This is a genomic window from Nocardioides zeae, assembly GCF_010686755.1.
Lineage (GTDB): Bacteria > Actinomycetota > Actinomycetes > Propionibacteriales > Nocardioidaceae > Nocardioides > Nocardioides zeae.
Genome location: NZ_JAAGXA010000009.1, coordinates 1 through 114,208, shown reverse-complemented (window position 1 = coordinate 114,208; position 114,208 = coordinate 1). Strand labels below are relative to the sequence as shown.

113 protein-coding genes and 1 riboswitch (1 of these 114 cut by a window edge) are annotated in these 114,208 nt (G+C 74.0%); of the genes, 89 read left to right on the top strand and 24 right to left on the bottom strand.

Annotation, left to right across the window (positions count from 1 at the left end):
* Positions 1-361: the 3' end of an SGNH/GDSL hydrolase family protein gene (locus tag G3T38_RS13850; RefSeq protein ID WP_163772900.1), read on the top strand. It extends 953 nt beyond the left edge of the window; only the last 361 of its 1,314 coding nucleotides appear in the window; its start codon lies off the left edge, out of view; its stop codon occupies positions 359-361.
* A 70-nt stretch (positions 362-431) separates the two neighbouring features.
* Here the strand turns inward: G3T38_RS13850 and G3T38_RS13845 are convergent, their stop codons facing one another.
* Positions 432-905, bottom strand: coding sequence for a DUF456 family protein (locus tag G3T38_RS13845; protein WP_163772899.1), 474 nt, complete (start codon positions 903-905; stop codon positions 432-434).
* A gap of 102 nt (positions 906-1,007) precedes the next feature.
* Complete coding sequence (locus tag G3T38_RS13840; protein ID WP_163772898.1) at positions 1,008-1,241, bottom strand: DUF7455 domain-containing protein; 234 nt, start codon at positions 1,239-1,241, stop codon at positions 1,008-1,010.
* Positions 1,242-1,504: 263 nt separating this feature from the next.
* Here G3T38_RS13840 and G3T38_RS13835 point away from each other — a divergent pair, with 263 nt between their 5' ends.
* The 3 genes from G3T38_RS13835 to G3T38_RS13825 all read left to right on the top strand — a co-directional run bounded on the left by G3T38_RS13835 (position 1,505) and on the right by G3T38_RS13825 (position 5,308).
* Entirely contained in the window at positions 1,505-3,637 is a 2,133-nt protein-coding gene (locus G3T38_RS13835) for a DNA gyrase/topoisomerase IV subunit B (protein ID WP_338037652.1), read from the top strand.
* 70 nt (positions 3,638-3,707) lie between these two features.
* The gene (locus tag G3T38_RS13830) at positions 3,708-4,751 is read left to right on the top strand and encodes an aromatic alcohol reductase (RefSeq protein WP_338037651.1); all 1,044 of its coding nucleotides are present in this window, start codon (positions 3,708-3,710) and stop codon (positions 4,749-4,751) included.
* Between the two features lie 83 nt (positions 4,752-4,834).
* Positions 4,835-5,308, top strand: a complete 474-nt coding sequence (locus tag G3T38_RS13825; RefSeq protein WP_163772896.1) for a hypothetical protein — start codon at positions 4,835-4,837, stop codon at positions 5,306-5,308.
* Positions 5,309-5,692: 384 nt separating this feature from the next.
* On the opposite strand, the gene G3T38_RS13820 is transcribed toward G3T38_RS13825, so the two are convergent.
* The 4 genes from G3T38_RS13820 to G3T38_RS13805 are packed head-to-tail and all read right to left on the bottom strand — an operon-like array spanning position 5,693 to position 11,294.
* Positions 5,693-6,187 (bottom strand): carbonic anhydrase, encoded by a 495-nt coding sequence (locus G3T38_RS13820; protein WP_163772895.1) that lies wholly within the window; start codon positions 6,185-6,187, stop codon positions 5,693-5,695.
* 11 nt (positions 6,188-6,198) lie between these two features.
* A complete protein-coding gene (locus G3T38_RS13815) occupies positions 6,199-7,962 on the bottom strand; it encodes an MFS transporter (RefSeq protein WP_163772894.1) in 1,764 nt (587 codons plus the stop codon).
* Positions 7,959-8,759 carry an LppX_LprAFG lipoprotein gene (locus G3T38_RS13810; protein WP_163772893.1) on the bottom strand — a complete coding sequence of 267 codons (801 nt, stop codon included), beginning with the start codon at positions 8,757-8,759 and terminating at the stop codon, positions 7,959-7,961. Before G3T38_RS13810 ends, G3T38_RS13815 begins: the two co-directional genes overlap by 4 nt.
* Before the next feature lie 6 nt (positions 8,760-8,765).
* Positions 8,766-11,294, bottom strand: a complete 2,529-nt coding sequence (locus G3T38_RS13805; RefSeq protein ID WP_163772892.1) for a DNA gyrase/topoisomerase IV subunit A — start codon at positions 11,292-11,294, stop codon at positions 8,766-8,768.
* Positions 11,295-11,373: 79 nt separating this feature from the next.
* Between G3T38_RS13805 and G3T38_RS13800 the strand changes: the two genes are divergently transcribed.
* The 5 genes from G3T38_RS13800 to G3T38_RS13780 all read left to right on the top strand — a co-directional run bounded on the left by G3T38_RS13800 (position 11,374) and on the right by G3T38_RS13780 (position 17,666).
* Positions 11,374-14,103 carry a bifunctional acetate--CoA ligase family protein/GNAT family N-acetyltransferase gene (locus G3T38_RS13800; protein ID WP_338037650.1) on the top strand — a complete coding sequence of 910 codons (2,730 nt, stop codon included), beginning with the start codon at positions 11,374-11,376 and terminating at the stop codon, positions 14,101-14,103.
* 129 nt (positions 14,104-14,232) lie between these two features.
* Positions 14,233-15,225 (top strand): hypothetical protein, encoded by a 993-nt coding sequence (locus tag G3T38_RS13795; protein WP_163772891.1) that lies wholly within the window; start codon positions 14,233-14,235, stop codon positions 15,223-15,225.
* Between the two features lie 7 nt (positions 15,226-15,232).
* Positions 15,233-15,853 carry a sortase gene (locus G3T38_RS21745; protein WP_163772890.1) on the top strand — a complete coding sequence of 207 codons (621 nt, stop codon included), beginning with the start codon at positions 15,233-15,235 and terminating at the stop codon, positions 15,851-15,853.
* Between the two features lie 83 nt (positions 15,854-15,936).
* Positions 15,937-16,524, top strand: a complete 588-nt coding sequence (locus G3T38_RS13785; RefSeq protein ID WP_163772889.1) for a DUF5998 family protein — start codon at positions 15,937-15,939, stop codon at positions 16,522-16,524.
* On the top strand, positions 16,524-17,666 hold the full coding sequence (locus G3T38_RS13780; RefSeq protein WP_163772888.1) for an alkaline phosphatase family protein: 1,143 nt from the start codon (positions 16,524-16,526) through the stop codon (positions 17,664-17,666). The genes G3T38_RS13785 and G3T38_RS13780 overlap by 1 nt, the downstream gene beginning before the upstream one ends.
* Positions 17,667-17,785: 119 nt before the next feature.
* On the opposite strand, the gene G3T38_RS13775 is transcribed toward G3T38_RS13780, so the two are convergent.
* From G3T38_RS13775 to G3T38_RS13765, 3 genes are all read right to left on the bottom strand, one after another.
* A complete protein-coding gene (locus G3T38_RS13775) occupies positions 17,786-18,439 on the bottom strand; it encodes a PepSY domain-containing protein (RefSeq protein ID WP_163772887.1) in 654 nt (217 codons plus the stop codon).
* A 101-nt stretch (positions 18,440-18,540) separates the two neighbouring features.
* On the bottom strand, positions 18,541-19,935 hold the full coding sequence (locus G3T38_RS22715; RefSeq protein ID WP_163772886.1) for an ATP-binding protein: 1,395 nt from the start codon (positions 19,933-19,935) through the stop codon (positions 18,541-18,543).
* A 1-nt stretch (position 19,936) separates the two neighbouring features.
* Complete coding sequence (locus tag G3T38_RS13765) at positions 19,937-20,614, bottom strand: response regulator transcription factor (protein ID WP_163772885.1); 678 nt, start codon at positions 20,612-20,614, stop codon at positions 19,937-19,939.
* A gap of 88 nt (positions 20,615-20,702) precedes the next feature.
* Here G3T38_RS13765 and G3T38_RS13760 point away from each other — a divergent pair, with 88 nt between their 5' ends.
* The 4 genes from G3T38_RS13760 (at position 20,703) to G3T38_RS13745 (ending at position 23,925) form a co-directional block, all read left to right on the top strand.
* Complete coding sequence (locus G3T38_RS13760; protein ID WP_163772884.1) at positions 20,703-21,359, top strand: thymidine kinase; 657 nt, start codon at positions 20,703-20,705, stop codon at positions 21,357-21,359.
* Between the two features lie 118 nt (positions 21,360-21,477).
* The gene (locus tag G3T38_RS13755; protein WP_163772883.1) at positions 21,478-21,978 is read left to right on the top strand and encodes a SigE family RNA polymerase sigma factor; all 501 of its coding nucleotides are present in this window, start codon (positions 21,478-21,480) and stop codon (positions 21,976-21,978) included.
* Complete coding sequence (locus G3T38_RS13750; RefSeq protein ID WP_163772882.1) at positions 21,975-22,820, top strand: META domain-containing protein; 846 nt, start codon at positions 21,975-21,977, stop codon at positions 22,818-22,820. The genes G3T38_RS13755 and G3T38_RS13750 overlap by 4 nt, the downstream gene beginning before the upstream one ends.
* Positions 22,821-22,872: 52 nt before the next feature.
* On the top strand, positions 22,873-23,925 hold the full coding sequence (locus tag G3T38_RS13745; RefSeq protein WP_163772881.1) for an NAD(P)-binding domain-containing protein: 1,053 nt from the start codon (positions 22,873-22,875) through the stop codon (positions 23,923-23,925).
* Between the two features lie 10 nt (positions 23,926-23,935).
* Here G3T38_RS13745 and G3T38_RS13740 read toward each other — a convergent pair whose 3' ends face one another.
* From G3T38_RS13740 to G3T38_RS13730, 3 genes are all read right to left on the bottom strand, one after another.
* The gene (locus G3T38_RS13740; protein WP_163772880.1) at positions 23,936-25,969 is read right to left on the bottom strand and encodes an SDR family oxidoreductase; all 2,034 of its coding nucleotides are present in this window, start codon (positions 25,967-25,969) and stop codon (positions 23,936-23,938) included.
* A 72-nt stretch (positions 25,970-26,041) separates the two neighbouring features.
* Positions 26,042-27,169 (bottom strand): septation protein SepH, encoded by a 1,128-nt coding sequence (gene sepH / locus G3T38_RS13735; RefSeq protein ID WP_163772879.1) that lies wholly within the window; start codon positions 27,167-27,169, stop codon positions 26,042-26,044.
* A 60-nt stretch (positions 27,170-27,229) separates the two neighbouring features.
* Positions 27,230-28,627 carry a DHA2 family efflux MFS transporter permease subunit gene (locus G3T38_RS13730; protein WP_206675883.1) on the bottom strand — a complete coding sequence of 466 codons (1,398 nt, stop codon included), beginning with the start codon at positions 28,625-28,627 and terminating at the stop codon, positions 27,230-27,232.
* 104 nt (positions 28,628-28,731) lie between these two features.
* Between G3T38_RS13730 and G3T38_RS13725 the strand changes: the two genes are divergently transcribed.
* Entirely contained in the window at positions 28,732-29,304 is a 573-nt protein-coding gene (locus G3T38_RS13725) for a helix-turn-helix domain-containing protein (protein ID WP_163772878.1), read from the top strand.
* A gap of 26 nt (positions 29,305-29,330) precedes the next feature.
* Positions 29,331-29,972, top strand: a complete 642-nt coding sequence (locus G3T38_RS13720; RefSeq protein WP_338037649.1) for a trimeric intracellular cation channel family protein — start codon at positions 29,331-29,333, stop codon at positions 29,970-29,972.
* 713 nt (positions 29,973-30,685) lie between these two features.
* Here G3T38_RS13720 and G3T38_RS13715 read toward each other — a convergent pair.
* Both G3T38_RS13715 and G3T38_RS13710 read right to left on the bottom strand, forming a co-directional pair.
* On the bottom strand, positions 30,686-32,008 hold the full coding sequence (locus G3T38_RS13715; RefSeq protein ID WP_163772877.1) for a D-arabinono-1,4-lactone oxidase: 1,323 nt from the start codon (positions 32,006-32,008) through the stop codon (positions 30,686-30,688).
* A gap of 11 nt (positions 32,009-32,019) precedes the next feature.
* Positions 32,020-33,249 carry an MFS transporter gene (locus G3T38_RS13710; protein ID WP_163772876.1) on the bottom strand — a complete coding sequence of 410 codons (1,230 nt, stop codon included), beginning with the start codon at positions 33,247-33,249 and terminating at the stop codon, positions 32,020-32,022.
* Positions 33,250-33,321: 72 nt separating this feature from the next.
* On the opposite strand from G3T38_RS13710, the gene G3T38_RS13705 reads away from it, so the two are divergent.
* The 3 genes from G3T38_RS13705 to G3T38_RS13695 all read left to right on the top strand — a co-directional run bounded on the left by G3T38_RS13705 (position 33,322) and on the right by G3T38_RS13695 (position 35,774).
* On the top strand, positions 33,322-34,476 hold the full coding sequence (locus tag G3T38_RS13705) for a ferrochelatase (protein ID WP_163772875.1): 1,155 nt from the start codon (positions 33,322-33,324) through the stop codon (positions 34,474-34,476).
* Entirely contained in the window at positions 34,473-35,339 is an 867-nt protein-coding gene (locus G3T38_RS13700; protein WP_338037648.1) for an inositol monophosphatase family protein, read from the top strand. Before G3T38_RS13705 ends, G3T38_RS13700 begins: the two co-directional genes overlap by 4 nt.
* Positions 35,340-35,483: 144 nt before the next feature.
* On the top strand, positions 35,484-35,774 hold the full coding sequence (locus tag G3T38_RS13695) for a DUF4193 domain-containing protein (RefSeq protein ID WP_163772874.1): 291 nt from the start codon (positions 35,484-35,486) through the stop codon (positions 35,772-35,774).
* A gap of 112 nt (positions 35,775-35,886) precedes the next feature.
* Here G3T38_RS13695 and G3T38_RS13690 read toward each other — a convergent pair whose 3' ends face one another.
* Entirely contained in the window at positions 35,887-36,219 is a 333-nt protein-coding gene (locus G3T38_RS13690) for a DUF4235 domain-containing protein (RefSeq protein ID WP_163772873.1), read from the bottom strand.
* Positions 36,220-36,336: 117 nt separating this feature from the next.
* A complete protein-coding gene (locus G3T38_RS13685; RefSeq protein WP_163772872.1) occupies positions 36,337-36,792 on the bottom strand; it encodes a DUF3093 family protein in 456 nt (151 codons plus the stop codon).
* Between the two features lie 74 nt (positions 36,793-36,866).
* On the opposite strand from G3T38_RS13685, the gene dut reads away from it, so the two are divergent.
* From dut to G3T38_RS13510, 35 genes are all read left to right on the top strand, one after another.
* Positions 36,867-37,382, top strand: coding sequence for a dUTP diphosphatase (dut, locus tag G3T38_RS13680; protein ID WP_163772871.1), 516 nt, complete (start codon positions 36,867-36,869; stop codon positions 37,380-37,382).
* Positions 37,379-38,041, top strand: a complete 663-nt coding sequence (locus G3T38_RS13675) for a DUF3710 domain-containing protein (protein ID WP_163772870.1) — start codon at positions 37,379-37,381, stop codon at positions 38,039-38,041. The genes dut and G3T38_RS13675 overlap by 4 nt, the downstream gene beginning before the upstream one ends.
* 30 nt (positions 38,042-38,071) lie before the next feature.
* Positions 38,072-38,449, top strand: a complete 378-nt coding sequence (locus G3T38_RS13670; RefSeq protein ID WP_241728866.1) for an OB-fold nucleic acid binding domain-containing protein — start codon at positions 38,072-38,074, stop codon at positions 38,447-38,449.
* On the top strand, positions 38,449-39,210 hold the full coding sequence (locus tag G3T38_RS13665; protein WP_163772869.1) for a DUF3159 domain-containing protein: 762 nt from the start codon (positions 38,449-38,451) through the stop codon (positions 39,208-39,210). Before G3T38_RS13670 ends, G3T38_RS13665 begins: the two co-directional genes overlap by 1 nt.
* A 7-nt stretch (positions 39,211-39,217) precedes the next feature.
* Positions 39,218-40,588: a replication-associated recombination protein A gene (locus G3T38_RS13660; RefSeq protein WP_338037647.1), complete on the top strand. Its 1,371-nt coding sequence runs from the start codon at positions 39,218-39,220 to the stop codon at positions 40,586-40,588.
* 11 nt (positions 40,589-40,599) lie between these two features.
* Positions 40,600-41,250 (top strand): hypothetical protein, encoded by a 651-nt coding sequence (locus G3T38_RS13655; RefSeq protein WP_163772868.1) that lies wholly within the window; start codon positions 40,600-40,602, stop codon positions 41,248-41,250.
* Positions 41,247-41,606, top strand: coding sequence for a DUF6167 family protein (locus G3T38_RS13650; RefSeq protein WP_163772867.1), 360 nt, complete (start codon positions 41,247-41,249; stop codon positions 41,604-41,606). The genes G3T38_RS13655 and G3T38_RS13650 overlap by 4 nt, the downstream gene beginning before the upstream one ends.
* Complete coding sequence (gene alaS / locus G3T38_RS13645; RefSeq protein ID WP_163772866.1) at positions 41,606-44,302, top strand: alanine--tRNA ligase; 2,697 nt, start codon at positions 41,606-41,608, stop codon at positions 44,300-44,302. Before G3T38_RS13650 ends, alaS begins: the two co-directional genes overlap by 1 nt.
* Before the next feature lie 7 nt (positions 44,303-44,309).
* A complete protein-coding gene (ruvX, locus tag G3T38_RS13640) occupies positions 44,310-44,768 on the top strand; it encodes a Holliday junction resolvase RuvX (RefSeq protein ID WP_163772865.1) in 459 nt (152 codons plus the stop codon).
* Entirely contained in the window at positions 44,761-45,990 is a 1,230-nt protein-coding gene (gene mltG / locus G3T38_RS13635) for an endolytic transglycosylase MltG (RefSeq protein WP_163772864.1), read from the top strand. Before ruvX ends, mltG begins: the two co-directional genes overlap by 8 nt.
* 4 nt (positions 45,991-45,994) lie before the next feature.
* Positions 45,995-46,840, top strand: coding sequence for a shikimate dehydrogenase (locus G3T38_RS13630; protein WP_338037646.1), 846 nt, complete (start codon positions 45,995-45,997; stop codon positions 46,838-46,840).
* Position 46,841: 1 nt separating this feature from the next.
* Entirely contained in the window at positions 46,842-47,573 is a 732-nt protein-coding gene (locus G3T38_RS13625; RefSeq protein WP_163772862.1) for a prepilin peptidase, read from the top strand.
* 46 nt (positions 47,574-47,619) lie between these two features.
* A complete protein-coding gene (aroC, locus tag G3T38_RS13620) occupies positions 47,620-48,819 on the top strand; it encodes a chorismate synthase (RefSeq protein ID WP_163772861.1) in 1,200 nt (399 codons plus the stop codon).
* A 7-nt stretch (positions 48,820-48,826) separates the two neighbouring features.
* Entirely contained in the window at positions 48,827-49,351 is a 525-nt protein-coding gene (locus G3T38_RS13615) for a shikimate kinase (RefSeq protein ID WP_420846809.1), read from the top strand.
* A complete protein-coding gene (gene aroB / locus G3T38_RS13610) occupies positions 49,344-50,462 on the top strand; it encodes a 3-dehydroquinate synthase (protein ID WP_338037645.1) in 1,119 nt (372 codons plus the stop codon). The genes G3T38_RS13615 and aroB overlap by 8 nt, the downstream gene beginning before the upstream one ends.
* A gap of 24 nt (positions 50,463-50,486) precedes the next feature.
* Positions 50,487-50,933 (top strand): type II 3-dehydroquinate dehydratase, encoded by a 447-nt coding sequence (locus G3T38_RS13605; RefSeq protein WP_163772860.1) that lies wholly within the window; start codon positions 50,487-50,489, stop codon positions 50,931-50,933.
* 85 nt (positions 50,934-51,018) lie between these two features.
* Complete coding sequence (gene efp, locus G3T38_RS13600; RefSeq protein WP_163772859.1) at positions 51,019-51,582, top strand: elongation factor P; 564 nt, start codon at positions 51,019-51,021, stop codon at positions 51,580-51,582.
* A complete protein-coding gene (nusB, locus tag G3T38_RS13595; RefSeq protein ID WP_163772858.1) occupies positions 51,582-51,983 on the top strand; it encodes a transcription antitermination factor NusB in 402 nt (133 codons plus the stop codon). Before efp ends, nusB begins: the two co-directional genes overlap by 1 nt.
* Positions 51,984-52,112: 129 nt before the next feature.
* Entirely contained in the window at positions 52,113-53,399 is a 1,287-nt protein-coding gene (locus G3T38_RS13590; RefSeq protein WP_163772857.1) for a hypothetical protein, read from the top strand.
* Positions 53,400-53,810: 411 nt separating this feature from the next.
* Positions 53,811-54,821, top strand: coding sequence for an NADPH:quinone reductase (locus G3T38_RS13585; RefSeq protein WP_163772856.1), 1,011 nt, complete (start codon positions 53,811-53,813; stop codon positions 54,819-54,821).
* Positions 54,822-54,981: 160 nt separating this feature from the next.
* Positions 54,982-55,581 carry a bifunctional pyr operon transcriptional regulator/uracil phosphoribosyltransferase PyrR gene (gene pyrR / locus G3T38_RS13580; RefSeq protein WP_163772855.1) on the top strand — a complete coding sequence of 200 codons (600 nt, stop codon included), beginning with the start codon at positions 54,982-54,984 and terminating at the stop codon, positions 55,579-55,581.
* Positions 55,578-56,528 (top strand): aspartate carbamoyltransferase catalytic subunit, encoded by a 951-nt coding sequence (locus G3T38_RS13575; protein ID WP_163772854.1) that lies wholly within the window; start codon positions 55,578-55,580, stop codon positions 56,526-56,528. The genes pyrR and G3T38_RS13575 overlap by 4 nt, the downstream gene beginning before the upstream one ends.
* Entirely contained in the window at positions 56,525-57,874 is a 1,350-nt protein-coding gene (locus G3T38_RS13570; RefSeq protein ID WP_163772853.1) for a dihydroorotase, read from the top strand. The genes G3T38_RS13575 and G3T38_RS13570 overlap by 4 nt, the downstream gene beginning before the upstream one ends.
* Positions 57,871-59,007, top strand: a complete 1,137-nt coding sequence (gene carA, locus G3T38_RS13565) for a glutamine-hydrolyzing carbamoyl-phosphate synthase small subunit (protein ID WP_163772852.1) — start codon at positions 57,871-57,873, stop codon at positions 59,005-59,007. The genes G3T38_RS13570 and carA overlap by 4 nt, the downstream gene beginning before the upstream one ends.
* A 3-nt stretch (positions 59,008-59,010) precedes the next feature.
* Positions 59,011-62,469, top strand: coding sequence for a carbamoyl-phosphate synthase large subunit (carB, locus tag G3T38_RS13560; RefSeq protein WP_163772851.1), 3,459 nt, complete (start codon positions 59,011-59,013; stop codon positions 62,467-62,469).
* A gap of 8 nt (positions 62,470-62,477) precedes the next feature.
* A complete protein-coding gene (locus G3T38_RS13555) occupies positions 62,478-63,551 on the top strand; it encodes a quinone-dependent dihydroorotate dehydrogenase (RefSeq protein ID WP_163772850.1) in 1,074 nt (357 codons plus the stop codon).
* 52 nt (positions 63,552-63,603) lie between these two features.
* Positions 63,604-64,452, top strand: a complete 849-nt coding sequence (gene pyrF, locus G3T38_RS13550; protein ID WP_163772849.1) for an orotidine-5'-phosphate decarboxylase — start codon at positions 63,604-63,606, stop codon at positions 64,450-64,452.
* 102 nt (positions 64,453-64,554) lie between these two features.
* Entirely contained in the window at positions 64,555-64,875 is a 321-nt protein-coding gene (gene mihF, locus G3T38_RS13545; RefSeq protein ID WP_163772848.1) for an integration host factor, actinobacterial type, read from the top strand.
* 4 nt (positions 64,876-64,879) lie between these two features.
* Positions 64,880-65,485 carry a guanylate kinase gene (gene gmk / locus G3T38_RS13540; protein ID WP_163772847.1) on the top strand — a complete coding sequence of 202 codons (606 nt, stop codon included), beginning with the start codon at positions 64,880-64,882 and terminating at the stop codon, positions 65,483-65,485.
* Positions 65,486-65,516: 31 nt separating this feature from the next.
* Positions 65,517-65,846: a DNA-directed RNA polymerase subunit omega gene (gene rpoZ / locus G3T38_RS13535; RefSeq protein WP_163772846.1), complete on the top strand. Its 330-nt coding sequence runs from the start codon at positions 65,517-65,519 to the stop codon at positions 65,844-65,846.
* A gap of 28 nt (positions 65,847-65,874) precedes the next feature.
* The gene (gene coaBC, locus G3T38_RS13530; RefSeq protein ID WP_174267993.1) at positions 65,875-67,122 is read left to right on the top strand and encodes a bifunctional phosphopantothenoylcysteine decarboxylase/phosphopantothenate--cysteine ligase CoaBC; all 1,248 of its coding nucleotides are present in this window, start codon (positions 65,875-65,877) and stop codon (positions 67,120-67,122) included.
* 141 nt (positions 67,123-67,263) lie between these two features.
* Positions 67,264-68,466: a methionine adenosyltransferase gene (gene metK, locus G3T38_RS13525; protein WP_163772844.1), complete on the top strand. Its 1,203-nt coding sequence runs from the start codon at positions 67,264-67,266 to the stop codon at positions 68,464-68,466.
* Positions 68,467-68,635: 169 nt separating this feature from the next.
* On the top strand, positions 68,636-69,334 hold the full coding sequence (locus G3T38_RS13520) for a hypothetical protein (protein ID WP_163772843.1): 699 nt from the start codon (positions 68,636-68,638) through the stop codon (positions 69,332-69,334).
* A gap of 113 nt (positions 69,335-69,447) precedes the next feature.
* Entirely contained in the window at positions 69,448-71,541 is a 2,094-nt protein-coding gene (locus tag G3T38_RS13515) for a primosomal protein N' (protein ID WP_338037644.1), read from the top strand.
* 152 nt (positions 71,542-71,693) lie between these two features.
* Positions 71,694-72,095, top strand: a complete 402-nt coding sequence (locus G3T38_RS13510; RefSeq protein WP_163772841.1) for an HNH endonuclease signature motif containing protein — start codon at positions 71,694-71,696, stop codon at positions 72,093-72,095.
* A gap of 93 nt (positions 72,096-72,188) precedes the next feature.
* Here G3T38_RS13510 and G3T38_RS22260 read toward each other — a convergent pair whose 3' ends face one another.
* Positions 72,189-72,728: a GNAT family N-acetyltransferase gene (locus G3T38_RS22260; protein WP_206675882.1), complete on the bottom strand. Its 540-nt coding sequence runs from the start codon at positions 72,726-72,728 to the stop codon at positions 72,189-72,191.
* A 71-nt stretch (positions 72,729-72,799) separates the two neighbouring features.
* Between G3T38_RS22260 and def the strand changes: the two genes are divergently transcribed.
* The 4 genes from def to G3T38_RS13485 are packed head-to-tail and all read left to right on the top strand — an operon-like array spanning position 72,800 to position 76,298.
* Entirely contained in the window at positions 72,800-73,345 is a 546-nt protein-coding gene (def, locus tag G3T38_RS13500; protein WP_163772840.1) for a peptide deformylase, read from the top strand.
* 56 nt (positions 73,346-73,401) lie between these two features.
* Positions 73,402-74,343, top strand: a complete 942-nt coding sequence (gene fmt, locus G3T38_RS13495) for a methionyl-tRNA formyltransferase (protein WP_163772839.1) — start codon at positions 73,402-73,404, stop codon at positions 74,341-74,343.
* A 16-nt stretch (positions 74,344-74,359) separates the two neighbouring features.
* Positions 74,360-74,845 (top strand): hypothetical protein, encoded by a 486-nt coding sequence (locus G3T38_RS13490; RefSeq protein WP_163772838.1) that lies wholly within the window; start codon positions 74,360-74,362, stop codon positions 74,843-74,845.
* Positions 74,838-76,298 carry an RsmB/NOP family class I SAM-dependent RNA methyltransferase gene (locus G3T38_RS13485; protein WP_163772837.1) on the top strand — a complete coding sequence of 487 codons (1,461 nt, stop codon included), beginning with the start codon at positions 74,838-74,840 and terminating at the stop codon, positions 76,296-76,298. The genes G3T38_RS13490 and G3T38_RS13485 overlap by 8 nt, the downstream gene beginning before the upstream one ends.
* Positions 76,299-76,317: 19 nt before the next feature.
* On the opposite strand, the gene G3T38_RS13480 is transcribed toward G3T38_RS13485, so the two are convergent.
* Positions 76,318-77,043: an AAA family ATPase gene (locus G3T38_RS13480; protein WP_338037642.1), complete on the bottom strand. Its 726-nt coding sequence runs from the start codon at positions 77,041-77,043 to the stop codon at positions 76,318-76,320.
* A gap of 79 nt (positions 77,044-77,122) precedes the next feature.
* On the opposite strand from G3T38_RS13480, the gene G3T38_RS13475 reads away from it, so the two are divergent.
* From G3T38_RS13475 to G3T38_RS13465, 3 genes are read left to right on the top strand one after another with little or no spacing between them, the layout of a single operon-like run.
* On the top strand, positions 77,123-77,341 hold the full coding sequence (locus G3T38_RS13475; RefSeq protein WP_163772836.1) for a hypothetical protein: 219 nt from the start codon (positions 77,123-77,125) through the stop codon (positions 77,339-77,341).
* 58 nt (positions 77,342-77,399) lie between these two features.
* Positions 77,400-78,839: a 3' terminal RNA ribose 2'-O-methyltransferase Hen1 gene (locus G3T38_RS13470; protein WP_163772835.1), complete on the top strand. Its 1,440-nt coding sequence runs from the start codon at positions 77,400-77,402 to the stop codon at positions 78,837-78,839.
* Positions 78,832-81,387, top strand: coding sequence for a polynucleotide kinase-phosphatase (locus tag G3T38_RS13465; protein WP_163772834.1), 2,556 nt, complete (start codon positions 78,832-78,834; stop codon positions 81,385-81,387). The genes G3T38_RS13470 and G3T38_RS13465 overlap by 8 nt, the downstream gene beginning before the upstream one ends.
* A 241-nt stretch (positions 81,388-81,628) precedes the next feature.
* On the opposite strand, the gene G3T38_RS13460 is transcribed toward G3T38_RS13465, so the two are convergent.
* The gene (locus tag G3T38_RS13460; RefSeq protein ID WP_163772833.1) at positions 81,629-83,026 is read right to left on the bottom strand and encodes an MFS transporter; all 1,398 of its coding nucleotides are present in this window, start codon (positions 83,024-83,026) and stop codon (positions 81,629-81,631) included.
* Positions 83,023-83,646, bottom strand: coding sequence for an ArsR family transcriptional regulator (locus tag G3T38_RS13455; protein ID WP_206675881.1), 624 nt, complete (start codon positions 83,644-83,646; stop codon positions 83,023-83,025). The genes G3T38_RS13460 and G3T38_RS13455 overlap by 4 nt, the downstream gene beginning before the upstream one ends.
* An 82-nt stretch (positions 83,647-83,728) precedes the next feature.
* Between G3T38_RS13455 and ligD the strand changes: the two genes are divergently transcribed.
* The 10 genes from ligD to G3T38_RS13405 all read left to right on the top strand — a co-directional run bounded on the left by ligD (position 83,729) and on the right by G3T38_RS13405 (position 91,682).
* Positions 83,729-84,712 carry a non-homologous end-joining DNA ligase gene (gene ligD / locus G3T38_RS13450; protein ID WP_163772832.1) on the top strand — a complete coding sequence of 328 codons (984 nt, stop codon included), beginning with the start codon at positions 83,729-83,731 and terminating at the stop codon, positions 84,710-84,712.
* A gap of 11 nt (positions 84,713-84,723) precedes the next feature.
* Positions 84,724-85,386: a ribulose-phosphate 3-epimerase gene (gene rpe, locus G3T38_RS13445; protein WP_163772831.1), complete on the top strand. Its 663-nt coding sequence runs from the start codon at positions 84,724-84,726 to the stop codon at positions 85,384-85,386.
* A gap of 85 nt (positions 85,387-85,471) precedes the next feature.
* Positions 85,472-85,601, top strand: a riboswitch (FMN riboswitch).
* A gap of 103 nt (positions 85,602-85,704) precedes the next feature.
* Positions 85,705-86,778 carry a bifunctional diaminohydroxyphosphoribosylaminopyrimidine deaminase/5-amino-6-(5-phosphoribosylamino)uracil reductase RibD gene (gene ribD, locus G3T38_RS13440; protein WP_241728865.1) on the top strand — a complete coding sequence of 358 codons (1,074 nt, stop codon included), beginning with the start codon at positions 85,705-85,707 and terminating at the stop codon, positions 86,776-86,778.
* 1 nt (position 86,779) lies between these two features.
* Positions 86,780-87,427, top strand: coding sequence for a riboflavin synthase (locus tag G3T38_RS13435; protein ID WP_163772830.1), 648 nt, complete (start codon positions 86,780-86,782; stop codon positions 87,425-87,427).
* Positions 87,424-88,149, top strand: coding sequence for a nicotinamide riboside transporter PnuC (gene pnuC, locus G3T38_RS13430; RefSeq protein ID WP_163772829.1), 726 nt, complete (start codon positions 87,424-87,426; stop codon positions 88,147-88,149). Before G3T38_RS13435 ends, pnuC begins: the two co-directional genes overlap by 4 nt.
* 11 nt (positions 88,150-88,160) lie before the next feature.
* Positions 88,161-89,549: a bifunctional 3,4-dihydroxy-2-butanone-4-phosphate synthase/GTP cyclohydrolase II gene (locus tag G3T38_RS13425; RefSeq protein WP_163772828.1), complete on the top strand. Its 1,389-nt coding sequence runs from the start codon at positions 88,161-88,163 to the stop codon at positions 89,547-89,549.
* Positions 89,546-90,040: a 6,7-dimethyl-8-ribityllumazine synthase gene (gene ribH / locus G3T38_RS13420; protein ID WP_163772827.1), complete on the top strand. Its 495-nt coding sequence runs from the start codon at positions 89,546-89,548 to the stop codon at positions 90,038-90,040. Before G3T38_RS13425 ends, ribH begins: the two co-directional genes overlap by 4 nt.
* Before the next feature lie 11 nt (positions 90,041-90,051).
* Positions 90,052-90,315, top strand: coding sequence for a phosphoribosyl-ATP diphosphatase (locus G3T38_RS13415; RefSeq protein ID WP_163772826.1), 264 nt, complete (start codon positions 90,052-90,054; stop codon positions 90,313-90,315).
* Positions 90,316-90,358: 43 nt separating this feature from the next.
* Entirely contained in the window at positions 90,359-91,240 is an 882-nt protein-coding gene (gene hisG / locus G3T38_RS13410) for an ATP phosphoribosyltransferase (protein ID WP_174267991.1), read from the top strand.
* Entirely contained in the window at positions 91,224-91,682 is a 459-nt protein-coding gene (locus tag G3T38_RS13405) for a PH domain-containing protein (RefSeq protein ID WP_163772825.1), read from the top strand. Before hisG ends, G3T38_RS13405 begins: the two co-directional genes overlap by 17 nt.
* Before the next feature lie 79 nt (positions 91,683-91,761).
* On the opposite strand, the gene G3T38_RS13400 is transcribed toward G3T38_RS13405, so the two are convergent.
* From G3T38_RS13400 to G3T38_RS13390, 3 genes are all read right to left on the bottom strand, one after another.
* A complete protein-coding gene (locus tag G3T38_RS13400; protein WP_338037641.1) occupies positions 91,762-92,265 on the bottom strand; it encodes a uridine kinase family protein in 504 nt (167 codons plus the stop codon).
* 88 nt (positions 92,266-92,353) lie between these two features.
* A complete protein-coding gene (locus G3T38_RS13395) occupies positions 92,354-93,592 on the bottom strand; it encodes an alanine racemase (RefSeq protein WP_163772824.1) in 1,239 nt (412 codons plus the stop codon).
* Position 93,593: 1 nt separating this feature from the next.
* Positions 93,594-94,076, bottom strand: coding sequence for a cellulose synthase (locus G3T38_RS13390; protein ID WP_163772823.1), 483 nt, complete (start codon positions 94,074-94,076; stop codon positions 93,594-93,596).
* Between the two features lie 81 nt (positions 94,077-94,157).
* On the opposite strand from G3T38_RS13390, the gene G3T38_RS13385 reads away from it, so the two are divergent.
* The 6 genes from G3T38_RS13385 (at position 94,158) to G3T38_RS13360 (ending at position 98,374) form a co-directional block, all read left to right on the top strand.
* Positions 94,158-94,691, top strand: a complete 534-nt coding sequence (locus G3T38_RS13385; RefSeq protein WP_338037640.1) for an SseB family protein — start codon at positions 94,158-94,160, stop codon at positions 94,689-94,691.
* 195 nt (positions 94,692-94,886) lie between these two features.
* Positions 94,887-95,711 (top strand): translation initiation factor IF-3, encoded by an 825-nt coding sequence (gene infC / locus G3T38_RS13380; protein WP_338037639.1) that lies wholly within the window; start codon positions 94,887-94,889, stop codon positions 95,709-95,711.
* A gap of 108 nt (positions 95,712-95,819) precedes the next feature.
* The gene (gene rpmI, locus G3T38_RS13375; protein ID WP_163772821.1) at positions 95,820-96,014 is read left to right on the top strand and encodes a 50S ribosomal protein L35; all 195 of its coding nucleotides are present in this window, start codon (positions 95,820-95,822) and stop codon (positions 96,012-96,014) included.
* A 63-nt stretch (positions 96,015-96,077) separates the two neighbouring features.
* Positions 96,078-96,464 carry a 50S ribosomal protein L20 gene (rplT, locus tag G3T38_RS13370; protein ID WP_163772820.1) on the top strand — a complete coding sequence of 129 codons (387 nt, stop codon included), beginning with the start codon at positions 96,078-96,080 and terminating at the stop codon, positions 96,462-96,464.
* Positions 96,461-97,309 (top strand): TrmH family RNA methyltransferase, encoded by an 849-nt coding sequence (locus G3T38_RS13365; RefSeq protein WP_163772985.1) that lies wholly within the window; start codon positions 96,461-96,463, stop codon positions 97,307-97,309. The genes rplT and G3T38_RS13365 overlap by 4 nt, the downstream gene beginning before the upstream one ends.
* Positions 97,310-97,318: 9 nt before the next feature.
* Positions 97,319-98,374, top strand: coding sequence for a sensor histidine kinase (locus G3T38_RS13360; protein WP_163772819.1), 1,056 nt, complete (start codon positions 97,319-97,321; stop codon positions 98,372-98,374).
* An 8-nt stretch (positions 98,375-98,382) separates the two neighbouring features.
* On the opposite strand, the gene G3T38_RS13355 is transcribed toward G3T38_RS13360, so the two are convergent.
* The gene (locus tag G3T38_RS13355) at positions 98,383-98,880 is read right to left on the bottom strand and encodes a MarR family winged helix-turn-helix transcriptional regulator (RefSeq protein ID WP_338037637.1); all 498 of its coding nucleotides are present in this window, start codon (positions 98,878-98,880) and stop codon (positions 98,383-98,385) included.
* 40 nt (positions 98,881-98,920) lie between these two features.
* Between G3T38_RS13355 and G3T38_RS13350 the strand changes: the two genes are divergently transcribed.
* From G3T38_RS13350 to G3T38_RS13290, 13 genes are all read left to right on the top strand, one after another.
* Positions 98,921-99,940, top strand: coding sequence for an EamA family transporter (locus tag G3T38_RS13350; RefSeq protein WP_163772817.1), 1,020 nt, complete (start codon positions 98,921-98,923; stop codon positions 99,938-99,940).
* Positions 99,941-100,017: 77 nt separating this feature from the next.
* A complete protein-coding gene (pheS, locus tag G3T38_RS13345) occupies positions 100,018-101,127 on the top strand; it encodes a phenylalanine--tRNA ligase subunit alpha (RefSeq protein ID WP_163772816.1) in 1,110 nt (369 codons plus the stop codon).
* Between the two features lies 1 nt (position 101,128).
* On the top strand, positions 101,129-103,636 hold the full coding sequence (pheT, locus tag G3T38_RS13340) for a phenylalanine--tRNA ligase subunit beta (RefSeq protein WP_163772815.1): 2,508 nt from the start codon (positions 101,129-101,131) through the stop codon (positions 103,634-103,636).
* 176 nt (positions 103,637-103,812) lie between these two features.
* Complete coding sequence (gene argC / locus G3T38_RS13335; protein WP_163772814.1) at positions 103,813-104,853, top strand: N-acetyl-gamma-glutamyl-phosphate reductase; 1,041 nt, start codon at positions 103,813-103,815, stop codon at positions 104,851-104,853.
* Positions 104,850-105,290, top strand: coding sequence for a hypothetical protein (locus G3T38_RS13330; protein ID WP_163772813.1), 441 nt, complete (start codon positions 104,850-104,852; stop codon positions 105,288-105,290). Before argC ends, G3T38_RS13330 begins: the two co-directional genes overlap by 4 nt.
* A gap of 82 nt (positions 105,291-105,372) precedes the next feature.
* Positions 105,373-106,524 (top strand): bifunctional glutamate N-acetyltransferase/amino-acid acetyltransferase ArgJ, encoded by a 1,152-nt coding sequence (gene argJ, locus G3T38_RS13325; protein WP_163772812.1) that lies wholly within the window; start codon positions 105,373-105,375, stop codon positions 106,522-106,524.
* A 26-nt stretch (positions 106,525-106,550) separates the two neighbouring features.
* A complete protein-coding gene (gene argB, locus G3T38_RS13320; RefSeq protein ID WP_163772811.1) occupies positions 106,551-107,501 on the top strand; it encodes an acetylglutamate kinase in 951 nt (316 codons plus the stop codon).
* A complete protein-coding gene (locus G3T38_RS13315) occupies positions 107,501-108,700 on the top strand; it encodes an acetylornithine transaminase (RefSeq protein WP_163772810.1) in 1,200 nt (399 codons plus the stop codon). Before argB ends, G3T38_RS13315 begins: the two co-directional genes overlap by 1 nt.
* On the top strand, positions 108,697-109,662 hold the full coding sequence (gene argF, locus G3T38_RS13310) for an ornithine carbamoyltransferase (protein ID WP_163772809.1): 966 nt from the start codon (positions 108,697-108,699) through the stop codon (positions 109,660-109,662). The genes G3T38_RS13315 and argF overlap by 4 nt, the downstream gene beginning before the upstream one ends.
* Positions 109,663-109,724: 62 nt before the next feature.
* Positions 109,725-110,246 (top strand): arginine repressor, encoded by a 522-nt coding sequence (locus tag G3T38_RS13305; protein ID WP_163772808.1) that lies wholly within the window; start codon positions 109,725-109,727, stop codon positions 110,244-110,246.
* Positions 110,247-110,320: 74 nt separating this feature from the next.
* Complete coding sequence (argG, locus tag G3T38_RS13300) at positions 110,321-111,751, top strand: argininosuccinate synthase (protein WP_163772807.1); 1,431 nt, start codon at positions 110,321-110,323, stop codon at positions 111,749-111,751.
* Positions 111,752-111,753: 2 nt separating this feature from the next.
* On the top strand, positions 111,754-113,217 hold the full coding sequence (gene argH, locus G3T38_RS13295) for an argininosuccinate lyase (protein WP_163772806.1): 1,464 nt from the start codon (positions 111,754-111,756) through the stop codon (positions 113,215-113,217).
* 34 nt (positions 113,218-113,251) lie between these two features.
* Entirely contained in the window at positions 113,252-113,854 is a 603-nt protein-coding gene (locus G3T38_RS13290) for a DNA-3-methyladenine glycosylase (protein ID WP_163772805.1), read from the top strand.
* Positions 113,855-114,208: the final 354 nt, after the last annotated feature.

The window sequence follows — 114,208 nt, the reverse complement described above, 5'->3', positions numbered from 1 at the left end:
GGTGGCGGCGACGGTCGCAGCGGAGCGTCCCGGGGTGGACGTCACCTACCTGGGGGTGCAGTCGGCGTTCGACGGGGCGCGGCTGTGCGAGGCCCCCGGTGGTGCCGCGCTCGCGACGCCGCTGCGGGTCATGGACGGCCCGAGCGGCGTGCCGGTCGAGAGCTTCGGCCCCTTCGACAAGCTCGACATCAAGCGGGTCACCGACACCTGCCAGGACTACTACCAGACGTGCCAGGAGTCGTGGCACCCGAACGTGGCCGGCCACGAGGTGCTGGGGCGCTGCCTGACGGGGGCGTGGACGACGGGTGCCGCCGTGGTCACCTGCGCGCGGCAGCCGGACGGGTCGCTGACGATCGGCTGAGGGACCGCTCCAGGGGCCCTCAGGGGCCGCGTCAGGAGCCGCTTCAGGAGCGGTGGCGCGCGGCGGCAGGTCAGAGCCGGAACGCGGCGACGACCCAGATGCTGCTGGCGACGACGGCGGCGGTGGCCTCGATCGCCATGCTCAGCCCGACTGCCTTGAGCGCGTGGACCGTCGAGGGCCACGCCTCCTCGCGCCCGACCCGGGAGGTCTCCGCGAGGTAGACCCCGAGCACGAAGCCGATCACGAGGCCCACGACGGGCACCACGAAGAACCCGACCACGCCCAGGACGCCGCCGACGAGGAGGGTGCGGGTGGGGATCCCGGCGGCCTTGAGGCGTTTGCCGGGCACGGCGTACTGCACCACCGTGCCGATCAGCAGCACGACCACGACCGCCGCGAACCACCACCAGGCCGCGCCGCCGGTCAGGATCGCCCACACGAGGAGCGTGCTGCCGATCAGGACGGTGCCGGGGAGGATCGGCACGACGATGCCGAGGATCCCGACGAGGAGCAGGAGGGCCACGACGGCGTCGGTCCAGGTCACGGATGGATCCTCTCGGACGAGCGACGGCCCCGGACCTGTGGGTCCGGGGCCGTCGTGGTGGTCGGGGTCAGCTGCTGCTCGGGCTGCTGCGGGGGATGCTGGTCAGCGCTCGTCCGCCGGCGCGTTGCCAGGGCTCGACGACAGCTTGTGCGTCTCGTCCTGGACGTTCGCGGCCACCGAACGCAGTGCGTCGCCGTGCTGGCGCGCGTGGTGGGCGCAGAACAGGAGCTCGCCGCCGCTGGCGAGCTCGACACGCAGGTAGGCCTGGGCGCCGCAGCGGTCGCAGCGGTCCGACGCCGTCAGTGCCGGGGTGTTGGGGGCAACTGCAGTGGTCACATCGGCCTCTTTTCTCTCGGTGCCTGGCCCAACCTAGCCGTCGGGGAAAACATTCCCGTGGTGCTGTGGCGGGGATGACATGTCGAATCCCATCATGTGCTGCTGTACCCGTTCGCGACCGGCCCCACTCCCGGATTGGTCGGGTGTCCGGCCGTGTCGCCATCCTCGCCGTCCCACCCGCGCCAACGGTGCATTTCCGGAGAAGTTCCGCCCGTGGGTCGAGATCGGCCGTCCTCACGCGCGCCCGCTCCACGGAACTGTCCGTGCCCGCCGGTAGATTGCGGGCCACGGCGCGATCGACCGATGCGCCGCGTCGCACGAGGAGCGCCACCATCGACACGACCTACAACGCAGCGAACCTCCTGGTCCTCGAGGGCCTCGAGGCCGTGCGCAAGCGGCCGGGGATGTACATCGGGTCGACCGACACGCGCGGGCTGATGCACTGCCTGTGGGAGATCATCGACAACGGGGTGGACGAGGCGCTCGGCGGGCACGCGAGCGCGATCGAGGTCGTGCTGCACCCCGACGGCTCCGTCGAGGTGCACGACGACGGCCGCGGCATCCCGGTGGACGTCGAGCCGCGCACCGGTCTCCCGGGCGTCGAGGTGGTCTACACCAAGCTCCACGCGGGCGGGAAGTTCGGCGGCGGGTCGTACGCCGCGTCCGGCGGCCTCCACGGCGTCGGCGCCTCCGTCGTCAACGCGCTGTCCACCCGTCTCGACGTCGACATCGACCGGCCTCCGGCGCGCCAGGGCATGTCGTTCCGCCGCGGTGTCCCCGGCGTCTTCGACGGCGACGGTCCGGGCGTCGACTTCGAGCCGCGCTCGGGCCTGACCCGCAAGGGCCAGCGCGTCACGGCGAAGTCGCCCACCGGCACCCGGGTGCGCTTCTGGCCCGACCGGCAGATCTTCACCAGCGACGCCACGTTCGTGTACGACGACCTGGTCACCCGCGCCCGCCAGACGGCGTACATCGTGCCGGGGCTGGAGATCACGATCCGCGACCTGCGGAGCGACGAGCCGCGCGAGGAGGTCTTCCGCTACGACGGGGGCATCGCGGAGTACGTCGCGTTCCTCGCCCACGACGAGCCGGTGACCGACGTGCTGCGCCTGCAGGGCTCGGGCCGGTTCACCGAGACGGTGCCCGTGCTGGACGAGCGCGGCCACATGACGCCGCAGGAGGTCGAGCGCGAGCTCGTCGTCGACGTCGCCGCCCGCTGGGGCCACGGCTACGAGACGGAGCTGCGCTCCTACGTCAACGTGATCGCGACGCCCAAGGGCGGCACGCACGTGCAGGGATTCGAGCGCGCCGCGGTCGACGTCTTCAAGGACGTCATGCGCTCCAGCAAGGTGCTGAAGAACAACGACGACGACCCGATCAAGGACGACGTGCTGGAGGGGCTGACCGCGGTCGTCACGGTCGGCCTCGCCGAGCCGCAGTTCGAGGGGCAGACGAAGGAGATCCTCGGCACGCCGGCGGCGCGCTCGGTCGTCAACAAGGTGGTCGCCGGCGAGCTCCGGGCGTTCCTGACGAGCACCAAGCGCGAGGAGAAGGCCCAGGCCCGCCTCGTCATGGAGAAGGTCGCGGGCGCGACCAAGACGCGGCTGGCGGCTCGGCAGCACAAGGAGACGCAGCGCCGCAAGAACGCCCTGGAGTCGTCCGCGTTGCCCGCCAAGCTGGCCGACTGCCGGTCGGGCGACACCGACCGCAGCGAGCTGTTCATCGTCGAGGGTGACTCCGCCCTCGGCACGGCCAAGCTCGCGCGCAACTCGGAGTTCCAGGCGCTGCTGCCCATCCGCGGCAAGATCCTCAACGTGCAGAAGGCCTCCGTGGCCGACATGCTCAAGAACGCCGAGTGCGCCTCGATCATCCAGGTCGTCGGCGCCGGCAGCGGGCGCACCTTCGACCTCGACGCCGTGCGCTACGGCCGCATCATCTTCATGGCCGACGCCGACTCCGACGGCGCCCACATCCGCTGCCTCCTCGCGACGCTCTTCTTCCGCTACATGCCGGGGCTGATCGAGTCGGGCCGCGTGTTCTCGGCGGTGCCGCCGTTGCACCGCATCGAGCTCTCCAACCCCCGCAAGGGCCAGGAGAAGTACGTCTACACCTACTCCGACGCCGAGCTGCAGCGGAAGCTCGCCGAGCTCAAGAAGCGCAACCAGAAGTGGCGCGACCCCGTGCAGCGCTACAAGGGCCTCGGCGAGATGGATGCCGACCAGCTGGCGGAGACGACGATGGATCCCCGGCGCCGTACGCTCCGGCGGCTCACCGTCGACGACGCCGCGATGGCGGGCGAGGTGTTCGAGCTGCTCATGGGCTCCGACGTCGCGCCCCGCAAGGAGTTCATCGTGGCGGGCAGCTACAGCATCGACCGCGAGGCGATCGACGCCTGAGACGTCGTTGGCGGGCGCTCCTGGTCGTCGCCGCTTGGGTGACGCATCTCTCGCCGGCCCTGGTCTCGGAATGGAGGTCGGCGGCTCCCCGTTGGTCCCGTGCACAGCGCAGCCGGCGCTCGACCCTCGAGCCCGCCGCGACGACGTCACGAGAATGAAGAGGCACATGAGCAACGCGGAAAACCCCTTCGCATCCCGAACCATCCTGGTGATCGGTGCTGGGGAGCTCGGCATGCCGGTCCTGCGCAATGTCGCGGGCCGAGCACCCCGGGAGGGCGCTACGGTCAGCGTGATGCTGAGGAGTAGCGCGATCACGTCGGACGATCCTGCCAAGCGGCGCGACCTCGCAGAGATCCGCGACCTCGGCATCGAGGTCGTCGCCGGTGACCTCGTCGAGAACTCCGTCGAGGAGCTGGCGGCGATCTTCTCCGGCTACGACACCGTCATCGGTTGCGCAGGCATCGCCGCCGGTGTCGAGACGCCCATGAAGGTCGCGCGAGCTGCGCTCGAGTCCGGCATCCCGCGGTACTTCCCGTGGCAGTTCGGCGTCGACTTCGAGGTCATCGGCCGCGGAAGCCCCCAGGACATCTTCGACTCGCAGCTCGACGTCCGTGAGCTGTTGCGAGGGCAAGACGACACCGAGTGGGTGGTGATCTCGACCGGGATGTTCATGAACTACCTGTTCGAGCCCGGTTCGGGCATGGTCGACCTGTCCACCGACACGGTGAACGCCCTCGGAAGCCTCGACACGGCGGTGACCTTGACGACCCCCGAGGACATCGGTGTCCTCACGGCCGAGATCCTCTTCGCCGCGCCACGGATCCGCAACGAGATCGTGTACGTCGCCGGCGACACGGTCACGTACGGCGAGGTGGCGGAGACGCTGGAGGCGGTCCTGGAGCGCCCCTTCGAACGGACGGTGTGGTCCGTGTCGACCCTGCTCGACGAGCTGGCCGCCGACCCGGACAACATGACGCGCAAGTACCGCGCCGTGTTCGCCCAGGGACGGGGCGTGGCCTGGGACAAGGCGGACACCTTCAACGCCATCCGCGGCATCCCCACCACCGACCTGCGGACCTGGGTCGCGTCGAACCTCGCCGGCAACCGGGCCTGACGGCGAGGGGAGCGCAGGCGGTGTGGCATCCATCGCCGTGTCGTCAGCGCGGTCGGACCGCAGCGTTGTGTGATGCTGGAGCAATGGTGGAGCGAGACGACACGTCGCTGTTCGAGGACATCCTCGACGACGACCGCGACCCCAGGGACCTCGATCACGCCGATCACGGTGGGGGCGACGGCCACGACGACGGCCACCGCTTCGGTGCGTCGCGGCGCCAGTGGCTGGTGCTGCTCGGCGGCTTCGTGGTCTTCCTGGTCTGCGTGATCGTCGCCGTGCTGCTCGTGCGCAATGCCTTCGCCGGTGACGACGAGGGCGTGGCGGTGCCGTGGCGCGACCCGGTCGTCGACGGCAGCACCGTCACGGTCTCGTTCGACCGCAGCCCGTGCGCGCGCACCGGCGAGACCACCGTCGAGGAGAGCGGCGACGAGGTGGTCGTCACCGTGCGCGAGGTGCCGCGTCCGACCCTGTGCTCGTCGCCGGGCGACGTGGCCCAGGAGACGATCGAGCTCGACGCTCCGCTGGGCGACCGGGCGCTGGTGGACGGGTCCTACTGACCGAGGCGGGCGAGGGCTGGCGGGGCTGGCGGGGCTGGCGGGGGCTGGCGAAGGCGGGTCGGGCCGGGCCGGCGTGGCCGGGCCTCGAAGTGTGCGGTCGGGACAGGTCAGACCGACGGGAGTAGGCACCATCTGCACAGTTCGCGGCGCCGGCTGAGCGCGAGGGCGGCCCGGCCCAGCGTTCATCGCGGGCCGACCCAGGGTCGCGCCGACCCGACACCGGGGCCCGAGCGGACGGGCCCGGAGCGCCTCCGGCTTGGCTCCGGAAGTGTGCGGTCGGGACAGGTCAGACCGACGGGAGTAGGCACCATCTGCACAGTTCGCGGCGCCGGCCAGGCGACCGCCGCCGGCCGGGGGTTCAGCGCCCCCGACCGGCGTGCAGGATCAGACGATCTGCTGGAGCAGGCCCGTGTCGACGTCGTAGATGAAGCCGCCGACCTTGACCGACACGGGAATGAGCGGGTGCGACGTCACTCGGTGGACGTCCTCCGTCAGCGTCGCGCGCTGGTCGGTGACCACGGGGAACCCCTGCCATGCGGCGTCCACCCCGGCGGAGGCGCTCACCCTCGCACGCAGCTCGGCCTCCGTGCTGGAGGCGACGGCGCAGCGGGTGTGCGGCACCACCAGGATGCGCTCGACGTTGAGCAGGTGGGCACCCAGCACCAGGGCCTCGAGGGCCTGGGGCGTGACCCGCCCGCCCGGGTTGCGGAAGATCTTCGCGTCGCCCGCCTTGAGGCCGAGCATGGCCAAGGGGTCGATGCGGCTGTCCATGCAGGTCACGATGGCGACGCCCGCGCGGGCGATGCCGTCGAACCCGCTCAGGTCGAAGTCGTCGGCGAAGGCACGGTTGGCGTCGAGGAGGTCGTCGAAGTCGCTCACAGCTGCGCAACTTAGCCGATGAGCAGGCCGGTGCCGCCACGCTCTCGCGTTTCGGTGCCGCGGAGCAGCACGAGGGCCAGCACGGCCGCCACCAGGGCGCAGACCGCAGCACCCGCGAAGATGAACTGTTCCTGGGTGAGGGCGGCGTCGAGCTGCAGGCGGATGTACGCCGAGCACCGCGACCCCTGGTCCCCGCAGACCTCCGCGGGGGCGGGGATGTCGCGCTGCGCGGCGTAGAAGGCCCGGAGGCCGAGGGCGGTGAGCGCCGAGATGCCGACGAGCATCCCGACCATGCGGGCGACGACGGTCATCGCGGAGGCGAGACCGTGCACGTCGTCGTCGGTCGCCGCGAGCACGGCGGCGTTGACGGGCGCGAGCGCGAGGCCGAAGCCGAGGCCGGTGACGAGCAGCGGCACGGTGGAGACGAGGTGCTCCAGGCTCTCGGCGTCCCAGCTCGCCATCCAGACGAAGCCGCCGGCGGCGAGCAGCATGCCGCCGCCCGCGATGACGCCCGCGGGCAGGCGCCGGAGCAGCCACCCGCCGAGCACCGCGCCCACCGGGAGCGCGACCAGGAGCCGCACCAGCACGAGCGATGCCGCGACCTGGGAGTCCTTGTGCACGGTGAGGGCGGCGAAGATCGGGATCGACACCACGGCCGCGATGAGCGCAGAGCCGACGAAGAAGCTCACGAGCAGGCCGCCCCAGGCGTTGCGGTGGGCCAGCGACCCGCGCGGCACCACGGGGTTCGCCGCTCGCCGCAGGTGCACCACGAAGAGCACGGCGGCGACGGCGGAGCCGAGGAGGTACCAGGGGCCGGCGGGGGAGAAGACCTGGATGGCGGGATCACCGGTGCCGAACGCGAGGACGATGCCGCCGAGCGCCGCCGCCAGCAGCAGGGCGCCCGGCAGGTCGGCGGCCGCGAAGGCGCGCCACCAGCGACGGAGGTCGAGCAGCGGGTGCGGGGTGACGAGCGACCAGACGAGCAGCGCGACGAGCGCCAGCACGGCGACGAGGCCGACGGGGGTCAGCCAGCGGTGGGTGCCGACGTAGGACACGAAGAACTGGCCCCAGAAGAGATCGCGCACGATGCCCGGCGGACGGAGCGCGTTGAGCGCACCTGCCACGACGAGGACGACCAGGAGCAGCCACGAGACGACGTCCCGCCCGGCTGCCCGCCGGGCCGAGGCCGTCGCGTCCACCACCTCGGAGCGCCGTGCCGCACGCCCCACGGCGACGAGGAGGACCGCCGCGGCCGCCAGGTTGAGGGCGAAGATGCCGCGCCACGTCGCGACGGCCAGCACGAGCGCGCCGGCGACCGGTCCGAGCACGCTGCCGAACTCCTGCACCGCCGAGACCAGGCCGAGCGGCAGCCCCCGCCGTTCCTTCGGGTAGAGGTCGGCGACGAGCGCCATGGTCGCGGGCACGAGCCCCCCACCACCCACGCCCTGCAGGAAGCGTCCCGCGACCATCCCGGGGAGGTCGTAGGCGAGCATCGTGACGGCGGACCCGGCCGCGAACACGGCCAGTGCGAGGAGCAGCACCGGCACCCGGCCCTCGAGGTCGGCGACCCGGCCGATGAGGGGCAGCATCGCGACGTACCCCAGCAGGAAGCCCGAGATGATGGGGGCCGAGCGCTGCAGCTCCAGGGCGTCCAGGCCGGCCGCCGCGCTCATGTCGGGGAGGGCGAGCACGACGACGTACGTGTCGGCGGCCGCGATGGCGATCGCGACCGCCGCGAGCGCGAGCAGGGTGCGGTCGGCCGGGCGGAGCGTCACGGCGCGGTGATCTCGATCGTCTCGCCGTAGTCGGAGAACGTGATGACGTAGGTCATCGCGTCGGTGCCCGGGTAGAAGACCCCGCGCAGGCGCGCCTCGCGCAGGTTCTCGTCGTCGTCCACCTGGTACGTCGCGTCGAAGTCGCCGTCGTCGGCGCCGGGGATGATGCGCCGCACGACGGAGGCGTCGAGGGTGCCCGTGTAGGTCGTGAGCAGCTCCTCGTTGTTGGCTCCGGCCCGCTCGGTCTCGCCCTGCTCCACGTCCTGCGTGGCCGTGAGCAGGCTGGACACCCCGCCGTCGGGGTCGATGAGGGCGCCGGGGTCGGGGGCGTTGAAGTCCTCCGGGTCGACCTCGGCCCAGCTCGGGAAGATGACGAAGCCCTGCGCGTAGGACTGGCCGTCGACCGAGAGGATGTCGCCGGAGGCGTCGCGCCCCAGCACGCGCACGATCATCTCGCCCGAGAACCCGTCCGGGCGCACGGCGGTGCCGTCGAGGCTGACCAGCGCCGCGTCCGCGTCGGCCAGGTCCTCGCTGGTGACGGCGATCCGCACGCCCTCGGCCGCGTCGAAGTTGTCCTTGACCTCCTTGAGCACGTCCTCCGGCGCCGCGTCGGGGCGGTCGAGGCCGGGCTCCTTGTTGTTCAGGAACAACGTCGGGACCAGCGCGGCGGCGATGAGCGCCACCACGATGATCGCGCCGATCACCCAGCCGCGCCGGCTCGGTCGGCGGGTGGTGTCGTCGCCGGAGCCGTCACGGGGCTCGCCGCTGGACTCGTCACGGGGGAGGGGGGCGTCCATGGGCGGTCAGCCTTCCACATCGGAGGTCGTGCGGAGCCCGTTCGCGCCGGGCTGCAGCGCGAGCACGGGGGACCCGATGCCCGCGACGGGCTGGGCCAGCGGCGTACCGGAGCCGTCGCGTCGGCCCTGCGCGGGCGGCAGGGGCACCGGGCTGCCCGACGCGGCGGACGCGCGGGCGGGGCCGGGGCCGGCCCACGCGAGGAGGAGGGCGTCCTCCCCCTTGAGGAACCGGTGGCAGCGCACGCCGCCGGTGGCGCGGCCCTTGCCGGGGTACTCGGAGAAGAGCGTCACCTTGGCGGTGCCCGTCTCCGTGCCGGGCAGGGCGGTCGAGGACCCCCCGATCGTCACGACCACGGGCGCGTGCGGGTCGGCCGCGCCGCCGGACGGGCCGTCCGGGTCGAAGGCGGAGAAGTGCACGACGCGGGCACCGGGCGCGAGCTTGATGCCGGCCACGCCGCCGCCGGCGCGGCCCTGCGGACGGACGCCGCTCGCCGGGAACCGCAGGAGCTGGGCGTCGGAGGTGATGAAGCAGAGCTCCTCCTCCCCGGTGCGCAGCTCGACGGCGCCGACGACCTCGTCACCGTCACCGAGACGCACGACCTCCCAGTCGTCGCGGTTCGGCACCTCCGGGTTCACGCGCTTCACCACGCCGTCGCGCGTGCCGATCGCCAGGCCGGGACCGTCCGTGCGCAGCGAGGTCAGGCAGAGCACGCGCTCCGTGCCCTCCAGCGCGACGAACTCCGCCACGGGGTGCCCGCCCGCGAGGTGGGGGTCGGCGGCCGTGTCGGGGAGCGCGGGCAGGTCGAGCACGCTGAGCCGCAGCACTCGTCCCGCGGTCGTCACGACGCCGACCTCGTCGCGGGCCGTCGTGCGGACCGCGGAGACGACGACGTCGTGCTGCACGCGGGCCGCGTCGTCCGCCTCGCTCGCCCCCGCGAGCTCGGCCGTGCGGGTGCGGGCCAGCAGGCCCGTCGAGGAGAGCAGCACCCAGCACGGGTCGTCCGCGACCTCGAGCGGCACCGCGGCGGTGGCCGGGAGGTTGGCCGACTCGAGCAGCACGGTACGGCGCGGGGTGCCGTGCTCGCGGGCGACCTCGGCGAGCTCGTCGGAGACCACGGCCCGCAGCCGGGCGTCGTCCCCGAGGATGGCGTCGAGCTCCTCGATGGTGCGGCGGAGGTCCTCCTGCTCCTTCTCCAGCTCCAGCCGGCTGAAGCGCGTCAGGCGCCGCAGCGGCATGTCGAGGATGTACTGCGTCTGCACCTCGGACAGGTCGAAGACCGTCATGAGGCGGTCGCGGGCGGCCGCCGAGTCGTCGCTCGTGCGGATGACCTGGATGACCTCGTCGATGTCGAGGAGCGCCAGGAGCAGGCCGTCGACCAGGTGCAGCCGGTCGGCGGCCTTGCCGCGGCGGAAGGCGGACCGGCGCCGTACGACGTCGAAGCGGTGCGCGAGGAAGACCTCGAGCATCTCCTTGAGGCCCAGCGTCCGGGGCTGGCCGTCGACGAGGGCGACGGCGTTGATGCTGAAGGAGTCCTCGAGCGGCGTCAGCTTGAAGAGCTGCTCGAGCAGGGCCTCGGGGTGGAAGCCGTTCTTGACCTCGATGACGAGGTGGAGGCCCTTCTCCCGGTCGGTGAGGTCCTTGATGTCGGCGATGCCCAGGAGCTTCTTCGCCTGCACCAGGTCCTTGATGCGGGTCATCACCTTCTCGGTGCCCACGCCGTAGGGGAGCTCGGTGACGACGATGCCCTTGCGGCGCCCCATCGTCTCGATGCGCGTCGTGGCCCGCATCTTGAAGGAGCCGCGGCCGGTCTCGTAGGCGTCGCGGATGCCGTCGAGGCCGATGATGCGGCCGCCCGTGGGCAGGTCGGGGCCGGGGACGAAGCGCATGAGCGCCTCGAGGTCGGCCGACGGGTCGCTGATGAGGTGGCGCAGCGCGGCGACCGTCTCGCCGAGGTTGTGGGGGGCACAGTTCGTCGCCATGCCCACGGCGATGCCGGTCGCGCCGTTGACCACGAGGCTCGGGATCGCCGCGGGGAGCACGCTCGGCTCGGTCTCGCGGGAGTCGTAGTTGGGGCGGAAGTCGACCGTGTCCTCGTCGATCGACGCCGTCATCGCCAGCGCGCCGGGCGCCATGCGGCACTCGGTGTAACGCATCGCGGCCGGCGGGTCGTCGGGCGAGCCGAAGTTGCCGTGCCCGTCGATCATCGGCAGCCGCATCGACCAGGACTGCGCCTGGCGGACGAGCGCGTCGTAGATCGCGCCGTCGCCGTGCGGGTGCAGGCGACCCATCACCTCGCCGACCACGCGGGCCGACTTCACGTGTCCGCGGTCGGGCCGCAGGCCCATGTCGTTCATCGTGTGCAGGATGCGGCGCTGCACCGGCTTGAGGCCGTCGCGGGCGTCCGGCAGCGCGCGGGAGTAGATGACCGAGTAGGCGTACTCGAGGAACGAGGTGCGCATCTCGTCCGAGACGTCGATGTCGAGGATGTGCTCCTCGATGTCGTCGGGCGGCGGGGTGGTGGTGCGACGGGCCATGGGGCGCATTCTTTCCTGCCGCCTGCCCGGGTCGGACGGGGCACGCCGGGAGCGGGCTCCTCGCGATAGGTTGGGCCCCGTGAGCTCCGCCCCCGAGACCCCCGCCTCCGAGGAGCCCGAGGAGCACGAGGTGCCCGAGGCGCCCCGGCACTGGGAGGCGGACGTGCTGCTGCGCGACGGCCGCACCGCGCACATCCGTCCGATCGGCCCGGAGGACGCGGAGCTGCTCGTCGACTTCTACGCGCGGGTCTCCGACCAGTCGAAGTACTACCGGTTCTTCACCCCCATGCCGCGCCTCTCGCCGCGCGACGTGCTCCGCTTCACCAACGTCGACCACGACCGCCGGGTCGCGTTCGTGCTGACGGTGGGCGAGGACATGATCGCCGTGGGACGGTACGACGCGTACGACGACCGTCGCGCCGAGGTCGCCTTCCTCGTGCAGGACGACCACCAGGGCCGCGGGATCGCCCAGGTGCTGCTCGAGCATCTCGCGCAGGCCGGCCGCGAGCGTGGCATCGAGGTCTTCTCCGCCGACGTGCTCCCCGACAACCAGCGGATGATCCAGACCTTCCGGGACGCGGGCTACAAGGTCGCGTCGGGCTTCGAGGACGGCGTCGTCACCCTCGAGTTCGAGATCGACCCCACCGAGACCGCCATCGGCGTCATGCAGCAGCGCGAGCACCGGGCGGAGTCGGCGTCCATCGAGGCGTTCTTCAACGCGCGGTCGGTGGCGATCATCGGCGCGAGCCGGCGCCAGGACACGGTCGGCCGCACCCTGGTGCGCAACCTCGTCACCGGCGACTACACGGGCCGGGTCTACGTCGTGAACCCGTCGACGGAGGCGGTGGCGGGGCTCCCGTCGTACGCGTCGGTCGGCGACATCCCGGGGGACGTCGACGTCGCGGTCGTCGCGGTGCCGGCCGAGTCGGTGCAGGACGTGGTGCTCGACTGCGCCGCGAAGGGCGTGCACGGCCTCATCGTCATCTCCTCGGGCTTCGCCGAGACCGGCGAGGAGGGCCGGCAGCGGCAGCGGCGCCTCGTCGGGCTGGCTCGCAGCTACGGGCTCCGGCTGATCGGGCCCAACTGCCTCGGCATCATCAACACCGACCCGGCCCACCAGCTCAACGCCTCGCTGTCGACGGTCATGCCGCCGCGCGGACGCGCCGGCTTCTTCTGCCAGTCGGGCGCGCTCGGCTCCGCCATCCTCGAGAAGGTCAACAACCGCGGGCTCGGTCTCTCGACCTTCGTCTCGGCCGGCAACCGCGCGGACGTGTCGGGCAACGACCTGCTGCAGTACTGGGAGGAGGACGCCTCCACCGAGGTCGTCCTGCTCTACCTGGAGTCGATCGGCAACCCGCGCAAGTTCTCCCGCATCACCCGGCGCGTCTCGCGCCGCAAGCCCATCGTCGCCGTGCGCTCGGGCCGCAACACGCAGGGTGTGCCGATGGGCCACGCGGTGCGCACGATCGGCGCGCCGCCCGAGGCGGTCGACGCGATGTTCGCGCAGTCCGGCGTGATCCAGGTCGACACGCTGGACGAGATGTTCGACGTCGCCCAGCTGCTGGCGCACCAGCCGCTGCCGCGGGGGCGCCGGGTCGCGGTCGTCGGCAACTCCGACGCCCTGGGGCTGCTCGCCACCGACGCCGCGGTCTCCGTCGGCCTCGTCGTCAACAAGTCGGTGCAGCTGGGTGCCGACGCCGGCGCCGAGGACTTCGAGGACGCGCTCGACGCGGCCATCGACGACCCGGACGTCGACGCCGTCGTGGCCGTCTACATCCCGCCGCTCGACGTGTCGGGCGAGGACGTCGCGAACGTGCTGGCCGCCGTCGGCGAGCAGTCGGACAAGCCGCTCGTCTCCACCTTCCTCGGCGCCGAGGGCGTCCCCGAGCTGCTGCGGGTCCCCGACGTCGCCGGCTCCACGGCCGGCCGGGGCTCCGTGCCGTCGTACCCCGCGGTCGAGGCGGCCGTGCGCGCGCTCGCGCGCGTCGTCTCGTACGCCGTGTGGGTGGGCAAGCAGGGCGCCGACGAGGACGACGACGAGATCGACCCGACCCCCGCGAAGCGCTTCGTCAGCGAGGTGCTGCTGCGTCACCCCGACGGCAAGGTGCTCGCGCCCGACGAGCTCGTCGAGCTGCTGCGCTGCTACGGGATCGACCTCTGGGTGGCGGTCCCGGTGACGTCCCGGGAGGAGGCGGTCGCTGCGGGCGAGCGCCTCGGCTGGCAGGTCGTGCTCAAGGCGACGGCGGAGCGGCTGCGGGAGCGGCCCGACCAGGCCCACGTGTGGCGCAACATCGACGACGCCCGCGAGATGGAGGACGCCTGGGACTTCCTCACGGGCGTCATCTCCGACCCCGACTCGGCCGGGTTCGTCGTGCAGCGCGTCGCGCCGCCGGGCGTGCCCGTGTCCATCGGGTCCGTCGAGGACCCGCTGTTCGGTCCGGTCATCTCGTTCGGCATCTCGGGCCCGCTCACGGAGCTCCTGGGCGACCGGGTCTACCGGATCCCGCCGCTGAGCCACGTCGACGCCGCCGAGATGGTGCGTGAGATCAAGGCAGCGCCGCTGCTGTTCGGCTACCGCGGCGGGGACGTCGCGGACGTCGAGGACATCGAGCGGCTCGTCCGCCGTGTCGCGCAGCTGCAGAACGACATCCCGCAGGTGCGCACGCTCGACCTCGCACTCGTGCTCGCCGGCCCCGGCGGGGCCACCGTGCTCAACGCGTCGGCCAAGGTGGAGCCCGTCGCCGACGCGCGGTCGGACTGGTTCGTGCGACGACTCACCGCGATGGTGGGGGACACCCTGCCGGAGTGACGGGGCGTTTTCGTCACGTGTCGGCTCAGTGGATCTGCGCATTCGCCTGCGGGGACGGCTCGCGGATTGCTAGGTTCGCGTCGCCCTGACGGGCGCGGAAGCCCGTCGTGACGAAGAAACGAGAAATCCTTGCGCCGTACCCTGCTCCTGTCCGCCCTCGCGCTGGCGGCGCCGCTCCTGGTCGCCTCCCCCGCGAGTGCCGCCACCGTGGACGACTTCACGATCGGCGGTTCCGGCGACGACCTCGAGGCGAACCCCGGGGCGACGCTCACGGTCGCCTGGGACGTCACCCCGCTGGACCCGGCGGCTGCCGTCGTCGTCACCCCGGCCGGCTCCGCTGTCGGCGTCGTGGCCGGGTGGGACGCCCCGACGGTCGCCGCGGCCACCGCCTCCACGGTGGACGTGACCATCCCGGCGGCGGCCGAGGAGGGTGACGACTACACGTTCCAGCTCGTCGTGACGGAGAACAACGTGCCGGCCGTGTCCGACACCATCACCGTGTCCGTCGTCGAGGAGCCGGTCGAGGTCACCCCGGTGCCGGTCGTCGCCGTCGACTGCGTGGTCGAGATCCCCGAAGTCCCCGGTGTGCTCTACGACCTCGTCTACGACTACGCGGAGGACGGCGCGGGCGGCTGGACCGGCGAGACCGAGCCGCTGGACCCCGACACCTACGCGCTCTTCGAGCTCAGCGACGGTGAGGACCTCGTCATCGCCGCCACGCCCGACGAGGGCTACGGGTTCCCGGCCGGTGCCGCGGACGTCTTCCCGGTCGCGGTCGACGAGGCCTGCGTCACGCTGCCCGTGTTCGTCGAGATCACGTCGAGCTGCCAGAGCTTCGCCCTGACCAACGTCGTCGACGTGGACGTCACCGCCATCTACGGCGGCGAGGACGACGAGGAGCCCGCGGGCGAGGTCACGCTCGCGCCGGGTGGCTCGGCCGCGATCGGCACGGACGCGGACTTCGTCTACGTGTTCGCCGGCGCCGGCCTGACGCTGGAGGACCTGCAGAGCGACGACCTCGACTTCCTCGAGGTCCAGTTCGACGGCCTCGAGGTCGACCAGGACTGCACCGTCGCGGCGGCGCCGACGCACCCGACGGTCGCTCCCGCCGCCGGTCGCTGATCCTGCGGTGAACAGGAGGCTTCTCGGGGCCGTCGCCGCGGTCGTCGCGCTCGTCCTGGGCGTCGGGGCCCTGTTCCTGCTCCTTCCGGAGCGGGGGCAGGGCCCCGCGGCCGCGCCGGCGTCCACCACGTCGGCACCGGCCACGCCGACGTCGACCACGACGGCCCCCCGGGTCCTCGTGGACGGTCCCGTCGGCGTACCCACCCGGATCGAGATCGCCGAGCTGGGGGTCGACGCGCCGGTCATGGCGGTCGGCACCACCCCGGAGAACGCGCAGGAGGTGCCCTCCTCGCTCGACGCGACCGGGTGGTGGCGCGACGGTGCCGAGCCCGGTGCGCCCGGCAACGCCGTCATCGTCGGCCACACCGCCTCGGTCGACGACGCCGTGTTCGACCCGCTGGTCGACGCGGAGGTCGGGGACGAGGTGTTCGTGACCGGCAGCGGGGGCACGGTCGCCTTCACGGTCGAGCGCACCGAGACCGTGCCGGTCGCCGACTTCGGTGACGTCGCCGCCGACGTCTACCGCAGCGAGGGCGACAGCGGGCTCGTCCTCATGACGTGCGGCGACTGGAACGGCAACAGCTTCGAGTCGACCGTCATCGTGCACGCGGTGCCGACGGGCGCGTGAACGAGCCGCGCGGGGCGGACGGCGGGCCCGGGCGGCCTCCGCCGACACCCGCGCCGCGGCCGTCTCGTGCCACACTTCGACGCATGCACAGCCGCTTCACACGCCCGGCGGATCCTGCCGCCGCCCTCCGCACCGCCATCGAGCGCACCGGTTACTACCCCGAGGTCGTCGTCGACGGCGTCGAGGGCGCGATCGGCGGCGAGGAGGTCGTCGCGTTCTACGTGCACCACGAGCCGACGATCGAGCGCGACGAGGTCCGGCGCCACATCACCGTGGCGGTGCTGACGACCAGCCGGCTCATCCAGGTGCACACCGACGAGCACGCCGGTGACCAGATGCTGCCGCAGCCCTACACGTCGACCTCCTCGGAGGCGGTCGCGCTGTCGGCCGTGAAGTCGGTCGTCGTCACCCGCATGACCACCAACCCCACGAAGGGCGCCAGCTTCCCCGCGGAGGCCGTGCTGACCATCGGGTGGGGCGGCGTGAGCCGCATCGAGCTCATGCCCGCGAGCTGCGACGACCCCGACTGCGACGCCGACCACGGCTACACGGGCGACCTCCTCAGCGAGGACTTCTCGCTCCGCGTCTCGGCCGCGGCCGACGGCAAGGAGGCCGTCGTCGAGCTGCTGGCCTTCGCCGACGCCCTGTCCGCGCGGACCCGCTCCGCCTGATGGCACCGACGCCGGGCGGGGACTTCGTCGCGCCTGCGTACGGCGCCCGCTCCCTCGGCGACGTCGTGCCCGCGGTCGCCCGCGCACTCGGCCACGGCCACGCGCTGCACGACGACGGCCCCCGCGACCTGGTGCTGCCGGACGCGCCGGCGTACGTCGTCTTCCTCATCGACGGCCTCGGCGCCCGGCTGCTCGAGCGGCACGCGGAGGCGGCGCCGTTCCTGTCCGCGCTGGCCTCGGGGGCGGCGCACGGCACGGCGGGCGTGCCGTCGACGACGGCCACCAGCCTGACCTCGCTCGGCACCGGCCTGTCGCCCGGCACCCATGGGCTCGTCGGGTTCACCAGCCGGATCCCCGGCACCGACCGGCTCCTGCAGGCCCTGCAGTGGGACAAGCGGGTCGACCCGGTCGAGTGGCAGCCCCACCCCACGCTGTTCGAGCGCCTCGCGACCAGCGGGGTGCACGTGACGAGCGTGAACAAGCGGGAGTACGCCGGGTCGGGGCTCACGCTGGCCGCGCACCGGGGTGCGGCGTACGTGGGCGCCGACCGCGCCGGCGAGCGGATCGCGGCGGTGCAGGCCGCGACGTCGCGGCGTCCGTCGCTGACCTACGTGTACGACGCCGACCTCGACTGGACGGGCCACCGCCACGGCGTCGCGTCCGCGGCGTGGGTGCAGCAGCTCGCCATGATCGACGCCGAGGCGGAGCAGCTGCGCGACGCCCTGACCCCCGGCACCCGCCTCGTCGTGGTCGCGGACCACGGGATGGTCGACACCGGCCCGGCGCACCGGATCGACGTCGACGACCACCCGGAGCTGACCGACGGCGTCTGGCTGCTCGGCGGCGAGGCCCGCCTGCGGCACCTGTACTGCGCCACGCGCGCCGTTCCTGACGTGGTGGCGACCTGGCGCGAGACGCTCGGCGACCGGGGGCTCGTGCTGACGCGCGAGGAGGCGCTCGAGCGCGGCTGGTTCGGTGAGACGACCGACGCCGTGCGGCCTCGCCTCGGCGACGTGGTGGTCGCGGCGACGGGCAGCACGGCGGTGGTGTCGCGGAGCCGGTTCTCCTACGAGACGGGCCTCGTCGGCCTGCACGGGTCGCTGACCCCCGACGAGATGAAGATCCCGATCCTCGTTGGTTGAGGCTTGGAGCGGGTGGCACTTTCCCCGGTCGACCGGGGAAGGTGTCGCTTAGACCATCAATCTTGATGGTCGAAGCGGCGTGTTCCCCGGTCAGCCGGGGAAAGTGCCACCCAGCCCCCTCAGTCGCGGACGGCGCTGATCGCGGTGAGGTCGGGGGCGAGGGTGACGTCCCACTCGAGGCCGTCGGCGCCACGCACCTCGACCTCGTAGCCCTCACCCGGGTCGTCGCTGCGGTCGACGTCGGCCGCGGTGCCGCCGCCCTCGACGGCGGCCTCGGCTGCCGCGACGACCTGCGCGCGCTCGTCCTCGGTCAGCGGCGCGTCCTCGTCGACCGTCTCGCCGTAGAGGTCCGTCGTGGTGTCGCGGCCCGTCGCTGCGGAGCCCTCCGGGGCACCAGCGGCGTCGGAGCCGCCGGCGCTCGGCACCGCGCGGTCGTCGCGGTCGTCGTCGTTGCCGTCGCGCTCGGCCACCAGCACGGCGTAGCCGTCGTCGAGCGTCACGTCCCAGCGCTGGCCCTCGCCGTCGACGACCTCGACCTCGTAGACGCGCTGGCCGCCCTCGTCGGTGTCGTCGTCGACGTCCACCTCGAGCACGCGGCCGCCACCGACCTCGTCGAGGGCGGCCTCCTCGGCGCTCGAGCGCTGGTCGCCGCTCAGGCGCTCGTCGCGGTCGTCCATGACCGCCCAGGCGGTGCCACCGATCCCGACGAGGGCGATCGCGGCGACGGTGGGGACGATGATGCGCTTGCTGCGGACGCGGTCACGGATGCTCATGGGGTGCTCCTCGGGGTCGTGGTCCCGGGCTCCTCGCCCGGCGGTGGCACCACCGTGCCGCACCGTCGCTGAACCCAGCCTGAAGCCACCTGAAGGCGCGTTCAGGGAACGTCGGCGACGACCGGGAGCCGCACGACGAAGCGCGCTCCGCCGAGCTCGCCCGTCTCGACCCGCGCGTCGCCCCCGTGGGCGCGCGCCACCTCCCGCACGATCGCGAGACCGAGCCCGCTGCCGCCGTCGTCGCGGGCCCGCGCCTCGTCGAGCCGCACGAACCGCTCGAAGACCCGCTCGCGGTCGTCCGCGGCCACGCCGGCCCCGTCGTCCTCGACGACGACGTCGACGTGCTGCGACGGGCCGACCTCCAGGGACAGCCGCACGGCCCCCGCGGCGTGCCGCGCCGCGTTGTCCGCCAGGTTGCGCACCACCTGCGCCAGGGCGGGTCCGTCGCCGTGCGCACGGGCCGGTACGACGCGGGACGCGTCCACCGCGAGGTCCGGCCGCAGCCGGCGCAGGCGCGTGGCCTCGGCGAGGACCAGGTCGTCGAGGTCGACGTCGGTGCGGCGGCGTCCGCCGCCACCTTCCGCGGTGCGGGTCAGCACCAGCATCTGCTCCACGAGGTGCTGCATGCGGGCCGTCTCCTCGAGCACGGCCTCCGTCAGCTCGGCGCGGTCGATCGCGTCGGGGTGGGAGCGCGCGACCTCGGCGGTCTGGCGCAGCCCGGCGAGCGGGGAGCGGAGCTCGTGGGAGGTGTCCGAGACGAACCGACGCTGCTGGTCGGCGGACCGCTCCAGGCGCTCGAGCATGCCGTTCATGGTGGTGGCGAGCCGCGCCACTTCGTCGCGCGACGGCGGGACGGGCACGCGGGCGGCGAGGTCGTCGCCGCCGATGGCGGCGACCTGCGCACGGATCGCCTCGACGGGGCGCAGCGCCCGGCCGGTCACCACCCACGTGGTGGCGCCGACGAGGAGCACGGCCACGGGCAGCCCCACCGCCAGGAGCGGCACGAGGGCGGTCACCGAGTCGCTGGCCTCGTCGAGCGAGACGGCGACCGCGACGTCGTACGTCGCGCCCTCGTGCTCCACGTCCTCGACGGCCACGGTGTACCGGTCGCCGTCGAGGCGGGTCGTGCCGTCGCTCCGGGGCAGCGAGCGCCCGCCGGTGCCGGACGACGCGACGAGGCTGTCGCCCGTGGTCACCTGCCAGGCCACGTCCTCGACGTCGTCGTCCTCGTCGTCGTCACGCGGCTCGTCGTCACGGGCCTCGTCGTCGGTACCGGCGTCGAGCACGCCCGGGCCCGAGCGCTCGACCTGCGTCGCGATCTCCTCCGCCCGTTGCTCGGCGGTCGACGTCGCCTGGTCGGTCAGCGACCGGCCGAGCGCGAGGGCGAGCAGCAGCCCGCCGAGCGCGAACGCCACGGCGACGACGACCGTCGCCGCGACGGTGGTGCGGACCCGGACGCCGGCGCGACCGCGCCGTACGGGGGGAGTGGACGACACGTCAGCCCCCGTCGCTCGAGAGCCGGTAGCCGGCGCCGCGCACGGTCTGGATCGCGGCCCGGTCGTAGGGCCGGTCGATCTTGTTGCGCAGGTGCCGCACGTAGACCTCGACGATGTTGGGGTCGCCGTCGAAGTCGTCGTCCCAGACGGAGTCCAGCACCTGGCGCTTGGAGACGACGTCCCCCGCGTGGCGCATCAGGAACCCCAGCAGCGACAGCTCCCGCGAGGTCAGCGACAGCTCGTCGTCGCCGCGCCAGGCGCGGCGTGCGGCCGGGTCGAGCCGCAGGTCGCCGGCCTCGAGCACCGTCGGCCGCTCCCGGGTGCCGCGACGCGCGACGGCCCGCAGCCGGGCGACGAGCACGGGGAAGGAGAACGGCTTCGTCAGGTAGTCGTCGGCGCCCGTGTCGAGGCCCTCGACCTGGTCCCACTCGCCGTCCTTGGCGGTGAGCATGAGGATCGGGGTCCAGTTGCGCTCCTCGCGCAGGGTCGAGCACACCCGGTAGCCGTTGATGCCCGGCAGCATGAGGTCGAGCACGATCGCGTCGTAGGTGTTCTCCCGCGCGAGCCAGAGCCCGTCGGTGCCGTCGTGGGCGACGTCGACGGCGAACCCCTCCGCCTCGAGCCCCAGCTTCAGCGAGCGCGCCAGGCGCACCTCGTCGTCGACCACCAGCACGCGCATGGGCGCCATCGTGCCGCAGACCCGCTGAACGCACGCTGAACGCCGCGCGGTCGGCGGGCGGTCGCCAGGCGTGGGAGGATCCCTCCTCGTGGCTGAACTGCACTTCTTCACCGGCACCATGGACTCGGGCAAGAGCACCCTCGCCCTGCAGACCAACCACAACCACGCGTCGCGGGGGCGGATCGGGCGGATCTACACCAGCCACGACCGCGCGGGCTCGGCGACCATCTCCTCGCGGCTCGGCCTCTCGCACGGCGCGACGGAGGTGGCCGACGACCTCGACTTCTGGCAGACCGTCGTCAGTGCGCTGACGCAGGGCGCCCGGATCGACTACCTCATCTGCGACGAGGCGCAGTTCTACACCGCCGAGCAGATCGAGCAGCTCGCCAAGGTCGTCGACGAGCTGCAGATCGACGTCTTCTGCTTCGGCATCCTCACCGACTTCCGCACCCGCCTGTTCCCCGGCGCCGCCCGGCTCGTCGAGCTGGCGGACCGCATGCAGGTGCTCCAGGTGGAGGCCCTGTGCTGGTGCGGTCAGCGCGCCACCCACAACGCCCGCACCGAGGACGGCGTCATGGTCACCGAGGGCGACCAGGTCGTCGTCGGCGACGTGGACCAGACCGGCCAGCCCCCGGCGGAGGTGGCCTACGAGGTGCTCTGCCGCCAGCACCACCGCCGCCGCCTCACCGCGGCCCGCGCCCAGGCCGTCTCGCTCGTCCCGGAGCCGCTGCCCTTCGGCGAGTGAGCGTTTCCCTGCGACGGGTCCGTCGTCGTGGGAACCTCGGGGCACCCCCGCCGCGTCTCCCCGCGGGAGCGGTCGACCGGCCGCTGCTGCGGGGGCGGCCAGCGCGCGAGGGGGTGGGATGGAGCGGTACGACGAGTTCAGCGACTTCGTCGCCACCCGCTGGCCCCGACTGGTGCGGTCGGCCGTGCTGCTCGGGTGCTCGCCCGCGGAGGCGGAGGACGTCGTGCAGACGGCGCTGGAGCTCTGCCTGCGCAAGTGGTCGCTCGTGCGCGGCGCCGACGACCGTGACGCCTACGTCCACCGCGTGCTCATCAACACCTTCACCTCGTCGCGCCGTCGGCGCTGGGTGGGGGAGCGGCCCACGGCCGTGCTGCCCGAGGAGCACGGCCCCGACCGCGCCGACGAGGTCGACCTCGCCGACGCCGTGCTGCGCGCGTTGCGCACGCTGACCACCGAGCAGCGTGCCGTGGTCGTGCTCCGCTACTACGCGCACCTCTCCGAGAAGCAGACCGCCGAAGCCCTCGGCGTCGCTCCCGGCACCGTCAAGAGCCGCCTCTCCCGCGCGCTGCGGGTGCTGGCCGGCGACCCCGATCTCGTCGAGCTGCGAGGTGCACCATGACCCACCCCGACCGTCCCGACCGTCCCCTGCTCCCGGGGGACGTCCACGACGAGGACCACCTCCGACGGCTCCTCGCGACGGCCGCCGACACCACGCCCGTCGGGCCGCCGCCGGTGGCGACGATGCTGCGGCACCACCGCGTACGCCGCCGCTCGCGCCTGCTCGTCGCCGCCGCCGTCGTCGTGGCGGGCGCCGGGGTGGGGCTGGCGACGTCGGTGCCGTTCGGTGGCGATCCCGGCCCCGGCGCGGGGACGGCGGCGGCGACGGACATGACCGAGGAGTCGGCGGCCGAGGAGTTCGCCGCCGAGGACTACGACGCCCTGAGCGAGGACGCCGTCCGGCAGGGGGCCGACGAGGACGCCGCCGCCGACAGCTCGGAGGACGCCGAGGTGCCGACGAGCATGTCCGGGCGCGGCGGCGTCATGCCCCTCGGGGGGTGGACCTCCGCTCGGCTCGAGGCGTCGCTCGCCGGAGCCTGGTCCGTCGGGTCGGCTCCGCAGCCGGCCAGCACCAATGGCGGGCAGGAGTACTCCTTCGGAGGGGGCCGGTACGAGCTGCAGGACGACGTCTCCACCCCCACCGCCGCCACGCTCTACTTCGGCGACGGCGGCACCGTGACGGCCTGGACCGGCTGCGAGGCCGGCGCCGGCACCTGGTCCGTCGCGGACGGCACGGTCAGCATCGAGCTGACCCGCGGCGTACCGCTGTGCGACGACGGGACCGGCCTGCTCGCCCTGCTCGCCGAGGACCTGCGGTCGGTGCGCGTGGTGGTCGCGGACGACGGCACCCGCACCCTCCTCGACGAGGACGGCCGGCTCCTCGCCGTGCTGCGCCGCCCCTGACCCGTTCATCGCCGTCGGGCATACCCGGACCGCAGTCCGGGTTGATCCGGACATGAGCAACCCCGTGCGCGACGCGATCGTCGTGGGAGCCGGTCAGGCCGGGCTGTCGGCCTCCCACCACCTGCGGCGGCTCGGCGTCGACCACGTCGTGCTGGACGCCAACCCCACGCCCGGCGGGGCCTGGCAGCACCGGGCGCACTCGCTGACGATGACGGACGTCCACGGCGTCGCCGCGCTGCCCGACGAGCCGCTCCCGGACGTCGATCCCGCCGCGCCGGCCCGCGAGGTGGTGGCGGCGTACTTCGCGGACTACGAGGCCGCCCACCAGCTCCCCGTCGAGCGGCCCGTCGAGGTGGGCGCGGTCCGGGACGACGGCGGCGTGCTCGTCGTCGAGGCGGTCGACGGCCGCAGCTGGCGGACGCGGACGCTCGTGAACGCGACCGGCACCTGGCGGCGCCCGTTCGTGCCCCGCGTCGCGGGGGTCGAGGACTTCGTCGGCGACCAGCTGCACTCGGCGGCGTACGACGGCCCCGAGCCGTTCGTCGGGCGCACCGTGCTCGTCGTCGGCGGCGGGCACTCCGCCGTCCAGGTGCTCGGGGAGATCGCGCCCGGCTCGCGCACGCTCTGGGCGACCCGCCGGGAACCGCTGTGGCGCGACCCCGCGACCGAGCCGTTCGACGGCCGGGCGGCGGTCGCGCTCGTGGAGGAGCGGGTACGCCGCGGGCTGCCCCCGGCCAGCGTCGTCAGCGTCACGGGGCTGCAGCTGCGGCCCCAGGAGCGCGAGGCCGCGCGGCTCGGGGCCTACGAGCGGCTGCCGATGCCGGTGCGGTTCGACGCGGACGGCGCTACCTGGCCCGACGGCACCCACCGCTCCTTCGACGTCGTGCTGTGGGCCACCGGCTTCCGGCCCGACGTCGCCCACCTGGCGCCGCTCCACCTCCGCGGCCACGGCGGCGGGATCGAGCTGGACGGCACCACGACCGTCGCGGACCCGCGGGTGCAGCTCGTCGGCTACGGCCCGTCGGCGAGCACCATCGGCGCCAACCGTGCCGGTCGCACGGCCGCCGTGGCGGTGCGCGACCTCCTGAGGAGCACCGCCGGCTGAGGGGGCCTCCTCACCAGTGCACGCCGCGGAACAGGCGCGCGAGCATGAGCTGCTCGCTCTGCGTGCCGCCCGTCTCGCCCCCGGTGGCCGCCGGACCGCCGGGCGCGCCGGTGCCCTTGGCCGCGGCCGAGTCCGGGAACACGTGGTAGGCCATGTTGAGCACGCGGAAGGCGAGCTTCGGCGCCACGGTGTGGGCGATGGCGCCCGCGTTGCCGAGCGGCGTGTTGATCTCGTGCGGGCGCTCGACGAGCGCCTTCACCACGAGGTCCGCGGCCTGTGCCGGGGAGATCGTGGGGAACCGGTCGTAGAGCTTCGTCGGCGCGATCATCGGCGTGCGCACCAGCGGCATGTGGATGCTGGTGAACGTGATGCCCTCGCCGACGAGCTCCGAGGCGACCACGTTGCTCCAGGAGTCCAGTGCGGCCTTGGACGCGACGTACGCCGAGAACCGCGGCGGGTTCGTCTGCACGCCGATCGAGGACACGTTGACGACGTGGCCGCCGGAGCCCGTCCGCATGATGGGGATGAGCCCGATCACGAGCCGGATCGCGCCGAAGTAGTTGAGCTGCATGGTGCGCTCGAAGTCGTGGAAGCGCTCCTGGGAGAGCCGCAGCGACCGGCGGATGGAGCGCCCGGCGTTGTTGACGACGCCGTCCACGCTGGGCAGCTCCCGGATCAGCGACCCGCAGAGGTCGTCGATCGCGGAGAGGTCGGAGAGGTCGCAGGGGAAGACGTGGGCCTGCCCGCCGGCGCGCTCGATGTCGCGACGCAGGGCGTCGAGCTTCTCCTTGCCGCGGGCCACGAGCACGGGGATGCCGCCCGCCTGCGCCACCTTGAGGGCGGTCACGCGACCGATGCCGGAGGAGGCCCCCGTGATGACGACGTGCTTGCCCTCGAGCGCCGCGCGGTTGGCGGGGTTGCGGCCCGTGCTGGTGTCGAGGTGCTCCTCCCAGTAGCTCCACAGCGTGGCGGCGTACGACTCCAGGCGCGGCACGGTGATGCCCGACCCGGCGAGCGCCTTCGTCGTGCGACGCGCGTCGAAGACGGTGGGGAACGACGTGTGGGCGAGCACCGAGGCCGGGATGCCGAGCCGGCCCACGGTCAGGTCGAGCAGCGCCTGGGCCGGGGCGGAGCCCAGGACCGTCGAGGTCAGGTCGGCCGGGCGGAGCCCGCGGGGGAGCAGCCGGCGCTCGAGGGGCAGGCGTCCCCGGGCACCGGAGCCCACGAGCTGCGGCGCCCCCGCCGCGCCGCAGAACGCGTTGATCATCTCGAGCACGGGCTGCGGCTCGGGGTCGACCAGGTGGAAGGTCTCGCCGTCCCGGTCGGGCAGGTGCGCGAGGTGGTCGAGCGCACCGGCGACGAAGTCGACCGGCACGACGTTGGTGTCACCGAGGTCGATGCCCACCAGCGGCGTCCACGCGGGCAGGGTGTCGCGCACCTTCTTGATGAGCGGGAAGAAGTAGTAGGGCCCGTCGACCTTGTCCATCTCGCCGGTCACCGAGTCGCCGACGACGATCGCCGGCCGGTAGATGCGCCACGGCACGGCCGCCTCCGTGCGCACGATCTGCTCGGACTCGAACTTCGTGCGGTGGTACGGCGAGGTGAAGCGCTGCCCGACGTCGGCGTCCGTCTCGGCGAACGTGCCGTGGTGGTCGCCCGCCGCCGCGACCGACGACACCTGGTGGAAGCACCCGGCGTCGAGCGCGGCCGCGAGCTGGAGCGCGTGGCGGGTGCCGCCCAGGTTGAGCCGCTGGTTGGTGGCGTCGTCCGCGGCCATGTCGTAGCTCGCGGCGAGGTGGAAGAAGTGGTCGATCGTGCTCGCGTGCTCCGCGATCCACCCGGCCTCGACGCCCAGGCCCTCGGCGTCCAGCGCACCGATCACGGGCCGCACGCGGTCGGTGCTCCACTCCTCGATGAGCTGCTCGAGCCGGGGCAGCGAGGAGCCGCGCACCAGCACGTGGATCTCGCCCTCGCGCTTGCGGAGGAGCTCGGTGACGAGGAACCGCCCGATGAACCCGGTCGCGCCGGTGACGAAGTAGGCCATGCGCGGCAGCGTAGTGGTCCGGGTCACGCCCGGGGAGGGGTCAGCGTGAGCCGACGGGTGACCGCGACCCCGTCACTCCGCCTTGCCGCCGCCGAACATGATCTCGTCCCAGCTCGGCACGGAGGCCCGGCCGCGGCCCTTGCGCGTCGGACGTCGGGGGGTGCGGGTCGGGGCCGGTGCGGGCTCGGGCTCGGGGTCGCGCGTGTCGGGCGCGGGCGTCCCGTCGGAGGCGACCGCCTCGTCCGCCGAGGGAGCGGGTGCGTCGGCGGGCTCCGTGGCCGCGGGGGAGACCTCGGCGCCGCCAGCCCCGCCGGCCTCACGGGGCTCGGTCCCGGCGGGAGGGGTCGTCGTGGGAGGGGGCGTCGCGCGCAGGGCGTCGCGCACCTCGCCGAGGTCCGCCGTCGGCTCGTCGCCGGTGGCCGCGGAAGGGGTGGCCGCGGAGGGGGTGGCCGCGGAGCGGGCGGCCGGCTCGGAGACCAGGTCGATCGCCTCGTCGGCCGCGTCGGTCTCGGACTCGATCTCGGTCTCGAACGGGAGGTCGAGCAGCACGTCCGCGACGCGCTCGCGAGCCGCGCCCGCCCGGCGTCGCCGCGCCTGCTGCAGGTCGTCGCGGACCGCGGCCGGGGCCGGGGCGTCGCCCACCAGCCACCGGGCGTCGTCGTCGTCCGCGACCACGTAGCTCCCGCGCATGTCGTAGGTGAAGTGGCCGCGACCCGTGCGGGCGTCGCTGACGAACGAGGCGGCGAGCGTCCACCGGCCGTCGTCGCGCCGCCAGGAGTCCCACTCGACCGTGTCGGCCCGCAGGGGTCCGCCGGAGAGGTGGGTGGCCACCGCCTCGCCCAGCGTGCGGGCACCGGCGCTGCCGCTCTCGCGTCGCAGGGACGCGCCCTGGGCCCGCTCGGCCACGTGCGCCCGCTCCGCGAGCACGGGAGCGACGAACGACATGATCCGGTCGAGCGTCGTCTGGGCTGCGTCGGCGACCTCCTCGGGACTCGCCCCCGCCCGGATCCTCGCCTGGATGTCGCGGGGACGGAGGGTCGATTCCATGGTGATCTCCAACTGACCGAGTCGATCTGTGTCGCCGCGCAGTGCGGCCTGGAGCCGTCGGTCGATGTCGAGCGTGAACTCGACACCGGCATCGCTGACCAGCAGGAGGCGGCGCTTGTCCTGGCTCACACCGGCGAGCGTCAGGTGCACCATCGAGCGGTCGGCTCCTGCCTGGTCGTCGTACGCGGGACGGGGTTCCCGTGAGGACCGAGCCTACGCTCCCCGCCCCCGTGTCCGGGGGAGGACCGACGCGAGCCCGGCGACGACCACCCCGCAGGCCAGGACGAGCGTCCACACGCCGGGGACGACGTCGGCGGTGGCGACCCCGCCCCCGTCCCCGGCGCGGGCCAGCACCGCCCCCGCCGCCGCGATGCCGAGCGCCGCCCCGAGCTGGCGCGCGGCCGCCGTGATGCCTCCGGCCACCCCGGCCCGCTCCGGCGGGAGGCTGCTCACCGAGGTCGTCGTGATGGGGGCGTTGGCCAGTCCGAAGCCGATGCCGAGCACGAAGAGCCCGACCGCCAGGCGACCGGGCGCGAGGTCGTCCGGTCCGCTCCGCAGGAGCGCCCCGGCCACGACGAGCACGCCTCCCGCGGCGAGGAGGGGGCCGCGGGCCCCGAACCGGCCGACGAGCGCGCCCGAGACGGGAGCGAGCAGCGTGGCGGCCACGGCCAGCGGCAGGACCACCGCCCCCACGGCGGTCGGCGCCAGCCCCCGGCCGTCCTGCAGGTGCAGGCTGGTCGCCAGCAGGGCGGCGTTGAACGCGACGAACACCGCGACGGCGGCCGCCACCGCCCCGGCGAACGCCGGGACGCGGAAGAGGCGCGGGTCGACCAGCGGTTCCGTACGGCGCAGCTCCACCCCGACGAGCAGCAGCACCACCACGAGCAGCGCGCCGGCGCCCAGCAGGACCGCAGGGGACGTCCATCCCCGGTGGGGGGCCTCGATGAGCAGGCCCACCGCACCTCCGACCGCCGCGGTGAGCAGCACCTGCCCCGGGAGGTCCAGCCGCCGGGGTCGGTCGGCCCGCGACTCCGGCACGAAGCGGGCGGTCAGGCCGAGCGCGAGGACGGCGACGGGGACGTCGACGCCGAACACCCACCGCCAGCCGGCCACCTCGACGATCGCGCCGCCGAGGAGCGGCCCGACCGCCATGCTCGCTCCGAAGACGCCGGCCCACACGCCGATGGCCCGCGCACGCTCCCGGTGGTCCGGGAACACGCCGACCACGATGGCGAGACCGACGGGGCTGAGCATCGAGGCCCCGACGCCCTGGACCGCACGGGCGGCGACCAGCAGCTCCGGGGTGGGCGCGAGCGCGCACAGCGCGGACGCCCCCGCGAACACGACCAGACCGACGCGGAGCAGACGGCGTCGGCCGAACCGGTCGGCCAGCGCGCCGGAGGAGATGAGCAGGCTCGCCAGCACGAGCGTGTAGGCGTCGACGACCCACGGGAGGGCCGTGGGGGCGATGCCGAGATCGGCCCCCACCGTCGGCAGGGCGACGTTGACGATGGTCGTGTCGAGCCCGACGAGGAAGAGCGCGAGACAGCACGTGGCGAGCACCGCCCAGCGACGGGGGTGGGGCTGGACGGGGGCGAGCGGGTCGGTCACGGGGGTCGGGCCTTTCCGGTGGTGCGGGACGGAGATAGACGACGAGGGTGGGCCGACCGGTGCCGCGAGCCCCAGCGAACGTGCGGGAACTGCAAAGATGAGACGTGCCCACCACCGACGACGACGCCGCGCTGCTCGCCGCCGTCGGCCCCCGGTTGCGGGCCCTGCGGCACGCCCGCTCGTGGACGCTCGAGCAGGTCGCCGACACCACCGGCATCTCGGTCAGCACGCTGTCGCGCCTGGAGACCGGGCGGCGCAGCCCGTCCCTCGACCTCCTGCTCCCGCTCGCGCGGGCCTTCCGCGTCGCCCTCGACGACCTCGTCGCTGCCCCGGCGACGGGCGATCCACGCGTTCACCTGCGCCCGTTCCGCCACCGCACGGGCTCGGTCCTCGTGCCGCTGACCGACTACCCGGGCCGCCTCCACGTCTTCAAGCAGGTGCTGCACCCCCGGCCGCAGCGCCTCACGACGCACGACGGGCGGGCCTGGTTCTGCGTGCTGGCCGGCACGGTGCGGCTGGTGGTGGAGGACGACGAGAGCCGGCTGCAGCCCGGCGACGTGGCCGCGTTCGACGCGACCCGGCCGCACTGGTTCGGGCCGGCCGGGGACGACCCCGTGGAGCTGCTCCACCTCTTCGGTCCGCACGGCGACCGGCCGCGGCTGCCGGAGTCCGACTGAGGCGGACCGAGGGGTACGCTCCCGCGGTGCCGCACTGGGACCTCGAACCGTCGACCCTCCTGGTCGTGCTCGACCTCGTCGGCATCTTCGTCTTCGCGATCTCCGGGGCCCTCGTCGCGGTGCGCAAGGAGCTGGACCTCTTCGCCGTCCTCGTGCTCGCGGGCACGACCGGCCTCGGTGGTGGCTTCCTCCGCGACGTGCTCATCGGCGCGACACCGCCGGCGGCCCTCGCGGACTGGCGCTACCTGCTCGCGCCCATCGGGGCCGGGTTGCTGACGTTCTTCTTCCACCCCACCCTCGGGCGGCTGGAGCGTCGGGTCACGGTGTTCGACGCGTTCGGCCTCGCGGTCTTCTGCGTGGCGGGGGCGGTGAAGGCGCTCGAGTACGGCCTCGGCCCGCTCCCGGCCGCCCTCCTCGGCATGGTCACGGGCATCGGCGGCGGGATGCTGCGCGACGTGCTCGCCGGCCGGGTGCCGGTGGTGTTCCGGGGCGAGCTCTACGCGACGCCGGCCCTCGCGGGTGGCGGGGTGGCGGTGGTCGGCATCGAGCTGGGCGCGCCGCTGCTCCCGGTCGCGGTCGCCGGCGCGGCCGTGTGCCTCGTGTGGCGCCTGCTCGCGCTGTGGCGTGGTTGGCAGGCACCCATGCCCACCGGCCCGGCCAGCGTCTGAGGCCTCGAGCGGCGCGATCGTGGGGCCGTGCGGGGCGCGCGGGACTGTGCGGTTGGTGCTGCCTCGAGGGCGTGGGGCGGGTCCCGTCCGCACATTTCGCGGCGGCCGAGGGGATTGGCGACGGTCCGGTCGGGGCGGGCGGTGCCGCCGGGTTGGGCTGACCTGCGGCGTACCGACGCCCTGTGCGGGCTCGTCGCGGGACTGTGCGGTTGGTGCTGCCTCGAGGGCGTGGGACGGGTCCCGTCCGCACATTTCGCGGTGCCCGGGCTGGGGTCAGTGGTGTCCGGGCTCGGCTGCTTGCCGAAGCGTGCCGGGCCGTGCGGAGCGCGCGGGACTGTGCGGTTGGTGCTGCCTCGAGGGCGTGGGGCGGGTCCCGTCCGCACATTTCGCGGTGCCCGGGCTGGGGTCAGTGGTGTCCGGGCTGGGCTGCTTGCCGAAGCGGGCCGGGCCGGGCCGTGCGGGGCGCGCGGGACTGTGCGGTTGGTGCTTCCTCGACCGCGTGGGACCGGTCGCATCCGCACATTTCGCGATGGCCGGGCTGGGGTCAGTGGTGTCCGGGCTGGGCTGCTTGATGAAGCGAGCCGGGCCGTGCGGAGCGCGCGACTGTGCAGTTGGTGCTGCCGCAAGTGCGTGGGACCGGCCTCATCCGCACATTTCGCGGTGCCCCGCGAGCCCGCCGAGCCCCGGCTCAGCGCCCTCCCACGCCGCGCCCCTCAGCTCCCGAGCACGCGCCGCAGGTAGTCGTTGGCGAACACCCGCTCGGGGTCGAGCCGGTCGCGCAGGGCGAGGAACTCCTCGAACCGGGGGTACGCCGGCGCGAGGTCGGCGGCGGTCCGCGTGTGCAGCTTGCCCCAGTGCGGTCGGCCGTCGTGGGCCCGGAGGATCGGCTCCACCCCGGCGAAGTACGCCGTGTGGTCGACCGCCGCGGGCACGTGGAACGCCAGGTAGAGCGAGTCCCGGCCATAGCCCGTCGACAGCGCCACGTCGTCGGCGCGGGCCGAGCGGATCTCGACGGGGAAGCTGAGGTTCCACCCGGAGGCGTCGATCACGCGGCGTACCTCGGTCAGCACCTGCACGCCGACCTCCCGGGGCACGGCGTACTCCATCTCGCGGAACCGCACCCGCCGCGGGGACGTGAGCACGCGGTGGGCGACGTCGGAGTAGGTGCGGGCCGAGAGCACGCGCGAGGTCAGCTGGTTCATCCGCGGGATGACGCCGGGGCGTCGGTTGCTGGCCGCCACCAGGGCACCGAACGCGCCGTTGGCCAGCAGCTCGTCGTCGACGAAGCCGCGCACCCGGCCGAGCGGGCGGGCCTCGCTGACGGGCGCGTCGAGGCGGTTGTTCCGCTTGGTGAGCAACCGGTCGGTGTGGGGGAACCAGTGCAGGTCGACGTGGTGGTTGGCGTCGACCAGCGCGTCGAGCGAGCCGATCGCCTCGTCCCACGTCATCGGTTGCTCGACGGCCTCGAGGAGGAAGAGTGGCTCGACGGCGAAGGTCAGCGCCGTGACGACGCCGAGCGCGCCGAGACCGACGCGGCCGAGCGCGAGGACGTCCGCGTTCTCCTCGGGGGTGGCCCGCAGGACCTCCCCGGTCCCCGTCACCAGCTCGATGCCGACGACCTGCGGCGCCAGTCCGGCGAACGTGCCGCCGCTGCCGTGGGTGCCCGTCGCGGTGGCTCCTGCCAGGGTCTGCTCGGCGATGTCGCCCATGTTGTGGAGGCTGAGCCCGAAGCGCTCGAGCGCGGTGTTGAGGTGCTTCAGCTGCGTGCCCGCCAGGGCGGTGACGGTGAGCGTGTCGTGGTCGACGTCGACGATGCCGGCCAGGTCGTGCGGCAGGAGCAGCTCGCCGTCGGTGACCGCCGTGTCGGTGAAGCTGTGGCCGGTGCCGACCATGCGGGTCGTCGACCGTGCGGCACGGGCCCGCTCGACGGCCGCCACGACGTCGGCGACCGCTGCCGGTGTGCTCGTGCGCCGTGGTCGGGCCGTGGCCGTGCCCGCCCAGTTGCGCCAGGTGGTGGCGGCCTGCGTGCGTCCCATGGCGGGGGAGCCTACGGGGCGCGGACCTCCGCGGGCACCGGCTCCGACCGGGTGTCGCCCGCCGGGGCGAGCCACGCCGCGGCCACCGCGATGACGCCCGAGACCACCGGCACGACGTACGCCGCGTGCGCACCCCACGTGTCGATGCAGAGGCCTGCGAGGGCGGCGCCCGGGGCGATGCCCGCCGCCATGCCGGTGTGCAGCACCGCCATCGCCTCGGTGACCCGCTCGCGAGGTGCGGCCTGCTCGATGAGGCTCATCGTGCTGATGAGGGTGGGGGAGATCGCCGCACCCGCGACCAGCAGCACGAGACCGAGGACCCACACCGAGGGGGCGACGACGAGCGGGGCCATCGCGACGGTGAGGGCCGCCGCGGACCACCGCATGCGCACGGCGGGTCCGGCCCGCCAGGCCACCGCGCCGACCACGACGCCCGCCGCGAGGCTGCCGAGCGCCCAGAGGGCCAGCAGCACGCCGGCCCACGCCTTGGCGTCCTGCTCCTCGGCGAACGCGACGGTCGCGACCTCGGCCGAGCCGAAGATGCTGCCGAGGCCGAAGCAGAGCGCGGTCAGCGCGACCATGGTGGCCACGGGGAGCGGCGGACGGGCGCCCGTGCTCGCGTCGTGCGGCGTGACCGGCGGCTGGGTGCGACGCTGCGCGGCCAGCGCCAGCGTGCCGACGAGGCCGGTGACCACGGCGGTGAGGATGCCCGCCGCGGGATGCCACAGCGTCGCGAGGAACGTGACGACGATCGGCCCGGTGATGAACACGGCCTCGTCGACGACGGCCTCGAGCGCGAAGGCCGTCTGCACCCCGGGCGCGTCGCCCCGCAGCACGTGGGCCCAGCGCGCGCGGACGCACGAGCCGACCTGCGGGAGCGCTCCGCCGGCGACCGCGGCCGCGGCGTACGTCGTCCACGTCGGTGCACCGGAGGTGACGGTCGCCACGACGGCGATCCCGGCGACGGCGAAGACGACGATGGCCGGGGCGAGGGCGCGGGCCTGTCCGAGGCGGTCCGCCAGCCGGCCGTGGACGACGGCGAGCAGGGCGTTGGCGAGCACGTAGACGGCCGAGATCGCGCCGGCAAGGCCGTAGGAGCCCGTCTGCTGGGAGACGAGCAGCACGATGCCGAGGGAGACGGTGGAGATCGGGATGCGGGCCACGAGCCCCGTCGCGGAGAACGCCAGCGCGCCGGGGGTGGCCAGGATCCGCGCGTAGGGCGAGAACGCGGAGGACAGCACCGCAGGAGACTAGGCCGCACGGGCCGTCCGGGCCGCATCCGCCGCCCATCGCGCCGTCCCTACGATGGGCGCATGCCCGCTGACGTGACCCCCGACCTGGCCCCCGATGCCGCGCCCGACGTCTCGCCCTACGACGCGCTCCTGCTCGTCGGCTTCGGCGGTCCCGAGGGCCCGGACGACGTCGTCCCGTTTCTGGAGAACGTCACCCGGGGTCGCGGCATCCCGCGGGAGCGGCTCGTCGAGGTGGGCCAGCACTACCAGCTCTTCGGGGGGCGCTCCCCGATCAACGACCAGAACCGCGCGCTGCTCGCGGCCATCCGCGAGGACCTGGCCGCGGCGGGCATCGACCTGCCGGTCTACTGGGGCAACCGCAACTGGGACCCCTACCTCGACGACGTCGTGACCGAGATGGCGCGGGACGGGGTGCGCCGCGCGGCGGCGTTCGTGACGTCGGCGTACTCGTCGTACTCGTCCTGCCGCCAGTACCGCGAGAACCTCGCCGGCGCGCGGACCGCGGCGGAGGAGGCCGGGCTGGAGGCGCCGGTGCTCGACCGCTTCCGGGTCTACTTCAACCACCCCGGCTTCGTCGGCCCCAACGTGGAGGCGGTGCTGACGGCCCTCGACGGCCTGCCCGCCGAGGTCCGCGACGCGGCCCGGTTGGTCTTCGTCACGCACTCCATCCCGACGACGATGAACGACGCAAGCGGCCCGGAGGGCGACGCGTACCGCACCCAGCACCTCGACCTCGCCGAGGTCGTCGTGGCCGAGGTCGCCGCCCGCACGGGCGTCGAGCACGCCTGGGACCTCGTCTACTGCTCGCGCTCCGGTCCGCCGCAGGTGCCGTGGCTCGAGCCCGACGTCAACGACCACCTCGAGGCCCTGCACGCCGACGGCGTCCCGGGCGTCGTCATGGCCCCCATCGGCTTCGTCTCCGACCACATGGAGGTCATCTACGACCTCGACACCGAGGCGATGGAGACGGCCCGCGAGCTGGGGCTGCCCGCGACCCGGGCCGGCACCGCCGGCGTGCACCCCGACTTCGTGGCGCTCGTGCGCGACCTCCTCCTCGAGCGTGCCGCGGTCGAGCGGGGCGGGTCGCCGGAACGTGCGGTGTGCGGTGCGCTGGGCCCGCGCTGGGACCGCTGCCAGCCGCACTGCTGCGCCAACGCCCGCGCCGAGCTGCCCGTCGTCGGCTCCGCGGCCCCGCGTCCGGGGTTCGACAAGTGAGCGCCGCACGGCTGGGGCGGGCTCCCGACGGCACGCCGTACGCGGACCTGCGCGACCTGGCCTCCGGCGTCGCGCTCCAGGCCGCCGGGCTGGTGCGCCGCGAGCGCGCGGTGGGCGTCGAGGTCACCTCGACGAAGACCAGCTCCATCGACATCGTGACCGCGACCGACCGGGCCAGCGAGGCCCTCGTGCGCGACCTGCTCGGCCGCCTGCGCCCGGACGACGGCGTCGTGGGGGAGGAGGACGACCCCCGCGCGGGCACGAGCGGGGTGCGCTGGGTCGTCGACCCCATCGACGGCACGGTGAACTTCCTCTACGGCATCCCGCAGTACGCGGTGTCCCTCGCCGTCCAGGTGCCCGACGCCGAGAGCCCGCTGGGCGACGGCTGGCGCACCGTGGCCGGCGTCGTCGTCAACGTGGCCACGGGCGAGCTCTTCGAGGCGGTCGAGGGCGGCGGTGCCCGCCGCGGCGGCGTACCGCTCGAGGTGCGCCGCGACGTCCCGCTCGCGCAGCGGCTCGTCCTCACCGGCTTCTCGTACGACGCGGAGCAGCGCCGTCGGCAGGCGGAGGCCCTGGTCGGGCTGCTGCCCCAGGTGCGCGACGTGCGTCGCATGGGGTCGGCGGCGCTCGACCTGTGCGCGGTGGCGGCGGGCCAGGCCGACGCCTATCTCGAGGAGGGCACACGGCTGTGGGACCACGCCGCGGGCGTGCTCGTGGCCCGCGAGGCCGGCGCCCGCTGGGAGCTCCTGCCGGGCGTGGGGGGTCGCGCGCTCCTCCTCTGTGCCCCGGCGCGGGGGTACGACGAGATCCGCGACGCCGTCGTCGCGGCGGGGTTCACCGCGACCGAGCCGTCGGCGGAATAGCCCGGTGCCCCGCGCTGTTCTCGCCGCCGGTGCCCCCCGATGGGACACCGGTGTTCGGCGGGCGGGAGCGATGGTGCACAATCTGCCGCGCCCGGCACGGGCCAGCAACACCGCACGCAGCGACTTTTCCGGGGATGGGGACTGATGGCAACCGACTACGACGCACCTCGCAAGAACGAAGAGGACCAGAGCGAGGAGAGCATCGAGGAGCTCAAGGCGCGTCGGCACGACAAGAACTCGGGCAAGGTCGACGAGGACGAGACGGAGGCCGCGGAGTCGTTCGAGCTCCCCGGCGCCGACCTGTCGCACGAGGAGCTCGCGGTGGAGGTGAAGCCGCGCCAGGAGGACGAGTTCACCTGCATGAGCTGCTTCCTGGTGCACCACCGCAGCCAGCTCGCCGACTCGACGCGGCTGATCTGCCGCGACTGCGTCTGAGCGCAGGAGCGACAGGGCCCGCGCGCGGGCCGCAGAGACACGACAGGCGCCGATCACCCGCGGGTGACCGGCGCCTGTGTCGTTCCTCGGGCCCCGGTGACGGGGCCGAGCCTCAGTGGGCCGGGGCGGACGCCTTGCTGGCGTCCTGGCCGTCCTTCTGCAGCTCGGGCGGCAGGTGGCCCGTCGAGCGCGCGTAGTACTCCGCCGTCTTCCGCGCCGCCAGCATGCGGGCGAGGGCCATCACGGTGCCGGACGCGACCGCCCACGCCACTGCCTCCCACAGCTCGACGTCGGGGTCGGCGGGGTTGGCGGGCGGGTTCTTCCCGGTCGAGGCCCGCCACGCGGTGGTGAGCGCGGTCTTGGCGGCCATGCCCGCCACGATCGTCGCGACCGCGGTGCCGGCGGAGAAGACCTTCGGGTTCTTGGCCTTCTTCTTCTTGGACATCGTGCGCCTCCTCGGCGGTGGTTCGTCCGGTCGTTCGCCCCACCTTAGGGTCGTGGGGGCCCCCCGCCCGCCCCCCGGGGGGGGGGGGCCCCACGACGCAGGCGGGCGGATCGAGGGTCAGTGCTGCCGTGCGGCGGCGAGGGCCGCGGCGACCTTCTCGGGGTGCCGGCAGCTGACGAGCCAGTACGGCGTGGGGTCGGCCGGGTCGGTGATGCTCACCTTCACGCTGCGCCGCAGGTACGGGCGCAGGAGCAGGAAGGCGCGGGCGTCGGCCTCGCGGCCGGCGACGAGGCGGGTCTGCTCCGCGTCGAGCGCCACGACGTCGCCGACGTGCTCGAGCCCGACCTCGGCCGGGCCGGCCACCAGCGTGCGTCGCTCGGTCACGGCGACCTGCACCCGGCCGTACGAGGTGAGGGCGAGGGCCAGGAGCACCAGCACCACGGCGGTCGCCGCGGTCGGCACCCACCAGAGGTGGGCGGGGAAGGCGACGATCGCCGCCAGCCAGAACGTCGCGACCAGCATCGTGCCCTGGGCCCACCACCGCAGGGGGACGGTGAGACGTTCGGCGTACACGCGGACGAGTTTCCCATCCGGTGCGGCGCGCGCGGGCACCGCCCCACCGTCGGGGCCGCGTAGATTGCGCCGACGTGACCACCCCGCCCGCCGCCACGCCGCCGTCGACCGTCGACGTCGAGATCCACCTGCTCGACCCGCACCTCGAGCCGCCCGCCTACGCGCACCCCGGTGACGCGGGAGCCGACCTCCGCACGACGGAGGACGTGGAGCTCGCGCCCGGCGAGCGGCGGCTCGTCCCGACGGGGGTCGCGATCGCGCTCCCCGAGGGGTACGTCGCGCTGGTCCACCCCCGCTCCGGCCTCGCCCACCGCCACGGGCTCTCCATCGTCAACACGCCGGGAACGGTCGATGCGGGCTACCGTGGCGAGGTCAAGGTGCTCCTGGTGAACCTCGACCCGGCGACCCCGGTGCGTCTGCAGCGGGGCGACCGGATCGCCCAGCTGGTGGTGCAGCGCGTCGAGCGGGCGCGGTTCGTCGCCGTCGACGACCTGGCACCGTCTGCGCGGGGCGTCGGGGGCTACGGTTCTACGGGTGGATTCGCCGGGGCCCACGGGGCCGACCGGCCGGAAGAGGAGAAGCTGACTTGAAGTTCCGTCGCAAGCGCCCTGCGGGCGGCCCGGCGAGCGCCGACCACGGAGTGGCCGGACCCACCGCGCTGACGCCGTCGTTCGGTGACCCCGAGCGCGTCGAGCAGGTGACGACCGGTCCGTTCGACGTGAAGGACGTCGACCTGGAGGACGGCGTCGAGCGGGTCGACCTCGGCTCCCTGCTCATCACCCCCGGCGAGGGTCGCGACGTGCGGCTCCAGGTGGACCAGAAGACGAACCGTGTGCAGGCCGTGCTGATCGCGGGGCCCGAGGGCGCCATCGAGCTGCGCGCCTTCGCGGCGCCCCGCAACGGCGACCTCTGGGGCGAGACGCGTCCGCGGATCGCGGCGGAGACGACCCGCCGGGGCGGCGCCGCCGAGGAGCAGGAAGGTCCGTTCGGCACCGAGCTGCGCTGCCAGACCACCGTCAAGAAGCCCGACGGCACCACGGCGGTGCAGCACTCCCGCGTCGTCGGCGTCAACGGTCCCCGCTGGCTCCTGCGGGCGACCTTCCTCGGCACGCCCGTCGTGGACGAGACCGCGGGCGCTGCGTGGGCCGAGGTGCTCCAGCAGGTCGTCGTACGCCGCGGCGACGCGGCCATGGCCGTCGGGGACGCGCTCCCCATCACGGTGCCCGAGACCGCCCGCCGGGTGCAGTGACCCGCGGATGACGAGCGGATCGGACGCCCGATGAGCACGGGCCACGGCGAGCGGCGGCGCTCGCTCTTCCGGGGGCGCGGGCGCGACGGGCAGCTGGTCGACCAGCACACCTCCGACCTCCGGCGCGACCACGCCGCCGTGGGTCGGGTGACCATCGCCGAGGCCCCGGACCGCGAGCCGGTCGAGCTGTTCGGCACCCTGCGCGCCGTGACGCTCCAGCCGCGCGGGGGAGCACCCGCGCTGCAGGCGGAGCTCAGCGACGGCACCGGCGTGCTGACGCTGATCTGGCTCGGGCGCCGCTCCATCCGCGGCATCGCGGCGGGCCGCAGCATCTCGGTGTCCGGCCGCGCCGGGGTGCAGGACGGCGTGCGCGTCATGTTCAACCCGCGCTACGAGCTGAGGCCCTGATGACGACCCCGCCGCCCGAGCCCGTCGGGGAGGCCGAGCCCTCCCGGCCGTCGGTCAGCGTCGACACGGTCGAGGCGTTGGTCCGACGGCAGCTCTCCGACGCGTTCGGCGGGGTGCGCGGGTTCGCCGAGGCGGCGGTCCCGACGCTCCTCTTCACGATCCTCTGGCTCTCCACGCGCGACCTGCAGCTCGGTCTCGTCGTGAGCGTCGCCGCGACGGTGCTGCTGCTGCTCGTGCGCCTCGTGCAGCGGTCGACGGTGCAGTACGTGATGAACGCCCTCGTGGGCATCGGGGTGGGCTGGCTCTTCGTCCACCTGTCGGCCCGCTCGGGCGGCTCGGTCGACGACCAGGCGCTGGCCTACTTCCTGCCCGGCATCCTCTACAGCGCGGGCTACACGGTCGTCGTGGGCGTCAGCTGCCTCGTCCGCTGGCCCCTCATGGGCTTCCTCATCGGCACCGTCACCGGCGACCTCACGGCGTGGCGGGACAACGACCAGGTGGTGCGCCTGTGCACCCGCCTGACGTGGCTGCTGGTGCTGCCCGGCGCGATCGGCGTGCTGCTCCAGGGGCCGGTCTGGTTCGCGGGACACACCGGCGCGATGGGCGCGGGGACGGCCGTGGCGCTCCTCGCGGGCCTCCGCCTCGGCCTGGGCTGGCCGCTGCGCATCGCCTCCTTCGCCGCCATGATCTGGCTCCTCTCCCGCGACCGCACCCCGCTGGAGGGCGACGCGGTCGCCCCGACCACCCGTCCCGCCACGTGAGCGCCGCGTGAGCGACGGGCTGTTCGACCTCCCGGGTGGGGGCGGTGCGCCGGTCGCCCGTGGGGGCGGCTCGCTCAGCGCCGCCCAGCACGCGGCGGCGCCGCTGGCCGTGCGGATGCGCCCCCGCACCCTCGACGAGCTCGCCGGTCAGGACCAGCTCCGCGCGCCCGGCTCGCCCCTGCGCCAGCTCATCGAGGGCGACAAGTCCCTCAGCCTCCTGCTGTGGGGACCGCCCGGCACCGGGAAGACGACGATCGCCTCGATCGTTTCGCAGCAGACGCAGCGCCGGTTCGTGGAGGTGTCGGCCGTCTCGGCGGGCGTGAAGGAGGTGCGGGCGGCGATCGAGGCCGCGCGTTCCGACCTCGTGCGCACGGGCACCGAGACGGTGCTCTTCGTCGACGAGGTCCACCGCTTCTCCAAGGCGCAGCAGGACGCGCTGCTCCCCGGTGTCGAGAACCGGTGGGTGACGCTCGTGGCCGCCACGACGGAGAACCCGTACTTCTCCGTGATCTCCCCGCTCCTCTCCCGCTCCCTGCTCCTGCGGCTCGAGTCGCTGACCGACGCGGACGTCGCGGGCGTGATCGACCGCGCCCTGGCGGACGAGCGCGGCCTCGGCGGTGCGCTGACGATCGACGACGACGCCCGGTCCCACCTCGTGCGGATGGCGGGGGGCGACGCCCGGCGGTCCCTGACCTACCTCGAGGCCGCGGCCGGCGCGGCGCTCGCGCGCGAGGCCACCGTCATCGACCTGTCGACGACCGAGACCGCCGTCGACCAGGCTGCCGTGCGCTACGACCGGCAGGGCGACCAGCACTACGACGTCATCAGCGCCTTCATCAAGTCGGTGCGCGGCTCCGACGCCGACGCCGCGCTGCACTACCTCGCCCGCATGGTCGAGGCGGGGGAGGACCCCCGCTTCATCGCCCGTCGCCTCGTCATCCTCGCCAGCGAGGACATCGGGCTCGCGGACCCCACGGCGCTCACGACCGCGGTCGCCGCGGCCCAGGCGGTCCAGCTGATCGGCATGCCCGAGGCCCGGCTCAACCTGGCCCAGGCCACGGTCGCCCTCGCGGTCGCCCCCAAGTCCAACGCGGTGTACGCCGCGATGAACGCCGCCCAGGCCGACGTGCGTGCCGGGAAGATCGGCACGGTGCCGCCCCACCTGCGCGACGCGCACTACGCCGGGGCGGCGAAGATCGGCCACGGCGAGACCTACGTCTACGCGCACGACGCGCCGTACGGCATCGCCACGCAGGTCTACGCGCCCGAGGTCGTCGCCGACCGCACCTACTACGTCCCGACCGCCAACGGCGCCGAGGCCGGCACGGGGGAGCGGTGGGCCCGCATCCGGCGGATCGTGCGCGGCGAGCCGCGATAGGGTCGGGGCCCATGAGCGACGAACTGACGACGCCCGTCGTGCAGCTGGGCGTCGCGCTCGCAGCGCTCGTCGGCGTCGCGCTCGTCCTCGGCCTGCTGGCCCTGCGGCGGCAGCGGCAGACGGCCGCCGCGCTCGCGGAGGCCCACGCGGAGGCCGCCGAGCTGCGCTCGGAGATCGATGCGGTCCGCCGCACCCTCACCACGGCCACGCCCGGGGTCGCCCGGGGTGACGGCGGCGCGCACGAGCACGCCGGCGGAGACCGTCCTCGCGACGCCGCTCGCGAGGCCCGGGCGCGCCACGCCCCGGCGCCGCCGAGCTACGTCATCACGCGCCTCGGCGGCGAGCTCTCCGAGCCCGCGGGGGCGGACGGCGACGCCGCGGCGGGGGGTGCGCCGCGCCGTACGGTCGAGGTCGCGGGCCGCGTCGACGGCAAGCTCTTCGCCGACCTCCTGCTCCGCGAGACCCTGGTGCGGGTCGGGGCGGTCGCCCACGGCGCCCGCCGTGCGCTGGCGCCGGAGACGCGCAACCGCATCCGCTTCGAGATGCGGCGCGAGGTGAAGCGCTCCCGCAAGGAGCGCCGCGCCGAGGTGCGCCAGGCCCGCCGGGAGCTGCACGCGCGCCAGCGCCGCGAGGCCCAGGGCCTCGGGGAGGGCGCCGCGTGAACCGGGCGGTGTGGTTCGCTGCCGGCACGGGGGTCGGCGTGTACGCCGTGGTCCGCGCGCGTCGGCTCGCCGAGGCCCTCACGCCGGACGGCGCCCGCGACCGGCTGGCCGGTCTGCGGCTGGGTGCGCGCCTCATGGCGGAGGAGTTCACGACGGGTGCCGCGGAGCGCGACGCGGAGCTCCGCGAGCGTCTCGGCCTCGTGCCCCACGGCGTCCCCGAGCTGACCCCGGGTGCCGCGAGCCGTGAGGTGCCTGGCACGATCGCCGCTCCCGAGCACCCTGAGCACCTTGATCAGCATTCCCACCACCGAAGCCCCGGTGCGGACGACCGCGCCACCGAGGAAGGCACGAGCTGATGGACACCGCGGAGATCCGCCGCCGGTTCACGAACCACTTCGCCCAGAACACCACGGTGGGCGAGCACACCGTCGTCCCCTCGGCGTCGCTGCTGCTCGACGATCCCAACCTGCTGTTCGTCAACGCGGGCATGGTGCCGTTCAAGCCCTACTTCCTCGGCCAGGAGACCGCGGGCTTCCCGCGGGCGACGAGCATCCAGAAGTGCGTGCGCACCCTCGACATCGAGGAGGTGGGCAAGACGACCCGCCACGGCACCTTCTTCGAGATGTGCGGCAACTTCTCCTTCGGCGACTACTTCAAGGAGGGCGCGATCACGCTCGCCTGGGAGCTGGTCACGAAGTCCGTCGCCGACGGCGGCTTCGGCTTCGACGAGTCGCTGCTCTACCCGAGCGTCTACGAGGACGACCCGGAGGCCGTGGCGCTGTGGAAGCGCATCACCGGCCTGCCCGACGACCGCATCGTGCGCCTCGGCAAGTCCGAGAACTACTGGTCGATGGGCGTGCCCGGCCCCGGCGGCCCCTGCTCGGAGATCCTCATCGACCGCGGTCCCGCCTTCGGCGCCGACCGCGACTGGGACGCGGGCGACCGCTACCTCGAGTTCTGGAACCTCGTCTTCATGCAGGACGAGCTGTCCGCGGTGCGCAGCAAGTCGGACTTCGACATCGCGGGCTCGCTGCCGCACAAGAACATCGACACGGGCCTCGGCCTGGAGCGGGTGGCCTACCTGCTGCAGGGCAAGGACAACATGTACGAGATCGACGTCGTCTTCCCCGTCATCGAGCGCGCCCAGGAGCTCACGGGCCGCCGGTACGGCGCGGACCCGGTCGACGACGTGCGCTTCCGCGTGGTCGCGGACCACGTGCGGTCCTCGATGATGCTCATCAACGACGGCGTGACGCCGGGCAACGAGGGTCGCGGCTACGTGCTGCGCCGCCTGCTGCGCCGCGCGGTGCGCTCGATGCGCCTGCTGGGCTACGGCGACCCCGCGCTGCCCGAGCTGCTGCCGGTGAGCCGCGACAAGATGGCCGACGGCTACCCGGAGCTCCGCACCAACTGGGACCGCATCAGCCGCGTCGCCCTCGCCGAGGAGGAGGCGTTCCGCAAGACGCTCCAGGCGGGCACGCAGATCTTCGACCTCGCCGCCGGCGAGGTGAAGCAGTCGGGCGGCACGCAGCTGTCCGGCGCCAAGGCGTTCGCGCTGCACGACACCTACGGGTTCCCGATCGACCTCACGCTCGAGATGGCCTCCGAGGCCGGCATCGACGTCGACGAGCAGGGGTTCCGCGGCCTCATGGCCGAGGCCCGGGAGAAGTCGAAGGAGGACGCGCGCCGCAAGAAGGGGCAGCACGCCGACACGACGGCGTACCGCGGCATCCTCGACGCCCACGGCCCCACGGAGTGGCTGGCCTACGAGACGCTGGAGACCGAGTCGCGCCCCGTCGCGCTCCTCAGCGGGGGTGCGCCCACCGCGGTGCTCGGGGCCGGCGAGGTCGGCGAGCTCGTGCTGGACCGCACCCCGTTCTACGCCGAGTCCGGTGGCCAGGCCGCCGACGCCGGCACCATCGAGTTCGACGGCGGGCGCCTCGAGGTGCTCGACGTGCAGCGCCCGGTCAAGGGCCTCGTGGTGCACCAGGTGCGCGTCGTCGACGGCGAGCTCGCCCTCGACGCCGCCGCGTCGCGCGCGCTGCAGGCACGGGTCGACCCGGAGTGGCGCATCGGTGCCCGGCAGGCCCACTCGGGCACCCACGTCGTGCACGCGGCGCTCCGCGAGGTGCTCGGCCCGTCCGCGCTGCAGTCGGGCTCCTACAACCGTCCGGGCCACCTGCGTCTCGACTTCGGCTGGACCCAGGGACTCACCCCCGGCCAGGTGCGCGACGTCGAGCAGGTCTCCAACCAGGCGCTGCGCGCCGACCTGCCGGTCGGCTGGCAGTACATGACCCTCGAGGAGGCGCGCGCCTGGGGCGCGGTCGCGCTCTTCGGCGAGACGTACGACGAGACGAAGGTCCGTGTCGTGGAGATCGGCGGCCCCTGGTCGCGCGAGCTGTGCGGTGGCACGCACGTCGACCACTCGTCGCAGATCGGCACGATCGTCGTCACCGGCGAGGCCTCCATCGGCTCCGGCAACCGCCGCATCGAGGCCTACACGGGCGTCGAGGGCTTCGCCTACCTGGCGCGCGAGCGCGACGTGGTCGGACAGCTCACCGGGCTGCTCAAGACCAAGCCGGACGACCTGGTCGGCCGGGTGAGCGACCTCGTCGAGCGGCTCCGTGCGGCCGAGAAGGAGATCGAGCGGGCCCGTGTCGCGCAGCTCCTCGCGGCGGCCGGCGAGGTCGCCGCGGCGGCGACGCGCATCGGGCCGGCCAACGTCGTGGCCCACCGGGTCGACGGGGCCGCCGGCGGCGACGTGCGCACGCTCGCGCTCGACGTCCGCGCGCGGCTGGCGGCCACCGACCCGGGCATCGTGGTCGTGCTCGGTGTCGCGGACGGCAAGGTGTCGGTCGTCGCGGCGGTCAACGACGCCGGCCAGGCGGCCGGCCTCTCGGCGGGTGCGCTCGTGAAGGCCGTCGGCCCGCTCGTGGGCGGCAAGGGCGGCGGCAAGGCCGACGTGGCGCAGGGCGGCGGCTCCGACGTCGCCGGCGTCGACGCGGCGCTCGCCGCGGTCAGCGCCGAGGTCGCCCGCGTGGTGGGGGCCTGATCCCCCGATGACTGGAGTGCGGCTCGGCATCGACCCGGGCGACGCCCGGATCGGGGTCGCGCGCTGCGACGCCGCCGGGATCCTCGCGACGCCGGTGGAGACCGTCCGCCGGGGTCGCGGGGACCTCGACCGGATCGCGCAGCTCCGCGAGGAGCACGAGGCCGTCGAGGTCGTCGTGGGCCTGCCGCGCTCCCTCTCCGGCAATGAGGGGCCGGCGGCGGCGAAGGTGCGCACCTTCGCCCGCAAGCTGGCCCGCCGGCTCGGCGACGTGCCCGTGCGGCTCGTCGACGAGCGGCTCACCACCGTGTCGGCGGAGTCGATGCTCCGCGCGAGCGGTCGCACGGCGAAGAACCAGCGGTCGGTCGTCGATCAGGCGGCCGCCGTGCTCATCCTGCAGAACGTCCTGGACACCGAGCGCCGTACGGGGGCTGCGCCTGGCCAACTCCTCGAGGAGACCGATGTCTGACCTCCACCCGTCGTCCGGCCCCGCGGGCCACGACGACGACGCCTCGCTCCTGCCGGGGGATCTGGATCCCTATGCCACCGGTGAGCAGCCCGCCGTCGGCGGGCGTCGCGCGGCGGGCGGTTCGCGCCGTGCCCCGAAGAAGAAGCGCGGCAAGGGCCTCGGCTGCCTGCTGGTCGCCCTCGTGCTGATCGCGGGCGTCGTCGGGGGTCTCTACGTCGGGGTCAGCTGGGTGGCCGACCGCATCAACGGCAGCGGTGAGCCCGACGACTTCGAGGGCGTCGCGTCCGTCGAGGAGTGCGCCACCGGCGGCGACGTGCAGATCACCGTGCCGGCGGGCTACAGCGCCGGCCAGATCGGCAGCCTCCTCGCCGAGAAGGGGGTCGTGGCCTCCTCGGGTGCCTTCACCGCCGCCGTCGCCAACGACAGCGTCCGCGACGGCACGCGCACGATGTGCGAGGGCATGACCGGTGCCCAGGCGGCCGAGCTCATGACCAACGCCGACTACATCGGCGGTGGCGGCATCACCATCACCGCCGGCTACACCGCGGCCCAGACCTTCGACCTCCTCTCCGGCGCCACGGGCATCGCCGTCGCCGACTTCGAGGCCGCGGCCGAGGACCCGTCGCTGCCGCTCCCCGCGGAGGCCGGGGGCGACGTGGAGGGCTACCTCTACCCCGACAGCTACGACTTCGGCTCCGACCCCACCGCGGTCGGCATCCTGACGCAGATGATCGAGCGCTGGGGCGAGGCGGCCACCGAGGCGGGTCTCGTCGACGACGCCGTGCCGGGCTTCACGCAGCACGAGCTGCTGACGCTGGCGAGCATCATCCAGAAGGAGGTGCTGCTGCCCGAGGAGCGGCCCCAGGTCGCCGAGGTGATCTACGACCGGCTGGCCGACCAGTGCGCCGGTGTGCCCGCCGGGATGCTGCAGATGGACTCGACCGTCAACTTCATCCTGGGCAGCGACACGGGCACGGCCTTCACGACGCCGGAGAACCGGCAGATCGACGACCCGTACAACACGTACCGGTACCCGGGCCTCCCGCCCGGCCCGATCGGCGCGCCGAGCGAGGCCAGCATGGAGGCGGCCGTCAACCCGAGCGACGAGGGCTACTGCTACTTCGTCGCGGCCGGCGACGGCTCCAACTCGTCGTACTTCGCTGCGGACTACTCGGACCACCTCGCCAATGTCGACCGCGCCCGGGCCAACGCGAACGGCTGAGCCGGTGCGCCGCTGCGCCGTCGTCGGCGACCCGGTCGAGCACTCGCTCTCGCCGGTGCTGCACCGTGCGGCGTACGCGGCCCTCGGCCTCACCGACGTCACGTACGACGCGGTGCGCGTGCCGGCCGGCGGCCTGACGGCCCACGTCGCAGGCCTCGGGCCGGGGTGGCGCGGGCTGTCGGTGACGATGCCGCACAAGCGTGAGGCGCTGGCGCTCGCCGACCGCCGCACCCCCCTCGCCGTGGCGGCCGGGGGAGCGAACACCCTCGTGCTCGGCCCCGAGGGGGTGCAGGCCGACAACACCGACGTGCCCGGCGCGGTGGCGGCGCTCCGCGAGCGCGGCGTGACCGACGTGGGCCGCGCGACGGTGCTCGGGGGCGGAGCCACGGCGGCGTCGACGGCCCTCGCCCTGACCGAGCTGGGCGCACGCCGCCTGACGGTGCTGGTCCGCTCGCCCGAGCGGGCGGCCGAGGCCGTGGCCGCGGTGCGTGCGCATCCCGCGGCGCCCGCGGTGGACGTCGTCGCGACCGACGACGTGCCGGCGGGGCTCGCGCTCGGCGACGTGGTCGTCGCGACCGTGCCCGTCGCGGGCCAGACCCCGGACCTCGTCGCGCTGCTCGCCCCGGCGCCGGTGGTGTTCGAGGTGGTCTACGACCCCTGGCCCACCCCGCTCGCCGCCGCTGCCGCCGCCGCCGGCGCGACCGTCGTCGACGGCCTCGACCTCCTCGCCCACCAGGCGCTGCTCCAGCTCGAGCAGTTCACGGGCGCCACGGTCGGCGTGGCGGTCATGCGCGACGCGGGTCGCGCCGCCCTCGCGGCACGCACGGCAGGCGTCGGAGCCGGGGCCTGACGTGGCCCTCGAGCTCGGCGCCGTCGTCGTCGCGGCCACCGTCGGTGCGGCCGCGAGCGCGGTGATGCCGGCGGTGCTGGCGCGCGTGCCCGACCCCCCGACGTACGAGGACGACGAGCCGCAGGCGCAGCCCCGACCGGAGCGCCCGACGTACCCCACCTTCGGCGAGCTCGCCCGCCGCCCCGGTCTGCCGCTGGGGTTCAGCGTCGCGGGCGCGGTCGCGGGCGCCCTCGTCGGCGCCCTCGCCGGTTGGAGCTGGCCGCTGGCGTGGCTGCTCGTGCTCGTGCCGGTGGGCGTGCTGCTCAGCTACGTGGACTGGCGCACGCTCCTGCTGCCGACGCGGGTGATCTACCCGGCGTACGCCGCGGTGGCGGCCCTCATGGTCGTCGCCACGCTCGCGACGGGGGCGACCGACGACCTCCGGCGCGCCGGGATCGCGGCGCTCGTCGGGCTGGTCTGCTACTGGCTGCCCTGGCGCATCAGCGCGAGCTGGATGGGCTTCGGCGACGTGCGGCTCTCGGGCCTGCTGGCCGGGGTGCTCGGGTGGGCCGGCTGGGCCGAGGTGGCGCTCGGGCTCTACCTGCCGTTCCTGCTCGGCGGGGTGGTCGCCGGCCTCCTCATGCTGCTGCGGCTGGTCGCGCGCGGCGCCTACCCGCTGGGGCCGTTCATGTTCGTCGGCACGCTGGTCGGACTGTGGTGCGGGCCGCTGCTGCTGCCCGGGCTGTCCGCGTAGGAGACCGCGGGCCTGGCGGCAGCCGGTGCGTGGAACAATCCGCCCCATGCTCCGATGGCTCACCGCCGGCGAGTCGCACGGCCCCAGTCTGGTCGCGATCCTCGAAGGTCTCCCCGCCCACGTCCGTGTCACCTCCGGTGACGTCGCCGACGCCCTCGCCCGTCGCCGCCTCGGCTACGGCCGCGGGGCGCGCATGAAGTTCGAGCAGGACGAGGTGCGCTTCATCGGCGGCGTCCGCCACGGCGAGACGCAGGGCGGCCCCGTGGCCATCGAGGTGGGCAACACCGAGTGGCCGAAGTGGGAGAAGGTCATGGCGGCCGACCCCGTCGACCCGGCCGAGCTCGCCAGCAGTGCGCGCAACGCCCCGCTCACGCGCCCTCGTCCCGGACACGCGGACCTGGTGGGCATGCAGAAGTACGACTTCGACGAGGCCCGTCCCATCCTCGAGCGGGCGTCGGCCCGGGAGACGGCCGCGCGGGTCGCGCTCGGCACCGTCGCCGCGGCGTTCCTCGAGCAGACCACCGGCGCCCGGATCGTCTCGCACGTCGTGGAGCTCGGCGGGGTGCCGGCGCCGAAGGGCAGCGTGCCGTCGCCCGACGACGTCGAGCGCCTCGACGCCGACCCGGTGCGCTGCCTCGACCCGGAGGCGAGCAAGCAGATGGTCGAGCGCATCGACCAGGCGCACAAGGACGGCGACACGCTCGGTGGCGTCGTCGAGGTCGTCGTGCACGGCCTGCCGCCGGGCCTCGGTTCCCACGTGCACTGGGACCGCCGTCTGGACGCACGGCTGGCCGGTGCCCTCATGGGCATCCAGGCCATCAAGGGCGTCGAGGTGGGCGACGGGTTCGACCTGGCGGCCACGCCGGGCTCCCTGGCGCACGACGAGATCGTCGCCGACGCGCCTGGCTCGGCCGGTGACGCCCTCGGGCTGCGCCGCGCCTCGGGCCGCGCGGGCGGCACCGAGGGTGGCATGTCGACGGGCGAGGCGCTCCGCGTGCGGGCCGCCATGAAGCCGATCGCGACCGTGCCGCGCGCGCTGCGCACCGTGGACGTCGCGACCGGTGAGCCCACCGCGGCGCACCACCAGCGCTCCGACGTGTGCGCCGTGCCGGCTGCCGGCATCGTCGCCGAGGCGATGGTGGCGCTCGTGCTCGCGGACGCCGTCACCGAGAAGTTCGGTGGCGACTCCGTCGGCGAGACCGCCCGCAACGTCGAGGGCTACCTGGCTGCGCTGAGGTTCCGGTGAGGCTCGCGTGAGCGCGGCCCGGCCGCGGGTCGTCCTCATCGGCTCCATGGGGGCCGGCAAGACGACCGTCGGCGAGGTGCTGGCGGAGCGGTGGGGGGTCGGCTTCCGCGACACGGACGCCGACGTCGTCGCGGCCGAGGGTCGCGCCATCGCCGACATCTTCGTGGAGGACGGCGAGGCCCGTTTCCGTGCCCTCGAGCGGGCGGCGGTGCGCACCGCGCTCGCGGAGCACACGGGCGTGCTGGCGCTCGGCGGCGGCGCCGTGCTCGACCCCGACACCCGCACCCTGCTGGCGGACCACGTGGTCGTGTTCCTCCAGGTCGGCCTGGCCGACGCGGTGCAGCGGGTCGGACTCGGCAGCTCGCGCCCGCTGCTGCTCGGCGGCGTCCGTGCCCGCATCAAGGCGCTGCTCGACGAGCGCACCCCCCTCTACACGGAGCTCGCCACGCTCGTCGTCCCGACCGACGGCCGCGAGCCGGCGGAGGTCGCTGCGGCGATCGAGGCCCGTCTCGAGGAGGACACCCGTGCCTGAGCACGACGGACCGGTGGAGATCCACGTCGGGGGAGCCGCGCCGTACGACGTCGTCATCGGCCGCGGCGTCGGCGACCGGGTGCTCCCGATGCTGGGGGACGGGGTGCGGCGCGTGGCCGTGCTGTTCCCCGACGGGCTGCGCCACCTGGCGGAGCCCGTCATCGCCGACCTCGGCAAGGCGGGCCTGGCGGTGCTCGAGCTGCCCCTGCCCGAGGGCGAGGGCGCGAAGACCGCCGCCGTCGCGGTGGCCGCGTGGGACGCCCTCGGCGAGGCGGGCTTCACCCGCTCCGACGCGGTCGTGACCGTCGGTGGCGGCGCGACCACCGACATGGGTGGGTTCGTGGCCGCCACCTGGCTGCGGGGCGTGCCGGCGGTGCACGTGCCGACCACCCTCCTCGGCATGGTGGACGCGGCCGTCGGCGGCAAGACCGGCCTGAACACCGCAGCGGGCAAGAACCTCGTCGGTTCGTTCCACGAGCCCGCGGGCGTCGTCTGCGACCTCGCGACCCTGGGGACGCTGCCCCACGACGAGCTGGTCAGCGGGCTCGGCGAGGTGGTCAAGTGCGGCTTCATCGCCGACCCCGAGATCCTGCGACTCGTGGAGGAGGACCCGGCGGGCGCGGTCGACCCGGCCAGCCCGGTGCTCGCCGAGCTGGTGCGGCGCTCGGTGCAGGTCAAGGTCGACGTCGTCGTCGGCGACCTCAAGGAGACGGCCGGGTTCGCCGGCGGCGGGGGACACCCCGGTCGCGAGGCGCTCAACTACGGCCACACGATGGCGCACGCGATCGAGCGGGCGGAGGACTACACGATGCGGCACGGGGAGGCCGTCGCCATCGGGATGGTCTTCGTCGCCGAGCTCGCCCGGCGCACCGGGCACCTCGACGACGCCACCGCGGCGCGCCACGCCGGCACGCTCGCGGCGGTCGGGCTCCCGACCCGGTACGACGGGGCGCCCTACGAGCAGCTGCACGCCGCCATGAAGGTGGACAAGAAGTCGCGCGGCGACCAGCTCCGGTTCGTGGTGCTCGACGGCCTCGCCCGGCCGCGGGTGCTGGCCGGACCCGCCGAGGCGGACCTGCGTGCGGCGTACGAGAGGATGCGCGGCGCCTGAGCGCCGGCGCGGAGGAGAGTGGTGATGGTGCGGACGACGGTGCTCGTGCTCAACGGGCCGAACCTCGGACGGCTCGGCCGGCGGCAGCCGGAGATCTACGGCACGACGACGTACGCGGACCTCGTCGAGCGCTGCCGCACGTGGGGTGACGGCCTCGGTCTCGACATCGAGACGCGGCAGACCAACCACGAGGGCGAGCTCGTCGACTGGCTCAACGCCGCCGCCGACGACCGGGTGCCGGTCGTGCTCAACGCGGCTGCGTGGACCCACTACTCCTACGCGGTGTACGACGCGTGCGCCCAGCTCGAGGCGACGCTCGTCGAGGTGCACCTCTCCGACCCGGAGGCCCGTCCGGAGGTCTGGCGGCACACCTCGCTGGTCACGCCGCACGCCGCGACGGTGGTCAAGGGCAAGGGCATCGACGGCTACCGCGAGGCACTGGAGTTCGTCGCCGCGCGCGTCGCTGGATAGACTCCTCCGTCGGCGCGCGCCCGAGCGGTGGCGCCCGCACCTTCTCGATCCGCTCCATCGACGACTCTGTGAGGCTGACGCGCGCATGGCATCCACGAACGACCTGAAGAACGGCATGGTTCTCAACCTGGAGGGCCAGCTCTGGTCCGTCGTCGAGTTCCAGCACGTCAAGCCCGGCAAGGGCCCGGCGTTCGTGCGCACGAAGCTGAAGAACGTCGAGTCCAACAAGGTCGTCGACAAGACCTTCAACGCCGGCACCAAGGTCGAGACCGCGACGGTCGACCGCCGCACGATGCAGTACCTCTACAACGACGGCTCGAACTACGTCTTCATGGACACGGGCACCTACGACCAGCTCGAGATCGCCCCGGAGATCGTCGGTTCCGCGAAGAACTTCCTCCTGGAGAACCAGGAGGCCATCGTGGCCACCAACGAGGGCCGCGTGCTCTTCGTGGAGCTGCCCGCGTCCGTCGAGCTCCTCATCACCCACACCGACCCGGGCCTGCAGGGCGACCGCTCGACGGGCGGCACGAAGCCGGCCACGCTCGAGACCGGTCACGAGATCCAGGTGCCGCTCTTCCTGAGCTCCGGCGAGAAGGTCAAGGTCGACACGCGCGACTCGTCCTACCTGGGCCGCGTCAAGTCCTGATGGGGGCCCGCACCAAGGCCCGCAAGCGGGCCCTCGACGTGCTCTTCGCCTCCGAGATGCGGGGGCAGAGCGCGGTCGAGCAGCTCGAGGCGGACATCGCCGGGGGTGAGGGGCCGACCAACCCCTACTCCGTCGTGATCGTGCGCGGCGTGGTCGAGCACCAGGCCGAGATCGACCAGCTCCTCCGCGACAGCGCCGACGGCTGGAGCCTCGAGCGCATGCCGGCGGTCGACCGCAACGTGCTGCGCATCGCGGTGTGGGAGATCCTCCACGCCGACGACGTCGATGCGGCCGTCGCGGTGAGCGAGGCCCTCGTGCTCGTCGGTGACCTGTCCACCGACGACTCGCCGAGCTTCGTCAACGGGGTGCTGGGCGCGATCGTCCGCGGACAGCGGGCCTGAGGAGTCACCCCAGGGTTTGTCACGCTCGCGGGCGGGGTAACGGCGCAGGCCGTGCCCCGCCCGCGGACGTTCCGGCCGCGGACCGGGGCCGGTCCTGACCCGCACCCGTCCTGTCCCGGAGGCCTCTCGGTGAACGTGCCCCCCGACCACCCCGGCGTCGGCCAGCTGCCCGACTCGACCAGCGAGCGGCTCTACACGACGGACGAGCTCGAGGCCTACGCGGCCCAGCAGGACCAGCAGCGCGCCGCCGCTCCCGCCCCGGCGTGGGCGGCCGACGACGACACCCGCGTCGTGCCGCCCGTGCCCGCCGTGCCGCCGGTGCCCGCTCCCGGCGGCGGTCGCCGCCGGGCTGACGTGGCGCTGCCGGCCCAGCCTGCGGCGTACGGCGCCCTCCCGCCCCGCCCGGACGCCGCGGTGCCCGCGGTGCGCCCGCCCTCCGCGGTCGGTCCGGGGACACCGGCGGAGCCGAGCGTGCCGCGCTTCATGACGGCGACCGACTTCCTCGACCGACGCGTGGGTGAGGAGCCGTTCGGGCCGGCGACGTGGGGGTGGCGGGGTCGCGTCAACCGGTGGAGCGGGGGAGCCCTGAAGACGCCCATGGGGCGCGCGGAGCACGAGCACGAGCTGCAGCGGCGCGCGGTCCAGCGGGACCTCGACGGGCCGCGCACCATCGTGTTCCTCAACCCGAAGGGCGGCGCCGCGAAGACGACCGGCGTGCTGATGGCCGGCTACACCTTCGGCACCGTCCGGGGCGGCGGCGTGGTCGCCTGGGACAACAACGAGACCCGCGGCACGCTCGGCATCCGGGGCGTCCGGGGCGAGCACCGCAACACCACGCGGGAGCTGCTGGAGGACCTCGAGAAGTTCAACGACGTCTACCAGTCGCGCATCGGCGACCTCGGCGCCTTCGTGCGCTCGCAGGGCGACGCCCACTTCGACGTGCTCGCCTCCGACGAGCGGCCCGACGTCAGCGGCACGATCCGCGCCGACGACTTCCGCTCCGTGCACGCGCTGCTGCAGCGGTTCTACCGGCTCGTCATCGTCGACACCGGCAACAACCTGCGCGCCGAGAACTGGCTGGCCGCGGCCCACGCGGCGGACCTGCTCGTCGTCACGAGCACCGTCCGCGAGGACACGGGCTACAGCGGCCTGTGGATGCTCGACGCGCTGGCCGACGCCGGGTACGCCGACCTCCAGCGCCGCACCGTCACCGTGCTCTCCGACCCGTCGCCGAAGGTCGACGAGCAGCTGGCGTCCGACCTGGTGGGGGTCTACGAGCAGCGCACCCGCGCCGTCTACCGGGTGCCCTACGACCCGGTGCTGGTCTCGGGGTCGGTGGTGCCCTACGCGCGGCTGTCGGTCGCGACCCAGCGGGCGTGGCTACGTGCCTGTGCGGGGATGGCCGAGGCGCTCTAGGCGCTGGCCGGCGCTCTGAGGCGCTGGCCGGCGCACGGAATGTGCAGCTGGTGCGGGTCTGGCGCGATCCGGGACGGCGCAGCCGCACAGTTCGGGGGCGCTGGCGGGCCCGGTTCCGGAGAAAGAAAACGCGGACGGGACCCTGCTGCGCCTCGGCGTGTCGCGCTCGCCGGTCCGCGTTCTCCTCGCCCAGCGGCCGTCCGGGGTCGACCGGGGCCCCTCGTTCGACAGCCCTCGCGGACACCCGACCCGCAGGGCGGAGCACAGAACGACCGTCGCATGCACCGAACCGACCGCTTTGACCATCAACGTTGATGGTCGAAGCGGCGTGTTCCCCGGTCAGCCGGGGAACCGACCGCCCCGGGGGACCACACCCGGGAACACGTCCGGCCGCCGCCGGGTTGCCCCCTCATGCGAGCAGTCGTCTACACCGAGACCGGTCCCTCCTCCGTCCTGCACGTCGTCGAGCGCGACGCGCCCGAGCCCGGTCCGGGCGAGGTGCGGGTGCGCGTCGTGACGGCGGGCGTGAACCCGACCGACTGGAAGTTCCGCGCGGTCATGGGCCCGACCCACCCGGAGGTCGCTCCCGGCCAGGACGGCGCCGGGGTCGTCGACGCCGTGGGCGAGGGGGTCGAGCACCTGGCCGTGGGGGACCGCGTCTGGCTCTACCTCGCGCAGCACGAGAAGGGCATCGGCGCCGCGGCGGAGCTGACGGTGCAGGCGGCGGACCGCGTCGTGCCCCTGCCCGACGGCGCCTCCTTCGACCTCGGCGCCAGCCTCGGCGTACCGGCCCTGACGGCGCACCGCGCCCTCACCTCCGGCGACGTGACCCGCCTCGGTCCCGGGTCCCTCGACGGCAGCACGGTCCTCGTCGCCGGCGGCGCCGGCGCGGTGGGCAACGCCGCCATCCAGTTCGCCGTCTGGTCGGGCGCGACCGTGGTCACGACGGTGAGCAGCCCGGAGAAGGCCGCCCTGGCCCGTGCAGCCGGCGCCCACCACGTCGTCGACTACCGCACGGAGGACGTCGTCGCGGCGGTCCGCGCGATCGCGCCCGACGGTGTCGACCTCGTCGTCGAGGTCGCCCCGGCCACCAACATCGGCATCGACCTCGCCGTGGTCCGCAACCACGGCACGGTCGCCTACTACGCCAACGACGGCGGCGACGAGGTGACCCTCCCCGTGCGGCAGGCCTTCGCGAAGAACCTGCGCCTGCAGGGGGTGTTCCTCTACCAGGTCGCGCCTGCCCTGCTGCGGGCCGGCGCCGAGGACGTCACCGCGGCTGTCGCCGCCGGCGCCCTCCGCGTGGGCGAGGACGCGGGCCTCCCGCTGCACCACCTCCCGCTCGAGGAGCTCGCCGCCGCCCACGACGCCGTCGAGGGCGGGACGGTGGGCAAGGTGCTCGTGCAGGTCACGACGGCCTGAGCCCGGGAGACCCGGGAAGGTACGCCGCGGGCGAGCGTCCACGTGACGAGCACCGCCCGCGGCGTACGTCGCAGGAGGGTCGGGCTGCTGCTAGAGTCCCGCCCGTTCGACATCCTTTAACGAGCCGTCCCGTGAGGCGGAGAAGGAGGTCTCTGCAGGCATGCCTGCGACGACTGAGCCCGCAGTCGGCCCACCCGGCCGCACCGTCCTCGACGCCCGTGACATCGCCCGGGCACTCACCCGCATCTCCCACGAGATCCTCGAGCGGAACAAGGGCCACGAGGGTCTCGTCCTCCTCGGCGTCCCGACCCGCGGCGTCGGCCTCGCCCAGCGCATCGCGGCGCGCATCGCGGAGACCGAGGGCGTGACGATCCCGGTCGGGGCCCTCGACATCACGCTCTACCGCGACGACCTGCGCCGCCACCCGGCCCGGGCGCCGCAGCCCACCGCGATCCCCGCGGGCGGCATCGACCAGAAGACGGTCGTGCTCGTCGACGACGTCCTCTACTCGGGGCGCACCGTCCGGGCCGCGCTCGACGCGCTCGCCGACATCGGCCGGCCCGCTGTCGTGCGGCTCGCGGTGCTGGTCGACCGCGGCCACCGCGAGCTGCCGATCCGCGCCGACCACGTGGGCAAGAACCTGCCGAGCGCCCGCAGCGAGCGCGTCATGGTGCGTCTCGAGGAGACCGACGGCCTCGACGTCGTGCGGATCGCCGACAGCCCCGACGCCGCGCGCCCGACCGAGGAGGTGGCCCGGTGAACAAGCACCTGCTCTCGTCCGAGGACCTGACGGCCGACGACATCGCCACCCTCTTCGCCACCGCCGCCGAGATGCACGACGTGCAGCGGCGCGAGGTGAAGAAGCTGCCGGCCCTCCGCGGCCGCACGATCATCAACCTGTTCTTCGAGGACTCCACCCGCACGCGCTCGAGCTTCGAGATCGCCGGCAAGTGGCTCTCGGCGGACACCATCAACATCACGGGCAAGGGCTCCTCGGCCTCGAAGGGCGAGAGCCTGCGCGACACCGTGCTCACCATCGCCTCGATGGGGGTCGACGCGGTCGTCATGCGCCACGGCGCGAGCGGCGCGGCGCAGCAGGTCTCCCAGTGGGTCGACGCCGCCGTGGTCAACGCCGGCGACGGCACGCACGAGCACCCGACGCAGGCCCTGCTCGACGCCTACGCGCTGTCCCGCCACTTCGGCGACGGCGGCCGGCTCGGCAGCCTCGAGGGCCGTCACGTCGTGCTGGTCGGCGACCTCACCCACAGCCGCGTCTTCCGCAGCAACGTCATCACGCTGACGCGCCTGGGCGCCCAGGTGACGGTGGTGGCGCCGCCCACCCTCATGCCCGCGGGCATCGCGAGCTGGAGCTCGAGCGCGGGCTTCGCCACGTCGTACGACCTCGACGAGGTGCTCCCGAAGGCCGACGCCGTGATGATGCTGCGCGTCCAGAAGGAGCGCATGAGCGGTGGCTTCTTCCCGACGAGCCGGGAGTACACGGTGGGCTACGGCCTCACCCGCGACCGCCTGCGCGTGCTCGGGCCCGAGGTGCCGATCTGCCACCCCGGCCCGATGAACCGCGGCCTCGAGATCGCCGCCGACGCGGCCGACGCGGCGCAGTCGCTGATCCTCGAGCAGGTCTCCGCGGGCGTCGCGGTCCGCATGTCCGTCCTGTACCACCTGCTCGCCGGGGAGGGAACCGCATGACCCACCAGCCTGTCATCGTGAGGGGCGCCTCGCTCCTGGGCGAGCAGACCGCCGACGTCCTCCTGGTCGACGGCGTCGTCGCGGAGGTCGGTACGGCGCGCGTCGACGCGCCCTCCGACGCACGCGTGGTCGAGGCCGACGGCCTCGTGCTGCTCCCGGGGCTCGTCGACCTCCACACCCACCTGCGCGAGCCGGGCCGCGAGGACGCGGAGACGGTCCGCACCGGCTCGGCGGCTGCGGCACGCGGTGGCTACACCGCCGTGCTCGCGATGGCCAACACCAGCCCCGTCACCGACACGGCGGAGGCGGCGGAGCGCGTCCACGCCCTGGGTCGCGCCGCCGGGATCGTCGACGTGCAGCCGGTCGGGGCCGTCACCAAGGGCCTGCGCGGCGAGGAGCTCGCCGAGCTGGGGCTCATGGCCCGCAGCCGCGCCGGGGTCCGGGTCTTCTCCGACGACGGGAAGTGCGTCGCCGACGCGCGCGTCATGCGCCGGGCGCTGGAGTACGTCAAGGCCTTCGGCGGCGTCGTCTCCCAGCACGCCCAGGAGCCCACGCTCGCCGGCGCGACCGCCTGCTGCCACGAGGGGGAGCTGTCGGGCCGTCTCGGGCTGCCGGGCTGGCCGGGCGTCGCGGAGGAGGTCATCGTCGCCCGCGACGTCATGCTCGCCCGCCACACGGGCAGCCGCGTGCACGTCGCCCACGCCTCCACCGCCGGCACCGTCGAGGTGCTGCGCTGGGCCAAGAGCCTGGGCATCCAGGTGACGGCCGAGGTCACGCCGCACCACCTGCTGCTGACCACCGACCTGCTCGGCGGCTACGACCCGACGTTCAAGGTCAACCCGCCGCTGCGGCCCGCGGAGGACGTGGAGGCACTGCGGGACGCGCTGGCCGACGGCACGATCGACGCCGTCGCCACCGACCACGCGCCGCACGCGCGGCACGACAAGGAGCACGCCTTCGTCGACGCCGCCTTCGGCATGCTGGGCCTCGAGACCGCCCTCGGTGTCGTGGCCTCGGTGATGGTCTCCTCGGGCCGGATGGGCTGGGGCGACGTCGCCCGGGTCATGTCGACGCGCCCGGCGGAGATCGCCGGGCTGGCGGGCCGCGGCGACCAGGGCCACGGACGCCCCGTCGCCGTCGGCGAGCCGGCCAACCTCACCCTCGTCGACCCGGCCGCCTCGGTCGTCGTCGACCGCGACGACTCGGCGTCGCTCTCCCGCAACAACCCCTGGCACGGCCGCACGCTCACCGCGGCGGTCCGTGCGACGTTCCTGCGCGGCACCCCCACCGTGCTGGACGGACAGCTCGTCGAGATCGGCGCCACCACGGAAGGAAGCCTCACATGAGCACCCCCGCCCTGCTCGTCCTCGAGGACGGACGCACGTTCCACGGCGAGGCCTACGGCGCGACCGGGGAGACCTTCGGCGAGGCGGTCTTCTCCACCGGCATGACCGGCTACCAGGAGACCCTCACCGACCCCTCCTACCACCGCCAGGTCGTCGTCATGACGGCCCCGCACGTCGGCAACACCGGCATGAACGACGAGGACCCCGAGTCGGCCCGCATCTGGGTCGCGGGCTACGTGGTGCGCGACCCCGCCCGCGTCTCGTCGAGCTGGCGCAGCCGGCGCACGCTCGACGACGAGCTGCGCGAGCAGGGCGTCGTCGGCATCTCCGGCGTCGACACCCGCGCCCTCACCCGGCACCTGCGCGAGCGGGGGGCCATGCGCGTCGGCATCTCGACGACGGAGACCGACCCCGCCCGTCTGCTCGAGCGCGTCCGCGCGTCGGGGGAGATGGCGGGCACCGAGCTCTCCGACGAGGTCACGACCACGTCGGCGTACGTCGTCCCCGCGGTCGGCGAGAAGCGCTTCACCGTCGCCGCGGTCGACCTCGGCATCAAGGCCAACACGCCGCGGATGATGAGCGAGCGGGGCATCGAGGTGCACGTGCTGCCCGCGACCGCCTCCATCGAGGACGTGCTGGCGGTGGGGGAGGACGGCCCCGACGGCCTGTTCTTCTCCAACGGCCCCGGCGACCCGGCCGCCACCACCGACCAGGTGGCGCTGCTGCAGGAGGCGCTCGGCCGCGACCTGCCGTACTTCGGGATCTGCTTCGGCAACCAGCTGTTCGGCCGCGCGCTCGGCTTCGGCACCTACAAGCTGAAGTACGGCCACCGCGGCATCAACCAGCCCGTCATGGACCGCACCACCGGCAAGGTCGAGGTGACGGCGCACAACCACGGCTTCGCCGTCGACGCCCCGCTCGAGGGCACGACCGCGACCCCGTACGGCGCGGCGAGCGTCAGCCACGTCTGCCTCAACGACGACGTGGTCGAGGGCCTCGAGCTCCGCGACGGCGAGGGCGGGGCGCTCAAGAGCTTCTCGGTGCAGTACCACCCGGAGGCTGCCGCCGGGCCGCACGACGCGGCGTACCTGTTCGACCGTTTCCTCGACCTCATGAACGACCGGAGGGCCTGAACCATGCCGAAGCGCGACGACATCACGAGCGTCATGGTGATCGGGTCCGGCCCGATCGTCATCGGCCAGGCGTGCGAGTTCGACTACTCGGGCACCCAGGCGTGCCGCGTGCTCAAGGCCGAGGGCCTGCGGGTCGTGCTGGTGAACTCCAACCCGGCGACGATCATGACCGACCCCGAGTTCGCCGACGCGACCTACGTGGAGCCGATCACCCCCGAGTTCGTCGAGCGCGTCATCGCCAAGGAGCGCCCCGACGCGCTGCTGCCGACGCTGGGCGGGCAGACGGCGCTCAACGCGGCCATCGCGCTGCACGAGCGGGGCGTGCTCGAGAAGTACGGCGTCGAGATGATCGGCGCCAGCTTCGAGGCCATCCACCGCGGCGAGAACCGCGAGCAGTTCAACGCCATCGTGCACAAGGTCGGCGGCGAGGTCGCCCGCAGCATCGTCTGCAACGGCGAGGCGCTCGGCCCGGACGCCCCGAAGTCCGCCAAGGAGAAGCACGCCCTGGAGCGCGCCTTCGAGGCCGCCGAGCAGCTGGGCTACCCGGTCGTCATCCGGCCGTCCTTCACGATGGGCGGCACCGGCTCGGGCATCGCCTACGACGCCGACGACCTGGTGCGCATCGCCGGCTCCGGCTTCTCCGCCAGCCCCACGACCGAGGTCCTCATCGAGGAGTCGATCATCGGCTGGAAGGAGTACGAGCTGGAGGTGATGCGCGACAAGGCCGACAACGTCGTCATCGTCTGCTCCATCGAGAACCTCGACCCGATGGGCGTCCACACCGGTGACTCGATCACGGTCGCGCCGGCCATGACGCTGACGGACCGCGAGTACCAGCACCTCCGCGACCTCGCCATCGAGATCATCCGCGAGGTCGGCGTCGACACCGGCGGCTGCAACATCCAGTACGCGGTGAACCCCGCCGACGGCCGCGTCATCGTCATCGAGATGAACCCGCGCGTCTCCCGCTCGAGCGCCCTGGCGTCGAAGGCGACGGGCTTCCCCATCGCGAAGATCGCGGCGAAGGTGGCCATCGGCTACACCCTCGACGAGATCCCCAACGACATCACGGCGGAGACGCCGGCGAGCTTCGAGCCGGCGCTCGACTACGTCGTCGTCAAGGTGCCGCGGTTCGCGTTCGAGAAGTTCCCCGGCGCCGACCCGCGTCTCACCACCCACATGAAGTCGGTGGGCGAGGCCATGGCGATCGGCCGCAACTTCACGGAGGCGCTCCAGAAGGCGCTGCGCTCCCTGGAGAGCAAGGACGCGGCCTTCGACTGGAGCCACCAGTGGGTGGACCTCGACAAGGACGCCCTGCTCGCCGAGATCGCCGTGCCCCACGACGGCCGGCTCAAGAAGGTCATGGACGCCCTGCGGGCGGGCGCCACGGCCGAGGAGATCTTCGCGGCGACGGGCATCGACCCGTGGTACGTCGACCAGCTCGCGCTCATCAACGAGGTGGCGGGCGAGATCGCCGCCGCGCCGGAGCTGACCGCGGCCGTGCTGCGCCGGGCCAAGCGCCACGGCTTCTCCGACGTGCAGATCGGGAGGATCCGCAACCTGGCGCCCGCGGTGGTGCGCGGGGTGCGGCACGCCCTGGGCGTGCGGCCGGTCTACAAGACGGTGGACACGTGCGCGGCCGAGTTCGCAGCGCGCACGCCCTACCACTACTCGTCCTACGACGAGGAGACCGAGATCGCGCCGCGCGAGCGGCCCGCCGTGATCATCCTGGGCTCCGGCCCGAACCGGATCGGGCAGGGCATCGAGTTCGACTACTCGTGCGTGCACGCCTCGCTGGCCCTCAGCGCGGCGAAGGACGGCGGGGGCCTGCCGGGCGGCGGGTTCGACACGATCATGGTCAACTGCAACCCGGAGACGGTCTCGACCGACTACGACACGTCGGACCGGCTCTACTTCGAGCCGCTGACGCTCGAGGACGTGCTCGAGATCGTCCACGCCGAGCAGCAGGCCGGTCCGGTCGTCGGCGTCATCTGCCAGCTCGGCGGCCAGACCCCGCTCGGTCTCGCCCGTGGCCTCGAGGAGGCGGGCGTCCCGATCGTCGGCACCCAGCCCGCGGCCATCGACCTCGCCGAGGAGCGGGGCGCGTTCGGTCGCGTGCTCGCCGCGGCCGGGCTCACGGCGCCCAAGCACGGCACCGCGACGTCGTACGCCGAGGCGGAGGCCATCGCGGCCGAGATCGGCTACCCGGTGCTGGTGCGCCCGTCCTACGTGCTCGGCGGTCGGGGCATGGAGATCGTCTACGACGACGCCTCGCTGGAGGCGTACCTCGAGAAGTACGTCGCGGCGGGCCTCATCAGCCACGCGGCGCCGGTGCTCGTGGACCGGTTCCTCGACGACGCCGTCGAGATCGACGTCGACGCGCTCTTCGACGGCGAGGAGCTCTTCCTCGGCGGCGTGATGGAGCACATCGAGGAGGCCGGCATCCACTCCGGCGACTCCTCCTGCGCGCTGCCGCCCATCACGCTCGGCGCCCGGGAGATCGGCCGGATCCGCCGCGCCACCGAGGCCATCGCCCGCGGTGTCGGGGTGCGGGGGCTGATCAACATCCAGTTCGCGCACGCCTCCGACATCCTCTACGTGCTCGAGGCGAACCCGCGGGCCTCCCGCACGGTCCCGTTCGTCTCCAAGGCGACGGCGACGCCGCTGGCGAAGGCGGCGGCGCGCGTGATGCTCGGCGAGTCGATCGCCGACCTGCGGGCGGCGGGCGTGCTCCCGGCGAGCGGCGACGGCGGCACCCTGCCCGACGGCTGCCCGATCGCCGTCAAGGAAGCGGTCATGCCGTTCAACCGGTTCAAGACCCCCGACGGCCAGTTCGTCGACACGGTCCTCGGCCCCGAGATGAAGTCCACGGGCGAGGTCATGGGCTTCGACGCCGACTTCGGCACGGCGTTCGCGAAGTCGCAGGCGGCGGCGTTCGGTTCCCTGCCGAGCAGCGGCAAGGTCTTCGTGTCGATGGCCAACCGCGACAAGCGCGCCATGGTGTTCCCCATCAAGGTGCTCGCCGACCTCGGCTTCGAGATCGTCGCCACCGAGGGCACCGCCGAGGTGCTGCGCCGCAACGGCGTCGCGGCCACCCTCGTGCGCAAGCAGCACGAGGGGCCCGGCCCGAACGGCGAGCGCACCACCGTGCAGCTCATCGACGACGGCGAGATCCAGCTCATCGTCAACACCCCGTACGGCGCGGCCGGGGCCGAGCCGGCGTCCGCGGGCGGCGACGTGCCGGGTGCCGGGACCGGGGGGCAGGTGCGGCTCGACGGCTACGACATCCGCACCGCCGCGATCAAGGCGAACGTCCCGTGCATCACCACGGTGCAGGGGCTCGGCGCCGCGGTCCAGGGCATCGAGGCGATGCGGCGCGGCGACATCGGCGTGCGGAGCCTGCAGGAGTGGGCGACCGTGCTGCAGCCCCCGGTCGTGGCCGACGCCGGCGCGGCGGGCTGAGGCGCGCCGTGGGCACCTACGACCTGCTGTTCGAGAAGGTCCTGACCCGGACGGACCCGGAGCGCGCGCACCACGCGTCGTTCCGGGCCATCCGGGCGGCCGGTCCCGCCCTGCGCGCGGCGCACCTGGCGCCGCGCGCGGGCGCGGGGGCCGTGGAGGTGATGGGGATCCGCTTCCCGCATCGCTTCGGCCTCGCCGCGGGCTTCGACAAGAACGCGGTCGGCATCGACGCCCTGGCGGCGCTCGGCTTCGGGCACGTCGAGGTCGGGACGGTCACGGCGCTCGCCCAGCCGGGCAACCCCACGCCGCGGCTGTTCCGGCTCACCGAGGACCGCGCCGTCCTCAACCGGATGGGCTTCAACAACGACGGCGCCGCGGCGGTGGCGCAGCGCCTGGCGGTGCGCGCGGAGAAGCTCGACCGGTCGGGGCGCCGCCCCGAGCTCGTCCTCGGCGTCAACATCGGCAAGTCGAAGATCGTGCCGGAGGACGACGAGGCGGCGGTGCTGGCCGACTACGGCTCCTCGACGCGCCTGCTCGCGCCGTACGCGGACTACCTGGTCGTCAACGTCTCCTCCCCGAACACGCCGGGCCTGCGCACGCTGCAGGCCGTCGAGCGGCTGGAGCCCCTGCTGGCGCACGTCCGCCGCACGGCGGACGCGGCGAGCCCGGAGCGCCGTGTGCCGCTCGTCGTGAAGATCGCGCCGGACCTGGCGGACGAGGACGTGCTCGCGGTCGCCGACCTCGCCATGGCCCAGGGCCTCGACGGGGTGATCGCCACCAACACGACCGTCCGTCGCGACGGGCTGCGCACGCCGGCCGCGGAGGTCGAGGCGCTCGGCGCGGGCGGGATCTCCGGCGCGCCGGTGGCCGTCCGCTCGCGCGAGGTGCTCCGCCTGCTCCGCGAGCGGCTCGACGGTCCGGCCCTCGTCTCCGTGGGCGGCATCGACAGCCCGGCGGAGGCGCTGGCGCGGGTGCAGGCGGGTGCCGACCTCGTGCAGCTCTACACGGCGTTCGTCTACGGCGGGCCCCTGCTGCCGCGGCGCATCGCCCGCCGCCTCGTCGCTTTCGACGCCGCGCGGTGAGCGTGGCCCGCCCCTCCGCCGTACCCCTTCCCGCCGACACCAGGAGCGCTCCGTGACGACCACTGCCCCCGCCTTCGGGACCCGTCTCGCCGCCGCGGTCGCCGACCGCGGCCCCCTGTGCGCGGGCATCGACCCGCACCCCCGCCTGCTGGAGTCGTGGGGTCTGGACGTCACGCCGGCGGGCCTGGAGCGGTTCGCGCGGACGGCGGCGGAGGCGCTGGGCAGCACGTGCGCCGTGGTGAAGCCGCAGTCGGCGTTCTTCGAGCGGTTCGGCAGCGCGGGCGTCGCCACGCTCGAGCGCACCATCGCCGACCTGCGGGCCGGGGGAGCCCAGGTGCTGCTCGACGTGAAGCGGGGCGACATCGGCTCGACGTCGCAGGCGTACGCCGACGCCTACCTCGACCCGTCGTCCCCGCTGGCGTGCGACGCCATCACGGCGAGCCCCTACCTGGGGTTCGGGTCGCTGCGCCCCATGGTCGAGACGGCCGAGAGGTTCGGGGCCGGGCTGTTCGTGCTGGCGCTGACGTCCAACCCCGAGGCGGCCACGGTGCAGGCCGCCCAGCGACGGGGCCGCTCGGTCGCGGCGGAGGTGCTGGACGAGCTCCGGGTGCTCAACGCCGGGGCGGAGCCGCTCGGCTCCTTCGGCGCGGTCGTGGGCGCCACCATCGCCGGTGTCGACGCCGCCGCGGGGGAGTCGTTGGCGATCAACGGCCCGCTCCTGGCCCCCGGCGTGGGGGCCCAGGGCGGCACGGCCGCGGACGTGCAGCGCATCTTCGGCGACGAGGTCGGCCACGTGCTGCCGAGCTCCTCGCGCGAGGTGCTCGCCGCCGGGCCCGACCCGCGGGCGCTCGCCGACGCGGCGCGTCGCTTCAACGACACCTTCCGCGCCGCCTGGTCCTGAGGCCGGTCCGGGCGACGGTCCCGGCCGCGATTGCCACCCGCGCGGACGCGTGGCTAGATTGGCGCTTCCTTCCACGACCCATCTCGACGCGAGGATCCGCCCGTGGCCCTGCCCCCGCTCACCCCCGAACAGCGCCAGGCTGCCCTGGCCAAGGCCGCGGCGTCGCGCCGCGAACGGGCCGAGGTGAAGAACCGCCTGAAGACCGCGGGGGCGACGATCTCCGAGGTGCTGCGGGACCGCGAGGGCAACGAGGTCATCGCCAAGATGCGGGTCTTCGACCTGCTGCAATCGATGCCGGGCGTCGGCAAGGTGCGCGCGAAGCAGATCATGGAGCGTCTCCAGATCGCGGAGAGCCGCCGGGTGCGCGGGCTCGGGGCCAAGCAGGTCGCGGCGCTCGAGGCCGAGTTCGCCCCGGGCGACTGATCCGGTGGTCCATCCTCTCGACGGTCCGGCCGACGGCTCCGCCGGCCGCTCCCGCCTCGTCGTGCTCGCCGGTCCCACCGCGGTCGGCAAGGGCACGGTCGCGGCCCACGTGCGCGCCCACCACCCCGAGGTCTGGATCTCGGTGTCGGCGACGACGCGCCAGCCCCGTCCCGGCGAGGTGCACGGCGTGCACTACCTCTTCGTGAGCGACGAGGAGTTCGACCGGATGATCGCCGAGGACGAGCTGCTCGAGTGGGCGGTCGTCCACAAGGCGGCGCGCTACGGCACGCCCCGGGGCCCGGTCGAGGCCGCCCTGGAGGCGGGTCGGCCCGCGATGCTGGAGATCGACCTGCAGGGCGCCCGCCAGGTGCGCCGCACCGCGCCGGACGCCTACTTCGTGTTCCTCAAGCCGCCGAGCTGGGAGGAGCTGGTGCGCCGGCTCGTCGGCCGGGGCACCGAGAGCCCGGAGGAGCGGGAGCGCCGGCTCGAGACGGCGCGCACCGAGCTGGCGGCGGAGGCGGAGTTCGACCACACCATCGTGAACACGGAAGTTCCGGCCGCCGCCGAAGAGTTGGTACGATGCATGACTGCGCCTGCTCAGGCGCGCTGATCCAACCCCGACCGACTTGTGAGGCTGTTGCGTGTCTGCCCCTGAAATCGCCGCCGTGGGCGTGACGAACCCGCCGATCGACGACCTGCTGACGAAGACCGACAGCAAGTACCAGCTGGTGCTCTACGGAGCCAAGCGCGCGCGGCAGATCAACGCGTACTACTCCCAGCTGGGCGAGGGCCTGCTGGAGTACGTGGGTCCGCTCGTCGACACCCACGTGCAGGAGAAGCCGCTGTCGATCGCGCTCCGCGAGATCAACGCCGACCTCCTGACCTGCGAGGACGTCGACCCGGCCGAGCTCGCCGCGGAGGAGGCCGCCAAGAAGGCCGCCGCTGTCGAGTCGCCGTTCGGCGCCGAGTGACCACCGGTCACACCGCCTGCTGAATCCGATGCCGCCGTCCGACCCGAGCCCGTCCGTGCCCAAGCCGCGCGTGGTGCTCGGCGTCGGGGGCGGCATCGCGGCGTACAAGGCCTGTGAGGTCCTGCGCCGCTTCTCCGAGTCCGGTCACGACGTGACCCCGGTGCCGACCGCCAGCGCGCTGGAGTTCGTCGGCGCGCCGACGTGGGCCGCCCTGTCCGGCAAGCCCGTCGCGAGCGACGTGTGGAGCCAGGTGCAGGAGGTGCCCCACGTGCGGATCGGCCAGACGGCCGACCTCGTCGTCGTCGCGCCCGCCACCGCCGACCTGCTCGCCAAGGCCGCCCACGGTCTGGCCGACGACCTGCTCACGAACACGCTGCTGACCGCGCGCTGCCCGGTGGTCATGGCCCCCGCGATGCACACCGAGATGTGGGAGCACCCGGCGACGCAGGCCAACGTCGCCACGCTGCGCTCGCGGGGCATCGTCGTGCTCGAGCCCGCGGAGGGGCGGTTGACGGGCAAGGACACCGGCAAGGGTCGCCTGCCCGAGCCCGTGGAGATCTACGAGGTCGCCGCCGACGTGCTCGCCCGGTCCCGCACCGGCGGGGCCACCGCTGACCTGGCCGGCCGCCGCGTGCTGGTCTCGGCCGGCGGCACGCGGGAGTACCTGGACCCGGTCCGCTTCCTCGGCAACCGCTCGTCGGGCCGGCAGGGCTACGCGCTGGCCCGTGCCGCCGTCGCGCGCGGTGCCCAGGTCACGCTCGTGGCGGCCAACGTGGACCTGCCCGACCCGGCCGGCGTGTCCGTGGTGCGCGTGGAGACGACGGAGCAGCTGCGCGACGCCGTCGTGGCGGGGGCGAAGGACGCGGACGCGGTCGTCATGGCCGCCGCCCCGGCCGACTTCCGGCCCGCGTCGTTCAGCGACGCCAAGATCAAGAAGCTCGCGGACGGCAGCGCCGCTCCGCTCGAGCTCGTGCAGAACCCCGACATCCTGGCGGCGATCTCCCACGAGCGCGCCCGGCCCGGCTCGGTCGTGGTGGGCTTCGCCGCCGAGACCGGCGACGCCACCGGCTCGGTGCTCGAGCTGGGGCGCGCGAAGCTCGCCCGCAAGGGCTGCGACCTGCTCGTCGTCAACGACGTGAGCGGGGGAGCCGTCTTCGGCAGCGCCGACAACGAGGCCGTCATCCTGGGTGCCGACGGCGCGAGCGTCGAGGTGCCGCGGGCGGCGAAGGGCGTGCTGGCGCACGCGATCTGGGACCAGGTCGCGACGCGGCTCTGACGCGCCCGCGCGCGCCGGCTCCGAGCGTGTCCACACGTCGGGACGTCTGCCCGGATGCTGGCGCTCGCCCAGCCCGCGACTATGGTTTCGGCGGGCGCGTCCGTGCGTCCGGACAGCCTCGTCGAGTGGGAGTGAGTGACCGTGCCTGGACGTCTCTTCACGTCGGAGTCGGTGACCGAGGGTCACCCGGACAAGATCGCTGACCAGATCAGCGACACGGTCCTCGACTACCTCCTGGCGAACGACGACGACAAGCGCAACCTGCGCGTGGCGGTCGAGACGCTGCTGACCACGGGCCTGGTGGTCGTGGCCGGCGAGGTGCGCACCAACGCGTACGCCCCCGTCGCCGACCTCGTGCGCCGCAAGATCCTCGAGATCGGCTACGACTCCTCCGAGAAGGGCTTCGACGGCGCGTCCTGCGGCGTGCAGGTGGCCATCGGCGGCCAGTCGGCCGACATCGCCCAGGGCGTCGACGACGGCCACGAGTCGCGCGTGGGCTCGTCGACCGACGAGCTCGACAAGCAGGGCGCGGGCGACCAGGGCCTCATGTTCGGCTACGCCAGTGACGACACGCCGGAGCTCATGCCGCTCCCCATCACCATCGCGCACCGGCTCTCGGAGCGTCTCTCGGAGGTGCGCAAGGACGGCACGCTCGCCTACCTGCGGCCCGACGGCAAGACGCAGGTGACGATCGAGTACGACGAGCAGGACCGCCCGGTGCGCATCGACACCGTCGTGCTGTCCACGCAGCACGCCCCCGACGTGGACCTCGCCCAGCTCGAGGCCGACATCAAGGCGAACGTGATCGAGCCCGTGCTGGGCTCCTTCGACATCCCGTCCGACGGCTACCGCCTGCTGGTGAACCCGACCGGCGTCTTCGTCGTCGGCGGTCCGATGGGCGACGCCGGCCTGACGGGTCGCAAGATCATCGTCGACACCTACGGCGGCATGGCCCGCCACGGCGGCGGTGCCTTCTCGGGCAAGGACCCGTCGAAGGTGGACCGCTCCGCGGCGTACGCCATGCGCTGGGTCGCCAAGAACGTCGTCGCCGCGGGCCTGGCCCGCCGCGCCGAGGTGCAGGTCGCCTACGCGATCGGCAAGGCGCAGCCCGTCGGCGTCTTCGTGCAGACCTTCGGCACCGGCGTCGTCTCCGACGAGGTCATCCAGAAGGCCGTCCTCGAGGTCTTCGACCTGCGTCCCGCGGCGATCATCCGCGACCTCGACCTGCTGCGCCCGATCTACTCGCTGACCTCGGCGTACGGTCACTTCGGCCGCGAGCTGCCCGAGTTCACCTGGGAGCGCACCGACCGCGCCGACGCGCTGCGCGCGGCGGCCGGCATCTGAGCACGCCGGTCTCCTCGTGAGCGACGGGGGCGGCGACGACGCGTACGGCGGCGGCCCGCCCCTGTCGCACGCGGCGCTCAGCCCCGGGGCCGTCATTTAGGACGACCTGCGGGCCTCCGCGCCGCGCGGAGCCCGTCAGCTCGCCACCTGGATCCCGGACGGGACGGGCGTGCCGTGGCTCGGGCTCGAGGTGGCGGCCTACGCCCGGCATCCCGACGTGCAGGACGCCCTCGACCCGGCGCGCCGCTGGCGGCGCCGGGCGGACGCCCTGCCCACGGGTGCGCTGTGGGCGTTGACGCTGCTCGCCGTGCTGGGTGCGGCGGTGACGGTCACGGCGCTGGGCGGCGAGGCGGGGTACGGCGCGCCCTCGGCCGCCAGCGCCGACCGGTGGGCCTCGGTCGCGGCGACGCTCGGTGGACTGGCCCTGCTGGGGCGGACGGCGAGCTGGCTCGGGACCCGAGCCGCGGGGCGCCGCCCGCACGCCTACGACCTCGTGGTGGCGGTCGTCAGTGTCGTGGCGCTCCACGGGCTGGTGTCGTCGGGGTGGATGGTGAGCACGCAGCGGTGGACGCCCGCCGTCGTGGTGCCGGTGGCGCTCTCGCTGCTGGTGGCCGTGGCCGCCGGGCTCCTCGTGGTCACGGGGCGGGAGCCGGCCGACGGGCCGGTGGTGCCGCGCCTCGATCCTCGGCGGCTCGCCGCTGCACTGCCCCAGCGCGAGCGGGCGCGGGTGCGGCGTGACCTCGACGCGGCGCTCGACGAGCTGGAGCGTCGAGGACTCGCGACCCCCGCGACCATCGCGCGGGCGCGCGTGGCCGAGCTGGGCGACCTGACCGACGCGGCGCTGCGGCGGGGGCGTCAGCACCGCTGAGTCGTGGCCCCAGTGAGCCGTTGTCCGTGGCGGTGGGGCCACGAGGTCGGTCATCCCCAGGGGTGCCTGACCCGCGGACCGGATTGTCGGCGGCGCACGGTAGACCTGTGCCCGTGACCGCCGACGCCCACGAGCAGCCCGAGCAGGGGTCGTTGCTGCCCGAGCTGCGGGAGACCGTGCGGGAGGCGCGGACGGCGACGGAGCGCGCGGCCGCGCGGCGGCGCACCGAGGTGGAGCCCGCCGAGGTGGACCCGGTCGCGCAGGTGCTCGTCGACGTCCCGCTGGCGCACCTCGACCGCCCGTTCGACTACCTCGTGCCGTCCGGCATGGCGGAGACCGCGCAGCCGGGGGTGCGGGTCAAGGTGCGCTTCGCGGGACAGGACGTCGACGGCTACGTCGTGGCCCGCCGCGCGGAGTCGGAGCACCCGCGGTTGCTGCCGCTGCGCCGGGTCGTCAGCCCGGAGCGGGTGCTGACGCCCGAGATCGCGGGGCTGACGGCGGCGGTGGCGGAGCGGTACGCCGGGGCGCGGGCCGACGTGCTCCGGCTGGCGGTCCCGCCGCGGCACGCCACGACGGAGAAGGCGCCGCCGGGGTCGGCGGCTCCGGCGTTGACGTCGGCCGACGGCGGGCAGCGCCTCGTGGCGGCGACGGCGGCCTGGGGTGACCACGAGCACGGTGCGGTCTTCTGCGAGCACCTGGCGCGCGGCGGTTCGCCCCGAGCGGTCTGGACGGCGGGTCCTGCCGTCGACTGGCCGCAGCTGGTGGCCCAGGCGGCGGCGGTCGTCGAGGCGTCCGGCCGGGGCGTCGTCGTCTGCGTGCCCGACGGGCGCGACCTCGACCGGGTGGACGCGGCGCTCACGGTGGCGCTCGGCGAGGGGCGTCACGTGGCGCTGCGGGCCGACGCCGGCCCGGCGGCGCGCTACCGGGACTTCCTCGCCGTCAGCCGGGGGCAGCGGCGCGTCGTGGTGGGCACGCGCGCGGCGATCTGGGCGCCCGTCCACGACCTCGGCTTGGTCGTCGTGTGGGACGACGGCGACGACCTGCACGCGGAGCCGCGGGCGCCGTACCCGCACGTCCGCGAGGTCGCCGCGCTCCGCGCGGAGCGCACCGGTGCGGCGGCGTTGATCGGAGCCCATGCGTGCTCGGTGGAGGCGCTGGGGCTGCTCGGCAGCGGGTGGGCCCGCCCGATCGCGATGCCCCGCGCGGTGCTGCGGGAGCGGGTCCGGGTGAGCATCGCCGGGGCGACCGACCGCGAGCTCGAGCGGGACCCGTTCGCGCGGAGCGTCCGCGTGCCGACCGCGGCCCGCGACCTCGTCCGCCGCGGGGTCGCCGCGGGTCCGGTGCTGGTGCAGACGCCGCGGTCGGGGTACGCCGCGGGGCTGGCCTGCGAACGGTGCCGCACGCCCGCGCGGTGTGCCGCCTGCACGGGTCCGCTCCAGCAGTCGTCGCCGACCTCGCCCCCGTCGTGCCGGTGGTGCGGCACGCCGGAGCCGCGGTGGGCGTGCGGCGTCTGCGGCCACCGTGGGCTCCGCGCCCCGGCGGTCGGCCAGGAGCGCACGGCCGAGGAGCTCGGACGCGCGTTCCCCGGCGTCACGGTGCGCACGTCGGCGGCCGACCACGTGCTGGCGGAGGTCGACGACAGCCCCGCGATCGTCGTCGCGACCCCGGGGGCGGAGCCGGTGGCAGAGGGCGGTTATGCGGGTGTCCTGCTGCTCGACACGTGGCTCGCCCTGGCGCGCGTGGACCTGCGCACGGGGGAGGAGGCCCTGCGTCGTTGGCTCAACGCGGCCGCGCTGGTGCGGCCCGGCGCCGAGGTGGTCGTCGTCGGTGACGCCGCGCAGCCGGCGCTGCAGGCCCTCGTGCGGTGGGACCCGCTCGGCTTCGCCGAGCGGGAGGCGGCCGAACGGGCCGCGGCCCACCTGCCGCCGGCCGCGCGGCTGGCGACGGTCACAGGGGAGGAGGCCGCGGTGGCGGCCTACCTGGAGCACCTCGCCGTCCCCCCGCCCGTCGAGGTGCTCGGGCCCGTCCCCGTCCCGCCCCGCCCGGGCGCGCCCGTCAGCGCCGACCCACCCGAGGTGCGCGCGGTCGTGCGCGTGCCCGCGCGCGAGGGTGCGGCCCTCGCCGCGGGGCTGGGCGCCGCGTCGCGTGAGCGATCCGCGCGCAAGCTCGACGCCGTCCGCGTGCAGGTCGACCCCCCGTCGCTCTGAGGCCCTGCGTCAAGCTTGGTCGTACGGCGCGGCAGGCGCGTCGAGTTTGGTCGTACGGCGCGGGTCGGGGGTGTCGAGTTGTCATGTACGCCGTGGCGCGAGTGAGTACACGTCGCTGCGTACGTGACAACTCGGCGCCGGCCGACACCCGAGTGACGGTCAAGCCGATCATCGACCTCGCCACCGACGCGGCGGTCGATGGCTACACCCCGCCCGACCGGATCGCCGACCACGTCCGCGCCCGTTGGCCTCGGTGCGTTTTCCCCTACTGCACCCGCAGTTCCCGCACCGCGGACCTCGACCACTGCGACCCCTACCAGCAGAGCGGCCCACCCGGCCAGACTTCCACGGCCAACCTCTTCCCGCTGTGCCGACGCCACCACCGCATGAAGACCCACCGCGAGATGACCACCGGCAACAGATGGACCTACCGGCCCACGGATCCAAGCGCCGGCGAGCCGCCCCACGCCGTTATCTGGACCAGCCCCCTGGGACTGCGCTACCTCGTCGACCGCGACGGCACCCGCCCCTGGCCACCAGAGCCCGGGCACTAACCAGACGACACCTGACCAACGAGCTCACCGCCGCCCGCCCCACGCCCCCGTGGGTCGGGCGGCGCAGCATGCCCGCATCCAGTCGCCGACCGGCTACGCGCGTGGGCCTGCGGCCGGACGCACACGCCACACCACGTCGAGCTCCGACCGCCCGGTGGCGCTGGGCTCGACCCGCTCCACCGCGAACCCCTCGCGCTCGTAGAACGCTCCCGCCCGGGCGTTGCCGGCGAAGTGCTCGATGCAGAGACGGGTCACGTCCGCCGGCAGTGACCGGGTGACGGCCGCGATCAGCCGCGGTCCGAGTCCGTGCTCCCGGAACCCGGGGTCGAGGTACAGCTTGTAGATCTCGGCCTCGGAGGCGTCGACCGCGTACTGGGCCACCCCGACGACACCGCCCGACGGCGCGTCGGCGACGAGCAACCGCCCCGCTGCGACCGCAGCGCGGATCTGTTCCGGCCGCCACCATGCGGTGACCTGCTGTCGAGCGGCCTCCGCGCCGATGAGCGGGGTGTAGTGCGGCGGAACGTGCGCCGCGCCGAAGGCGCAGACGGCGTCGACGTCCTCGACCCGTGCTGGCCGGATGACCACGCCGTCGTCCGACTGCGCCGACCGCTGACCGTCGAGGGTGCTCACCGCGTCGATGATGGCGAAGCGGCGAGGACGCGGCAACCGGGACGGTCGACCCGCCCGCGTACGATCGCCGGGTGGCGATCCAACCCATCCGGCTCTTCGGCGACCCCGTCCTGCGCAGGCGCGCGACGGAGGTCGTCGACTTCGACCGCGAGCTGCGACAGCTCGTCGCGGACCTCACCGACACGATGCTGGAGGCACCGGGCGCAGGTCTGGCCGCTCCCCAGATCGGCGTCGGGCTGCGGGTCTTCACCTGGAACGTCGACGGAGAGCTGGGCCACCTGGTGAACCCGACGCTGGAGCTGTCGGAGGAGGAGCAGCTCGACCTCGAGGGGTGCCTCTCGCTGCCCGAGCTGACCTACGAGTGCCGGCGCGCCCTGTCGGTGGTCGCCCGCGGTTTCGACATGCACGGCGAGCCCGTGACGATCAACGGCTCGGACCTGTTGGCCCGCGCGATCCAGCACGAGACGGACCACCTCGACGGCGTCCTCTTCATCGACCGTCTCGACGAAGCGGCCCGCAAGGCGGCGATGCGGGAGATCCGCGAGTCGGAGTGGTTCGGCCTCGAGAAGCCGACGGTCAAGGTCTCGCCGCACCCGACGGGCCCGTTCGGCATCTGAGCGGCGTAGGCTCTCCCGGTCCCGCTGCCGTCCCGACCAGGAGCAACCACCCCCTCATGCGCGTCGTCTTCGCCGGCACCCCCGAGGTCGCCGTACCCGCTCTCAACGCGATCGCCGACTCCGCCCACGAGCTCGTGGGCGTCGTCACCCGACCGGACGCCCCGGCCGGCCGAGGTCGCAAGCTGGTCGCGAGCCCTGTCGCGCAGCGTGCCGAGGAGCTCGGCGTGCCGGTGCTCAAGCCCGAGCACCCGCGGGACCCGGAGTTCCAGGAGGCGCTGAAGGCGCTGCGGCCGGACTGCTGCCCCGTGGTGGCGTACGGCGCGCTCCTGCCCCAGTCGGCCCTCGACATCCCCGAGCACGGCTGGGTCAACCTGCACTTCTCGGTGCTGCCCGCCTGGCGCGGTGCCGCGCCGGTGCAGCACTCGGTGTGGGCCGGCGACGAGGTGACGGGCGCGACGACGTTCCGCATCGTGAAGGCGCTCGACGCGGGACCGACGTTCGGTGTCATGACCGAGCGCATCCGCGAGACGGACACGTCCGGCGACCTCCTGGCCCGCCTGGCCGAGGGCGGCGCGGGCCTCCTGGTCGCCACCCTCGACGGCATCGCCGACGGGTCCCTCGAGGCCCGTGAGCAGCCCGAGGACGGCGTCTCGTTCGCTCCGAAGATCCTTGTCGAGGACGCCGAGATCGACTGGACCGAGCCGGCCGTCGCCGTCGACCGTCGGGTGCGCGCCTGCACCCCGGCCCCCGGCGCGTGGTCGACGCAGGTCGTCGACGGCGAGGCGCAGCGCATCAAGATCGGGCCCGTCACGATCGCGGACGACCGCGAGCGCCTGGCCCCGGGCGAGCTCGAGGTCACCAAGAACGCGGTCTTCGTCGGCACCGGCACGTCACCGGTACGGCTCGGCGACGTCAAGGCCTTCGGCAAGAAGCAGATGGCCGCGGCCGACTGGGCGCGCGGCGTGCGGCTCGAGTCGGGCACCCGGTTCGGCGCCTGAGGGTGCGGGGACCGGCATGAGCGGCGCGGCGGACGACCGCCCGGCCCGGCCCGAGGACGTCGACGCGATCTGCGCGGCGCTCCCGCACACCGAGCTCGGCGTGACGTGGGGCGACATGCCGACGTGGCTCGTCTCCGACCCGGCCACGAAGGCGAAGCCGCGCGGGTTCGTCGGCTACCGACGGCCCCACGGCACCGCGGTAGACCCCACGACCGGGGAGCCCTACGACGACCTGCTCGTGCTCCACGCCGCCGACCAGGGCGCGAAGCTCGCCGTCATCGAGGGCGACGGGCCGTTCTTCTCGGTGCCGCACTTCGACGGGCACGACGGCTACCTCGTGCAGACCTCCCGTCTCGGCGAGGTGACGCTCGCCGAGCTGCGGGAGCTGATCACCGAGTCGTGGCTCTGCTGTGCCCCACCGAAGCTCGTCCGTGCGTACCCCGCCGACCAGGCCGACCGGGCCGACCAGGCCGACCAGATGAACGGTGCCGAGGATGGCTGACCCCCGACGCCGCGGCGGTCGGCCCACCGGTGCCCGCGCCGGCGGGCGCCCGCCCGCGGCCCGCCGTCCGGCCGACCCGGCCCGGCTCGCGGCGTACGACGTCCTCCGCGCCGTCCGCGTCGACGACGCCTACGCCAACCTCGTGCTCCCCGACGTGCTCCGCAAGCACGGGCTGACCGGACGGGACGCCGGTCTCGCGACCGAGCTCGCGGCGGGCACGATCCGCCGGCAGGGCACGTACGACGCGATCCTCGCCACCTGCGTCGACCGACCGCTCGCCAAGGTCGAGGCCAAGGTGCTCGACGCGCTGCGCCTCGGCGCCCACCAGCTGCTCTCCATGCGGGTGCCCGCGCACGCCGCGATCAGCACGACCGTCGACCTCGTGCGCGCCCGGATCGGGCAGGGGCCCGCGGGGTTCGCCAACGCCGTCCTCCGCAAGGTCGCGGCGCACGACCTGCCGGCGTGGGTGCGCCGCGTCGCCCCCGACCCGGGCACCGACCCGGTCGGCTTCGGGTCGGTCGCCCACAGCCACCCGCGCTGGGTGGTCGCTGCGCTGACCGACGCGCTCGCTGCCGCCGGCCGCTCCGACGAGCTCGACGCCCTGCTGGCTGCCGACAACGAGGCCCCCGGCGTCACGTTGGTGGCGCGTCCGGGCCGCATCGACCGCGACGCGCTCGCCGCGCAGGCCGAGGGCGAGCCGACGGCGTACTCGCCCGTGGGCGTCCGCCTGCCCGGTGGTGACCCCGGGGCCCTGCCGTCCGTCGCCGCCGGCGACGCGGGCGTGCAGGACGAGGGCTCGCAGCTGGTCGCCCTCGCCCTCGCGGACGCGGCGGAGGGGGGCGCCGGCGAGCGCTGGCTCGACCTCTGCGCCGGACCCGGCGGCAAGGCGGCCCTGCTCGCCGCGCTCGCCGCGCAGCGGGGTGCGCTGCTCACGGCCAACGAGGCGCAGGAGCACCGGACCGCCCTCGTACGGCGCGCCCTCAGCCTGCCCGACGGCTCGCTCGCGCCGGGGGTCGAGGACGTCGTGACCGGTGACGGCACCGCTCCCCGCTGGGAGCCGGGCACCTTCGACCGGGTGCTCGTGGACGCCCCCTGCTCGGGGCTCGGAGCGCTCCGACGGCGGCCGGAGTCGCGCTGGCGGCGGCAGCCGTCCGACCTGCGCACGCTCGTCCCGCTCCAGGAGCGGTTGCTCGGCTCCGCGCTCGACCTGGTGCGTCCCGGCGGGACCGTCGTCTACGCGACGTGCTCGCCGGTGCCGGCGGAGACCGTCTCCGTGGTGGACACGGTGCTGGCCGGCCGCGACGACGTCGAGGCGGTGGACGCCACGGCCGTGCTGCCGGGAGTGCCCGACGCCGCCGGACCGACGCTCGCGACGGGCGCCGCCACGGTGCAGCTGTGGCCGCACGCGCACCGCACCGACGCCATGTTCGTCGCGGTGCTGCGCAAGCGCTGAGCCGGGACCCGGGCGGGCCTCAGTCGCCGACCACGTGCCGCAGGTAGCGGCCCGGGGCGTCCATGAACCGGCGCCAGTGCTGCACCAGGTCGAGCTCCTCCCAGGTGGTCTCGCGCAACCCCCAGGGGCCGACCTCGAGGATGCGGGCGCCGGGGAGCGAGGCCAGCACGGGGGAGTGGGTCGCACACACGACTTGGCCGCCGGAAGCTGCGATCTCGTGCAGGTGCCCCATCAGGGCGAGGCTGGCCGAGAAGGACAGAGCTGCTTCCGGCTCGTCCAGGCAGTAGAAACCGGGCCCGTCGATGCGGTTGCGCACCACCTCGAGGAACGACTCTCCGTGCGACAGCTCGTGGAACACAGGCTCGCGACGGTTGCCGCCCGTCTTCTCGACGAACGTGTACCACCCGTGCATGGTCTCGGCGCGGAGGAAGAAGCCCCAGCGCCCCGAGCCGATCCCGCGCTGTACCTCCAGCGACCATCCGAGGCGCGATTCGCTGCGACGCGTCTCGTGCCCGCCGTTGCGTGACCCGCCCTCGACCGGCAGTCCATAGGCCTCTGCCAGCCCCTCGACGATGGTCGATTTTCCCGAACCGTTCTCTCCCACGAGGAAGGTCACCCCTGGCGCAGGCTCGAAGCCGTCACGCACGACCTGTGCCACGGCCGGGACGGTCATGGGCCATTGATGTTGCGGGAGTCTCCGCTCATCGACGTACATCCTGACCACGGGAGGCTGATCGAAGCGCACGCGGCGAACCTACGACGTCCCACCGACAGCCGGTCCCCGAACGACGGCTACCGGCCCGCCGTCGGGTTACCGGACCACCATGAGCGAGCACCCCGACGACCAGGTCCCCACCGAGCCCAACGAGGTCGTGTCCGACGCCGCCAGCGATCCCGACGACCCCACGACGGCGGGCCGCGCGGGCGACGCGATCCCCTCCGACGGCGGGGACGACGTCGAGGACGTCGCCCACGGTCGCACCGGGCGCGGGGGGCCCGGCACGGACGACGGTGCCTCCCCGGGGAGCAACCGCACGGCGTGACGGGCCGCCCGGCGAAAATCCGGACACGGCGGCGCCGGGTCCTGGCAGGATCGGCCGGGTGCTCCTGACCGTCTCGACGACCCACCGGCCCGCGACCGACCTGGGGTACCTGCTGTTCAAGCACCCCGACCGCGTGCAGGAGTTCGAGCAGTCCTTCGGATCGGCGACGGTGTTCTACCCGGAGGCGACCGAGGAGCGGTGCACGGCAGCCCTCGTGCTCGACATCGATCCGGTGCGACTCGTCCGGTCCCGACCCCGGGGCACGCCGGACTTCTCGCTGGCGCAGTACGTCAACGACCGCCCCTACGCGGCCTCCTCCCTGCTCGCCGTCGCGATCCGCCGGGTGTTCAGCACCGCCCGCAGCGGTCGGTGCGACGCGCGTCCGGAGCTCGCCGCCACCCCGATCCCGCTCGAGGTGCGCCTGCCCGCGGTGCCCTGCCGTCCCGGCGGCGAGGCGGGACGTGACCTGCTGCGCCGCATCTTCGAGCCCCTGGGCTGGGAGGTGGAGGCCCACGACGTACCGCTCGACGAGACGCTCCCGGGGTGGGGCCCGTCGCGGTACCTCGACCTGACCCTCTCCGGCGAGGTGGTCCTCGCCGACGCCCTCAACCAGCTGCACGTCCTGCTGCCGGCGCTCGACCAGGCCAAGCACTACTGGGAGGCGCCGGACGAGGTCGACAAGCTCCTCCGCTCGGGCGGGGACTGGCTCGCGGCGCACCCCGAGCGTGACCTCATCACGCGGCGCTACCTCGGCCGACGGCGCGCCCTCGCCCGCGAGGCCCTGACCCGGCTCGACGAGCTGGACGGGCGCCCCGGGGCCGAGACCACCGACGGCGAGCAGCAGGAGGAGCAGGCGCCCGCGTGGCGTCCCCTCCACCAGCTCCGCAGGGAGGCGGTCCTCGACGTGCTCGACGAGCTCGCCGCCGCGGGCGCCACGAGCGTCGTCGACCTCGGGTGCGGCGGCGGGCAGCTGCTCGCCGACGTGCTCGCGCGCCCGGCGTACGCCGTCGTGGCGGGTGCCGACGTGTCCGCGGTCGGCGTGCTCGCCACCCAGCGGCGGCTGCGGATCGACGAGCGGTCCCTGCGGCGCACCCCGGACCGCCAGGCCGAGGCCCTCCGCGCGCGGATCAGCGTGTTCCAGGCCTCGGTCACCTACACCGACGAGCGGTTCGCGGGGTACGACGCGGCCGTGCTCATGGAGGTCGTGGAGCACCTCGACCCGGAGCGGTTGCCCGCCCTGGAGCGCGTCGTCTTCGGCGAGGCGCGTCCCGGCGCGGTCGTGGTGACCACGCCCAACGCCGACTACAACGTCCGCTACCCCGACCTCACGGGCTTCCGGCACCCCGACCACCGGTTCGAGTGGACGCGGGCGGAGTTCGCCGCGTGGTGCGACGGCGTCGCCGCACGCACCGGCTACACGGTGGAGCGCCGCTGGGTGGGCGAGGTCGACCCGGAGCTCGGTGCCCCGACGCAGCTGGGGGTGTTCCGCCGTGGCTGAGTCCCGTCCCCTCGGCGTGCCGGCTGCCGGGCTCGTCCTGCTCGTCGGCGTCTCCGGCAGCGGCAAGTCGACCTTCGCGGCCCGGCACTTCACGCCGACCGAGGTCGTCTCCTCCGACACCTGCCGTGCCCTCGTCGCCGACGACGCCGAGGACCAGTCAGCGACCCCCGACGCCTTCGACCTCCTGCAGCACCTCGTCGGCATCCGCCTGCGTCGGGGACTCCTCACGGTCGTGGACGCCACCAACGTGCAGCCCGACGCCCGCGCCCAGCTGGTCGCGTTGGCGCGCGGCCACGACCTGCTGGTCGATGCGATCGTGCTCAAGGTCCCGGCCCGGGTGGCCGTCGACCGGCACCGGGCCAGTGGCCGGACCTTCGGACGCACCCCGGTCGAGCGCATCGTGGAGCGGCACGACCGCGACCTGCGGCGCTCGCTGCGCGGGCTGCGTCGCGAGGGGTTCCGTCGCGTCCACGTCCTCGACGGGGTCGAGGAGGTGGAGGCGGCCACCGTCGTCCGCGAGCGCTCGTGGAACGACCGGCGCGAGCTGACCGGGCCGTTCGACATCGTCGGCGACGTCCACGGCTGCGCCTCCGAGCTGCGCACGCTGCTGGAGCGACTTGGCTGGGAGCTCGAGCGCGACGACGCCGGCCGCGCAGTCGGCGCCCGCCACCCCGAGGGTCGCACCGCGGTCTTCGTCGGCGACCTCGTCGACCGCGGCCCCGACACCCCGGGCGTGCTGCGCCTCGTGTCGGGCATGGTCGCGGCGGGCACGGCGCTGTGCGTCGCGGGCAACCACGAGGACAAGCTCGTCCGTGCGCTCCGGGGCCGCCAGGTGAAGGTGGCGCACGGCCTCGAGGAGTCGCTCGCCCAGCTCGCGGAGGAGCCCGAGGAGTTCCGGGAGCGGATGACGGCGTTCATGGACGGGCTGGTGGCGCACTACGTGCTCGACGAGGGCCGCCTGGTGGTCGCCCACGCCGGTCTCAAGGAGGCCTACCACGGCCGGTCCTCGCGCCGCGTCCGCGCGTTCGCCCTCTACGGCGACACCACCGGCGAGACCGACGAGTTCGGCCTGCCGGTGCGCTACCCGTGGGCGCAGGACTACCGCGGCAGTGCGACGGTCGTCTACGGCCACACGCCCGTCCCGACGGCGGAGTGGGTCAACGGCACGATCTGCCTCGACACGGGGGTGGTCTTCGGCGGCGCCCTCACGGCGCTGCGCTACCCCGAGCGCGAGCTCGTCGACGTACCGGCGGAGCGGGAGTGGTACGCCCCTGCGCGCCCCCTCGCCCCGATGGTCCCGGAGCGTGAGCCCGGCGCACTGGCTGCCGCCGACGTGCTCGGCACCCGGTGGCTCGACACCACGTTCGGGCCGCGCGTGAAGGTGCCGGAGGAGAACGCGGCTGCCGCCCTCGAGGTGATGAGCCGCTTCGCCGTCGACCCGCGCTGGCTGGTGCACCTGCCGCCCACGATGGCGCCCGTGGCGACGTCGAGCCGGGACGGCTACCTGGAGCACCCCGACGAGGCGTTCGAGGAGTACGCGTGCGCCGGCATCACGACGGTCGTCTGCGAGGAGAAGCACATGGGGTCGCGGGCCGTCGCGGTCCTGGCGCGGGACGCGGCCACGGCGGAGCGGCGCTTCGGCGTCACCGACGGCTCGACGGGACAGGTGGTGACGCGCACGGGGCGCGCCTTCTTCCCCGGCGACCTCGGACGGCGCCTCGTCGCCTCCCTCACCGAGGCTGCGGCACCCCTCTTCGAGCGGCTCGACACCGACTGGATCGTCCTCGACGCCGAGCTGCTGCCGTGGTCGGCGAAGGCGGGCGAGCTGATCCGGGAGCAGTACGCCGCCGTCGGCGCCGCTGCCTCCGTCGCCCTCCCCGCGGCGCAGGAGGTGCTCGACGCCGCGTTGGCCCGGGGCCTCGACGCACCGGCGCTGACGGCCCTCGCGGACCGGACCCGGCGTCGTACCCACGCCGCCGCGGCCTTCCGCGACGCCTACCGCAGCTACGTGCGGCCCACCGACGGGCTCGACGGGGTCACCGTGGCGCCGTTCGCCGTGCTGGCCGGCGAGGGGGAGGCGTACGCCGCGACGCGGTCGCACCGCTGGCACCTCGAGCAGGTCGCGGCGATCCACGGCCACCCCCTCGTGACGCCCACCCGGCACCGCTTCGTGGACCTGGCGGACGCCGGTGCGCGGGGCGCCGCGGCGCAGTGGTGGCTCGACCTCACGGCGGCCGGCGGCGAGGGCATGGTGGTGAAGCCGGCCGACGACGTCCCGGTGCCGGGCGACGGCCGACGCGTGCAGCCGGGGGTGAAGGTGCGCGGGCGGGAGTACCTCCGCATCATCTACGGCCCCGACTACCTCGACGCGCTCGACGTGCTCCGCAACCGGCACCTGGGACGCAAGCGCGACCTGGCACTGAAGGAGCACGGCCTCGGCCTCGACGCCCTCGCCCGGTTCGTCGCGGGCGACCCGCTGTGGGAGGTGCACCAGCGCGTGTTCGCCGTGCTGGCGCTCGAGTCGGAGCCGGTGGACCCGCGGCTCTGAGGGCGGGCGCAGCCCTGTCGGCAGGTCGGAGGTGCTCCTGGGGCTTGGACAGATCCGGCACGCGCGCCGCACGAACCGCGGGGTCGTCGAGCACGCACGTCCCGCCATGCGGACGTGCGGGGGCGTCGCAGTCCCGATCGCGGCGTCACGCCACGTCGTCGGCCGCGCGTGGTGGCGGCACCGGTGCCGGATCTGTCCAAGCCTCCGGAGACCTGGTCGGGACTCCAGGGGCGCCGGCCCGTCACGTCGCTGCTGTCTCCTCGGCCGCTCGCAGGTGCACCGTCCGCAGCCGCGTGAGCACGACGGGCACCATGACGAGGTACGCCGCCGCCCCCAACAGGTACGGCGCGCGCAACGCCGTCTCGCGACCGAGCCCGGGCTCGAGGAGGTGGACGACGAGGGCGCCGAGGGGAGCGCCGAGCGCCATCATCCCCCAGCCGAAGAACCGGTAGGCCGCGTTCACGCGGCCCAGCAGGTGGTCGGGGATGATGCGCTGGCGCAGCGACACGGTGACCACGTTCCAGAGCACGACCGTGAGGCCGGTGGCCAGCTCGATGCTCCAGAAGAGCCACGGCGACGACGACAGTCCGGCGGCCGCGAGGCCGAGGCCCATGCCGGCGACGGCGAGCAGCAGGGTCGGTCCGGGGGAGAGGCGTCGCACGATGCGCTCGCTGACCAGGCCGGCCACGACCGACCCGATCGCCGACCCGGTGAGCACGAGGCCGAACGCCCAGCCGTCGAGCACGCCGAGCACCTCCTGCACGAACAGCACGACGGTGGCGAAGGCCGCAGCACCCATGAGGTTCATCACGCCCAGCATCAGCGCGAGCGTGCGGAGCAGGCGGTGGCGCCACAGCCACGTGATGCCCTCGGCGAGGTCGGCCCGCCACGACCGGGCGGCCGGGAGCGAGGCCGTCACGGCCGATTCGCCGGACGGAGCGTCCGCAGGGTCGGACGCCGCGGCCGGCCGCGCCCGGTAGGCCCCGCTCATGCCGAGCAGCAGCACGGCGCTGAGGCCGAGCAGCCCGGCGTTGAGCAGGAACGGCAGGGCCACCGCGATCCCGACGAGCACGCCGCCGAGCGGCGGGCCGACGAACTGGTTCGCGCTGATCTCGGCGCTCCACAGCCGGGCGTTGGCCTTCTCGAGCTGGGGCCGCCCGACCAGCGCGGGCAGGAGGGTCTGGGCCGCGTTGTCCCGCAGCACCTCGGCGCACCCGAGCACGAGCGAGGCGAGCGCCAGCATCGCGATGAGCAGGCTCGCGGCCGGGGGTGCTGCGGCGCCGGCGGTGAGCTCGGCGGGGGACGGCAGGTCGGACTGCACCGCCACCACCACGACTCCGAGCACGAGCACCGTGGCGCACCGGACGACGTCCATGGCCACGATCAGCCGTCGACGGTCGACGCGGTCCACGATGACGCCGGCGGGCAGGCTCAGCAGCAGCCACGGCAGCCGGTTCGCCAGGCCGATCAGCGCGATCGCCGCCGGCTCGCGCGTGAGGGACGACGCCAGCCACATGAGCGCGACCGTCATGAGCCCGTCCCCGAGGTTCGCGGCCGCCGCGGAGACGAGGAAGCGGCGGAACCGCGGCCCCAGCGCCGTGGACGCCGTCGGCGGCGCGGCGAGCACGTCCTCGCTCACGCCGGGTCCTCCGTCACCGGTCCCGACGGACCCGACGGCTCCGACGGCTCCGGCCGCAGGCCGGGCGCCGGGTGGAGGCCGACGACGAGCGCGTAGGTCACGTCGCCCTCGGTGGGCTCGGCGAGGAACTCGTCGATGAGCGCCGCCAGCCGGTCGTGCCAGGCGTGGGCGCGCTCGGCGGGGATGCGCGCCTGGCGCAGGTAGGCGAAGGGCGGCTGCATGCCCGCCTCCCGGGCGGCCACCTCGTCGGTCCCCGCGGCCTGCTGCGCGGCTCGGGTCAGGGTGCGGGCGGCCTCGCCGCGGGCCTCGGCGACGTGGTCGTACCAGAACACCCGCGCCGTGCGTCCGTAGTAGCGCGCCTCCAGCGCCCGGACCCGCTCCGTGCGCACGACCCGGACCAGCCCGGCGTCCTCGAGGACCTTGAGGTGGTGCCCGACGGTGCCCTTGGGCTTGCCGAGGACCTCCGCGAGCTCCGTCGTCGTCGCGGCCCGGTCGAGCAGCAGGGTCACGATGCGCGCGCGGGTGTCCTCGAACAGGGCGCGGTACTGCTCCGGGCGCTCGACGGCGAGCTCGTCGGCGAGGTCGTAGTCGGGGGAGCGGGGCATCGAATCGTCGGCCATAGCCGAATGGTCGGCGACTCCCGTACGTTTGGCAAGTGCCGACCGTGGGTGCTCCCGCGAGGTCCGTCACTAGGGTGGACCCGTGCCGTCGAAGCCACCCGCCGTCGAGATCGAGGTCGAGGACCGCGTCGTCCGGATCTCCAACCCCGACCGGGTCTACTTCCCGGAGTCCGGCGCGACGAAGCTGGACGTCGTCGAGTACTACCTCGCCGTCGCCGACGGGATCACCGGTGCGCTCCACGAGCGGCCGTGCATGCTCCACCGCTTCCCCAAGGGCCTCGCCGGTGACAAGGTCCACCAGAAGCGCCTCCCCGCGGGAGCCCCCGACTGGGTCGAGACGGTCGAGCTGTTCTTCCCGCGCTGGGGGCGCACGGCCGACGAGCTCTGCGTGACCGAACCGGCCGCCGTCATCTGGGCGGTCCAGATGTCGACCGTGGAGTTCCACCCCTGGAACAGCCGGCGCGGCGCCGTCGAGCAGCCCGACGAGTGGCGCATCGACCTCGACCCGGGTCCCGACTGCGACTACGCGACGATCCGGCGCGTGGCCCACGTCGCCCACGAGGTGCTCGACGAGCTCGGTGCCGTCGGCTACCCCAAGACCAGCGGCAGCAAGGGCCTCCACGTCTACGTCCGCATCGCTGCCGAGCACGGTCACGGCGACGTGCGCCGCGCGGCGCGCGCCTTCGCCCGCGAGGTCGAGCGACGGGCCCCCGACCTGGTGACCACGGCCTGGTGGCGCAAGGACCGCGACCCCGCCGCGGTCTTCGTCGACTACAACCAGAACGCCCGCGACCACACGATCGCGAGCGCCTACTCGCTCCGCGGCCTGCCCGACGCCCGCGTCTCCACCCCGATCCGCTGGGACGAGGTCGACGACGCCGACCCGCGGGACCTGACGATGTTCACCGTCCCGGCGCGGTACGCCGAGCTCGGCGACCTCCACGCCGGCCTGCACGCCGACGAGCACGTCCTCGACATCGCGCCGTTGCTGGCGTGGGCGGAGCGCGACGAGCGGGACCAGCCGGACGAGCATCCGGAGGACGGACCGCAGGAGCCCACCACCTAGGATCGCCGCCCGTGGGCATCCAGATCACGCCGAGCATCCTCAACGCCGACTTCGCGAACCTCGGGGCGGAGGTGGCGCGCATCCCGAGCGCGGACATGGTCCACGTCGACGTCATGGACAACCACTTCGTCCCCAACCTGACCTTCGGGCCGACGATGGTGGAGGCGCTCGCGCGCTCCACCAACATCCCGCTCGATGCGCACCTCATGATCGAGGACCCCGACCGCCACGCCCCGACGTACGTCGAGGCGGGGTGCGCCTCGGTGACCTTCCACGTGGAGGCGGCCCGCGCCCCGGTGCGGCTCGCGCGGGAGATCCGGGCCGCGGGCGGCCGCGCGAGCATGGCGCTCCGCCCGGCGACCCCGGTGGAGCCCTACGAGGACCTGCTGCCCGAGCTCGACATGCTGCTCCTCATGACGGTCGAGCCCGGCTTCGGCGGCCAGAAGTTCCTCGACATGGTGCTGCCCAAGCTGCGTCGGACCCGCGCGATGGTCGAGCGGCACGGTCTCCAGACGCTGCTGCAGGTCGACGGCGGCGTGTCCCTGGAGACCATCGAGCGGTGCGCCGAGGCGGGCGCGGACGTGTTCGTCGCCGGCAGCGCGGTCTACTCCGCCGCCGACCCCGACGCGATGATCGCGGCCCTGCGGGAGAAGGGCGACGCCGCCCGCGCCTGAGGCGGCCCGGGAGCGTCCACGGACCGGTACCCCGGCCGACAGCGGCACCCGTGTGCTTCAATTCCCACCAGACGAGTTGACCAACTCGCGTGCACTGGGGTCGGTGAAATTCCGAGCCGGCGGTGAGAGTCCGCGACCCGTCCGCAGCCAGCGGGCGGTTGACCAGGTGGAATTCCTGGACCGACGGTCAGAGTCCGGAAGGGAAGCGCACGCAGGACGGTCGTCCTCGTGCCGCCCCTCGTGACGGCACGTCGCGATCCGCCCCGCCCGAGCATCCCGCAGCGCCCCGGCGCCCGCGACGTAGCCGGGAAGCAGGGCATGACGCACACCGACAGCACGAGCAGCGCCGAGCGCGACGCCATGGAGCGCGCGCTGCTGCTGGCGCGCGTGCACGGCGTCCCCGGCCCCAACCCCCGCGTCGGCTGCGTCCTCCTCGCCCCCGACGGATCGGTGCTGGCGGAGGGCTACCACCGGGGCGCCGGTACGCCGCACGCCGAGGTGGACGCGCTCTCCCGGGCGGCCGCGGCCGCGGCCGGGGCCGAGGTGCGCGGGGCGACGGCCGTCGTCACGCTCGAGCCCTGCAACCACACCGGTCGGACCGGTCCGTGCGCGCAGGCGCTGCTGGACGCCGGCGTCGCGCGGGTGGTCGTCGGGCAGGCCGACCCCAACCCGGTCGCCGCGGGCGGCACGACCACGCTGCGGGAGGCCGGGGTCGAGGTGGTGACGGGGGTGCTCGCCGAGGAGGGCGAGCGGCTCAACCGGGCCTGGACCTTCGCGGTGACCCACGGGCGCCCCTTCGTGACCTGGAAGTTCGCCACCACCCTCGACGGACGCAGTGCCGCCGCCGACGGCACGAGCCGCTGGATCAGCTCCGCGGCCGCACGCCGCGACACCCACCGGCTCCGGGCGGAGTGCGACGTCATGCTCGTGGGCACGGGCACGATCGTGGTCGACGACCCGCTGCTGACCGTGCGCGACGCCGACGACCGGCCGCTTCCCGTCCAGCCGCTCCGGGCGGTCATGGGGGAGCGCGACCTGCCCGCCGACGCCCGCGTGCTCGGCCCCGACGCGGAGACGCTCCACCTGCGGACGCGCTCGCCGCGGGAGGCCCTCGAGACGCTGCACGCCCGGGAGGCGCGCCACGTCTTCCTCGAGGGCGGTCCCACGCTGGCGGCGGCGTTCGTGGCGGACGGGTACGTCGACGAGGTCGTCGTCTACGTCGCGCCCCTCCTGCTGGGCGCCGGCCGGAACGCGGTGGCCGACCTGGGCATCACGACGATCGCCGATGCGTTGCACCTGCGCGTCGTCGACGCCGGCGTCGTCGGCGAGGGAGACGAGACCAACGTGCGGCTGGTGCTCCGGCCGCCCGCCACGCGTGGAGGAGAGGCCTGACATGTTCACCGGCATCGTGGAGGAGCTCGGCTCGATCGCTGCGATCGAGGACCAGGGCGACGCCGTCCGGCTCGTCGTGGAGACGAGCGTCGTGCTCGAGGACGCCCACCTCGGCGACTCGATCGCGGTCGACGGCTGCTGCCTGACGATCACGGAGCACGACGGCACGCGCTGGACCGCCGACGTCATGGCCGAGTCGCTGCGCCGCACCACCCTCGGCGAGCGCAAGCCCGGCGACCGGGTCAACCTGGAGCGCGCCGTGCGGGCCGACCAGCGCCTCGGCGGCCACGTCGTGCAGGGGCACGTCGACGGGGTCGGACGGGTGCTCGACCGCCGGCCGAGCGAGCACTGGACCGTCGTCGAGGTCGGCTACCCGGCCGAGCTGGCCCGCTTCCTCGTCGAGAAGGGCTCGATCACGGTCGACGGCATCAGCCTGACGCTCGTCGAGGTGGGGGAGAGCAGCTTCACCGTCAGCCTCATCCCGGAGACGCTCACGCGCACCACCCTCGGCTTCCGTGCGGTCGGCGAGCCCGTCAACCTCGAGGTCGACGTCATCGCCAAGCACGTGGAGCGGCTGGTGGTCGGCGGCTACGCCGACGAGGCCCTCGCCCGCATCGCGGCCCGCCAGGGGCAGGACGGACCGGCGTGAGCCCGCTCGAGTGGCTGCTGCACGGCCACGTCGCCGTCGGCGGCGGCTACCTCTCGGTCCCCGAGGTCGTCGGCAACCTCTTCGGCCTCGCCAGCGCCCTGCTGGGGATGCGTCGCGTCGTGTGGGCCTGGCCCGTCGGCCTGGTCGGCAACGCCCTGCTCTTCGGCGTGTTCGCCTGGGGCGAGCTGAGCAACGTGGTCGCCGAGCCCCTGTGGGGCCAGGCCGGCCGCCAGGTGTTCTTCGCCGCCGTCGGTGTCTACGGCTGGTGGCGCTGGGCGGCCGCCCGCCGGGCCGGCGGTGCCGCCGACGGCGGGGCCGTCGTGCCGCGCTGGGCGGGCCCGTCCGGCTGGCTCCAGCTGGCGGTCCTCGGCGCCGTGGGGTACGCCGCGGCGTACGTCGTCCTCCAGCGGCTCGGCTCCTGGGGACCCGCCACGGAGGCGTGGATCCTCGCGGGCTCGATGCTCGCGACGTACGGCATGGCCCGCGGCTGGGTGGAGTTCTGGCTCGTGTGGCTCGCCGTCGACGTGGTCGGCGTGACGACGCTGCTCGAGGCGGGCTACTACCCGACGGCCGTGATGTACCTGGTCTACGCCGGCTTCGTGGTGCTCGGCTTCGTCACGTGGCTGCGCGCCGAGCGGCGGCTGCGTCCTCGCGAGCAGGTCTCGATCCACCCCGCCACCCCCGATCCCACCGGCACGGCGCCCGAGCCGGCCGCACGTTGAGGAGAACCACCATGAGCGAGAGAGTCCGTCTCGACTCCGTCGAGCGCGCCGTCGCCGACATCGCCGCCGGCAAGGCCGTCGTGGTCGTCGACGACGAGGACCGCGAGAACGAGGGCGACATCATCTTCGCCGCCGCGAAGGCGACGCCGGAGCTGATGGCCTTCACGATCCGCCACTCCTCCGGGGTGATCTGCGCCCCCATGCCCGGCGACATGCTGGACCGCCTCGAGATCCCGCTGATGACGCCGCACAACCGCGACCCGCTGCGCACGGCGTACACGATCTCCGTCGACGCCCGCGACGGCACCACCACGGGCATCTCGGCGGCCGACCGTGCCCGCACGGTGAAGGTGCTGGCCGACTCGGCCACCGAGCCCTGGGAGCTGACGCGACCCGGGCACGTGTTCCCGCTGCGCTACCGCGAGGGCGGTGTGCTCGTCCGTCGCGGTCACACCGAGGCGGCCGTCGACCTGGCACGGATGGCCGGGCTCACGCCCGCCGGCGTGCTCGTCGAGATCGTCAACGACGACGGCACGATGAAGCGCGCGCCCGAGCTGCGCGCGTTCGCCGACGAGCACGACCTGGCGATGATCTCGATCGAGGACCTGGTCCGCTACCGCCGACGCACCGAGCAGCACGCGGTGCGGGTCGCCGAGACCCGCCTCCCCACGGCCCACGGCGCGTTCACGGCCGTCGGCTACCGCATCACCATCGACGGCAGCGAGCACGTCGCGCTGGTGCACGGCGACATCTCCGACGCCAGCGACGAGGCCCCGGTGCTCGTGCGCGTGCACTCGGAGTGCCTCACGGGCGACGTCTTCGGCTCGCAGCGCTGCGACTGCGGCCCGCAGCTCGAGGAGTCGCTCGCCCGCGTCGTCGAGGAGGGGCGCGGCGTCGTCGTCTACCTGCGGGGCCACGAGGGCCGGGGGATCGGCCTCGTCGCGAAGCTGCAGGCCTACCAGCTCCAGGACGGCGGCCGCGACACCGTCGACGCCAACCTCGACCTGGGCCTGCCCGCCGACGCGCGGCACTACGGCACGGCGACGCAGATCCTCCGCGACCTCGGGGTCGAGGCGGTGCGCCTCCTCACCAACAACCCCGAGAAGACCTCCAACCTGGAGGAGTACGGCGTGCGCGTCACCGAGCGCGTGCCCCTCGCCCCCCGGCCGAACGACCACAACATCGCCTACCTCCGCACGAAGCGGGACCGCATGGGCCACCAGCTCGACGGGCTCGACACCTTCGTCGCGAGCAGCGCCGACCCGCACCTGCGGGACGCGGCGCTCGCCGACGAGGCCGACCTCGTCGTCGACCCGCCCCGGGTCGACGCGGTGACGCACGACCCCAGCGGCAACGCCACCATCCCCGACGTCCACGCCCGAGAAGGAGATCCCCGATGAGCGGCCACGGAGCCCCCGACCAGCGTCCCGGCGACGCCTCCGACCTGTCCGTCGCGGTCGTCGCCGCCAGCTGGCACGACGTCGTCATGGACGGTCTGCTCGCCGGCACCCACCGCGCGCTGGCGGACGCCGCGGTGACCGCGCCCACCGTCGTACGGGTGCCGGGGACGTTCGAGCTCCCCGTCGTCGCCGCGGCGCTCGCCGCCACCCACGACGCCGTGGTGGCGCTCGGTGTGGTGATCCGCGGCGGCACGCCGCACTTCGAGTACGTCTGCTCCGCGGCGACCGACGGGCTCACCCGCGTGGCGCTCGACACCGGCACGCCCGTCGGCTTCGGCGTGCTCACCTGCGACACCGAGGCGCAGGCCCTCGACCGCGCCGGCCTCGAGGGCTCGGCGGAGGACAAGGGCTACGAGGCGACGTCCGCGGCCCTGGCGACCGCACGCCTGCTGAAGGACCTCGCGGTCGGGGGCACGTCGGCGACGCCGTAGGCTGAGCGCCCGTGAAGACGTTCGAGGAGCTCTGGGTCGAGCTCGAGGACAAGGCCCGCACGCGTCCCGACGGCTCCGGCACGGTCGCCGAGCTGGACGCGGGCGTGCACGCCATCGGCAAGAAGCTGGTCGAGGAGGCCGCCGAGGTCTGGATGGCCGCGCGCTTCGAGTCGAAGGAGCAGGTGGCGCTCGAGGTGAGCCAGCTGCTCTACCACGCGCAGGTCATGCTGCTCGCGAGCGGCGTGACGCTCGACGACGTCTACTCCCATCTGTGAGCGCTCCGGTCCCGTCCGCCCGCTCACCCAGGAAGTCCCCGAGATGACCATCCCCAGCACCACCGACCTGCTCCGCGTCGCGGTGCCCAACAAGGGCGCCCTGTCGGTCGCGTCGGCCGAGATCCTGTCCGAGGCCGGCTACAAGCAGCGTTCCGACTCCAAGAAGCTCACGCTCGTGGACGCCGAGAACGGCGTCGAGTTCTTCTACCTGCGGCCGCGCGACATCGCGCTGTACGTCGCGGACGGCACGCTCGACATCGGCATCACCGGCCGCGACCTGCTGCGCGACTCGGGCGCCAACGCCACCGAGCTGCGCCCGCTCGGCTTCGGCCGCTCGCGGTTCTTCTTCGCCGGCCCGGCCGGTCGGTACGCGAGCCTGGCCGACCTGCACGGCCTGCGGATCGCGACGTCCTACGTCGGCGTCGTCCAGGCCTACCTGGACGAGCACGGCATCGACGCGACGGTGACCCGGCTCGACGGGGCGGTGGAGACGAGCATCCAGCTGGGTGTCGCCGACGTCATCGCCGACGTGGTGGAGACCGGCTCCACGCTGCGCCAGGCGGGCCTCGCCACCTTCGGGGAGTCGCTGCTCGACTCGGAGGCGGTGCTGATCGGTCGTCCCGACGACGAGCGCACGGTCGAGCAGGCGGGCGCGCTGCGGGTGTTCCGCCGCCGCGTGGAGGGCGTCCTCGTGGCGCGCAGCTACGTGATGATGGACTACGACATCGCCGAGACCGACGTCGCCGCGGCCACGGCGGCGGCGCCCGGCATCGAGTCGCCGACGATCTCCCCCCTGCAGCGCGAGGGCTGGGTGGCGGTGCGGGTCATGGTGCCGCGGGCCGGCGCGCAGCGGCTCATGGACGAGCTCTACGACCTGGGGGCGCGGGGCATCCTCATGACGGAGATCCATGCCTGCCGCCTCTGAGCCCACCGCGGGCCCGGTCCCGCTGCCGCGCACCTGGCGCCCCCTGGGCACGGCCGTCGCGGCGGCCTTCTCCAGCGCGACGGTGCTGGTCGCGATGCTGGCCGCCTGGTTCCTGCTCGACGCCGAGGTGCGGGCGAACTTCTCCTGGTTCCAGCGCATCACCATGCTGCTCCTCCTCGCCGGCGCCGGCGCGGTGCTGTGGGGCGTGGTGCGGTGCCGCGTGACGGCCACGTCGGACGGCCTGGTCGTGGTGAACGGGTACCGGCGCTACGCCTACGACTGGGCGCAGGTCGTCGCGGTGCGCATGCCCGACGGCGCCCCCTGGGCCACGATCGACCTGTCGGACGGCACCGCCCGCCCGGCGATCGGGATCCAGGCGTCCGACGGCTCCCGCGCCCGCACCGCCGTCCGCGAGCTGCGCGAGGTCATCGACGCGTCCTGAGCCGCGCCGAGTTGTCAGGTACGCCGCGTTCTCGCGCCGAGTTGTCTCGAATCATTCGAGACAACTCGGCGCAGGACCCTCAGCGCACCACCCGACCGTGGGCGTCGAGCCGGAGGTCGGCGGCGGCGCGGGTGCTGTGGGCGGCGAAGTGCACGGCCTCGGTGCGCGACCACGCGCGCAGGTGCTCCGCCGCGGCCTCCCCGTCCCGCTCGATGCCCCGACGCAGGCGCAGCGCCGCCGGTGCCTCGATCCACACCAGCAGGCTCCGGTACGCCGCGAGCGGCGCCGCTCCCGACCCCACGCCCTCGAGGAGCAGGACGCTGCGGGGGCCGACCGGCGGGACGACGTGCTCCTCGGCGAACCGCCCGGTGTGCCAGTCGTAGCGTCGGTACCGTCCGGCCCGCCCGGCGGCCAGCGGCTCGACGACGTCGCGCGCCACACGACCGGGGGCGGCGCCCAGGCCGTCCCACCCGTCGTACTGGTCGTCCATGTGCAGCTCGACCACCTCGTGGCCGGCGGCCGTCAGCGCGTGAGCGAGGAACGCGGCGGCCGTGGTCTTGCCGGAGCCCGAGGGGCCGTCCACGCACACGAGCCGCGCCGGTCCGAGCCGCGCGGGGCGGGCGGGGACGAGCCGGCGCAGGACCTCCAGGGTCGCGGCGGGCAGCCCCGCCTCAGCCGAAGGCCTGGCCGGCGCCACGGTAGGTGACGACGGTGTCGACGACCCGGTCGCCCGCGAGCAGGTGCGCGACGTCGGTGTGCTCGAACGGCTCACCCGACTTCGCGTGCCGGAACCACACGAGGTCACCGATGCGGAGCAGGTCCGCGCCGGGGCCGACGAGCGGCGTCTGCACCTCGCCGGCCGCCTCGAGCGCGGTCAGCTCGAGGCCGGGGGGCGCCCAGGGCAGCACCTGCCGGTCGGGCCCCGCGGGACCCGACGCGGTGTACCCGCCGCCGTGCACGGTCGCGACACCCGGCCCCGGACGCCGCGTCACGGGCGCCCCGAGGAACGCCGCGGGCCGCGGCGTGAAGGAGCGGTAGTGGTCGAAGAGCCCGGGCACGAGCAGCCCCGAGCCGGCGGTGACCTCGGTGACGGACGGGTCGGCCGCCGACTCGGCGATCGATCCCGAGCCCCCGGCGTTGAAGAACGAGAGGTCGGCCAGCTCGGCGATCCCGGCCGCCACGGCGGCGCGCCGCTCGCGGAGCTGGGCCAGGGACGCCTGCTTGATGCGGCGCACGACGGCCATCCGGGGCGCCTGGCCGGGCACGCTGTCGGGGACCCCGGCCACCTGGCCCTCGTAGGTCATGACGCCCACGAGCGCGAACCCCGGCCGCTCGACGACGGCCCGGGCGAGCGCCACGGTCGCCTCGGCGCTGCGCAGCGGCGAGCGCTTCGGCCCGACGTGCACCCCGCCCGGGGCCTGCAGCCCGGCGTCCACGTCGATCGCGACCCGCACGGGCACGGCCTTGGAGGAGCGCACGCTGTCGACCACGTCGAGGTGGGCGACGTCGTCGACCATGATCGTCACGGCACCGGCGGCCGACGGCGACGAGGTGAGGCGCCGCAGCGCGGGGCGGTCGACGGTGGGGTAGGCGACCACGACGTCGTCGCTGACGCCCTCCTCGACGAGCCAGAGGGCCTCGCGCAGCGTGTATCCCAGCACGCCGGCGAACCCGTCGCGCGCGAGCGCGCGCCGCACGAGCGCCGGCACGCGGAGCGACTTCGAGGCCACCCGGATCGGGGTGCCGCCCGCCCGGGCGACGAGGTCGGCGGCGTTGGCGTCGAAGGCGTCGAGGTCGACGACGGCGCACGGCGTCGCGGGGGCCGGGTCGAGACGGGAGACGGCGGTGCTCAGCCGGGCGGCGAGGCGGTGCCGCTCGACGAGCGCGGGGACGGACCGACGGCCCGCCACGTCAGCTGATCCCTCGGCGCCGCAGGATCGCCTCGATGTCGTCGAGGTCGTCGTCGCCGCTCGCACGACCAGCCGCGGGCGGGGGTGTCGCGGCGCTGCGTCCCGCGGGAGGTGCGGCGGGCGGCACGGCCCGACGCCCGGCTCCCTCGTCCACCTGCCGCGGTGCGGCGGCCCGGGGTGTCGTGCCCGTGCCCCTCGCGGCGAGCGCACCCCCCAGCAGCACGAGCAGGACGCCCGCGCCGGCGAGCGCGATGCCCGTCCACACGACGGGGGAGAAGACGAGCCCGCGGGCCCAGTCGCCGACGTCGACGGCGATCTCCCCGGCGAGCTCGAGCGTTCCGGTGAGGTACGCCGCGGGGGCGAGCAGCGTCAGCCCGGCGCCCCGCACGGCGGCGGCGACCCCCCGCGTGCGCCAGGCCACGACGGTCCAGGTGGCTCCGATGGCGGTGAGCACGACGGCGAGGGCGAGCCAGGTTGCGTCCACCCCTCCACCCTAGGTCGTCCTCGGGCGGCGGGCGGGCGCACCGGTTCGGTCGGCGGCGGCGTGGCTGGCATCATGGCGCGGGTGAGTGGACCTCTCGCCCCGCAGGACCGCTTCGCCGGCCGGGTCATCCCGACGTCGGCCTTCGGCGACGACACCGGCGACGCCCCCGAGGCCCTGGTGGCCGTGCTGACGGCGTACGCCGCGGGGGAGGCCGATGACGCCGACGTGCTCGCGGTGCTGGGGGAGTCCCGCCTGCTGGTGCCCGTCGTCGCCGTGCTCGGCGAGGTCGAGGTCGACGAGAACGGGCTCGCCCACGACAAGAGCAGCGACATGGCGACCGTCCTCGTCACCGGTCGCGACGGCCGTCGGGCGCTCCTCGCCTTCACCGGCCAGGAGGCGCTGACCCGGTGGCGCGCCGACGCCCGGCCGGTCCCGGTCGCCACCCAGCTCGCTGCCGCGTCGGCCCTGCAGGACGGGGCGGCGGCGATCGTCGTCGACATCGCCGGTCCGGTGCGCTTCGTCGTGACCGCCGACGACCTCGGCGCCCTCGCGCGCGGGTGGGAGCTGCGCCGCGTCGCCGGCGGGCACGCCTGGATTGGCGTCGAGGCGGAATAGTCCCGTAGTCTCTCCCGTTGACCGATCAGTGGTGAGCCGCGTCCGCGGCGATCCACCGATCTCCAAGCGGAGACCAGCAGCACCACCGTCTCCCACCCGCACCGACCGCGAGGTCGTCGGGTCCGGTCGAGGCGACGCCCCGCGTGCGGGGTCGTCGGCTCACGCGTCGCTCGACGCCCTCCTGTCGGAGGTGTCGTGGTGGCGTGGCGACGTGGTCGCGACTGGCTTCTGCTTGGACACCCTTGTCAAGCGGGAGCCTTTTTTCGTTCTCCGGCCCGGTCGCTCCGGGCAGGTGCACGCGGGCGGTTCCCGTCCGCCGTACCCCCAGGAGGACACATCAGCACCGAGCTGCGCATCAACGATCGGATCCGGGTCTCCGAGGTCCGACTTGTCGGTCCCAACGGCGAGACCGTCGGCATCGTCCCCACGGGCGACGCACTTCGACTCGCGCAGGAAGCCGGCCTCGACCTCGTCGAAGTCGCGCCCATGGCGCGTCCGCCGGTCTGCAAGCTCATGGACTACGGCAAGTTCCGCTACGAGACCGCCCAGAAGGCCCGCGAGGCCCGACGGAACCAGTCGAACGTGATCATCAAGGAGATGAAGCTCCGGCCGAAGATCGACTCGCACGACTACGAGACCAAGAAGGGTCACGTCGTGCGGTTCCTCAAGGCCGGGGACAAGGTCAAGATCACGATCATGTTCCGTGGTCGCGAGCAGCACCGTCCCGAGCTCGGGTTCCGGCTGCTGCAGCGGCTGGCCGACGACGTCGAGGAGCTGGGCTTCGTCGAGTCGTCGCCGAAGCAGGACGGCCGCAACATGATCATGGTGCTCGGGCCCCACAAGAAGAAGGCCGACGCTCGCGTCGAGGCCGAGGCCGAGAAGGCATCGCGGGCCGCGGAGCGGGCCGAGGCCGTGGCGGAGGAGCGCGCCGAGCGCGACGCCGCTCACGCCGCCGGTCCCGTGGCGCAGAAGAAGGCCCGTGGCCGCTCGGAGAACCTCGACCCCGAGATCGAGGCCTGAGCAGCACCACCGACGTCCCACGGCGGCGGGCGAGACGTCCGCCGCCGGTTGTCGAACGCGCCACCCGCCCGCCGGCGGGTGGCACCGAAGAAGAGAGTTGAGTCAACGATGCCGAAGAACAAGAGCCACTCGGGTGCCGGCAAGCGGTTCCGGGTGACGGGCAGCGGCAAGATCCTGCGGGAGAAGGCCGGCAAGCGCCACAACCTCGAGAAGAAGCCCTCGAAGGTCACCCGCCGCATGACGGGCACCGTCGAGGTCGCCGCGGCCGACGTGCCGCGCGCCAAGAAGCTGCTGGGTCGCTGACCCTCCCACCCCCCCTCGGGAGTCGAGCACGACCCCGCACCATCCTCGATCTAGGAGATTCACGTGGCACGCGTCAAGCGGGCGGTCAACGCCCAGAAGAAGCGCCGGACGACCCTCGAGCGCGCCAGCGGCTACCGCGGCCAGCGCTCGCGCCTCTACCGCAAGGCGAAGGAGCAGGTCACCCACTCGCTCGTCTACAGCTACAACGACCGCCGCAAGAACAAGGGCAACTTCCGTCGTCTGTGGATCCAGCGCATCAACGCCGCCGCGCGTGCGCAGGGCATGACCTACAACCGCTTCATCCAGGGCCTCGGCCTCGCGGGTGTCGAGGTCGACCGCAAGATCCTCGCGGAGCTCGCGGTGAACGACACGGCCGCGTTCAACGCGCTCGTGGAGACGGCCCGGGCCGCGCTGCCCGAGGACGTCAACGCGGAGAAGGCCTCGGCCTGACCAGCAGCACTCCCGCCGCGTCGGACCCGGCGCTCCTCACCACGAGGAGTGCCCGGGTCAAGGAGGCGCGGAAGCTCAGCCGCCGCTCGGTGCGAACCGAGCGGCGGCTGTTCGTCGTCGACGGGCCGAAGGGCCTGGAGGCGGCGCTCGAGACGCCCGGTCGCGTCCGGGAGGTCTTCGTGACCCCGGCGGCCGCCGAGCGGTACGCCGCGCTCCTGGACGTGCTCGCGAGCACCGCCCCCGACGTGCCGGTGCACCGGGTGGACGGCCCGGCGATGGAGGCCCTCAGCGAGGCGGTGACCCCCGCCGGTGTGGTCGCGGTGTGCACGCCGCTCGACGTGCCCCTGGCCGACCTGCTCGCCCCCCGTCCCCGGTTGCTCGCGCTGTGCGCGGACGTCCGCGACCCGGGCAACGCGGGGACCGTCGTCCGCTGTGCCGACGCGGCGGGAGCCGACGGGGTGGCACTCCTCGGCAACGCGGTCGACCTCCACAACCCGAAGACCGTCCGCGCGAGCGTGGGCAGCGTGTTCCACCTGCCGATCGCCACGGAGACCGACGTCGCGGGTGCGGTCGCCGCGGTGCGGGCCGTCGGCGTCCGGGTGCTGGCCGCCGACGGCGGGGGCCGGCTCGACCTGTTCGAGGCCGAGGCGTCCGGCCTGCTGGCGGAGCCCACGGCCTGGCTGCTCGGCAACGAGGCCTGGGGCCTGCCCGACGAGGTGGCCGCGCTGGCGGACGACGTCGTCAGCATCCCCATCCACGGTCGCGCGGAGAGCCTCAACCTGGCGACCGCGGCAGCGCTCTGCCTCTACGCCTCGGCGCGGGCCCAGCGCGCACCCGGCGCCTAGGATCGACCCATGGACGCGACGGGGGACCGCACGGCCGACCTCACGGTCTGCGACCTCGTCGACGCGTTGCCCGACGGCGTCGTGATCGCGGACGCCGACGGGCTCGTCACGCACGTCAACGCCGCGGCGGCCCGCTGGCTGCACGTCCCGGCGGCCGAGGCGCACGGGCGGCCGTTGGCCGACGTGCTGGTGCTCCTCAACACCGAGGGCTGCGACTGGGTGCGCTACAACGCGCCGTACGGGAGCCTGCGCACGCGCGTCGGCGTGCCCGAGCAGTCGTGGCTGCTGCCCGACGGGCACGAGGTGCTGACCGCGGCCCGCATCGTGCGCGACGCCGACGGAGCCGTCGTGCGGGTGGCGGTGACGCTCCGCTCGGGCCGGGGGCGGGAACGGCTCGACCGCGAGCGCTCCGACCTGGTGGCCACCGTCGCCCACGAGCTGCGCTCGCCGCTGACCGGCGTCAAGGGCTTCGTGCAGGCGATGCTCAACCGTTGGGACGTGCTCACCGACGAGCAGAAGCGGCTCATGCTCACCACCGTCAACGCGGACGCCGACCGGTTGAGCCGGCTCATCACCGAGCTCCTCGACGTGGCGCGCATCGACACGGGGCGCCTGTGCTTGCACCGTCGCCCCTGCGACGCGGCCGAGCTGGCCGGGCGCGTGGTCTGCTCCGTGGGGGCGGGTACGTCGCGCACCGTCTCCCTCGACGTCGACGGTCCGCTGGAGCCGGTGCTGGCCGACCCGGACAAGTTCACCCAGGTGCTCACCAACCTGGTGGAGAACGGGGTGCGGCACGGCGAGGGCACGGTGCTGGTGCGGCTGGAGCCGACCGCCGACGGCGCCGCGGTGCGGATCACGGTGGACGACGAGGGCCGGGGGATCCCCGAGGAGATCCGGCGCCGGGTGTTCACGAAGTTCTGGCACTTCGGCCAGGCAGGCGGCTCGGGGCTCGGGATGTACCTCGTCGGCGGCCTGGTGGGTGCCCACGGGGGCACGACCGAGATCGGGGAGTCGGCGGACGGCGGCGCCCGGGTGGCCGTGACCTGGCCGGTCGCGCGCGACTGACCCGCGTCCTAGGCGCCCAGCGAGAGCGCCCAGCGCCGCAGCAGGTGCTCGAGCTGAGCACGCTCGTCGGCGTCCAGGCCGGCGACGAGGCGGTGCTCGTTCTCCATGTGCTCGGTGTAGGCCTGGTCGATCAGCCGGCGCCCGGCCTCGGTGAGCCCGACGACACGTCCGCGGCCGTCGAGGTCGCTCGGCTGCCGTCGCACGAGTCCGGCGGTCTCGAGCCGGTCGAGCCGCTTCGTGACGGCGCCGCTCGTCACCATCGTCGTCTGCGCGAGCGCGCTCGGCGTGAGCTCGAAGGGCGCTCCGGCGCGGCGCAGCGTGGCCAGCACGTCGAACTCGCCCTGGCCCAGGCCGTGCCGGCGGTAGACGACCAGCAGCTCCTCCATCAGCCGGTCCGCGATCCGGTGCGTCCGGCCAATGAGGCCCTGGGGGGAGGTGTCCAGGTCGGGGCGTTCGCGGGCCCACTGCTCCTGGATGCGGTCGACGTGATCGAGGCCTCGTTCCACGAGCGGGAATATACCTTCCCTGGAAGGCATTATGTCTTCCGTGGAAGCGAAACTCCGTTGGACCCTCATCACCGCGATCGCGCCGATCGCGTGGGGGAGCACCTACTTCGTCACCAAGCACGCCCTGCCGGCCGACGCGGCCGTCTGGGGTGCCGCGTTCCGGGCGGCCCCCGCCGGGCTCCTGCTCCTCGTGCTCGCCCGACGTCTGCCCCGGGGTGACTGGTGGTGGCGTGCCCTGCTGCTGGGCACGACGAACGTGGGCCTCTTCTTCTGGCTCGTGTACGTCGCGGCGCAGCGCCTGCCGTCGAGCGTCGCCTCGGTGGTGATGGCCGGTGCGCCGCTCGTCATGCTCGCGATGGCCTGGGCCATCGACGGCGACCGTCCGCGCCTGCAGGGCGTGGTCGCCTCGGTGGTCGGGCTCGGCGGCGTGGTGCTGGTCGTCGGGGGAGCGGTCGGTGCGCCCGACGGCTGGGGCCTCGCCGCGTCCGGCGCCGCGCTCCTCTCCTCGAGCGTCGGCTTCGTCCTCGCCCGCCGCTGGAACCGGATCGACCCCGTTCCGGTGGTGGCGTCGACGGCCTGGCAGCTCGTCGCGGGCGGCGCCGGCCTGCTCGTCGCGGCTCCCCTCATCGAGGGCGCGCCGCCGGCGGTGGACGTCCCGGCGGTGGCGGGCTACGCGTACCTCTCGCTCGTCACGACGGCACTGGCCTTCGTCTGCTGGTTCAACGGGTTGAGCCGCCTCGGCGTCGTCGAGGTCGGGGTCATCGGCCTCCTCAACCCGGTGACGGGCGTGCTGCTCGGGACCGTCCTCGGCGGCGAGCACCTGGGCCTGGTGCAGGCGCTCGGGATCATGGTGGTCCTCGGCGCCGTCATCGTCGCCAACCGGCCACCACGTCGCGTCGCCCCGCCGGCCGTCCCGTCGGCCGTGCTCCCTGCCGTCCCGTCGGCGGTCCCGCCCGCTCCACGGCGCCCGGCCCCGGCCCTCGTGGCCCCGCGGTCCGAGGAGGACCTCGTGTGCGCCGTACCCACAACCGGTTCGCCCCGGGACCGCGCCACTTCCTAGACTGGCCCGCGGCCCGTCGGCCGCGTCCGCGCGACCACGGTGCCCTCCTGCTGTTCGACCACCGCGGAAAGGCCCCGATGTCCGGCCCCAACAACGAGTTCGATCCCGTCGAGGTGACCCCGCTGAAGGCCGAGGAGGTCGAGGCGATGACCGAGGCGGCCCTGGCCGCCGTCGCCGCCGCGACCGACCTCGACGCGTTGAAGCAGGTGCGCATCGAGCACACCGGTGACCGCTCGCCCCTCGCCCTCGCCAACCGCGAGATCGGCGCCCTGCCGCCCCAGGCGCGGAAGGACGCCGGCCAGCGGGTCGGGAAGGCCCGGGGCGCCGTCAACCAGGCGCTCGCCGCCCGGCAGGCGGTGCTCGAGGCCGAGCACGAGGAGCGCATGCTCGTCGAGGAGACCGTCGACGTGACGGTGGCCGTGGACCGGCGGCCCCGCGGCGCGCGCCACCCGCTCACCACGGGCGCGGAGCGCATCGCCGACGTCTTCGTCGCCATGGGCTGGGAGATCGCCGAGGGTCCGGTGCTCGAGGCCGAGTGGCTCAACTTCGACGCGCTCAACCTCGGGCCGGACCACCCCGCGCGCACGATGCAGGACACGTTCTGGACCGACCCGGCCGAGAACCACGTCGTGCTGCGCACGCACACGTCGCCGGTGCAGGCGCGCACGATGCTGACGCGCACGCCGCCGATCTACGTCGCGTGCCCCGGTCGCGTGTTCCGCACGGACGAGTACGACGCGACCCACTCCCCGATGTTCCACCAGGTGGAGGGGATCGCGATCGACGAGGGCATCACGATGGCCCACCTCAAGGGCACGCTCGACCACTTCGCCGCCGCCATGTTCGGCGAGGGCATCTCGACGCGCTTCCGCCCGTCGTTCTTCCCCTTCACCGAGCCGAGCGCCGAGGTCGACCTCGTCTGCTTCGTGTGCCGCGGGACCGCGGTGGACGCCGACGGCGCCACCTGCCGCACCTGTCGCGGCGAGGGCTGGATCGAGTGGGGCGGTTGCGGGGTCATGAACCCGCGCGTCCTCGTCGCGTGCGGCGTCGACCCGGAGCGCTACACCGGCTTCGCCTTCGGCATGGGCATCGACCGCACCCTGATGTTCCGCCACGGCGTGGAGGACCTGCGCGCCTTCTTCGAGGGCGACGTCCGCTTCGCCACGGCCTTCGGAACGGAGATCTGAGATGAAGGCACCTGTCTCCTGGATCCGCGAGCACGTCGACCTGCCGGCCGACGTCACGACGGAGGAGCTCGCCCGCCGGCTCACCGACCTCGGGCTCAAGCTCGAGGCCATCGAGCGTCCCGGCCACGACATCACCGGCCCGCTCGTCGTCGGTCGCGTGCTCACGAAGTCGCCGGAGCCGCAGAAGAACGGCAAGACGATCAACTGGTGCACCGTCGACGTCGGCGACGCCAACGGCACCGGCGAGCCCCAGGGCATCGTCTGCGGAGCGCACAACTTCGAGCCCGGCGACCTCGTGGTCGTCGTGCTGCCCGGCGGGGTCCTGCCGGGCGACTTCGCGATCTCCGCGCGCACGACCTACGGCCACCTCTCGGCCGGCATGATCTGCTCCGCGGCCGAGCTGGGGCTCCCCGCCGGCTTCGGCGGTGCGTCCGACGGCATCATCGTGCTCCCGCCCGACGCCGGCGCCCCCGGTGACGACGCGTTCGCGCTGCTGCCGCTGCGCGACGAGGTCATCGAGTTCGAGATCAACCCCGACCGGGCCTACGCCCTGTCCCTGCGCGGCGTGGCCCGGGAGGCGGCGCTGGCGTTCGACGCGCCGTACGCGGACCCCGTCGACCGCCCCGTCCCCGCCGCCGACGGCGAGGGCCACCCCGTCGTGGTCGACGACCCCGACGGCTGCCCGGTGTTCGTGGCCCGCACCGTCTCCGGATTCGACCCGACGGCCCCGACGCCCGACTGGATGGCCCGTCGCATCCAGCTCGCGGGGATGCGCCCGATCTCGCTCGCCGTCGACGTGACGAACTACGTGATGCTGGAGACCGGTCGCCCGATCCACGGGTACGACGCGGACAAGGTCACCGGCGCCCTCCGCGTCCGGCGTGCGACGGCGGGGGAGCGGCTGACGACCCTCGACGGCACCGACCGTGCGCTGAGCCCCGAGGACCTCGTCGTCACCGACGACTCGGGCATCATCGGGCTGGGCGGCGTCATGGGCGGCGAGACGACCGAGATGTCGTCGACCACGACCCGTGTGCTCGTCGAGGCGGCGCACTGGGACGCGGTCTCGATGTTCCGCACGGGTCGCCGCCACAAGATCACCTCCGAGGCCGGCAAGCGCAACGAGCGCGGTGTCGACCCGACCATCTGCGAGGCGGCGGCCGACCGGGTCGTCGAGCTCCTCGTCGCCCACGGCGGCGGCACGGCGGACGCGGGCGTCACCGTCGTCGGCACGCCGCCGGCACCGGCGAAGGTCACCGTGGCCGCCGACCTGCCGGCCCGCGTGTCGGGCATCGACATCGACGCCGCCACCACCCGCCGGCACCTCGCGGCGGTGGGCTGCGGGGTCGGGGGCGACGACGCCGCGCTCGACGTGGTCGTGCCGCCGTGGCGTCCCGACCTGACCGACCCCTTCGACATGGTCGAGGAGGTCGTCCGGATCGTCGGGTACGGCGCGGTCCCGTCGGTGCTGCCGACCCCCACCGCGGGTCGCGGCCTGACCCGGGAGCAGCGCCTGCGCCGCCGGGTGGGTCGCGCGCTGGCCGGTGCGGGCCTCGTCGAGGTGGTGAGCTTCCCGTTCACCGGCGAGGCCGCGCTCGACGCGCTCGAGGTGCCGGCGGACGACGAGCGGCGTCGTACGGTGCGTCTCGCCAACCCGCTGTCGACGGAGGAGCCGTCCTACACGACGACCCTGCTCACCGGCACCCTCGCGGCGGCCGCCCGCAACACGGGCCGCGGCATGCCGGGCATCGCGCTCTTCGAGACCGGCACCGTGGCGTTCGCCTCCGACGTCGCCGCCCCGCTGCTGGGGGTCGACCGGCGGCCGACCGACGACGAGCTGGCGGCGCTCCTCGGGGCGCTCCCGCGGCAGCCGCTGCACCTCGCGGTCGTCCTCGGCGGCCAGCGCGACAACCCGGGGTGGTGGGGCGCCGGTCGCGACGCCGACTGGGTCGACGTCGTCGGTGTCGTGCGCGACCTGGCGGGCGAGCTCGGCGTCGAGGTGCAGGTCGAGAACGACCAGCTGGCGCCCTGGCACCCGGGTCGCTGCGCGAAGGTCGTGCTGGTGGGCGTCGACGGCACCCGCACGACGCTGGGCCACGCGGGCGAGCTGCACCCGCGCGTCGTGGCGCGTCTCGGTCTCCCGGCGCGCACGTCGGCCGCGGAGCTCGACCTCGACCTGCTGCTGGCCGCCGTGCCGGACGCGGTGCGGGGACCGGTGTTCTCGACGTACCCCGTCGCCAAGGAGGACGTCGCTCTCCTCGTCGACGCGGCGGTGCCGGCGGGCGACGTCGAGGCGGCCCTGCGCGAGGGCGCCGGCGCCCTGCTCGAGTCGCTGCGCCTCTTCGACGTCTACACGGGCGCGGGCGTGCCCGAGGGCAGCAAGTCGCTCGCGTTCGCGCTGCGGTTCCGCGCCCTCGACCGCACGCTGGCCGAGGGCGAGGCCGCCGCCGCGCGCGACGCCGCCGTCGCGCTCGCCACCGCCCGCACCGGAGCCGCCCTCCGCGGCTGACCCCTCGATGGTCATGCAGGCGGCGTGTTCCCCGGGCGACCGGGGAACACGCCGCTTTGACCATCAAATTTGATGGTCGAAGCGACACTTTCCCCGGTCGACCGGGGAAAGTGTCAGGGCCCGCCACGCCCAAGCCGGCAAAGAATTCGCGTGCTCATGCACGGCCATGTATGGTCATGCACATGACGTCTCCCTTCTCCGTCGCTGTCGCCGGGGCGAGCGGGTACGCCGGCGGCGAGGTCCTCCGGCTGCTCCTCGGCCACCCGGACGTCCGCATCGGCGCCCTCACCGGTGGCTCCAACGCCGGCCAGCCGCTCGGCGCCCTGCAGCCGCACCTGGTGCCGCTCGCCGACCGGGTCCTCGAGGAGACCACCCCGGAGACGCTCGCCGGTCACGACGTGGTCTTCCTCGGCCTGCCGCACGGCCAGTCGGCCCCGATCGCGGAGGCGCTGGGCGACGACACGATCGTCGTCGACTGCGGCGCCGACTTCCGGCTGGTCGACGGCGCCGACTGGGAGAAGTTCTACGGCTCGGCCCACGCCGGCACGTGGCCCTACGGCCTCCCGGAGCTGGCGGGCCAGCGCGACCAGCTGCGCGGCGCACGGCGGATCGCGGTCCCCGGCTGCTACCCGACGATCTCGACGCTGACGTTCGCGCCCGCCGTGGCAGCGGGTCTGGTCACCGACGACCTCACCGTCGTCGCGGCCTCCGGCACGTCCGGTGCGGGCAAGGCCCCGAAGCCCCACCTCCTCGGTAGCGAGGTGATGGGCAACGCGAGCGCGTACGGCGTCGGTGGCGTCCACCGCCACACGCCCGAGATCCGGCAGAACCTGGGTCGGGTGACCGACGCCGACCTCAAGGTGGGGTTCACCCCGCTGCTGGTGCCGATGGCCCGCGGCATCCTCGCCACCTGCACGGCACCCCTCGCGGGCGACGTCACCGCTGAGGAGGCCTACGAGGTCTACGCGAAGGCCTACGCCGACGAGCCCTTCGTCCACCTGCTGCCGTCGGGCATGTGGCCGGCAACGCAGTCGGTCCTGGGGTCCAACGCGGTCCACCTCCAGGTCACCGTCGACGAGGCCGCGCACCGCCTCGTCGCGGTGGGTGCGGTCGACAACCTCGCGAAGGGCACCGGCGGTGCCGCCGTGCAGTGCATGAACCTCGCGCTCGGCCTCGACGAGACGACCGGGCTCTCGACCGTGGGGTTGGCCCCGTGAGCGCCCCCCAGGACGGGACGCCGGGCGAGACGCAGCCCGCGTCGTACGAGCTCGCCCGCTTCCCCGAGACCCTCGCCGTGGTGCGCCTCGGCCCCGGGTCGACCATCCCCGCCTGGGCGGAGTCCTCGTCGGTCTTCCAGGTGACGGCCACGGCGACGGAGACGACCGTGCTGTGCGCCGCACGGAACGTCCCGACGAAGGCCCGCAGCGTGCGGCCGTTCACCGCGTTCCAGCTCGGTGGCGAGCGCACCGTGGCCGAGAGCGCCGCCCTCCTGCCGGACGTCCTCGCCCCGCTCGCGGACGAGGAGATCGCCGCGATCCCGCTGACGACGTACGACGCGCTCTGGGTGCTCGTCCCGGGCGCCGAGGCCGACGCGGCCGAGGCGGCGTGGCGACGACGAGGGCACGCGGTCGGCGCCGCCGTCCCGGCGAGCTGAACCGCACCGCCCCGCGCCCCGTCCCGCCCGGCCCGCCGGGCTCCCCGCCGCACTCCGGTGCGGCCGTGCCCCAGGAGCACCCATGACCGTCACCACCCCCGCCGGCTTCCGCGCCGCGGGCGTCCCCGCCGGGCTGAAGTCGACCGGCGCGAAGGACGTCGCGCTCGTCGTCAACGACGGCCCGCGCTTCGACTCGGCGTCCGTCTTCACGTCGAACCGCTGCAAGGCCAACCCGATCCTCTGGAGCCAGGAGGTCGTCAAGGACGGCGTCGTGCGCGCCGTCGTGCTCAACTCCGGCGGAGCCAACTGCTACACGGGCGCCGAGGGCTTCCAGACCACCCACGCGGTCGCCGAGCGCGTCGCCGACCGGTTGGGCATCGGCGCGATCGACGTCGTCGTCTGCTCGACGGGCCTCATCGGTCTCGCCAACCCGCGCCAGAACCTCCTCGACGGCGTCGACGCGGCGTACGACGCGCTCAGCGCCACCGGCGGCGAGGAGGCCGCGCAGGCGATCATGACGACGGACTCCGTGCACAAGCAGGTCGTCGTCGAGGGCGCCGGCTGGAGCATCGGCGGGATGGCGAAGGGCGCCGGCATGCTGGCCCCGCAGCTCGCCACGATGCTCGTGGTGCTCACGACCGACGCGGTCGTGGAGGCCGCCGACCTCGACCGTGCGCTGCGTGCGGCGACGCGGGTCAGCTTCGACCGTCTCGACTCCGACGGCTGCATGTCGACGAACGACACCGTCACCGTCATGGCGAGCGGCGCCAGCGGCATCACCCCGACGCTCGACGACTTCACCGACGGGCTCACACAGGCCTGCACCGACCTCGCCATGCAGCTGCTCAAGGACGCCGAGGGTGCCGACCACGAGATCGCGATCACGGTCGTCAACGCGGCGAGCGAGGACGACGCGGTCGAGGTCGGTCGCAGCGTGGCCCGCTCCAACCTGTTCAAGGCCGCCGTCTTCGGCAAGGACCCCAACTGGGGCCGGGTGCTGGCGAGCATGGGCACGACGCAGGCGGCGTTCGACCCCGCCGACCTCGACGTCGCGATGAACGGCGTCTGGGTGTGCCGGGCGTCCACGCCGGCGGAGGACCCGGCGGGCGTGGACCTCACCCCGCGCGAGGTCAGCGTGACCATCGACCTGAAGTCCGGCGACGAGCGCGCGACGGTGTGGACCAACGACCTCACCCACGCCTACGTCCACGAGAACAGCGCGTACTCGTCGTGACGAGCCCCAGCGAGGAGACGACCGGCATGAGCACCGACGAGGTCCACTACAAGCCCAAGGTCGACACGGCGAAGGCCGCGACGCTGGCCGCGGCGCTGCCGTGGCTGAAGGCCTACAACGGCAAGATCCTGGTCATCAAGTACGGCGGCAACGCCATGACCGACGACACCCTCAAGCAGGCGTTCGCGGAGGACATCGCGTTCCTCCGCTACGCAGGGTTCCACCCGGTCGTGGTCCACGGTGGCGGCCCGCAGATCAGCACCATGCTCAAGCGGCTCGACATCACGTCGGAGTTCCGCGGCGGTCTGCGCGTCACCACGCCCGAGGCGATGGACGTCGTGCGGATGGTGCTGGTCGGCCAGGTCCAGCGTGAGCTGGTCGGGCTGCTCAACACCCACGGCCCCATCGCGGTCGGCCTGTCGGGCGAGGACGCCGGCCTGTTCACGGCAGTGCCCGCCACGACGGTCGTCGACGGGGAGGAGGTCGACCTCGGCCTGGTCGGCGAGGTGGGCTCGGTGCGCCCCGAGGCGGTGCTCGACCTCGTCCACGCCGGTCGCGTCCCGGTGATCTCGAGCGTCGCTCCCGACGCCGACGGCGTCGTGCACAACGTCAACGCCGACACCGCAGCCGCGGCCCTCGCGGCGGCCCTGGGTGCCGAGAAGCTGCTCGTGCTGACCGACGTCGAGGGTCTCTACCGCGACTGGCCCAACAGCCCCGACCTCATCGGGGAGATCAGCCCCGAGAGCCTCGAGGAGCTGATGCCGAGCCTGGCGAGCGGCATGGTCCCCAAGATGACGGCCTGCCTCAACGCGGTGCGCGACGGCGTGCCCCGGGCGACCGTCGTGGACGGTCGCGAGCCGCACGCCGTGCTCCTCGAGATCTTCACCGACGAGGGGATCGGCACGCAGGTGCTGCCGGGCGTCCCCACCAAGATCCGCACCGCGAAGGTGCCCCCGAAGCCGAAGGACGAGATCTGATGACGACGAGCGGGTGGGGCGAGCGGTACTCCGACGCCCTGATGAACACGTTCGGTCCCCCGAAGACGACGCTGGTCTCGGGCTCCGGCGCGCGCGTCACCGACGCCGACGGCAAGGAGTACGTCGACTTCCTCGGCGGCATCGCCGTCAACACGCTGGGCCACGGTCACCCCGCGCTGGTGCGCGCGGTGAGCGAGCAGGCCGCGCGGCTCGTGCACGTGTCGAACTTCTTCGCGACGCCCCCGCAGATCGAGCTGGCCGAGCGCCTCCTCGGCCTGCTCGGCGCCGGGGGCCGCGTCTTCTTCGCCAACTCCGGCACGGAGGCCAACGAGGCGGCGTTCAAGCTGACCCGTCGCACCGGTCGCACCCGGATCGTCGCCGCCACCGGCGGTTTCCACGGCCGCACGATGGGTGCCCTCGCGCTCACCTCCAAGGAGGCGTACCGCACGCCCTTCGCGCCGCTGCCGGGCGACGTCACCTTCGTCGAGTACGGCGACGCCGCAGCCCTCGAGGCCGCGGTCGACGAGTCCGTGGCCGCGGTCCTGCTCGAGCCCGTCCAGGGCGAGGCCGGCGTCGTCGTGCCGCCCACCGACTACCTGGTGCGCGCCCAGCAGGTCGCCCGCGACGCCGGCGCGCTGCTCTGGCTCGACGAGGTGCAGTCCGGCATCGGGCGCACCGGCACCTGGTTCGCCCACCAGAACCCCGCGCTCGTCGACGGGACGGTCGTGCCGGACGTCGTCACGCTCGCGAAGGGCCTGGCCGGCGGCGTGCCGATCGGCGCCTGCATCGCCACGGGGGGCAGCGGCAAGCTGTTCGACCCGGGCAACCACGGCACGACCTTCGGCGGCAACCCGCTGGCGACCGCGGCGGCGTTGGCCGTCCTCGACACCGTGGAGTCCGAGGGCCTGCTCGCACGGTCGACGACGGCCGGGGCGCGCCTGAAGGAGCTGCTGGCCGCCGACGCGCGGGTCACCGAGGTGCGCGGCGCGGGGCTCATGGTCGGCATCGACCTGTCGCAGCCGTACGCCGCGGAGACCGTCGCCGCGGGCCAGGACGCCGGCTTCGTGCTCAACGCCCCGAGCCCGACGCGGCTGCGCTTCGTGCCGCCGCTCGTGGTCACGGACGCCGACCTCGACGCGCTCGCCGCGGCGTGGAGCGGGATCCTCGACACGGCGTACACCGCGGGCGGTGCCGCATGAGCGCCGTCGGGACCGCGACGGTCCGCCACCTGCTCCGCGACGACGACCTCACCCCGGCCGAGCAGGCCGAGGTGCTGGCGCTCGCCGCGGCGTACAAGAAGGCGCCGTACGACGCGAAGCCGCTCGCCGGTCCTCGCACCGTCGCGATGATCTTCGACAAGCAGACCCTGCGCACGCAGGCGTCGTTCGCCGCCGGCATCGCCGAGCTGGGCGGGCACCCGCTCGCCATCGACGGCAAGCTCGCCGCCATCGGCGAGCGCGAGTCGGTCGCCGACGTCGCCCGGGTGCTCGGCCGGCAGGCGAGCGCGATCGTGTGGCGCACCTACGAGCAGTCCAAGCTCGCGGAGATGGCGGAGTGGAGCGGGGTGCCCGTCGTCAACGCGCTCACCGACGACTTCCACCCCTGCCAGCTGCTCGCGGACCTGCTGACTATCCAGGAGGCGAAGGGCCGGCTCGAGGGGCTGACGGTCGCCTTCCTCGGCGACGCCGCCTGCAACATGGGCAACTCCTGGGCCATCGCCGGCGCGATGGCGGGGATGGACGTCGTCTTCGGTGCCCCGGAGGGCCACTGGCCGGCGACCGAGGTCCAGGACCTCGTGAGGACCGCGCCCTGGTCGGGCACGATCCGCACCCTGGCCGACCCGGTCGAGGCGGTCCGCGACGCCGACGTGGTGGTCACCGACACCTGGGTGTCGATGGGCAAGGAGTCCGAGGCGGCCGAGCGGGAGCGCATCTTCGGGGGTTTCTCCGTCACGGAGGAGCTGCTGGCGCACGCGAAGTCCGACGCGGTCGTCCTGCACTGCCTGCCGGCCTACCGCGGCAAGGAGATCAGCGCCGAGGTCCTCGAGGGACCGCGCTCGCTGGTCTGGGACGAGGCGGAGAACCGCCGCCACGTCCAGAAGGCCCTGCTGGCCTTCCTCATGCAGCGCTCCGGCGTGCTGGAGGAGGACGTCGTCGTCTGAGACGACGCGCCCCCGACGAGCCACGAGCACGACGAGCACGAGCACCACGAGAGGAGGAGACGATGAGCGAGACCGCCATGACCCCGCTGACGAAGAACGCGCGCCAGCGGCGCATCACCGAGCTGCTCGAGCAGCACGAGGTGCGGTCGCAGACCGAGCTCGCCGAGCTGCTCGCGGCGCGCGGCGTCCACGTCACCCAGGCGACGCTCAGCCGCGACCTCGTCGAGATCGACGCCGTCAAGGTGCGGGCGCTCTCGGGGGCCATGGTCTACGCGGTGCCCGCCGAGGGGGGCGACCGCACCCCGACCCACCTGCGGGAGTCGGTGTCGGCCAGCGCCCGCCTCTCCAAGCTGTGCGCCGAGCTGCTCGTCAGCTCCGAGGCGGCCGGCAACCTCGTGGTGCTGCGCACGCCGCCCGGCGCGGCGCAGTACCTGGCGAACGCGATCGACAAGGCCGACCCGGCCGACGTGCTCGGCACCATCGCGGGCGACGACACCGTGCTCGTGATCGGACGTGATCCCGCCCGGGGCGACGACCTCGCCCGACGATTCACGGCGCTGGCCGACGGTCACGCCGGGGGCTGACCCCCGGCGGCCGCCCGCCCGCGCCGTACCCCAGACTCAGCTGCGACGACCCACGACGAAGGAAGACAACACACGTGAGCAAGGTCCTGACCTCCCTTCCCGCCGGCGAACGCGTCGGCATCGCCTTCTCCGGCGGCCTGGACACCTCGGTGGCCGTCGCCTGGATGCGCGAGAAGGGCGCGGTCCCGTGCACCTACACCGCCGACATCGGGCAGTACGACGAGCCCGACATCGACGGGGTGCCCGGGCGTGCACTGGCGTACGGCGCGGAGCTGTCCCGCCTCGTCGACTGCAAGACCCAGCTGGTGGAGGAGGGGCTCGCGGCACTCGCGTGCGGCGCCTTCCACATCCGCTCGGCGGGCCGCACCTACTTCAACACCACGCCCCTCGGACGGGCCGTCACGGGCACGCAGCTCGTGCGGGCGATGCACGAGGACGGCGTCGACATCTGGGGCGACGGCTCGACCTTCAAGGGCAACGACATCGAGCGGTTCTACCGCTACGGCCTGCTGGCCAACCCGGAGCTGCGCATCTACAAGCCGTGGCTCGACGCGGAGTTCGTCACCGAGCTCGGCGGCCGCGCCGAGATGAGCCAGTGGCTGTCGGAGCGCGACCTGCCCTACCGCGACAGCAAGGAGAAGGCGTACTCCACCGACGCCAACATCTGGGGCGCCACCCACGAGGCGAAGACGCTCGAGCACCTCGACGTCTCGCTCGAGACGGTCGAGCCGATCATGGGCGTGCGGTTCTGGGACCCCGCGGTCGACATCGCGACCGAGGACGTGACCATCGCCTTCGAGGGCGGCCGTCCGGTGGCGATCAACGGACGCCGGTACGACGACGTGGTGGCGCTCGTGCACGAGGCGAACCTCATCGGTGGGCGCCACGGCCTCGGCATGTCCGACCAGATCGAGAACCGCATCATCGAGGCGAAGTCGCGCGGCATCTACGAGGCCCCGGCGCTCGCGCTGCTGTGGATCGCCTACGAGCGGCTGCTCAACGCGATCCACAACGAGGACACGGTCGCGCAGTACCACAACGAGGGCCGCAAGCTCGGCCGGCTGCTCTACGAGGGCCGTTGGCTCGACCCGCAGGCGCTCATGGTGCGGGAGTCCATCCAGCGCTGGATCGCGTCGCTCGTGACCGGCGAGGTGACGCTGCGGCTGCGTCGGGGTGAGGACTACTCGATCCTCCGCACCGACGGTCCCGCGTTCTCCTACCACCCCGACAAGCTGTCGATGGAGCGCACGGAGAACGCCGCGTTCGGCCCGCACGACCGCATCGGACAGCTCACGATGCGCAACCTCGACATCGCGGACTCGCGCTGGAAGCTCGAGGCCTACGCGGCGCAGCCCCTCGACCAGGGCCAGGTGCTCGTCGAGAACGGCACGCTCTTCGGCGAGATCGAGACGGGCGGGGCGGAGCGCATCGCCGACAACCCGTCGATCGAGGGTGCGGAGGCCGACGCGCTCGACGCCGCCGCCATGGAGTTCGGGACCGACTGACGATGACGGACCAGCCCACGGCGCCCGACGCGGCCAAGGACGAGGCGAAGGACGAGGCGACCAACACCGGGAAGCTCTGGGGCGGTCGGTTCGCCGGCGGGCCCAGCCCGGAGCTCGAGGCGCTGTCGCGCTCGACGCACTTCGACTGGCGCCTGACGCCCTACGACCTCGCGGGGTCGCGTGCCCACGCGGGCGCGCTGCACCGGGCGGGACTGCTCACCGACGGCGACCACGCCGAGCTGGTGCGCGGACTGGACGTGCTGGGGGAGCAGTACGCCGCGGGCGACCTCCGTCCTGCGCCCTCGGACGAGGACGTGCACGGGGCCCTGGAGCGGCTGCTCCTCGAGGAGGTCGGTCCCGACGTCGGCGGCCGGCTGCGCGCGGGCCGCTCCCGCAACGACCAGATCGCGACCCTGTTCAAGATGTTCCTGCGTGACCACGCCCGGGTGGTGGCGGGACAGGTGCTCGACCTGGTCGACGCGATCGCGGGACAGGCGGAGCAGCACCTCGGCGCGATCATGCCCGGGCGCACGCACCTGCAGCACGCGCAGCCCGTGCTGCTGAGCCACCACCTGCTCGCCCACGCCTGGGCGTTGCTCCGCGACGTCGACCGCCTCGCGGACTGGGACGCCCGGGTGGCCGCGGACTCGCCGTACGGCTCCGGCGCGCTGGCCGGCTCGAGCCTCGGGCTGGACCCGGCCGGCGTGGCCGCCGAGCTCGGCTTCACGGGTTCCACGGCCAACTCCATCGACGGTACGGCGGCACGCGACTTCGTCGCCGAGCTCGCGTTCGTGGGGGCGATGGTGGGCGTGGACGTCAGCCGGCTGGCCGAGGAGGTCATCCTCTGGTCCACCGCGGAGTTCCGCTTCGTGCGGCTGCACGACTCGTGGTCGACGGGGTCGAGCATCATGCCGCAGAAGAAGAACCCCGACATCGCCGAGCTGGCGCGGGGCAAGGCAGGGCGGCTGATCGGTGACCTCGCCGGTCTGCTCGCCACGTTGAAGGCGCTGCCCCTGGCCTACAACCGGGACCTCCAGGAGGACAAGGAGCCGGTGTTCGACACGGTCGACACGCTCGAGGTGCTGCTGCCCGCGTTCACGGGCATGGTGGCGACGCTCGGCTTCGACACCGACCGGATGGCGGAGCTCGCCCCGCAGGGGTTCTCGCTCGCGACGGACGTCGCCGAGTGGTTGGTCCGCGAGGGTGTGCCGTTCCGCGTCGCCCACGAGGTGGCGGGGGAGTGCGTCCGCCGCTGCGAGGCGGCGGGCATCGACCTCCCGGACCTGAGCGACGCCGACCTCGCCGACATCCACCCGGCGCTGCACGCCGGCGTGCGGGAGGTGCTGACGATCGAGGGCTCGGTCGCATCGAGGGACGGCATCGGGGGTACCGCCCCCGTGCGGGTCGTGGAGCAGCTGGGCCAGGTGCGCGACCGCGCGACCCACCTGCGGGAGCGGCTGGCCTGACCGCCCCGCGGCAGACCGACGCGAGGAGCACGACGTGAGCGACCTGTTCGACCGCCTGACCGGGCCGGTGGAGCAGGTCGCTCCGTCGTTGCTGGGGTGCGTGCTCGTGACCGCCGACGTACGGATCCGCATCACCGAGGTCGAGGCGTACGACGGCGAGCACGACCCCGCGTCCCACGCGTGGCGGGGGAGGACGGCGCGCAACGCCACGATGTTCGGGCCGGCCGGGCACGCCTACGTGTACTTCACCTACGGCATGCACCACTGCCTCAACGTGGTGACCGGCGTGGAGGGGGTCGCGAGCGGGACCCTCGTCCGAGCCGGCGAGGTCGTCGGGGGAGTGGAGACCGCCCGGGTACGCCGCGGTGGCGCCCCCGACCGCGACCTCGCCCGGGGACCGGCGCGGCTGTGCCGGGCGCTCGCCGTCGACCGCTCGTACGACGGCACACCCCTGCTCCTGGACGACAGCCCGATCCGGCTGGAGGAGGGCGACACGCCCGGTCCCGAAATGATTCTCAGCGGTCCCCGGGTGGGGGTGAGTCGCGAGGCGGAGCGGCCGTGGCGGTTCTGGATCGCGGGCGATCCCACGGTCAGCGCGTACCGCCCGGCGGTCCGGCGGCGACCTGCAACGCGCTGACCTGCGCAAACACCCGGAACGTCGATCCGATTTGCACGGGCCGCCGGACAGCCCCTAATGTTTCCCATGTCGCCGCGAGCGGCTCCCGCCGGAAAGGCCGAAAGGCCAGACCAGTGGTGTGCCGGGAAAGCGATGCAGGACGAGTCAGACCGAGTTGACAAGCTCGAATCGGTCCGGTAAGTTTCTGCGGGTTGCCCCGAGGGGATCGGAGAGATCCGAGTCAAGCGGTGCGCGTGTGATTCTTGAGAACTCAACAGTGTGTCATATAAGTCGACGAATTAGTTTGTTTGTTTTTGCCTCGTCGGCTCTGCTCGGTGCGGTGGCCAGCTTTGGTTGTTTGGGTGGGGTTGATGT

Excerpts from the sequence above, each read along its gene's own strand:
- G3T38_RS13830 (WP_338037651.1), top strand. The coding sequence starts at position 3,708 with ATGGAGGTCGGCGGCTCCCCGTTGGTCCCGTGCACAGCGCAGCCGGCG.
- G3T38_RS13825 (WP_163772896.1), top strand. The coding sequence starts at position 4,835 with ATGGTGGAGCGAGACGACACGTCGCTGTTCGAGGACATCCTCGACGAC.
- G3T38_RS13810 (WP_163772893.1), bottom strand. The coding sequence starts at position 8,759 with ATGGACGCCCCCCTCCCCCGTGACGAGTCCAGCGGCGAGCCCCGTGAC.
- G3T38_RS13805 (WP_163772892.1), bottom strand. The coding sequence starts at position 11,294 with ATGGCCCGTCGCACCACCACCCCGCCGCCCGACGACATCGAGGAGCAC.
- G3T38_RS13785 (WP_163772889.1), top strand. The coding sequence starts at position 15,937 with ATGCACAGCCGCTTCACACGCCCGGCGGATCCTGCCGCCGCCCTCCGC.
- G3T38_RS13780 (WP_163772888.1), top strand. The coding sequence starts at position 16,524 with ATGGCACCGACGCCGGGCGGGGACTTCGTCGCGCCTGCGTACGGCGCC.
- G3T38_RS13775 (WP_163772887.1), bottom strand. The coding sequence starts at position 18,439 with ATGAGCATCCGTGACCGCGTCCGCAGCAAGCGCATCATCGTCCCCACC.
- G3T38_RS13765 (WP_163772885.1), bottom strand. The coding sequence starts at position 20,614 with ATGCGCGTGCTGGTGGTCGACGACGAGGTGCGCCTGGCGCGCTCGCTG.
- G3T38_RS13755 (WP_163772883.1), top strand. The coding sequence starts at position 21,478 with ATGGAGCGGTACGACGAGTTCAGCGACTTCGTCGCCACCCGCTGGCCC.
- G3T38_RS13750 (WP_163772882.1), top strand. The coding sequence starts at position 21,975 with ATGACCCACCCCGACCGTCCCGACCGTCCCCTGCTCCCGGGGGACGTC.
- G3T38_RS13745 (WP_163772881.1), top strand. The coding sequence starts at position 22,873 with ATGAGCAACCCCGTGCGCGACGCGATCGTCGTGGGAGCCGGTCAGGCC.
- G3T38_RS13740 (WP_163772880.1), bottom strand. The coding sequence starts at position 25,969 with ATGGCCTACTTCGTCACCGGCGCGACCGGGTTCATCGGGCGGTTCCTC.
- sepH (WP_163772879.1), bottom strand. The coding sequence starts at position 27,169 with ATGGTGCACCTGACGCTCGCCGGTGTGAGCCAGGACAAGCGCCGCCTC.
- G3T38_RS13715 (WP_163772877.1), bottom strand. The coding sequence starts at position 32,008 with ATGGGACGCACGCAGGCCGCCACCACCTGGCGCAACTGGGCGGGCACG.
- G3T38_RS13705 (WP_163772875.1), top strand. The coding sequence starts at position 33,322 with ATGCCCGCTGACGTGACCCCCGACCTGGCCCCCGATGCCGCGCCCGAC.
- G3T38_RS13695 (WP_163772874.1), top strand. The coding sequence starts at position 35,484 with ATGGCAACCGACTACGACGCACCTCGCAAGAACGAAGAGGACCAGAGC.
- G3T38_RS13690 (WP_163772873.1), bottom strand. The coding sequence starts at position 36,219 with ATGTCCAAGAAGAAGAAGGCCAAGAACCCGAAGGTCTTCTCCGCCGGC.
- G3T38_RS13670 (WP_241728866.1), top strand. The coding sequence starts at position 38,072 with ATGAGCACGGGCCACGGCGAGCGGCGGCGCTCGCTCTTCCGGGGGCGC.
- G3T38_RS13665 (WP_163772869.1), top strand. The coding sequence starts at position 38,449 with ATGACGACCCCGCCGCCCGAGCCCGTCGGGGAGGCCGAGCCCTCCCGG.
- G3T38_RS13655 (WP_163772868.1), top strand. The coding sequence starts at position 40,600 with ATGAGCGACGAACTGACGACGCCCGTCGTGCAGCTGGGCGTCGCGCTC.
- alaS (WP_163772866.1), top strand. The coding sequence starts at position 41,606 with ATGGACACCGCGGAGATCCGCCGCCGGTTCACGAACCACTTCGCCCAG.
- ruvX (WP_163772865.1), top strand. The coding sequence starts at position 44,310 with ATGACTGGAGTGCGGCTCGGCATCGACCCGGGCGACGCCCGGATCGGG.
- mltG (WP_163772864.1), top strand. The coding sequence starts at position 44,761 with ATGTCTGACCTCCACCCGTCGTCCGGCCCCGCGGGCCACGACGACGAC.
- aroC (WP_163772861.1), top strand. The coding sequence starts at position 47,620 with ATGCTCCGATGGCTCACCGCCGGCGAGTCGCACGGCCCCAGTCTGGTC.
- G3T38_RS13605 (WP_163772860.1), top strand. The coding sequence starts at position 50,487 with ATGGTGCGGACGACGGTGCTCGTGCTCAACGGGCCGAACCTCGGACGG.
- efp (WP_163772859.1), top strand. The coding sequence starts at position 51,019 with ATGGCATCCACGAACGACCTGAAGAACGGCATGGTTCTCAACCTGGAG.
- nusB (WP_163772858.1), top strand. The coding sequence starts at position 51,582 with ATGGGGGCCCGCACCAAGGCCCGCAAGCGGGCCCTCGACGTGCTCTTC.
- G3T38_RS13585 (WP_163772856.1), top strand. The coding sequence starts at position 53,811 with ATGCGAGCAGTCGTCTACACCGAGACCGGTCCCTCCTCCGTCCTGCAC.
- pyrR (WP_163772855.1), top strand. The coding sequence starts at position 54,982 with ATGCCTGCGACGACTGAGCCCGCAGTCGGCCCACCCGGCCGCACCGTC.
- G3T38_RS13570 (WP_163772853.1), top strand. The coding sequence starts at position 56,525 with ATGACCCACCAGCCTGTCATCGTGAGGGGCGCCTCGCTCCTGGGCGAG.
- carA (WP_163772852.1), top strand. The coding sequence starts at position 57,871 with ATGAGCACCCCCGCCCTGCTCGTCCTCGAGGACGGACGCACGTTCCAC.
- carB (WP_163772851.1), top strand. The coding sequence starts at position 59,011 with ATGCCGAAGCGCGACGACATCACGAGCGTCATGGTGATCGGGTCCGGC.
- coaBC (WP_174267993.1), top strand. The coding sequence starts at position 65,875 with ATGCCGCCGTCCGACCCGAGCCCGTCCGTGCCCAAGCCGCGCGTGGTG.
- fmt (WP_163772839.1), top strand. The coding sequence starts at position 73,402 with ATGCGCGTCGTCTTCGCCGGCACCCCCGAGGTCGCCGTACCCGCTCTC.
- G3T38_RS13490 (WP_163772838.1), top strand. The coding sequence starts at position 74,360 with ATGAGCGGCGCGGCGGACGACCGCCCGGCCCGGCCCGAGGACGTCGAC.
- G3T38_RS13485 (WP_163772837.1), top strand. The coding sequence starts at position 74,838 with ATGGCTGACCCCCGACGCCGCGGCGGTCGGCCCACCGGTGCCCGCGCC.
- G3T38_RS13475 (WP_163772836.1), top strand. The coding sequence starts at position 77,123 with ATGAGCGAGCACCCCGACGACCAGGTCCCCACCGAGCCCAACGAGGTC.
- G3T38_RS13455 (WP_206675881.1), bottom strand. The coding sequence starts at position 83,646 with ATGGCCGACGATTCGATGCCCCGCTCCCCCGACTACGACCTCGCCGAC.
- ribD (WP_241728865.1), top strand. The coding sequence starts at position 85,705 with ATGACGCACACCGACAGCACGAGCAGCGCCGAGCGCGACGCCATGGAG.
- G3T38_RS13435 (WP_163772830.1), top strand. The coding sequence starts at position 86,780 with ATGTTCACCGGCATCGTGGAGGAGCTCGGCTCGATCGCTGCGATCGAG.
- G3T38_RS13425 (WP_163772828.1), top strand. The coding sequence starts at position 88,161 with ATGAGCGAGAGAGTCCGTCTCGACTCCGTCGAGCGCGCCGTCGCCGAC.
- ribH (WP_163772827.1), top strand. The coding sequence starts at position 89,546 with ATGAGCGGCCACGGAGCCCCCGACCAGCGTCCCGGCGACGCCTCCGAC.
- hisG (WP_174267991.1), top strand. The coding sequence starts at position 90,359 with ATGACCATCCCCAGCACCACCGACCTGCTCCGCGTCGCGGTGCCCAAC.
- G3T38_RS13405 (WP_163772825.1), top strand. The coding sequence starts at position 91,224 with ATGCCTGCCGCCTCTGAGCCCACCGCGGGCCCGGTCCCGCTGCCGCGC.
- rpmI (WP_163772821.1), top strand. The coding sequence starts at position 95,820 with ATGCCGAAGAACAAGAGCCACTCGGGTGCCGGCAAGCGGTTCCGGGTG.
- G3T38_RS13360 (WP_163772819.1), top strand. The coding sequence starts at position 97,319 with ATGGACGCGACGGGGGACCGCACGGCCGACCTCACGGTCTGCGACCTC.
- pheS (WP_163772816.1), top strand. The coding sequence starts at position 100,018 with ATGTCCGGCCCCAACAACGAGTTCGATCCCGTCGAGGTGACCCCGCTG.
- pheT (WP_163772815.1), top strand. The coding sequence starts at position 101,129 with ATGAAGGCACCTGTCTCCTGGATCCGCGAGCACGTCGACCTGCCGGCC.
- argC (WP_163772814.1), top strand. The coding sequence starts at position 103,813 with ATGCACATGACGTCTCCCTTCTCCGTCGCTGTCGCCGGGGCGAGCGGG.
- argJ (WP_163772812.1), top strand. The coding sequence starts at position 105,373 with ATGACCGTCACCACCCCCGCCGGCTTCCGCGCCGCGGGCGTCCCCGCC.
- argB (WP_163772811.1), top strand. The coding sequence starts at position 106,551 with ATGAGCACCGACGAGGTCCACTACAAGCCCAAGGTCGACACGGCGAAG.
- G3T38_RS13315 (WP_163772810.1), top strand. The coding sequence starts at position 107,501 with ATGACGACGAGCGGGTGGGGCGAGCGGTACTCCGACGCCCTGATGAAC.
- argF (WP_163772809.1), top strand. The coding sequence starts at position 108,697 with ATGAGCGCCGTCGGGACCGCGACGGTCCGCCACCTGCTCCGCGACGAC.
- G3T38_RS13305 (WP_163772808.1), top strand. The coding sequence starts at position 109,725 with ATGAGCGAGACCGCCATGACCCCGCTGACGAAGAACGCGCGCCAGCGG.
- argH (WP_163772806.1), top strand. The coding sequence starts at position 111,754 with ATGACGGACCAGCCCACGGCGCCCGACGCGGCCAAGGACGAGGCGAAG.